The sequence below is a fragment of the Streptomyces sp. NBC_01288 genome, assembly GCF_035982055.1.
Classification (GTDB): Bacteria; Actinomycetota; Actinomycetes; order Streptomycetales; family Streptomycetaceae; genus Streptomyces.
Genome location: NZ_CP108427.1, coordinates 911546 through 1025199, shown reverse-complemented (window position 1 = coordinate 1025199; position 113654 = coordinate 911546). Strand labels below are relative to the sequence as shown.

The 113654-nt window shown below is 70.9% G+C and carries 107 protein-coding genes and 3 pseudogenes (2 of these 110 running past the window's edge); 55 read left to right on the top strand and 55 right to left on the bottom strand.

Annotated features, from left to right (window positions below; translation table 11 throughout):
* Positions 1-76 carry the 5' end (the start) of a MarR family winged helix-turn-helix transcriptional regulator gene (locus OG194_RS04695; RefSeq protein ID WP_327399552.1) on the bottom strand. 410 nt of this gene lie to the left of the window's left edge, so 76 of the gene's 486 nt are visible here — the first part of the coding sequence; it begins with the start codon at positions 74-76; the stop codon falls past the left edge of the window.
* A gap of 58 nt (positions 77-134) precedes the next feature.
* Between OG194_RS04695 and OG194_RS04690 the strand changes: the two genes are divergently transcribed.
* The gene (locus OG194_RS04690) at positions 135-950 is read left to right on the top strand and encodes an alpha/beta fold hydrolase (RefSeq protein ID WP_327399551.1); all 816 of its coding nucleotides are present in this window, start codon (positions 135-137) and stop codon (positions 948-950) included.
* 488 nt (positions 951-1438) lie between these two features.
* Here OG194_RS04690 and OG194_RS04685 read toward each other — a convergent pair whose 3' ends face one another.
* Entirely contained in the window at positions 1439-1900 is a 462-nt protein-coding gene (locus OG194_RS04685) for a universal stress protein (RefSeq protein ID WP_019057588.1), read from the bottom strand.
* A gap of 90 nt (positions 1901-1990) precedes the next feature.
* Here OG194_RS04685 and lysX point away from each other — a divergent pair, with 90 nt between their 5' ends.
* Positions 1991-5272 carry a bifunctional lysylphosphatidylglycerol synthetase/lysine--tRNA ligase LysX gene (lysX, locus tag OG194_RS04680; protein WP_327399550.1) on the top strand — a complete coding sequence of 1094 codons (3282 nt, stop codon included), beginning with the start codon at positions 1991-1993 and terminating at the stop codon, positions 5270-5272.
* Positions 5273-5363: 91 nt separating this feature from the next.
* The gene (locus OG194_RS04675; protein ID WP_327399549.1) at positions 5364-6206 is read left to right on the top strand and encodes a polysaccharide deacetylase family protein; all 843 of its coding nucleotides are present in this window, start codon (positions 5364-5366) and stop codon (positions 6204-6206) included.
* 94 nt (positions 6207-6300) lie between these two features.
* Here OG194_RS04675 and OG194_RS04670 read toward each other — a convergent pair whose 3' ends face one another.
* On the bottom strand, positions 6301-6972 hold the full coding sequence (locus tag OG194_RS04670; RefSeq protein WP_327399548.1) for a class F sortase: 672 nt from the start codon (positions 6970-6972) through the stop codon (positions 6301-6303).
* A gap of 332 nt (positions 6973-7304) precedes the next feature.
* Here OG194_RS04670 and OG194_RS04665 point away from each other — a divergent pair, with 332 nt between their 5' ends.
* Positions 7305-7811, top strand: coding sequence for a hypothetical protein (locus OG194_RS04665; RefSeq protein WP_327399547.1), 507 nt, complete (start codon positions 7305-7307; stop codon positions 7809-7811).
* 94 nt (positions 7812-7905) lie between these two features.
* On the opposite strand, the gene OG194_RS04660 is transcribed toward OG194_RS04665, so the two are convergent.
* The 3 genes from OG194_RS04660 to OG194_RS04650 form a co-directional block, all read right to left on the bottom strand.
* Positions 7906-8457, bottom strand: coding sequence for a hypothetical protein (locus tag OG194_RS04660; RefSeq protein WP_327399546.1), 552 nt, complete (start codon positions 8455-8457; stop codon positions 7906-7908).
* Positions 8458-8679: 222 nt separating this feature from the next.
* A complete protein-coding gene (locus OG194_RS04655) occupies positions 8680-9444 on the bottom strand; it encodes a bestrophin-like domain (RefSeq protein WP_327399545.1) in 765 nt (254 codons plus the stop codon).
* Positions 9445-9460: 16 nt separating this feature from the next.
* Positions 9461-10072 (bottom strand): hypothetical protein, encoded by a 612-nt coding sequence (locus tag OG194_RS04650; protein ID WP_327399544.1) that lies wholly within the window; start codon positions 10070-10072, stop codon positions 9461-9463.
* A gap of 271 nt (positions 10073-10343) precedes the next feature.
* On the opposite strand from OG194_RS04650, the gene OG194_RS04645 reads away from it, so the two are divergent.
* The 5 genes from OG194_RS04645 to OG194_RS04625 all read left to right on the top strand — a co-directional run bounded on the left by OG194_RS04645 (position 10344) and on the right by OG194_RS04625 (position 15911).
* On the top strand, positions 10344-11306 hold the full coding sequence (locus tag OG194_RS04645; RefSeq protein WP_327399543.1) for an SCO0930 family lipoprotein: 963 nt from the start codon (positions 10344-10346) through the stop codon (positions 11304-11306).
* 339 nt (positions 11307-11645) lie between these two features.
* Positions 11646-12458, top strand: coding sequence for an SAM-dependent methyltransferase (locus OG194_RS04640; protein ID WP_327399542.1), 813 nt, complete (start codon positions 11646-11648; stop codon positions 12456-12458).
* Positions 12455-14590, top strand: coding sequence for a putative bifunctional diguanylate cyclase/phosphodiesterase (locus OG194_RS04635; RefSeq protein WP_327399541.1), 2136 nt, complete (start codon positions 12455-12457; stop codon positions 14588-14590). Before OG194_RS04640 ends, OG194_RS04635 begins: the two co-directional genes overlap by 4 nt.
* Positions 14591-14703: 113 nt before the next feature.
* A complete protein-coding gene (locus OG194_RS04630; RefSeq protein WP_442811781.1) occupies positions 14704-15036 on the top strand; it encodes a nuclear transport factor 2 family protein in 333 nt (110 codons plus the stop codon).
* Positions 15037-15131: 95 nt separating this feature from the next.
* A complete protein-coding gene (locus OG194_RS04625; RefSeq protein ID WP_327399539.1) occupies positions 15132-15911 on the top strand; it encodes an SDR family NAD(P)-dependent oxidoreductase in 780 nt (259 codons plus the stop codon).
* A gap of 635 nt (positions 15912-16546) precedes the next feature.
* Here OG194_RS04625 and OG194_RS04620 read toward each other — a convergent pair.
* A complete protein-coding gene (locus OG194_RS04620) occupies positions 16547-17428 on the bottom strand; it encodes a LysR family transcriptional regulator (protein ID WP_043672571.1) in 882 nt (293 codons plus the stop codon).
* 120 nt (positions 17429-17548) lie between these two features.
* Here OG194_RS04620 and OG194_RS04615 point away from each other — a divergent pair, with 120 nt between their 5' ends.
* From OG194_RS04615 to OG194_RS04590, 6 genes are all read left to right on the top strand, one after another.
* A complete protein-coding gene (locus OG194_RS04615; protein WP_327406977.1) occupies positions 17549-18220 on the top strand; it encodes a succinate dehydrogenase in 672 nt (223 codons plus the stop codon).
* Position 18221: 1 nt separating this feature from the next.
* Complete coding sequence (locus OG194_RS04610) at positions 18222-20174, top strand: fumarate reductase/succinate dehydrogenase flavoprotein subunit (protein WP_327399538.1); 1953 nt, start codon at positions 18222-18224, stop codon at positions 20172-20174.
* A complete protein-coding gene (locus OG194_RS04605) occupies positions 20171-20920 on the top strand; it encodes a succinate dehydrogenase/fumarate reductase iron-sulfur subunit (RefSeq protein ID WP_327399537.1) in 750 nt (249 codons plus the stop codon). The genes OG194_RS04610 and OG194_RS04605 overlap by 4 nt, the downstream gene beginning before the upstream one ends.
* Before the next feature lie 214 nt (positions 20921-21134).
* Positions 21135-21908: a GNAT family N-acetyltransferase gene (locus OG194_RS04600; protein WP_327399536.1), complete on the top strand. Its 774-nt coding sequence runs from the start codon at positions 21135-21137 to the stop codon at positions 21906-21908.
* Positions 21908-22840 (top strand): lysophospholipid acyltransferase family protein, encoded by a 933-nt coding sequence (locus tag OG194_RS04595; protein WP_327399534.1) that lies wholly within the window; start codon positions 21908-21910, stop codon positions 22838-22840. The genes OG194_RS04600 and OG194_RS04595 overlap by 1 nt, the downstream gene beginning before the upstream one ends.
* A 122-nt stretch (positions 22841-22962) precedes the next feature.
* On the top strand, positions 22963-24096 hold the full coding sequence (locus tag OG194_RS04590) for an alanine--tRNA ligase-related protein (protein ID WP_327399533.1): 1134 nt from the start codon (positions 22963-22965) through the stop codon (positions 24094-24096).
* Between the two features lie 89 nt (positions 24097-24185).
* Here OG194_RS04590 and OG194_RS04585 read toward each other — a convergent pair whose 3' ends face one another.
* The gene (locus OG194_RS04585) at positions 24186-26564 is read right to left on the bottom strand and encodes an excinuclease ABC subunit UvrA (protein WP_327399532.1); all 2379 of its coding nucleotides are present in this window, start codon (positions 26562-26564) and stop codon (positions 24186-24188) included.
* Positions 26565-26711: 147 nt separating this feature from the next.
* Here OG194_RS04585 and OG194_RS04580 point away from each other — a divergent pair, with 147 nt between their 5' ends.
* Together OG194_RS04580 and OG194_RS04575 are read left to right on the top strand one after the other, a co-directional pair.
* Positions 26712-29183 carry an ATP-dependent Clp protease ATP-binding subunit gene (locus tag OG194_RS04580; protein ID WP_327399531.1) on the top strand — a complete coding sequence of 824 codons (2472 nt, stop codon included), beginning with the start codon at positions 26712-26714 and terminating at the stop codon, positions 29181-29183.
* Between the two features lie 34 nt (positions 29184-29217).
* Positions 29218-30240: an alcohol dehydrogenase gene (locus OG194_RS04575; RefSeq protein WP_327399530.1), complete on the top strand. Its 1023-nt coding sequence runs from the start codon at positions 29218-29220 to the stop codon at positions 30238-30240.
* Here OG194_RS04575 and OG194_RS04570 read toward each other — a convergent pair.
* The 3 genes from OG194_RS04570 to OG194_RS04560 all read right to left on the bottom strand — a co-directional run bounded on the left by OG194_RS04570 (position 30230) and on the right by OG194_RS04560 (position 31949).
* A complete protein-coding gene (locus tag OG194_RS04570) occupies positions 30230-31225 on the bottom strand; it encodes an LLM class flavin-dependent oxidoreductase (RefSeq protein WP_327399529.1) in 996 nt (331 codons plus the stop codon). The two genes, OG194_RS04575 and OG194_RS04570, sit on opposite strands and share 11 nt — an antisense overlap.
* Positions 31226-31267: 42 nt before the next feature.
* Complete coding sequence (rpmF, locus tag OG194_RS04565) at positions 31268-31438, bottom strand: 50S ribosomal protein L32 (RefSeq protein ID WP_327399528.1); 171 nt, start codon at positions 31436-31438, stop codon at positions 31268-31270.
* Between the two features lie 88 nt (positions 31439-31526).
* A complete protein-coding gene (locus tag OG194_RS04560; protein WP_327399527.1) occupies positions 31527-31949 on the bottom strand; it encodes a (2Fe-2S) ferredoxin domain-containing protein in 423 nt (140 codons plus the stop codon).
* 72 nt (positions 31950-32021) lie between these two features.
* On the opposite strand from OG194_RS04560, the gene OG194_RS04555 reads away from it, so the two are divergent.
* Entirely contained in the window at positions 32022-32513 is a 492-nt protein-coding gene (locus OG194_RS04555) for a phosphatase domain-containing protein (protein ID WP_327399526.1), read from the top strand.
* A gap of 21 nt (positions 32514-32534) precedes the next feature.
* Here the strand turns inward: OG194_RS04555 and OG194_RS04550 are convergent, their stop codons facing one another.
* The 5 genes from OG194_RS04550 to egtA form a co-directional block, all read right to left on the bottom strand.
* Positions 32535-32750 carry a dodecin gene (locus OG194_RS04550; protein ID WP_019057614.1) on the bottom strand — a complete coding sequence of 72 codons (216 nt, stop codon included), beginning with the start codon at positions 32748-32750 and terminating at the stop codon, positions 32535-32537.
* A gap of 93 nt (positions 32751-32843) precedes the next feature.
* Positions 32844-33806, bottom strand: coding sequence for an L-histidine N(alpha)-methyltransferase (gene egtD / locus OG194_RS04545; RefSeq protein ID WP_327399525.1), 963 nt, complete (start codon positions 33804-33806; stop codon positions 32844-32846).
* On the bottom strand, positions 33803-34582 hold the full coding sequence (gene egtC / locus OG194_RS04540) for an ergothioneine biosynthesis protein EgtC (protein ID WP_327399524.1): 780 nt from the start codon (positions 34580-34582) through the stop codon (positions 33803-33805). The genes egtD and egtC overlap by 4 nt, the downstream gene beginning before the upstream one ends.
* Positions 34582-35934 carry an ergothioneine biosynthesis protein EgtB gene (gene egtB, locus OG194_RS04535; protein ID WP_327399522.1) on the bottom strand — a complete coding sequence of 451 codons (1353 nt, stop codon included), beginning with the start codon at positions 35932-35934 and terminating at the stop codon, positions 34582-34584. The genes egtC and egtB overlap by 1 nt, the downstream gene beginning before the upstream one ends.
* Positions 35931-37241: an ergothioneine biosynthesis glutamate--cysteine ligase EgtA gene (gene egtA, locus OG194_RS04530; RefSeq protein ID WP_327399521.1), complete on the bottom strand. Its 1311-nt coding sequence runs from the start codon at positions 37239-37241 to the stop codon at positions 35931-35933. The genes egtB and egtA overlap by 4 nt, the downstream gene beginning before the upstream one ends.
* Positions 37242-37533: 292 nt before the next feature.
* On the opposite strand from egtA, the gene OG194_RS04525 reads away from it, so the two are divergent.
* Complete coding sequence (locus OG194_RS04525; RefSeq protein ID WP_327399520.1) at positions 37534-38358, top strand: TIGR02452 family protein; 825 nt, start codon at positions 37534-37536, stop codon at positions 38356-38358.
* Between the two features lie 4 nt (positions 38359-38362).
* Here the strand turns inward: OG194_RS04525 and OG194_RS04520 are convergent, their stop codons facing one another.
* The 4 genes from OG194_RS04520 to OG194_RS04505 form a co-directional block, all read right to left on the bottom strand.
* Positions 38363-38809 carry a type II toxin-antitoxin system PemK/MazF family toxin gene (locus tag OG194_RS04520; protein WP_327399519.1) on the bottom strand — a complete coding sequence of 149 codons (447 nt, stop codon included), beginning with the start codon at positions 38807-38809 and terminating at the stop codon, positions 38363-38365.
* A gap of 62 nt (positions 38810-38871) precedes the next feature.
* Positions 38872-40353 carry a flotillin family protein gene (locus OG194_RS04515; protein WP_327399518.1) on the bottom strand — a complete coding sequence of 494 codons (1482 nt, stop codon included), beginning with the start codon at positions 40351-40353 and terminating at the stop codon, positions 38872-38874.
* A gap of 143 nt (positions 40354-40496) precedes the next feature.
* On the bottom strand, positions 40497-40715 hold the full coding sequence (locus tag OG194_RS04510; protein WP_327399517.1) for a hypothetical protein: 219 nt from the start codon (positions 40713-40715) through the stop codon (positions 40497-40499).
* Positions 40716-40741: 26 nt separating this feature from the next.
* Positions 40742-42163: an amidase gene (locus OG194_RS04505; RefSeq protein WP_327399516.1), complete on the bottom strand. Its 1422-nt coding sequence runs from the start codon at positions 42161-42163 to the stop codon at positions 40742-40744.
* A 248-nt stretch (positions 42164-42411) separates the two neighbouring features.
* On the opposite strand from OG194_RS04505, the gene OG194_RS04500 reads away from it, so the two are divergent.
* Positions 42412-43812, top strand: coding sequence for an AbfB domain-containing protein (locus OG194_RS04500; protein ID WP_327399515.1), 1401 nt, complete (start codon positions 42412-42414; stop codon positions 43810-43812).
* 78 nt (positions 43813-43890) lie between these two features.
* Positions 43891-45150 carry a glucarate dehydratase family protein gene (locus OG194_RS04495; protein ID WP_327399514.1) on the top strand — a complete coding sequence of 420 codons (1260 nt, stop codon included), beginning with the start codon at positions 43891-43893 and terminating at the stop codon, positions 45148-45150.
* 11 nt (positions 45151-45161) lie between these two features.
* Here OG194_RS04495 and OG194_RS04490 read toward each other — a convergent pair whose 3' ends face one another.
* The 6 genes from OG194_RS04490 to OG194_RS04465 all read right to left on the bottom strand — a co-directional run bounded on the left by OG194_RS04490 (position 45162) and on the right by OG194_RS04465 (position 52714).
* Positions 45162-46538, bottom strand: coding sequence for a Fic family protein (locus tag OG194_RS04490; protein ID WP_327399513.1), 1377 nt, complete (start codon positions 46536-46538; stop codon positions 45162-45164).
* 61 nt (positions 46539-46599) lie between these two features.
* Entirely contained in the window at positions 46600-47913 is a 1314-nt protein-coding gene (locus OG194_RS04485; RefSeq protein WP_327399512.1) for an MFS transporter, read from the bottom strand.
* A gap of 308 nt (positions 47914-48221) precedes the next feature.
* Positions 48222-49094, bottom strand: a complete 873-nt coding sequence (locus OG194_RS04480) for a carbohydrate ABC transporter permease (RefSeq protein WP_327399511.1) — start codon at positions 49092-49094, stop codon at positions 48222-48224.
* Positions 49084-50100: a carbohydrate ABC transporter permease gene (locus OG194_RS04475; RefSeq protein ID WP_327399510.1), complete on the bottom strand. Its 1017-nt coding sequence runs from the start codon at positions 50098-50100 to the stop codon at positions 49084-49086. The genes OG194_RS04480 and OG194_RS04475 overlap by 11 nt, the downstream gene beginning before the upstream one ends.
* A 1-nt stretch (position 50101) precedes the next feature.
* Entirely contained in the window at positions 50102-51388 is a 1287-nt protein-coding gene (locus OG194_RS04470) for an ABC transporter substrate-binding protein (RefSeq protein ID WP_327399509.1), read from the bottom strand.
* 291 nt (positions 51389-51679) lie between these two features.
* Positions 51680-52714: a LacI family DNA-binding transcriptional regulator gene (locus tag OG194_RS04465; RefSeq protein ID WP_327399508.1), complete on the bottom strand. Its 1035-nt coding sequence runs from the start codon at positions 52712-52714 to the stop codon at positions 51680-51682.
* Positions 52715-52917: 203 nt separating this feature from the next.
* Between OG194_RS04465 and OG194_RS47595 the strand changes: the two are divergent.
* Positions 52918-53467 (top strand): annotated as a pseudogene (locus tag OG194_RS47595) (AfsR/SARP family transcriptional regulator); the annotation flags it as partial.
* A gap of 64 nt (positions 53468-53531) precedes the next feature.
* A complete protein-coding gene (locus OG194_RS47590) occupies positions 53532-53711 on the top strand; it encodes a BTAD domain-containing putative transcriptional regulator (RefSeq protein WP_442811780.1) in 180 nt (59 codons plus the stop codon).
* Here the strand turns inward: OG194_RS47590 and OG194_RS04455 are convergent.
* From OG194_RS04455 to OG194_RS04430, 6 genes and pseudogenes are all read right to left on the bottom strand, one after another.
* On the bottom strand, positions 53665-54726 hold the full coding sequence (locus OG194_RS04455; RefSeq protein ID WP_327399506.1) for an MsnO8 family LLM class oxidoreductase: 1062 nt from the start codon (positions 54724-54726) through the stop codon (positions 53665-53667). The genes OG194_RS47590 and OG194_RS04455 overlap by 47 nt on opposite strands.
* Positions 54727-54728: 2 nt before the next feature.
* Positions 54729-55106: a hypothetical protein gene (locus tag OG194_RS04450; RefSeq protein ID WP_327399505.1), complete on the bottom strand. Its 378-nt coding sequence runs from the start codon at positions 55104-55106 to the stop codon at positions 54729-54731.
* 82 nt (positions 55107-55188) lie between these two features.
* Positions 55189-55893 (bottom strand): annotated as a pseudogene (locus tag OG194_RS47585) (MFS transporter); the annotation flags it as partial.
* Positions 55894-55997: 104 nt separating this feature from the next.
* On the bottom strand, positions 55998-56525 hold the full coding sequence (locus tag OG194_RS04440; RefSeq protein ID WP_327399503.1) for a lanthionine synthetase LanC family protein: 528 nt from the start codon (positions 56523-56525) through the stop codon (positions 55998-56000).
* 97 nt (positions 56526-56622) lie between these two features.
* Positions 56623-58212 (bottom strand): purple acid phosphatase family protein, encoded by a 1590-nt coding sequence (locus tag OG194_RS04435; protein WP_327406976.1) that lies wholly within the window; start codon positions 58210-58212, stop codon positions 56623-56625.
* A 102-nt stretch (positions 58213-58314) separates the two neighbouring features.
* Positions 58315-59505, bottom strand: a complete 1191-nt coding sequence (locus OG194_RS04430; RefSeq protein ID WP_327399502.1) for an MFS transporter — start codon at positions 59503-59505, stop codon at positions 58315-58317.
* Positions 59506-59637: 132 nt separating this feature from the next.
* On the opposite strand from OG194_RS04430, the gene OG194_RS04425 reads away from it, so the two are divergent.
* On the top strand, positions 59638-60717 hold the full coding sequence (locus OG194_RS04425) for an AraC family transcriptional regulator (RefSeq protein ID WP_327399501.1): 1080 nt from the start codon (positions 59638-59640) through the stop codon (positions 60715-60717).
* A 16-nt stretch (positions 60718-60733) separates the two neighbouring features.
* Here OG194_RS04425 and OG194_RS04420 read toward each other — a convergent pair whose 3' ends face one another.
* Genes OG194_RS04420 through OG194_RS04410 form a run of 3 tightly spaced genes read right to left on the bottom strand, consistent with a single transcriptional unit; the run spans position 60734 to position 64373 of the window.
* Positions 60734-62146 carry an aldehyde dehydrogenase family protein gene (locus tag OG194_RS04420; protein WP_327399500.1) on the bottom strand — a complete coding sequence of 471 codons (1413 nt, stop codon included), beginning with the start codon at positions 62144-62146 and terminating at the stop codon, positions 60734-60736.
* Positions 62143-63024, bottom strand: a complete 882-nt coding sequence (locus OG194_RS04415) for an SDR family NAD(P)-dependent oxidoreductase (protein ID WP_327399499.1) — start codon at positions 63022-63024, stop codon at positions 62143-62145. The genes OG194_RS04420 and OG194_RS04415 overlap by 4 nt, the downstream gene beginning before the upstream one ends.
* Positions 63021-64373: a flavin-containing monooxygenase gene (locus tag OG194_RS04410; protein WP_442811490.1), complete on the bottom strand. Its 1353-nt coding sequence runs from the start codon at positions 64371-64373 to the stop codon at positions 63021-63023. The genes OG194_RS04415 and OG194_RS04410 overlap by 4 nt, the downstream gene beginning before the upstream one ends.
* Before the next feature lie 137 nt (positions 64374-64510).
* Here OG194_RS04410 and OG194_RS04405 point away from each other — a divergent pair.
* Positions 64511-64753 (top strand): annotated as a pseudogene (locus OG194_RS04405) (superoxide dismutase); the annotation flags it as partial.
* Between the two features lie 63 nt (positions 64754-64816).
* Here OG194_RS04405 and OG194_RS04400 read toward each other — a convergent pair.
* Positions 64817-66451: an MFS transporter gene (locus tag OG194_RS04400; RefSeq protein ID WP_442811489.1), complete on the bottom strand. Its 1635-nt coding sequence runs from the start codon at positions 66449-66451 to the stop codon at positions 64817-64819.
* A 147-nt stretch (positions 66452-66598) separates the two neighbouring features.
* Here OG194_RS04400 and OG194_RS04395 point away from each other — a divergent pair, with 147 nt between their 5' ends.
* A complete protein-coding gene (locus OG194_RS04395; protein ID WP_327399498.1) occupies positions 66599-67594 on the top strand; it encodes an Lrp/AsnC family transcriptional regulator in 996 nt (331 codons plus the stop codon).
* Between the two features lie 91 nt (positions 67595-67685).
* On the opposite strand, the gene OG194_RS04390 is transcribed toward OG194_RS04395, so the two are convergent.
* Complete coding sequence (locus tag OG194_RS04390) at positions 67686-69026, bottom strand: jacalin-like lectin (RefSeq protein ID WP_327399497.1); 1341 nt, start codon at positions 69024-69026, stop codon at positions 67686-67688.
* A 188-nt stretch (positions 69027-69214) separates the two neighbouring features.
* Between OG194_RS04390 and OG194_RS04385 the strand changes: the two genes are divergently transcribed.
* Complete coding sequence (locus OG194_RS04385) at positions 69215-69604, top strand: hypothetical protein (RefSeq protein ID WP_327399496.1); 390 nt, start codon at positions 69215-69217, stop codon at positions 69602-69604.
* A 3-nt stretch (positions 69605-69607) separates the two neighbouring features.
* On the opposite strand, the gene OG194_RS04380 is transcribed toward OG194_RS04385, so the two are convergent.
* Both OG194_RS04380 and OG194_RS04375 read right to left on the bottom strand, forming a co-directional pair.
* Positions 69608-70699, bottom strand: a complete 1092-nt coding sequence (locus tag OG194_RS04380) for a helix-turn-helix domain-containing protein (protein WP_327399495.1) — start codon at positions 70697-70699, stop codon at positions 69608-69610.
* 246 nt (positions 70700-70945) lie between these two features.
* Positions 70946-71920, bottom strand: a complete 975-nt coding sequence (locus OG194_RS04375) for an alpha/beta hydrolase (RefSeq protein ID WP_327399494.1) — start codon at positions 71918-71920, stop codon at positions 70946-70948.
* A gap of 208 nt (positions 71921-72128) precedes the next feature.
* Between OG194_RS04375 and OG194_RS04370 the strand changes: the two genes are divergently transcribed.
* Together OG194_RS04370 and OG194_RS04365 are read left to right on the top strand one after the other, a co-directional pair.
* A complete protein-coding gene (locus OG194_RS04370; protein ID WP_327399493.1) occupies positions 72129-73085 on the top strand; it encodes a TerC family protein in 957 nt (318 codons plus the stop codon).
* A 98-nt stretch (positions 73086-73183) separates the two neighbouring features.
* Positions 73184-74065 (top strand): LLM class F420-dependent oxidoreductase, encoded by an 882-nt coding sequence (locus OG194_RS04365; protein WP_327399492.1) that lies wholly within the window; start codon positions 73184-73186, stop codon positions 74063-74065.
* 80 nt (positions 74066-74145) lie between these two features.
* On the opposite strand, the gene OG194_RS04360 is transcribed toward OG194_RS04365, so the two are convergent.
* On the bottom strand, positions 74146-74709 hold the full coding sequence (locus OG194_RS04360) for an NAD(P)H-dependent oxidoreductase (protein WP_327399491.1): 564 nt from the start codon (positions 74707-74709) through the stop codon (positions 74146-74148).
* Between the two features lie 104 nt (positions 74710-74813).
* Between OG194_RS04360 and OG194_RS04355 the strand changes: the two genes are divergently transcribed.
* Positions 74814-75494 carry a TetR/AcrR family transcriptional regulator gene (locus OG194_RS04355; protein WP_327399490.1) on the top strand — a complete coding sequence of 227 codons (681 nt, stop codon included), beginning with the start codon at positions 74814-74816 and terminating at the stop codon, positions 75492-75494.
* A gap of 41 nt (positions 75495-75535) precedes the next feature.
* On the opposite strand, the gene OG194_RS04350 is transcribed toward OG194_RS04355, so the two are convergent.
* Together OG194_RS04350 and OG194_RS04345 are read right to left on the bottom strand one after the other, a co-directional pair.
* Positions 75536-76672, bottom strand: a complete 1137-nt coding sequence (locus tag OG194_RS04350; protein WP_327399489.1) for an FAD-dependent oxidoreductase — start codon at positions 76670-76672, stop codon at positions 75536-75538.
* 32 nt (positions 76673-76704) lie between these two features.
* Entirely contained in the window at positions 76705-77379 is a 675-nt protein-coding gene (locus OG194_RS04345; RefSeq protein WP_327399488.1) for a TetR/AcrR family transcriptional regulator, read from the bottom strand.
* A 140-nt stretch (positions 77380-77519) separates the two neighbouring features.
* Here OG194_RS04345 and OG194_RS04340 point away from each other — a divergent pair, with 140 nt between their 5' ends.
* Both OG194_RS04340 and OG194_RS04330 read left to right on the top strand, forming a co-directional pair.
* Positions 77520-78554 (top strand): LacI family DNA-binding transcriptional regulator, encoded by a 1035-nt coding sequence (locus tag OG194_RS04340; protein ID WP_327406973.1) that lies wholly within the window; start codon positions 77520-77522, stop codon positions 78552-78554.
* Between the two features lie 851 nt (positions 78555-79405).
* A complete protein-coding gene (locus OG194_RS04330; RefSeq protein ID WP_327399487.1) occupies positions 79406-80842 on the top strand; it encodes a benzaldehyde dehydrogenase in 1437 nt (478 codons plus the stop codon).
* A 25-nt stretch (positions 80843-80867) separates the two neighbouring features.
* Here OG194_RS04330 and trxA read toward each other — a convergent pair whose 3' ends face one another.
* Positions 80868-81254 (bottom strand): thioredoxin, encoded by a 387-nt coding sequence (gene trxA, locus OG194_RS04325; RefSeq protein WP_327399486.1) that lies wholly within the window; start codon positions 81252-81254, stop codon positions 80868-80870.
* A 122-nt stretch (positions 81255-81376) separates the two neighbouring features.
* Between trxA and OG194_RS04320 the strand changes: the two genes are divergently transcribed.
* Positions 81377-82807 (top strand): dihydrolipoyl dehydrogenase family protein, encoded by a 1431-nt coding sequence (locus OG194_RS04320; RefSeq protein ID WP_327399485.1) that lies wholly within the window; start codon positions 81377-81379, stop codon positions 82805-82807.
* 36 nt (positions 82808-82843) lie between these two features.
* On the opposite strand, the gene OG194_RS04315 is transcribed toward OG194_RS04320, so the two are convergent.
* On the bottom strand, positions 82844-83488 hold the full coding sequence (locus OG194_RS04315; RefSeq protein WP_327399484.1) for a peptide deformylase: 645 nt from the start codon (positions 83486-83488) through the stop codon (positions 82844-82846).
* 168 nt (positions 83489-83656) lie between these two features.
* On the opposite strand from OG194_RS04315, the gene OG194_RS04310 reads away from it, so the two are divergent.
* On the top strand, positions 83657-85048 hold the full coding sequence (locus OG194_RS04310) for a PepSY-associated TM helix domain-containing protein (protein WP_327399483.1): 1392 nt from the start codon (positions 83657-83659) through the stop codon (positions 85046-85048).
* Positions 85049-85115: 67 nt separating this feature from the next.
* Here the strand turns inward: OG194_RS04310 and OG194_RS04305 are convergent, their stop codons facing one another.
* From OG194_RS04305 to OG194_RS04295, 3 genes are read right to left on the bottom strand one after another with little or no spacing between them, the layout of a single operon-like run.
* Positions 85116-85463: a tetratricopeptide repeat protein gene (locus OG194_RS04305; RefSeq protein WP_327399482.1), complete on the bottom strand. Its 348-nt coding sequence runs from the start codon at positions 85461-85463 to the stop codon at positions 85116-85118.
* 49 nt (positions 85464-85512) lie between these two features.
* The gene (locus OG194_RS04300; RefSeq protein ID WP_327399481.1) at positions 85513-85956 is read right to left on the bottom strand and encodes a MarR family winged helix-turn-helix transcriptional regulator; all 444 of its coding nucleotides are present in this window, start codon (positions 85954-85956) and stop codon (positions 85513-85515) included.
* Positions 85953-86441: a MarR family winged helix-turn-helix transcriptional regulator gene (locus OG194_RS04295; RefSeq protein WP_327399480.1), complete on the bottom strand. Its 489-nt coding sequence runs from the start codon at positions 86439-86441 to the stop codon at positions 85953-85955. Before OG194_RS04295 ends, OG194_RS04300 begins: the two co-directional genes overlap by 4 nt.
* A gap of 161 nt (positions 86442-86602) precedes the next feature.
* On the opposite strand from OG194_RS04295, the gene OG194_RS04290 reads away from it, so the two are divergent.
* Positions 86603-87568, top strand: coding sequence for a pirin family protein (locus tag OG194_RS04290; RefSeq protein WP_327399479.1), 966 nt, complete (start codon positions 86603-86605; stop codon positions 87566-87568).
* Between the two features lie 138 nt (positions 87569-87706).
* Here OG194_RS04290 and OG194_RS04285 read toward each other — a convergent pair whose 3' ends face one another.
* Both OG194_RS04285 and OG194_RS04280 read right to left on the bottom strand, forming a co-directional pair.
* Positions 87707-88825, bottom strand: coding sequence for a fatty acid desaturase family protein (locus OG194_RS04285; protein ID WP_327399478.1), 1119 nt, complete (start codon positions 88823-88825; stop codon positions 87707-87709).
* A gap of 7 nt (positions 88826-88832) precedes the next feature.
* Positions 88833-89888, bottom strand: coding sequence for a ferredoxin reductase (locus tag OG194_RS04280; protein ID WP_327399477.1), 1056 nt, complete (start codon positions 89886-89888; stop codon positions 88833-88835).
* Positions 89889-89974: 86 nt separating this feature from the next.
* On the opposite strand from OG194_RS04280, the gene OG194_RS04275 reads away from it, so the two are divergent.
* The 12 genes from OG194_RS04275 to OG194_RS04220 all read left to right on the top strand — a co-directional run bounded on the left by OG194_RS04275 (position 89975) and on the right by OG194_RS04220 (position 102417).
* On the top strand, positions 89975-91114 hold the full coding sequence (locus tag OG194_RS04275; protein WP_327399476.1) for a PucR family transcriptional regulator: 1140 nt from the start codon (positions 89975-89977) through the stop codon (positions 91112-91114).
* Positions 91115-91419: 305 nt separating this feature from the next.
* Positions 91420-91758 carry a thioredoxin family protein gene (locus tag OG194_RS04270; RefSeq protein WP_327399475.1) on the top strand — a complete coding sequence of 113 codons (339 nt, stop codon included), beginning with the start codon at positions 91420-91422 and terminating at the stop codon, positions 91756-91758.
* A 265-nt stretch (positions 91759-92023) separates the two neighbouring features.
* Positions 92024-93301, top strand: a complete 1278-nt coding sequence (locus tag OG194_RS04265; RefSeq protein ID WP_327399474.1) for an ROK family transcriptional regulator — start codon at positions 92024-92026, stop codon at positions 93299-93301.
* Positions 93302-93417: 116 nt separating this feature from the next.
* Positions 93418-94854 (top strand): aldehyde dehydrogenase family protein, encoded by a 1437-nt coding sequence (locus tag OG194_RS04260; RefSeq protein WP_327399472.1) that lies wholly within the window; start codon positions 93418-93420, stop codon positions 94852-94854.
* Entirely contained in the window at positions 94827-95516 is a 690-nt protein-coding gene (locus OG194_RS04255; protein ID WP_327399471.1) for a ThuA domain-containing protein, read from the top strand. Before OG194_RS04260 ends, OG194_RS04255 begins: the two co-directional genes overlap by 28 nt.
* 208 nt (positions 95517-95724) lie before the next feature.
* Positions 95725-96057 (top strand): hypothetical protein, encoded by a 333-nt coding sequence (locus OG194_RS04250; RefSeq protein ID WP_327399470.1) that lies wholly within the window; start codon positions 95725-95727, stop codon positions 96055-96057.
* Between the two features lie 685 nt (positions 96058-96742).
* Positions 96743-98050: an ABC transporter substrate-binding protein gene (locus OG194_RS04245; RefSeq protein WP_327399469.1), complete on the top strand. Its 1308-nt coding sequence runs from the start codon at positions 96743-96745 to the stop codon at positions 98048-98050.
* A gap of 146 nt (positions 98051-98196) precedes the next feature.
* Positions 98197-99120: a carbohydrate ABC transporter permease gene (locus OG194_RS04240; RefSeq protein WP_327399468.1), complete on the top strand. Its 924-nt coding sequence runs from the start codon at positions 98197-98199 to the stop codon at positions 99118-99120.
* On the top strand, positions 99117-100019 hold the full coding sequence (locus OG194_RS04235) for a carbohydrate ABC transporter permease (RefSeq protein WP_327399467.1): 903 nt from the start codon (positions 99117-99119) through the stop codon (positions 100017-100019). Before OG194_RS04240 ends, OG194_RS04235 begins: the two co-directional genes overlap by 4 nt.
* 182 nt (positions 100020-100201) lie before the next feature.
* Positions 100202-100915, top strand: a complete 714-nt coding sequence (locus tag OG194_RS04230) for a helix-turn-helix transcriptional regulator (RefSeq protein ID WP_327399466.1) — start codon at positions 100202-100204, stop codon at positions 100913-100915.
* Complete coding sequence (locus tag OG194_RS04225; protein ID WP_327399465.1) at positions 100912-101889, top strand: pyridoxal-phosphate dependent enzyme; 978 nt, start codon at positions 100912-100914, stop codon at positions 101887-101889. Before OG194_RS04230 ends, OG194_RS04225 begins: the two co-directional genes overlap by 4 nt.
* Before the next feature lie 168 nt (positions 101890-102057).
* A complete protein-coding gene (locus tag OG194_RS04220) occupies positions 102058-102417 on the top strand; it encodes a cupin domain-containing protein (RefSeq protein ID WP_327399464.1) in 360 nt (119 codons plus the stop codon).
* 54 nt (positions 102418-102471) lie between these two features.
* Here the strand turns inward: OG194_RS04220 and OG194_RS04215 are convergent, their stop codons facing one another.
* Complete coding sequence (locus OG194_RS04215; RefSeq protein WP_327399463.1) at positions 102472-103458, bottom strand: D-cysteine desulfhydrase family protein; 987 nt, start codon at positions 103456-103458, stop codon at positions 102472-102474.
* Between the two features lie 120 nt (positions 103459-103578).
* Between OG194_RS04215 and OG194_RS04210 the strand changes: the two genes are divergently transcribed.
* A complete protein-coding gene (locus OG194_RS04210; protein ID WP_327399462.1) occupies positions 103579-104280 on the top strand; it encodes an SDR family oxidoreductase in 702 nt (233 codons plus the stop codon).
* Between the two features lie 15 nt (positions 104281-104295).
* On the opposite strand, the gene OG194_RS04205 is transcribed toward OG194_RS04210, so the two are convergent.
* Positions 104296-105654 (bottom strand): vWA domain-containing protein, encoded by a 1359-nt coding sequence (locus OG194_RS04205; protein WP_327399461.1) that lies wholly within the window; start codon positions 105652-105654, stop codon positions 104296-104298.
* On the bottom strand, positions 105651-106508 hold the full coding sequence (locus OG194_RS04200) for an AAA family ATPase (RefSeq protein WP_327399460.1): 858 nt from the start codon (positions 106506-106508) through the stop codon (positions 105651-105653). Before OG194_RS04200 ends, OG194_RS04205 begins: the two co-directional genes overlap by 4 nt.
* Before the next feature lie 150 nt (positions 106509-106658).
* On the opposite strand from OG194_RS04200, the gene OG194_RS04195 reads away from it, so the two are divergent.
* Positions 106659-107228, top strand: coding sequence for a TetR/AcrR family transcriptional regulator (locus tag OG194_RS04195; RefSeq protein WP_327399459.1), 570 nt, complete (start codon positions 106659-106661; stop codon positions 107226-107228).
* Positions 107229-107362: 134 nt separating this feature from the next.
* Here OG194_RS04195 and OG194_RS04190 read toward each other — a convergent pair whose 3' ends face one another.
* Positions 107363-108673, bottom strand: a complete 1311-nt coding sequence (locus tag OG194_RS04190; protein WP_327399458.1) for an FtsX-like permease family protein — start codon at positions 108671-108673, stop codon at positions 107363-107365.
* Positions 108674-108676: 3 nt separating this feature from the next.
* Complete coding sequence (locus tag OG194_RS04185; protein WP_327399457.1) at positions 108677-109459, bottom strand: ABC transporter ATP-binding protein; 783 nt, start codon at positions 109457-109459, stop codon at positions 108677-108679.
* Positions 109460-109693: 234 nt separating this feature from the next.
* Between OG194_RS04185 and OG194_RS04180 the strand changes: the two genes are divergently transcribed.
* From OG194_RS04180 to OG194_RS04155, 6 genes are all read left to right on the top strand, one after another.
* Complete coding sequence (locus OG194_RS04180) at positions 109694-110251, top strand: DUF4232 domain-containing protein (protein ID WP_327399456.1); 558 nt, start codon at positions 109694-109696, stop codon at positions 110249-110251.
* Complete coding sequence (locus tag OG194_RS04175; RefSeq protein WP_327399455.1) at positions 110248-110616, top strand: hypothetical protein; 369 nt, start codon at positions 110248-110250, stop codon at positions 110614-110616. The genes OG194_RS04180 and OG194_RS04175 overlap by 4 nt, the downstream gene beginning before the upstream one ends.
* Positions 110617-110678: 62 nt before the next feature.
* Positions 110679-111359, top strand: coding sequence for an ABC transporter permease (locus OG194_RS04170; protein WP_327399454.1), 681 nt, complete (start codon positions 110679-110681; stop codon positions 111357-111359).
* A complete protein-coding gene (locus OG194_RS04165) occupies positions 111356-112027 on the top strand; it encodes an ABC transporter permease (RefSeq protein ID WP_019057688.1) in 672 nt (223 codons plus the stop codon). The genes OG194_RS04170 and OG194_RS04165 overlap by 4 nt, the downstream gene beginning before the upstream one ends.
* A complete protein-coding gene (locus tag OG194_RS04160; protein ID WP_442811487.1) occupies positions 112024-112989 on the top strand; it encodes an ABC transporter substrate-binding protein in 966 nt (321 codons plus the stop codon). The genes OG194_RS04165 and OG194_RS04160 overlap by 4 nt, the downstream gene beginning before the upstream one ends.
* A 51-nt stretch (positions 112990-113040) precedes the next feature.
* Positions 113041-113619, top strand: coding sequence for a hypothetical protein (locus OG194_RS04155; protein ID WP_327399453.1), 579 nt, complete (start codon positions 113041-113043; stop codon positions 113617-113619).
* A gap of 15 nt (positions 113620-113634) precedes the next feature.
* Here the strand turns inward: OG194_RS04155 and OG194_RS04150 are convergent, their stop codons facing one another.
* A protein-coding gene (locus OG194_RS04150) for a betaine/proline/choline family ABC transporter ATP-binding protein (protein WP_327399452.1) crosses the window boundary here: on the bottom strand, positions 113635-113654 show its end. The gene runs 1135 nt beyond the window's last position; the window shows 20 of its 1155 coding nt (coding positions 1136-1155); its start codon lies beyond the right edge, outside the window; it ends in the stop codon at positions 113635-113637.

Genomic DNA, 113654 nt, shown 5'->3' with positions numbered 1-113654 from the left:
CGAACACCTCGGTGAGGCGATGGCCGAGTTCGTCGGGGGAGAGGGAAGCGGGCGCCGGGGGAGGGGAGTCGTTCACGGCCTCATCATGACACCCGGGTTGCCAAACCCATGCCCAAGATGACACCTTGGTTGTCATGACAGCTGCTTCGGAACTGAGCTTCTTCGCATCTGCCGACGGGGACCTGGCCTACCGCGACGTGGGCACCGGCGACCCCGTGGTCCTCCTCCACTCCGGCTTCGCCGACCACCGCGTCTTCGACGACCAACTGCCGTCCCTCGCGGCCGACTTCCGCGTCATCGCACCCGACATCCGGGGCCACGGTTTCTCGGCCAACGCGAGCGGACCGTTCCGCTGGGCCGACGACCTGGCGGGTCTCCTGCGCCACCTGGACCTCGGCCCCGCGGTCCTGGTCGGCCTCTCCATGGGCGCGGCCGTCGCGACCGACACCGCGCTGGAACACCCCGAACTGGTCCGCGCGATCGTCGTCAGCGGCGGCGGCACCAGCGCGTTCGAGTACCAGGACCCCGAGCTGCTGGAACACACGGCCCGCGCCGGGCAGTTGCTCGCCACCGGCGACATCCCGGGCTGGCTCGACCAGTTCACCCAAGGCGTGGCGGGCCCGCGCCGCAGGGTGGCCGAGGTCGCCCCGTCCGTCATCCGCCGCCTGCGCGAACTGACCGCCCACACGATCTCCAAGCACACCCCGGGCGAGAAGGACTGGTACGTCCCGCTGCCCGACCCGTGGTCCGGCGTCCCGAAGCTGGACGTCCCGGTCCTGGCGATCCACGGTGCCGCCGACTGGCCCGACAGCATCGCCATGGCCCAACGCCTCGCCGACACCGTCCCGAACGGCCGCTCCACGACCATCGAGCGCGTCGGCCACTACCCGAACATGGAGAAGCCGGAACGCTTCAACGAGATCCTGATGGACTTTCTCGGCGCGCTCTGACGGAGCGAGGCGGAGGGCTGACCACGGCACAACCGCCGACGGCCACGGCATCACCGCCCGGCTACGCACGGCCGCCGGTGGCTACGGCGTTACCGCCCGGCTCCGGCCCATCGCCACCGGCTATGGCACTACCGCCGGCGGTTACGGCGTCCCCGCCGGGCTGCGGCGCGGCCGTCGGCGGCTTGGACGTCACCGCCCGGCGAGCGTTCCACTTCACCATCTACGGCACGGCCGCTCGCGGGTAGGAGGTCACCGCCCGGCGAGTGCTCCACCTTCACCGTCTTCGGCGAGGCCGTCGGCGGCTTGGGCGTCACCGCCCAGTCACCGCTCCGCCCTCACCGGCTACCGCACTACCGCCGGCGGTTAAGGCGTCCCCGCCGGGCTACGGCACCACCGTCACGAGCTACACGGTCACCGCCCAACGATCACCGGCGACCACCCCACCCCCACCGGTGACGCCACCACCGTCACCGCCCGACCGCCGGAGGCTACGGCACCACCGTCACCGGCCACCGCCCCGCCTTCACCAGCCGTACCGCCACCGAGCCGATGATCCGGTGCCCCGCCTGCTCCGAGGCGCCCACGATGACCGCGTCGGCCTTGAGTTCGTCGGCCGCCTTCACCAGGCCGCCGTAGGGGTCGCCGCGGAACGTGTGGAATTCCCAGCGGATGTCGAATATCCCCTTCACGCGCTCGGTCTCGTGGCGGATCTGGGCGACGAGGTTCTCGGCGATCTCGTCGGTCGTGTCGGCGACCGGTGCCCCCATCGCCGCGCCCGCCGCCAGCACCGGCTGCACGTACACGAGGGCGAGCAGCGCGCCCTGCCGCCTGGCCAGGCCCGCGGCGTAGGACGCGGCCCGGAGGGAGGAGTCGGAGCCGTCCATTCCGGCCACGATCACCTTGGGCCCGTCCGTGCCCCGCTCGAACTGAGTTGAGTGCTGTTCCGTCACGGCCGTGAGGCTATCGGAACCCGCAGGTCCTGAACCCGCCCGGGAGCGCTCGACGGGCGCGCCGCCCGCCCTGTTCCTACAGTCGGAACCATGACTGCCACAGTGGAGGCTGCCAGACCCAAGGACACCAAGGACACCAAGGGTCCGATACGGCCGCCCGGCAACGGGTTCCTCAGCCGGGTGCCCGAGGGCTTCGCGACCTTCTTCGGCGCCCTCGGCCTGCTCTGCGTCCTGCTCGCCTTCATCGCCCCGCTGCGTCGCGTACTGCGCCCGGTGGTCCGCTTCCTCGACCTCCTGATCGTCCCCGTCAGCGCCAACCTCGCCTACGCCGTCTTCCTCTTCCTGCTCGCCGCCGCGACCGCCGCCCGCAAGAGGATCGCCTGGTGGCTGGTCGTCGTCTACCTCGGCCTGCTGGTCCTGACCGACGCCCTCGGCTTGGCCCTGGGCCTGTACGCCGAGTCCCTCCCGTCCCTCATCGTGTGCGCCCTCCTGCTGGTCCTGCTGATCGTGGCGCGCGGACAGTTCTACGCCGCCTCCCGCCGCGCGGCCGTCAGGCGGGCCCTCGCCGTCCTCCTCGTCGGACTCGCCGTCGCGATCCTCGCCGGTTGGGGACTGGTCGCCCTGTTCCCCGGCACCCTCCCCACGAGCCAGCACCTGGGCTGGGCCGCCGACCGGGTCTGCGGCGGTCTGGTCTCCGGCCGCTCCTTCGACGGGCGCCCGCCCCGCGCCCTGTTCTTCCTCCTCGGCCTCTTCGGCGCGCTCGCCCTTCTGAACGCGGCCACCGTCCTCTTCCGCTCCCAACGCCTCGAAGCCGCCCTGCACGGCGACGAGGAGGACCGCATCCGCGCCCTCCTGAAGGCCTACGGCGGCCAGGACTCCCTAGGCTACTTCGCCACCCGGCGCGACAAGGCCGTCGTCTTCTCGCCCAGCGGCAAGGCCGCCGTCACCTACCGCGTCGAGGCCGGCGTCTGCCTCGCCAGCGGCGACCCGGTCGGCGACCGCGAGGCCTGGCCGCACGCCATCGCCGCCTGGCTGGACCTCGCCCGCCGACACGGCTGGGCCCCCGCCGTGATGGGCGCCTCCGAGGACGGCGCAAGAGCCTTCGCCCGCGCGGGACTCGGCGCCCTGCAACTCGGCGACGAGGCCATCCTGCACGTCGCCGACTTCGACCTCGCCGGCCGCGACATGCGCGTCACCCGCCAGGCCGTGAGCCGCGTCCGCCGCGCCGGTGCCACCTGCCGCATCCGCCGTCACGCCACCCTCACCGACACGGAGATGGAGGAGGTCGTCGACCGCGCCGACGCCTGGCGTGACACCGAGACCGAACGCGGCTTCTCCATGGCCCTGGACCGCCTCGGCGACCAGGCCGACGGTGACTGCCTCCTCGTCGAAGCACTGGGCGAGGACGGCAAGTTGCTCGCCCTGCTCTCCCTCGTCCCCTGGGGCAGCGACGGCGTCTCGCTCGACCTGATGCGCCGGGACCGCACCGCCCCCAACGGGGTCATGGAGTTCATGGTCGCCGAACTCTGCGCCGCAGCACCGAAGTTGGGCGTCCACCGGATCTCCCTCAACTTCGCCGTCTTCCGCTCGGCCTTCGAGGAGGGCGCCCGCATCGGCGCGGGCCCGGTGCTCCGCCTGTGGCGCCGCCTCCTGCTGTTCTTCTCCAAGTGGTGGCAGCTGGAGGCCCTTTACCGCTCCAACGCCAAGTACCACCCCGAGTGGTACCCCCGCTTCATCTGCTACGGCGAGACCGCCTCCCTGGCCCGCATCAGCCTCGCCTCCGGCATCGCCGAGGGCTTCGTCTCCGTACCGTCGCTGCGCCAACTCTGGGGAAAGGGGCACCAGAAGAGCGGCCCGCGCCCCGCGACCACCGCGGACCTGCCGCCCCTGTCGGCGCTCGGCCTCGACGACGAGGACGCGGCCGACGGACCGGACAGCGGCCTGCCCGAACAGGTCCGCGTCCGGCACCACAAACTCGACCGCCTCCGCGCCGCCGGCACCGACCCCTACCCGGTCGGCGTCCCGCAGCGCACCCACACCCTCGCCGAGGTCCGCGCGGGAGACCAAGTCACCGTCGCCGGGCGGGTGATGCTCGTGCGCGACCTCGGCGGCATCGTCTTCCTGACCCTGCGCGACTGGTCCGGCGACCACCAACTCGCCCTCACCCGCGCCGAGTCGGGCCCCGACCTCGACCGCTTCGTCGCGGACACCGACATCGGCGACCACATCACCGCCACCGGCCGCGCGGGCACCAGTGACAAGGGCGAGCCCACGGTCTTCGTCACCTCCTGGCAGCTCACCGGCAAGTGCCTGCGCCCGCTCCCCGACAAACACCGCGGCCTGACCGACCCCGAGGCCAAGGTCCGCATGCGCTACCTCGACCTCGTCGCCAGCCCCGCCGCCCGTGACGTCGTCCGCGCCCGCTCCACCGCCGTACAGGCCCTGCGCCAGGGCCTGTTGGAGCGCGGGTACCTGGAGGTCGAGACCCCGATGCTCCAGCAGATCCACGGCGGCGCCAACGCCCGCCCCTTCACCACCCACATCAACGCCTACGACCTCGACCTCTATCTGCGCATCGCCCCCGAGCTCTACCTCAAGCGGCTCTGCGTCGGCGGCCTGGAGAAGGTCTTCGAGATGGGCCGCACCTTCCGCAACGAGGGCGTCTCCTACAAGCACAACCCCGAGTTCACGATGCTGGAGGCCTACCAGGCGTACGCCGACTACGACGTCATGCTCGACCTCGTCCGCGAACTCATCCAGGGTGCCGCGACCGCCGCCTTCGGCTCCGCCGTCGCGCGCAAGGACGGCGAGGAGTACGACATCTCCGGGATCTGGCCGGTCAAGACCGTCCACGGCGCGATCTCCGAGGCGCTCGGCGAGGAGATCGACGCCGACACCGAACTGGCCCGCCTGCACCGGCTCTGCGACCGCGCGGGCGTGCCGTACGGCGCCGACGACGGCCGCGGGGACGTCGTACTGGAGATGTACGAACGGCTCGTGGAGGAACCGACCCGGCTGCCGACCTTCTACAAGGACTTCCCGACCGACGTCTCCCCGCTCACCCGCCAGCACCGCACCGACCCGCGGCTCGCCGAACGCTGGGACCTGGTCGCCTTCGGCACCGAACTCGGCACCGCCTACTCCGAGCTGACCGACCCCGTCGAACAGCGCCGCCGCCTCACCGCCCAGTCGCTGCTCGCCGCCGGGGGAGACCCCGAGGCGATGGAACTCGACGAGGACTTCCTCGACGCCCTCGAATACGCGATGCCGCCCACCGGCGGACTCGGCATCGGCGTCGACCGACTCGTCATGTTCCTCACCGGTCTGACGATCCGTGAGACGCTGCCGTTCCCCCTCGTCCGGCGCCGCTGAGCGCGCGAAAACTGGGCCGGGCGGGTGCTTTCCTGCCGCCGCACCGGTGTTGCCGTGGGGCGCCGGGGCTCACGCGGGCGACTGATGAGTCATGAAGAAGGATCAGTTGCTCACGCGCCGACGGGCCCTGCTCGCCGGCGCCGCCGCCGTCGGGGCGGCCGGCACCGCCGGTCTGCTGTACTCCGGACTCGCGGACGACGCCCCCGCCCGGACCGCCGCCCCCGCCGCCGGGCCCCCGCCGCGCCTCGCGCGCAAACCCTCCTCCTACCGCCTCCAGCCCGTGGCCGGATACGGCGCCCCCCACGCCGCCCCCGCCCATGTCCCGGTGCGGCACGAACCCTTCCTGCGCATGTCCGGACGCGGCAACACCATGGTGCTCACCTTCGACGACGGACCCGACCCCCGCTACACCCCGCACATCCTCGACACCCTCGCCGAGTACGACGTCCGCGCCACGTTCTTCGTGTGCGGCGAGATGGCCGACTGGAACCGCGACCTGCTCGCCCGCATGTCCGACGAGGGTCACATCGTCGGCAACCACACCTGGTCCCACCCGCTGCTGACCAAGATGACCCGGGGTCAGATCCGCTCGGAGATGGAACGCACCAGCGACGTCATCGAGGACGCCTACGGCGAACGCCCGCAGTGGTTCCGCGCGCCCTACGGCGCCTGGAACCGGGCCACCTTCCAGCTCGGCTCCGAGCTGGGCATGGAACCCCTCGCGTGGACCGTCGACACCCTCGACTGGGACACCCCCGGCGTCCGCCACATCGTCGACGCGGTCGAGGACGGCGCCGCCCCCGGCATCGTGGTGCTCTCGCACGACGCCGGGGGCGACCGGACCCAGAGCGTGAAGGCGCTGCGCGAATACCTGCCGCACCTCCTCGACTCCGGCTACCACATGACGCTGCCGCGCCGCCGCACCACCACCTGACGGGTCGCAGGCCCTGTCGTCCCATTCCCGTCGCCCGCCCGGAGGGCAGACGGGAATGGGACGACAGGGCCTGGCCCGCCCGGCCGGGGAACGCTCAGCGGACCTCGACCAGGCGGGCGAAGACGACGACGTTCCCGTCGTAGCCGTTCTGCTTGGAGAAACCGCCGCCGCAGGTGATGACGCGGAGTTCCGGAGTTCCCTTGGAGGCGTAGACGCGATCGCCGGGGAAGTCCTTCTTCTCGAAGACCTCGATGCCGTAGATCTCGAACACGGCCGTCTTTCCGTCCTTGCGCTCGACCTCGACGCGATTTCCCTTCTTGAGGGCCCCGAGTCCGTAGAACACGGCAGGGCCCATTTTGTTGTCGACATGGCCGACCACGACCGCCGTGCCCTTTTCGCCGGGGGAGACGGCGCCGGTGAACCAGCCCGCCAGGTTCGGGTCCTCCGGCGGCGGAGCGCCCACCCAGCCGTCCGCGTCCAGGCCCACCGGCATGACCGGGGCGTCGACCCGGATCGCGGGGATCCGCACCCGGTCGGCGACGGAGTACGGCAGCGGGGCCGGGACCTTGCCGAACGTGGTGTGGCCGGTCCGGGCGTCCGCGGCAGCGGCGGAGGCCGGCTGCGGCGGCCCGATGTCGAACTCCCCGGAACCATTCCGAATGAGCGCGAGACCGGTCAGCAGAACAAGCGCTATCACTCCCCACGGGGCGCGCTTCTTCTGCCGCTCCTCCTCTTCGGCAAGCTCGGACAGCTCCGACGCAGACATTCGCCATCCCCTCTCGACGCGGCCGTCGCCCCGTCAATCGCGCATACGAGAACGCTAAGTCCGGAAGGCGGAACCGGCGACGGGGAAAGCGCGAACGGGTGGCCCGGACATCCTTATGTGCGCCATACGAGTTGACGCCCGCAGGAATTTTCTGACGGTCCGTGACCTGCGGCAATATCCGATTGTGCGCTTTTCCCCCGGCGTGTCCTCTCACCAGGACGGACCATTCTCGAAATGCGGGCGCGCGCAAGGCATCTGAGGGTGCGTCTGGGAGGCGTTTTCTCGCCGATCGACCGGGGACGGGTCCCGGGGCGCCTTCCGCGGAGGATGACATGCGTACTACTCGTGCCCTGGCTGCCGCCGGTGCCGCGGTGGCCGTCCTGGGGCTCGCCGCCCCGGTGGCCGTCGCGGACGGCATGGGCGCCAGCCCCAGCAACATTCTCGCCCTGCCCAGCGTGATCGCCCGCGGTGGACAGCTCACCGTCACGGTCGACGGCTGCTTCAGCGGCGGCAACGCCATCGCCACCTCACCGGGGTTCGAACGCCCCGCCAACCTGTCCCTCCTGAACGGCTCCGGTACGACGTCCAGCGGAACGGCCAGGATCAGCCGGTCGGCCACCCCGGGCGCGTACAGCATCACGGTCCGCTGCTCCAACGGCTCCTCGCTGACCCGTGACGACGCCTACACCGTCATCGGCGGGGTCCGCGGCGGGCTCGGCGGCAGCAGCAGCGCCGGGGCGACCCCGACCGACATGGCGATCGGCGGCGGCCTGGTCGCCGCGGCCGTCGTGGGCGGCGGGGTGTTCTGGATGCGCCGCCGCACCGAGCGCGGGTTCTGACCTCCTCCCCTTCGGAGTTCAGGCGCACGTGACAGGCCTTCGCCCCGGACCCTTGCGGGTTCCGGGGCGAAGGCCTGTGCGGGTGGTGCCGCGGTCAGACGCCGTCCTCTCCGGTGCGGCGGCGCGAGAAGTGGTATGCCGCGCCCACCGAGCCCGCGATGAGGGCCGCGCCGATGCCGAGCTCCTTGAGGTCGAACCCGGCGATGCTGCCGCCCTCGCCGGCGTGGACCCCTCGGGGAATCTGCTGGGCCGGCTGGAGCGGCTGGATGTTGTTGTTCGTGCGGCCGGACGCGATGGTCAGACCCGTGGAGCCGCTCACGCCGTCACACGTGAACGTCACCTGGTACACCGCGCCCGCCCTGGCGTCCCAGTCGACCATCGCCGTCGCCGAGGACTGCCCCGGCGAGATCCTGACGGTGTCGAAGACCCCGGAGGAGACCGTGGCGGAGCCCTTGCAGCCGCCCTGGTCCCGGTCGAGCTGCAGGGTCACCTGGCCGCCCGCCGCGATCGTCGAGGGCTGGACGCTGAAGCCGAACGGCGTGATGTTGTGGTTGCCGTCGCCCTTCGCGACGGCGACCGGCGCGGACAGGGCGAGGGCGCTGATGCCCAGCAGTGCGGCGGCCGAAGCGACGCGTATCGCGCGCATGGTGGTTCCTCCGGGTCCCCGAGGAGCAGCAGCGGACCTTTTCCGCTTGCGCCGTAAATGCACCTCGATGACCGAAACGCTAGGAACATGTGTGCGCTCCCGCGATCGCAGTCGCGCGAATGGGGCAATCGTGTGGGCCGCACAGGGGACCCCGTTCGTGCGACCGGGGGACGCCCGCGGCGTGGCGGACGTCCCCCGGTGACCGGCTCCGGTGAGGGGCCGTCAGTCCTTGATGTGCGGGAAGAGGTTCAGGAACGGCTGCGCCGAGGCCGTGATCCCGCGGCTGTACGGCGCGTCGAAGTCCCAGATCAGGAACAGCAGGAAGGCGATCAGCGCCGAGAACAGCCCGGCGAGGATCAGCTCCCGTGTCGTACGCCGGATCTGTAGCGCGAACACCATGCCGATGGTGATCACGGCCCCGGCGAGCAGCCCGAACCACACCACCGACGGCATGGTCGCCCCCGTGGAGTCCGAACGGGCGTTGCGTGCCGAGTCCACGGCGGTCACCTGGTCGACGAGCGGCTGGTAGGCCTGCGCCTGGAAGTCCGTCTTCGGCTGGTAGTCGGAGATGTCCGCGCGGATGCGCTCCAGGAGGTCGGTGCCGCGCTGGGTGAGTTTCTCGTGGTCGGCCATCGTCTTCCACTCGACGTTGACGACCTGTGAGACGTAGGCCTCGACGTCGGCCCGGACGCGGTCACGTTCGTCGGCCGGGTAGACCCGCACCCGCTCCGAGATCTCGTGCAGCGCCTGCGCCTCCGCCTGGACGTGGTCCTGGGCGGCGCTGCGGGCCTCCCAGACTCCGGCGATCGCCAGGCCCAGGACGATGGCGTACACCACGCCGATCCACATCGTCATGTACTCGATGACGTCCGGGGTGTCACTGGGGTCCTCGTCCTCGGACGCCGAGCGTTCGCGGAGGAACGTGATGATGATGACGACGACACAGGCCGCCGCCATCGCGAGGACGAGAACAAGCCATTCCGACAAGAGGTTCCTCCGGGGATCAGCGTGGACGCAGCGCGACGATGGCGACCACCGCGGGCAGGGTGATGAGCAGGACGTAGACGACCGGCGGCGTCCGGTTGGGGGCCGGCCGCGGACGCGGCTGGGCGTGGTACTTCGGATAACTCACCGGGGCCGCCGAGGGATGCGGGGTGGGCTTGGGCGATGGTGTCGGGGGCGGAGTAGGCGTTGGTGTGGGCGTCGGTGTCGGGATCACCCGGGGCAGCGGAGCCGCCGGGGCCGGGCGCGGCGCCGGGGCGGGCGGTGGCGGGGTGGGCTTCGGCGTGGGCCGCGGCTTCGGCGTCGGCCTGGGGGTCGGGGTCGGAGTGGGCTTCGGCGGGGGAGGCGGTGTGGGCTTCGGCGGTGGCGGGGTGGGCGTCGGGGACGGGCAGGGCGGCGGCGGGGTCGGCTTCGGGCAGGCCGGGGGAGTCGGCCAGTCGTCACCGCTGCCGGCCACCGCCACCGCCTCCGTGCCGTCCGGCCCCGTCGAGGCGTACGCACAGGCGTCGGCCGCTGCCAGGCCCGCCGGTGCGCCCGCCAGCAGCCATGTCAGCGTCACCAGGGTCAACACCCTTGCGGCGAGGGCGGTTCGGGTCGGTTCGGGTCCATGCACGACGGAGATCATGAGCCCTCGCGGGCGGGGGCGCGCCGGGGCGCGAGAGGAATGCCCCGAAGGAGTGGAAGACGGGGTACGGCCGTTTGACGAACCGGCCGCCGGACATGGCCGGATGCGCACGGGCGTACGAGAAGGAGCCGCCGTGCCACAGGGGTCGGAAAGAAATTTGTGCGGCGGTTGAACACTTCCGTGGTCCCCACCCGTACCTAGGACCGTGCGGCGGCACAGACGGGCGCTGCAACATCCAGGTGATTATGGGGAGTTGACGATGAAGACCTCCTGGCGGAGCGCCTCACTCGCGGCGACGGCCGTGTCCGTCATGGCGTTGACGGCGGCGTGCGGTTCGGACAATGTGACCACGCCTTCCTCTGCGGCACAGAACGTCGGTGCCACGGCGGCGGCCGGAGGTTACGGAAGCGTCGGTGCGGCCACGTCGAGCCCCAGCACCGGCGCCGGCAACGGCTACGGAGCCGACGGCCAGCAGGCCGCGGCCGCCGAGCCCGCGGGCCAGCTGACCGTTGCCAACAACCCCGACCTCGGCAAGGTGTTGAGCGACGGTGCGGGTCTCACCCTCTACCGTTTCGACGCCGACACGGCCAATCCCCCCAAGTCGAACTGCGACGGCGACTGCGCCACCGCCTGGCCGCCGGTTCCCGCGGACGACGCCACGGCCGGCGCAGGTATCGACAAGGCCCTCCTCGGCGAGGTGACCCGCACCGACGGCACCAAGCAGCTGACCGTCGGCGGCTGGCCGGCCTACCGCTACGCCAAGGACGTCAACGCCGGTGACGTCAACGGCCAGGGCGTGGGCGGCAAGTGGTACGCGCTCGCCCCCGACGGCAAGAAGGCGACCCTTGCCAGCCTGCCCGGTCTGTCCGTGAAGAAGGACGCCAAGCTCGGCGACATCGTCGTCGACAAGAACGGCCACACGGTCTACCGCTTCCTCAAGGACAAGGCATGGCCGAAGTCGGTCTCGAACTGCCTCGGCGCCTGCGCGGAGAAGTGGCCGGCCGTCGGCATCGTCTCGGCGAACGACACCAAGGGCGTCGAGAAGAAGGGCCTCATGGGCTTCACCCGGTCCGACGGCGTCAAGCAGATGACCGTCGACTGCTGGCCGATCTACACCTTCTCCGGTGACACGGCCGCCGGACAGACCAACGGTCAGGGCGTGGGCGGCACTTGGTACGCCGTCTCCCCTGAAGGGAAGCCGGTCGGCGCGCCCGCGGCGTAGCGAGAACCTCCCCAGGGTTGATCGCCCCCCGCCCACTCGGCACCCGAAACGCGGAAGGGAGGGTCGCGGGCAAGCGACAGAAATGCCGAACAACACAGCGCGCGCGACCCCAGGTCCGCCCCCTCCGCACCGCACGGAGGGGGCGGGCCGCTTTGGCGTATTCCCAACCCCAATTCCGGCATTCGCCGCGCCTCTCCGCATGTCCCCGCACGTCAATTCGGCATGTGACGCAGGCAGTGACCGGGAACGGATGGTCAATTTCCGTTTCCGCTCGCTCCTTTGGCGGGCGATCAGTAGCCTCAGCTCGAACACCGGATCGCCTACGCCTTGGAGAGATACATGGAGCGTCCCGCCTGGGCACCACGAAGCATCGACATCTCGGTGCCGAGCGTTTCGCGTATCTACGACTACTACCTGGGCGGTTCGCACAACTTCGAGGTCGACCGGGAAGCGGCCCGCAAGGCCATGGAGTTCCTCCCGGGACTTCCCAAGATCATGCAGGCGAACCGGGCGTTCATGCGTCGCGCCGTACGATTCGCGGCCGCCGAGGGCATCACCCAGTTCCTCGACATCGGCTCCGGAATTCCCACCTTCGGAAACGTCCACGAGGTGGCCCAGGCGGCCAGCCCCGGCGCCCATGTCATGTACGTCGACCACGATCCGGTGGCGGTCGCGCACAGCCAGGCCGTCCTGGCGGACAACGCGACCGCGGACGTCGTCGCGGCCGACCTCCGCAAGCCCCAGGAGATCCTGGCGAGCGCCGAGGTGCAGCGGCTGATCGACGTGAATCGGCCAGTGGCGCTGCTTCTCGTTGCCATACTGCACTTCGTGGAAGACACGGACGACCCGTACGGAGCGGTGGCACAGCTGCGCGAGGCACTCGCGCCCGGCAGCCTGCTGATCCTCACCCATGCCTCGTACGAGGGAATCCCGTTGCCACCGGAGCGGGCGGAGGGCGCGGTGGACGTGTACAAGGACATTCGCAATCCGCTGATCATGCGCTCGCGCGAGGAGATCGCGCGGTTCTTCGAGGGGTACGACATGGTGGAACCGGGACTGGTGCCGATGCCGGAGTGGCGGCCGGACACGGTGCTGGAGGACGAGGATCCGTACTCCTTCTCCGGATTCGCCGGCGTAGGACGCGCGGCGTGATCGCGGAGCCGGACGGGCCGGAGGGCAGACTGCGCAGGTTCGCGACCATCTGGAGCCGGGCGGTGTTCCCGGCGACCTCCACGTCGCTGACCCGGCCCGAGTTCGAGGAACTGCTCCTGCCGCTGGCACGGCGGTTGAGCGAGGCGCTGCGCGCCAGGACCTTCGAGGTCGAGGAGGGCAAGGCGGTCGGCGCCGCCCTCGTCTCCGCGCACTGCACCGACCCCGACGCCCTCACCCGCAGCCTGGAGTGCGTCGACGCCTACCTGGTGCTCTACTGCGGCGGCGACGGCTCCCAGGAGGACCTGCGGATCCGCTCGGCCCGGCTCCAGCACGCCATGGCCGCCGGCTTCGCCCAGGCACTGCGCGAGCGCACCCTGGCCGAGCAGGAGGCCATCTCGGTGGCCGCCCTCCAGGCCCAGGGCGTCGTCGCCCAGGCCCTGCACGCGACCGAGGCCCGCTTCCGCGCGGTCTTCGAGGGCGCGGCCATAGGTATCGGCATGGCCGACCTCGACGGCAACATCCTCCAGGTCAACGGCGCGCTGCTGCGCATGTTCGGGATCTCCGACCAGACCATGGGCGGCCGCAACGTCCGCGAGTGGACCCACCCGGACGACGCGCCCCAGACCTGGACCCTCTACGACGAACTCGTCCGCGGCGAGCGCGAGCACTACCACGTCGAGAAGGCGTTCTACCGGCCTGACGGAACGGTCCTGTGGACCAACCTCACGGTCTCCCTGCTCCGCGACGCCGACGGCGACCCGCAGTACCAGCTCGCCCTCATGGAGGACACCACCGAGCGGCGGCTGCTCAACCTGCGGCTCCGCTACGAGGCGACCCACGACGCCCTCACCGGCCTGCCGAACCGCACCCTGTTCTTCGAACGCCTGGAGAAGGCCCTCGGCGCGGGCAACAACCAGCGGTTCGGCCTGTGTTACCTCGACCTCGACGGCTTCAAGACCATCAACGACAGCCTCGGCCACGCGGCCGGTGACCGGCTGCTCGTCGAGGTCGCCGACCGGTTGCAGTCCTGCGCGACCGCGCCCGGCGAGATGGTCGCCCGGCTCGGCGGCGACGAGTTCGTCGCGCTGACCACCGGCCCCGACACCGAGCGCGAGGTCGACGAACTCGCGGGCCGCATCATGAACGCCCTGATCACCCCCGTCAGCATCGACGGCCGTGACCTCACCGTGCGCGGCTCCATCGGCATCGTCGAGGGCCCGGCCGGCGAGCGCGGCCCCGCGGAGGTGCTGCGCAGCGCCGACATCACGATGTACCGCGCCAAGTCCGCGGGCGGCAACCGCTTCGAGCTGGCCGACCCGGAGGCCGACGCCCGAGCGATCACACGCCACGGCCTGACAACAGCACTTCCGGCCGCCCTGGACCGCAAAGAGTTCTTCATCGAGTACCAGCCGCTGGTCCACCTCGGCGACGGCAGCGTGCGCGGCGCCGAGGCCCTCGTCCGCTGGCTGCACCCGCAGCACGGCGTCCTGGGCCCCGACCGCTTCATCCCGCTCGCCGAACACACCGGCCTGATCGTCCCGTTGGGCCGCTGGGTCCTGGAACAGTCCGTACGCCAGGCCCGCACGTGGCGTGAGACCTACGGCGACGGCGTCCCCCTGCGCATCAACGTCAACCTCTCGCCCTGCCAGCTCACCCACCCCGGCCTGGTCCAGGACACCGTCGACATCCTGGAGCGCACCGGCGTCGCCCCCGACGCGCTCTGCCTGGAGGTCACCGAGTCGGCGCTGATCGGAGCCGACGACGACCTCCTGAAGCCGCTGCGGCAACTCGCCGAGATGGGCGTCGACATCGCCCTGGACGACTTCGGCACCGGCTACTCGAACCTCGCCAACCTCCGCCGCCTGCCGGTCAGCATCCTCAAGCTGGACCGCTCCTTCACTCAGAGCATGCAGCAGTTCCCGGCCGACCCCGTCGACCTCAAGATCGTCGAGGGCATCGTCTCCCTCGCCCACAGCCTGAACCTCACGGTGACGGTCGAGGGCGTCGAGACCGGCGCCCAGGCCGAACAGCTCCGCATACTCGGCTGCGACACGGCCCAGGGCTGGTTCTACGCCCGCCCTGGCCCGCCGGAGCGGCTGCACGAGCTGGCGCTGGTGGACGCGACGGGGTGAGGGCGTAAGTCGGTTGCGGGAGGGCCGGGTTCGAGGGTGATCATGTGCGAGTGAGTGAAGAAGCACATGCGTCAGACGACGTGAACAAGGCGATCGAGGGCGAACTGGCCCTCATGGACCCGGCCGTCCGCGCCTCCCGCGACGAGGCCGTCCGCTTGCTGGACCCGGAGTACGTCGAGGTCGGCGACTCGGGCCGGCACTACACGTACGAGCACATGCTCGCGTGGCTGCCCGAGCACGCGGGCAGCGCGGCGGACGGCCCCCGCTACGTCCCGTCGGCCATCACTGGCATCGTCCTGGCCCCGGGCCTGGTGCAGCTCCGCTACGAGACCGACTTCGACGGCCGCCGCGCCCGCCGCACCTCCCTGTGGCGCAAGCGCGACGAGGCGACGGGCTGGCGGATGTTCTACCACCAGGGGACTCCGGTGCCGCCGGACATCGACTAGCACCTGTGCCAGGGGCGTCGGCGGGAGAGGATGCCTACGTGGCGGACGAACAGCCACCCGTCTCTCGTCGCATCTCGCCGAAGGAGTTGGGCTCGATGAGTACCGAACTACAGGGCCGAACCGCCGTAGTGACAGGCGCCAGCAAGGGCATCGGACTGGCGGTCGTGGAGGCGCTGGCCGGTGCGGGTGCGAGCGTCGTAGCCGGGTCCCGTACGACCACCGAGGGGCTGGACGCGCTGGTCAAGGAGGGCTCCGTCACCTGGGTGCCGGTCGACCTCGCGGAGCGCGGCGCGGCCGAGCGGCTGATCGAGGCGGCGGGCGGGCGCGTCGACGTCCTGGTGAACAACGTGGGTACGGCACCGCCCCGCACCGGCGGCTTCCTGTCCGTGACCGACGAGGACTGGCAGCGCACCCTCGACCTGAACCTCCTCACGGCGGTACGCGTCACCCGCGCCGCCCTGCCGCTGATGCTGGCCGCCGGCCGGGGCTCCGTGATCACGATCGGCTCGGTCAACGCGACGCTGCCCGACCCGCTGGTCATCGACTACAGCGCGGGCAAGGCCGCCCTGGTCGCCTTCTCCAAGGCCCTGTCCAAGGAGGTCGGCCCGGAGGGCATCCGCGTCAACACCGTCAGCCCCGGCCCGGTCGAGACGGAGCTGTGGCTCGGCGGCGGCGGAGTCGCGGCAACCGTGTCGGCCGCCACCGGCCTCACCTCGGCCGAGGTCGCGGCCAAGGCGGCCGGCGCCACCGTCACCGGCCGCTTCTCCAAGCCCGCCGAGATCGCCGACGTCGTCCTCTTCCTCGCCGGCGACCGCGCGGCCAATCTCACCGGCAGCGACCTGGTGATCGACGGCGGTCTGATCCCGACCTGGTGAGCCACCCGGGCGCCGACGGACGATGAACTCCCGTACGGAGATGCCCGGTTGCCCCTGCGCCTACGGCGACTGCGGCAATCGGCAGCGGCAGCGGCGACCGCGTGGAACCAGGTGGCCCACCGCTCCCGCAGCACCGGCCACACCTGGCGCCCGGGTGCGTTGGCGAGGCCGGCCGCTCCCGTGGCACTTGCTGTGCCGGGCGTCATCGACATCGTCCGGGTGGGCTCGCGAGGTTGGCTGTTCCCGCCGTGCTTGCTGCGGTGGGCGCCGGGGGTGGCGCCCGGGTGAGGTGCTGTGGCTCACGGCTCCCACGGCATCCGAATCAGAGTCCCGTCGGGTTCGCGGGGTTCACCGCTTCCACAGCAGCCGCCGCATCCGGCGTCCGCGGCGGCGCGCGGGCGGCCCGGCGGGGCTGGCTGCTTCCGCCGCACCTGCTGCGCTGGGCGTCAGCGACAGGGTCCGGGCGAGGCGCTGCGGCTCACAGCTCCCGCAGCGTGCGACCCAGGCCCCGCCCAGTTCGCGGAGTTCATCGCTTCCACGCCAGCCGCCGCAACCGACACTCGCGCCCGCCGCCTCCCGAGTCCGCCGCAACCGGCATCCGCACCAGCCCCCCCGCCGAGCCCGCGCAGCCAACCTCACCGCTCCAACAACATCCGCTGCAACTCCCTAGCCGCCCGCGGCGGAGCCACATCACTTCGGTGCGCGAGCGCGATCGTCCGGTGCAGCCCAGGCCGCGCCAGCGGGGTCACCCGCAGCCCCCGCCCGGACTTCGTCGCGACCATGCGCGGGACTACGGCCACGCCGAGCCCCGCTCGCACGAAGCCGAGGACCGCGTCCATCTCGCCGCCCTCCACCGCGAAGTCGGGCTCGAAGCCCTCGGCGCGGCACGCGGCGACGGTCAGTTCGCGGAGGTCGTAGCCGTGCCGGAACATCACCAGGCGCTCGCCCTCCAGGTCGGAGATCCGTACCGTCCGGCCGCGGCCCGGCGCCGGCGCCTCCGGTGAGGACACGACCACCAGGTCCTCGCGCAGCAGCTCCACCGTCGTCAACGCCGGTGAGGGGGTGGGCAACGGCAGGACCACCAACGCCAAGTCGAGGGCACCGCGGGCGAGTTCGCGTACGAGGTCGTGGGAACCCCCCTCCTCGATCAGCAGCCGGATGCCGGGATAGCGGTCGTGGAAGGCGCGGAGTACGTCCGGGAGCAGGCCCGTGCACAGGCTCGGGGTCGCGCCCAACCTGATCCGGCCGCTGCGGAGTTGGACCAGTTCGAGGACCTCGTGCCGGGCCGTGTCCGCGTCCGCCAGGATGCGCCGGGCCAGCGGCAGCAGCGCCTCGCCCGCGTCCGTGAGCGTGATGTTGCCCCGCGCCCGCAGGAACAGATCGGCGCCCAGCTCCCGCTCCAGCGCCTTGATCTGCTGGGACAGCGAGGGCTGTGCGACATGGACCAGATCGGCGGCCCGGGTGAAGTGCCGGGTCTCGGCGACCGCCACGAAGTACTGGAGCTGCTGGAACTGCATACACCAACGATAGCCCCAGCCTATGGAAACCAGGCAGACCATGTCTTGGACCGATCGGGTATCGGGCGCCTAACGTCCGTAGACATGGCTCTGGCAACGCGGACGGACCGACGGCCGTCGATGGCGCGCACGGTGTGGGACAGCTCCGTCGGCAAGAAGACGGTGATGGCCGTCAGCGGCCTGATCATGCTGCTGTATCTGGTCGTCCACATGATCGGGAACCTGAAGATCTTCTTCGGGGCGGGCGAGTTCAACCACTACGCCCACTGGCTGCGCACCGTCGGCGAACCCTTCATGCACTACGAGTGGACGCTCTGGCTGATCCGGATCGTCCTCGTCGTCGCCGTGATCGCCCACGCCGTCTCCGCGTACCAGCTCAGCCGCCGTGACATCAAGGCGCGCCCCAGCAAGTACGTGCACAAGAAACGCCGGTCGACCTACGCCACCCGCACCATGCGCTGGGGCGGCATCATCCTCGCCCTGTTCATCGTCTGGCACATCCTCGACCTGACGACCGGCACCGTGCACTCCGGCGGCTTCCAGGAGGGCCACCCGTACCAGAACGTCGTGGACACCTTCTCCACCTGGTACGGCGACACGATCTACATCGTCGCGATGCTCGCCCTAGGCCTGCACGTCCGGCACGGCTTCTGGAGCGCCGCGCAGACCCTCGGCGCGGGCAGCCGCAGCCGCGACCGTGCCCTGAAGACCGTCGCCAATGTCCTCGCGCTGCTGCTCACGGCCGGCTTCATCGCCGTGCCCGTGGGCGTCATGACCGGAGTGGTGAGCTGAAATGGCCCTTGAATACGCCGACTTCACGACCGGGGAACCCGTCACCGACACCAAGTCGCCCACCGGCCCCATCAACGAGCGCTGGGACACCCGCCGTTTCGAGGCCAAACTCGTCAACCCCGCCAACCGCCGCAAACACACGGTGATCGTCGTCGGCACCGGCCTCGCGGGCGGCTCGGCAGGCGCCACCCTCGCCGAACAGGGCTACCACGTAGTCCAGTTCTGCTTCCAGGACTCCCCGCGCCGCGCCCACTCGATCGCCGCCCAGGGCGGCATCAACGCGGCGAAGAACTACCGCAACGACGGCGACTCCGTCCACCGCCTCTTCTACGACACCGTCAAGGGCGGCGACTTCAGGGCCCGCGAGTCCAACGTCCACCGCCTGGCGCAGATCTCGGTGGAGATCATCGACCAGTGCGTGGCGCAGGGCGTGCCCTTCGCGCGCGAGTACGGCGGCCTCCTCGACACCCGCTCCTTCGGCGGCGTGCAGGTGTCGCGGACCTTCTACGCCCGAGGTCAGACAGGGCAGCAACTCCTCCTCGGCGCCTACCAAGCCCTCTCCCGGCAGATCGCCGCCGGCAACATCGAGATGCACCCGCGTACCGAGATGCTCGACCTGATCGTCGTGGACGGAAAGGCGCGCGGGATCGTGGCCCGCGACCTCATCACGGGCCGTATCGACACGTACTTCGCGGACGCCGTCGTCCTCGCCAGCGGCGGCTACGGCAACGTCTTCTACCTGTCGACGAACGCCATGAACTCCAACGCCACCGCCGTCTGGCGGGCGCACCGGCGCGGCGCGCTGTTCGCCAACCCGTGCTTCACCCAGATCCACCCCACCTGCATCCCGCGCACCGGCGACCACCAGTCCAAACTCACCCTGATGAGCGAGTCGTTGCGCAACGACGGCCGGATCTGGGTGCCGAAGGCGCAGGGTGACCAGCGCCCGCCGAACGAGATCCCCGAGGACGAGCGCGACTACTACCTGGAGCGCATCTACCCGGCCTTCGGCAACCTCGTACCACGCGACATCGCCTCCCGCGCCGCGAAGAACGTGTGCGACGAGGGCAGGGGAGTCGGCCCCGGCGGGCAGGGCGTCTACCTCGACTTCGCCGACGCCATCGGGCGGTTGGGGCGGAAGGCAGTCGAGGAGAAGTACGGCAACCTCTTCGACATGTACGCCCGGATCACCGCCGAGGACCCGTACACCGTCCCGATGCGGATCTATCCCGCCGTGCACTACACGATGGGCGGCCTCTGGGTCGACTACGACCTCCAGACTACGATCCCGGGCCTGTTCGCGATCGGCGAGGCAAACTTCTCCGACCACGGAGCCAACCGCCTCGGCGCCTCCGCGCTGATGCAGGGCCTCGCCGACGGCTACTTCGTCCTCCCGGCGACGATCAACGACTACCTCGCCCGACACCCCGGACACGAGGGGATCGACGTCCAACACCCCGCCGTGCAGGAGGTGTTGGCGGAGACCGAGGACCGCCTCAACCTCCTCCTCGCGGTGGACGGCGACCGCACCCCCGACTCCTTCCACCGCGAACTCGGCGAACTCATGTGGGAGTTCTGCGGCATGGCCCGCACCGACAGCGGACTGCGCAAGGCACTGGAACGCATCCCGCAGATCCGCGAGGAGTTCTGGCGGCGGATCAAAGTCCCGGGCACCGGCGAGGAGTTCAACCAGTCGCTGGAGAAGGCGAACCGGATCGTCGACTACCTCGAACTCGCCGAGCTGATGTGCCTCGACGCGCTGAACCGCGCCGAGTCCTGCGGCGGCCACTTCCGTGAGGAGTCGCAGACCCCGGACGGTGAAGCGGAGCGCAGGGACGAGGAGTTCGGCTACGCCGCCGCCTGGGAGTTCACCGGCACCGGTTCATCTCCCGTACTGCACAAGGAAGACCTGGTCTTCGAGTACGTCCACCCCACCCAGCGGAGCTACGCATGAAGCTCACCCTGCGCGTCTGGCGGCAGCGGAACGCCGACGCCGAAGGCGCCATGTCCACCTACCAAGTGGACGGAATCTCCACGGACATGTCGTTCCTGGAGATGCTCGACACCCTCAACGAGGAACTCATCCTCAAGGGCGAGGACCCGGTCGCCTTCGACCACGACTGCCGCGAGGGCATCTGCGGCGCGTGTTCCCTCGTCATCAACGGCGACGCGCACGGCCCCGAGCGCACCACCACCTGCCAACTCCACATGCGGTCCTTCGAGGACGGCGACACGATCGACATCGAGCCGTGGCGTGCCTCGGCCTTCCCGGTCGTCAAGGACCTCGTGGTCGACCGCTCTGCCTTCGACCGGATCATCCAGGCCGGCGGCTACATCACCGCCCCCACCGGCGCCGCCCCCGAGGCCCACGCCACCGCCGTCCCCAAACCGGACGCCGACTTCGCCTTCGAGCACGCCGAGTGCATCGGCTGCGGAGCGTGCGTCGCCGCGTGCCCCAACGGCGCGGCGATGCTGTTCACTTCGGCCAAGGTCAACCACCTCAACGTCCTCCCGCAGGGCGCCCCCGAGCGCGAGACCCGCGTCCTCGACATGGTCGCCCAGATGGACGACGAGGGCTTCGGCGGCTGCACCCTCGCCGGTGAGTGCGCCACCGCCTGCCCGAAGGGCATCCCGCTGTTCTCCATCACCGGGATGAACAAGGAGTGGCTGCGAGCGACCCGCAAGGTGGCCAAGCGCTAGACGTCCCAGCTCACCGAACGTTCGCCGGCAGGGTGCGGACGGGCGGAGCCGGAGTGGTGCTCAACCCCGGCTCCGCCAAGCACCCCTGGCATTCAACAACCCCACATCGTCTCTCTCTTCGCGGGTCACATCACGGACAGCCGGCGTCGGCACAACAGGTATGGCGGCACCGCTCGCCGCCGAGCCGCCCCCGGCCCGTGACCAGGAGAGAGCCATGACCGGCGTTTCCACCCTCGACCGTCCCTCGCAGCCCGCCGCGCCGACCCGCTACACCGTCACGCTCGCCCGCGACGAGGACGAGGTGCGGGCCGCGCAGCGGCTGCGGCACGACGTCTTCGCCGGGGAGATGGGCGCCCACCTGTCCAGCCCGCAGCCCGGCCTGGACGTCGACGCCTTCGACGCCTACTGCGACCACCTCCTCGTCCGCGACACGGTCACCGGGCAGGTGGTCGGCACCTACCGGCTGCTGCCGCCCGAGCGCGCCGCGGTCGCCGGACGGCTCTACTCGGAGAGCGAGTTCGACCTCGCCCCCCTCGACAGCATCCGCCCGGGCCTCGTCGAGGTCGGCCGCTCCTGCGTCCACCCCGACCACCGCGACGGCGCCGTCATCGGCCTCATCTGGGCCGGCATAGCCCGCTACATGGTCGACCGCGGCCACGAATGGCTCGCCGGCTGCTGCTCCATCCCGCTCGCCGACGGCGGCACCCTCGCCGCCGGCACCTGGGACCGGGTCGGCGCCAAGCACCTCGCCCCCGAGGAGTTCCGGGTACGACCCCTGCTGCCCTGGAGCGCCGACGGCGTGACCCGCCCCGCCGGACGCGTCGAACTCCCGCCGCTGCTGCGCGGATACGTCCGCCTCGGCGCCTGGGTGTGCGGCGAGCCCGCCCACGACCCGGACTTCGGGGTCGCCGACCTGTACGTGTTGCTGTCGATGCGCCGGGTCAACCCGCGCTATCTGCGGCACTTCCTCTCGCTCGTCCCGGCGTGATGAGCGGCTGGCTGCCCAGCGCGCCCTGCACCCCCAGGTCGTGCATCGAGTCGAAGGGGTCCGTCACGGCCGTACCGCGTGCCGTGCTGCGCTTCGTGACCGTCCTGGTCGTGGTGGCCGCCGGGGCCGCGCTCACCCCCGTCGGCGCGCGGATCCCCGCCCGCGCGGTGCGCTGGTGGTGCCGGACGATCGTCCGGGCCGCCGGCATCCGGCTCCGCATCACCGGCACCACCACGCCCACCGGCGGACTGCTGCTCGTCGCCAACCACATCTCGTGGCTGGACATCCCGCTGCTGGCCGCCGTACGCCCCGCCCGCATGCTGGCCAAGGCCGAGATCCGGCACTGGCCCGTCGCGGGCACGCTCACCGCGGGCAGCGGCGCCCTGTTCATCGACCGCGACCGGTTGCGCGCCCTCCCCGAGACGGTCGCCTCCATCGCGGGTGCCCTGCGCGCGGGCGGAGCGGTCGCCGTCTTCCCCGAGGGCAGCACCTGGTGCGGCCGGGCCCAGGGCCACTTCCGGCGGGCCGTCTTCCAGGCCGCACTGGACGCCGGAGTACCCGTCCAACCCGTCGGCCTGCACTACCTCACCGACGGCACCGCCAGCACCGCCCCCGCCTTCGTCGGCAGCGACTCCCTGCTCACCTCGGTGTGGCGGGTCGTGTCGACGCGCGGGCTCGTCGCCGAGGTCGAGGTGGGCGAGACCATCGCCCCCGGCAGCCACCCCGACCGCCGCTCCCTCGCGCACGCGGCGCAGACCGGGGTGACCGCCCAGCCCCAGCACCGGGACCACTGCACGTCGGTGGCGCAGGCCCCGGTGAAAATCCGCAGGACGGCGCGGAGGCGTCCTGTTAGCGTTGCGTCCATGAGGATCATCAGGCACACCGGCACCGCGACCGCGCGAGCGACCAGCTCGCCGGCCGCCGACGTGTGATCTGACCTCACTGACCTCTCCCGGCGGCCGGAAACGGACCGCCGGGTGTGTCGTTTCCAGCCCCCTCGCACGCTGCCCCGCGATCCCTTCCGGTCCCCGACCGACCCGAAGGACTCACCGCCATGAACACCGACGACATCGTCCGTACGTTCCTCGACTTCTACCGCGAACGCGGGCACGAGTTGATCACCGGCAGCTCGCTCCTGCCGCCGCCCTCGGACCCGGTCCTCTTCACCACGTCCGGCATGCACCCGCTCACGCCGTACCTCCAGGGGCGCCCGCATCCACAGGGGCGGCGCCTGGTCAACGTCCAGCGCTGTCTGCGCACCACAGACCTCGACGAGATCGGCGACCTCACCCACCTGACCGTGTTCGAGATGCTCGGCTCATGGTCGTTGGGCGACTACGACCATCCGCAGAGCCTGCGTTGGGGGTACGAACTGCTGCGGGACGGCTTCGGAATTCCGCGCGAGAAGTTGTACGTCACTGTCTTCGGCGGTGATGAGCAGGTGGGCCCCGATCTCGAATCGCTGGACACCTGGCGGGAGTTGGGGCTGCCGGTCGAGTCGACGCGAGACGAGAACTGGTGGTCCAACGGGCCCGTGGGTCCCTGTGGCCCCGACTCCGAGATCTTCTACTGGACCGGCGACGGCCCGCCGGAGGGGAGCCCGACCACGGACTCGCGTTGGGTGGAGATCTGGAATCACGTCCACATGCGGCTTGAGCGTGGTGAGGACGGTGGGCTCGTTCCGTTGCGGCAGGTCAACGTTGATACGGGGATGGGTTTGGAGCGGCTTGTGTCTGTTCTTCAGGGGCGGCGGTCGGTCTACGAGACGGACCTGTTCGAGCCGTGGATGAGGACGGTTCCGCTGTTGTGGGAGCTGGACGAGCGCTCGGTGCGGGTGGTCTGTGATCATCTCCGGTCGAGTGTTGTCGTCCTGGAGGAGGGGGTACGGCCTTCCAACACCGGGCGTGGATATGTGCTGCGGCGGTTGATTCGGCGGCTGCTCACGGTTCTGTGGCGGGGCGACGACTCGCGTACGTTGTGCGATCTGCCGGGGGAGCTTCTCGGTACCGGCACTGTGCGGGAGGTGTTGCTGGATGAGGAGCGGCGGTTCTCTCAACTGCTTGAGCGGGGGCGGCGGGTGTTGTCTCGGCCGGAGTTTCGGGGGCGGCCGTTGAGTGAGGAGGACTACCACTTCCTCCATGACACTCATGGGTTGCCCCGGGAATGGGTTGGCGGTCTTCAGAGGTAGTTGGTTGGGTGCGGGTGTGTGGGGGCTGGTCGCGCCCACGCGGCGGAGCCGCAAATTGATACAGCCCCGCGCCCCTAGAAGACGGGCGTCTACGCTAGCGCGTTTGCCAGATAGGGAGCCGTTGCGCTGTCACTCGCCCCTGCTACCTTCCTCGGCGGGCCCGCCGCCACGATCCTCCCGCCCTTCTCTCCTCCACCCGGGCCCAAGTCGATGACCCAGTCCGCGCCCGCCACCACGGCCATGTCGTGCTCGACCACCACCACGGTGTGGCCCGCGTCGACCAGGCCGTGGAGTTGGCGGAGGAGGACCTCTACGTCGGCCGGGTGGAGGCCGGTGGTCGGTTCGTCGAGGAGGTAGAGGGTGTGGTTGCGGCGGCCGCGTTGCAACTCCGTGGCCAGTTTGATGCGTTGGGCCTCGCCGCCGGACAACTCGGTGGCGGGCTGGCCCAGATGGAGGTAACCGAGGCCCACGTCCAGGAGTGCGGTCAGGCTGCGGGCCACAGCCGGAGTGTCCGTGTCCGCGAAGAAGGCCGCCGCGCTCTCCACCGTCAGGTCGAGGACCTCCGCGATGTTCCGTCCCCGGTACGTCACTTGGAGTGTCTCGGGGTTGTAGCGCGCCCCGCCGCAGTCGGGGCACGGGGTGTAGGTGCTGGGGAGGAAGAGCAGCTCTACGCTCACGAAGCCCTCGCCCTGGCAGGTCTCGCAGCGGCCTCCCCCAGAGGGGGGACCCCCAGCCACGTTGAAGGAGAACCGGCCCACGCCGTAACCCCGTCGGCGCGCCTCGTCCGTGGCCGCGAAGACCTTGCGGACGACGTCGAAGAGACCCGTGTACGTCGCCAGGTTCGAGCGGGGGGTGCGGCCGATCGGTTTCTGGTCGACCGACACCAGGCGTTCTACGCCGGGGAGTTCCTCGGTGATCTCGCCGATCAGCGTGGACTTGCCCGAGCCCGAGACGCCGGTTACCGCGGTGAACACGCCCAGCGGGAATTCGGCTGTCACGTCGCGCAGGTTGTGCCGCGTCACCGGGCCCACCTTCAACTCGCCTCGCGGTGAACGGACTTCGCGGGCCGGCGTGGGGGAGTCGTCGAAGAGGAAGCGCGCCGTCGCCGAGTCCTGCACCGCCGCGAGCTCCGCCACCGGTCCGCTGTGCAGTACCCGGCCGCCGTGCTCACCGGCCAGCGGGCCCACGTCCACCAGCCAGTCGGCGGCGCGCATGACGTCCAGGTGGTGCTCCACCACGAACACCGAGTTGCCCGCTGCCTTCAGCCGGTCCAGGACCGTGAGCAGGGCCTTCGTGTCCGCGGGGTGCAGGCCGGCGGAGGGTTCGTCCAGGACGTAGACGACGCCGAAGAGGCCGGACCTCAACTGGGTTGCCAGGCGCAGGCGTTGGAGTTCGCCGGCCGAGAGGGTGGGGGTCGCGCGGTCCAGACTGAGGTAGCCGAGGCCGAGTTCGAGGATGGGGGCGATGCGGGAGGTGAGGTCCTCGGTGAGGACGCGTGCCGCCTCCGACGTGCCGTTGAGGCTGTCGGCCAACTCCACGAGCGGTAGCGCGGCCAGGTCGGCGATCGTGCGGCCCGCGATGGTCACCGCCAGGGACTCGGCACGCAGTCTGCTGCCTCCGCAGACCGGGCAGGGGGTGCTCGTCAGGAAGCGTTCCGCCTTGGTGCGGAGGGTGGGGCTCTTCGTGTCCGCGAACGTCTTCATGACGTAGCGGTGGGCGCTCATGTACGTGCCCTGGTAAGGGCGTTGGATGCGGTTCGCGTCCCGGACCGGGTGGACCGTGACCACCGGTTGTTCGTCCGTGAACAGGATCCACTCCCGCTGTTCGGCGGGGAGTTCTCGCCACGGTACGTTCACGTCGTGGCCGAGGGTGTCGAGGATGTCGCGCAGGTTCTTGCCCTGCCAGGCGCCCGGCCACGCGGCGATCGCGCCCTCGCGGATCGACAGCGAGGGGTCGGGGACGAGGGACTCCTCGGTCGTGCGGTGGACCCGGCCGAGACCGTGGCACTCGGGGCACGCGCCCGCCGCCGTGTTGGGGGAGAAGGCGTCCGAGTCGAGGTGCTCCGCGCCGGGCGGGTAGTCGCCTGCCCGGGAGAACAGCATCCGGAGCGAGTTCGAGAGGTTGGTGACCGTGCCCACCGAGGAACGGGAGGTGGGGGTCGAGCGGCGTTGCTGGAGGGAGACCGCCGGGGGCAGGCCGGTGATCGCGCCGACCTTCGGGGCTCCTACCTGGTGGATCAGTCTGCGGGCGTACGGCGCCACCGATTCGAAGTAGCGGCGCTGAGCCTCCGCGTAGATCGTGCCGAACGCCAGGGACGACTTTCCGGAGCCGGAGACGCCTGTGAACACGGTCAACACGTCCCGCGGGATGTCGACGTCGACGCCCTGGAGGTTGTGCTCGCGGGCGTCGCGGACACGGACGTAGGAGTCGGGGACGTGTGGGGTGCGGGGCGTGCCGGGGCTGTGCATGACCCGGCGAGTCTATGCGAGCACGCCGGGTGTCGCCCGGTGACCTGCGGGGGTGCGGGGGCGTCCGCGCTGTGCCACGTTGGAAGACACGGATGCCAATAGCCGCACAGTCGCCGCGCACAGTCGCCGCACGGAAGGTCCGTGGTCATGAGCACTCCCGGATTCGGTTTCGGACGCACCCCCTTCGAGGAATTCGACGAGCTGATGTCCCGGTATTTCGGCGGTTCGGGACCGGCGTCACCGTCACGCCGGACCCAGCGCGTCGACATCGGCAGCCTGCTCTCCGAACGGGCCCGTGAGTTGGTCGCCCAGGCGCGGGACATCGCCGCCGTCGAGGGCAGCGAGGAACTCGACGCCCGGCATCTGCTGGCCGCCGCCACCGAGCAGGAGTCGACCCGACGGCTGCTCGCCGAGGCCGGCGCGGACCCCGACCGCATCAGGGAACGGCTGACCGCCGGAGCGGACGGCGGCCCGAAGACCGAACCCACCACCCTCACCCCGGCCGCCAAGCGCGCCCTCCTCGACGCGTACCGGATCTCCCGCGCCGAGGACTCCTCGTACATCGGCCCCGAGCACCTGCTACGGGCCCTGGCCGCCAACCCCGAGTCGGCCGCCGGACAGGCCCTCGCGGGCAGCGGCTGGGAGAGCGACCGGGTGCCGAACGGTGCCGAGCCCGAGCGGAAGCGGCCCAGCAGCACACCCACCGTCGACGAGTACGGGCGTGACCTCACCGAGGACGCCCGCGCCGGGCGGCTCGACCCGGTGATCGGGCGGGACGACGAGGTCGAGCAGACCATCGAGGTACTGTCCCGGCGCAGCAAGAACAACCCCGTCCTCATCGGCGACCCCGGCGTCGGCAAGACCGCCGTCGTCGAGGGCATCGCCCAGCGGATCGTCGCCGGTGACGTGCCGAAGACCCTCGAAGGCAAGCGGCTCGTGTCGCTGGACCTGGCAGGGATGGTCGCCGGCACCAAGTACCGGGGCGAGTTCGAGGAGCGGCTGAAGAAACTCCTCGACGAGGTGAGCGAGCACGGCGACGAACTGGTGCTGTTCCTCGACGAGTTGCACACCGTCGTCGGCGCGGGTGGCGGGGGAGACGGTGCTCTGGACGCGGGGAACATGCTCAAACCCGCCCTGGCCCGCGGGCAGTTGCACCTCATCGGTGCCACCACCGTCGACGAGTACCGCAAGTACATCGAGAAGGACTCGGCGTTGGAGCGCCGCTTCGCGCCCATCCTGATCGGCGAACCGACCGTCGACGACACCATCGAGATCCTGCGCGGCCTGCGCGACCGCTACGAGGCCCACCACCAGGTCCGTATCACCGATGAAGCTGTCGTCGCGGCGGCCGAGCTGTCCGACCGGTACATCACCGCCCGTTTCCTGCCCGACAAGGCCATCGACCTGATGGACCAGGCCGCGGCCCGGGTACGGCTGCGCGCCAAGACGCCGCTCTCCGACAACCGCGAGGTCGAGGACCGGCTCGCCGCCCTCAACCGCGAGAAGGACCAGGCCGTCGCCGACGAGGAGTACGAGCGGGCCAAGGAGATCCGCGACCGGATCAAGGTCACCGAGGCCGAGTTGAAGGCGGGCGGCTCCGCCGAGGAGCAGGCGCCCAAGGTCACCGCCGAGGACATCGCCGAGGTCGTCTCGCGCACCACCGGCATTCCGGTCGCCCAGCTCACCGAGGAGGAGCGCGCCCGGCTGATGAAGCTGGAGGAGCACCTCCACGAGCGGGTCGTCGGCCAGGACGAGGCCATCACCGCCGTCGCCCGTGCCGTACGCCGAGCCCGGGCCGGCATGAGCGACCCGAACCGGCCCATCGGCAGCTTCCTCTTCCTCGGCCCCACCGGCGTCGGCAAGACCGAACTGGCCCGCGCGCTCGCCGCCGCCCTCTTCGGCGACGAGAGCCGCATGATCCGCCTCGACATGAGCGAGTTCCAGGAACGGCACACCGTCTCCCGCCTGGTCGGCGCGCCTCCCGGATACGTCGGTCACGACGAGGCCGGCCAGCTCACCGAGGCCGTCCGCAGACAGCCGTACGCCGTGCTGCTGCTCGACGAGGTCGAGAAGGCGCACCCCGACGTCTTCAACACGCTGCTGCAACTCCTCGACGACGGGCGGCTCACCGACTCGCAGGGGCGCACGGTCGACTTCAAGAACACCGTCGTCATCATGACGTCGAACATCGGCGCCGACCGCATCCTCGCGGCGGGCGTCGACGACTACGCCAAGGTCCGCGAGACGGTGATGCCGGTCCTGAACCAGCACTTCCGCCCCGAGTTCCTCAACCGCATCGACGAGATCATCGTCTTCCGGGGCCTGGAACGCTCCCAGCTCCGCGACATCGTCGACCTGTTGCTGGAACACACCCGGCGCAGGCTGCACGCCCAGGACGTCACCCTGGAGGTCAGCGACTCGGCGGCGGACCTGCTGGCCAACCTGGGCTATCAACCCGACTTCGGCGCCCGCCCGTTGCGCCGCACCATCCAGCGCGAGGTCGACGACCGGCTCGCCGACATGCTCCTCGCCGGCGAACTGAACGCGGGCGACCAGGCCCGGGTCGACGCGAGCGACGGAACGATCGAGATCAGCGCACGCCAGGCGGCCGCGCACTAGCCGGACCGCATTCGCATCCCTCAGGGAGACAGGCATGAGCAGTTATCGAGTCGCGCAAGTGGGCGCGGCCGGCGCCGAGTTCACGATCGCCGAGCGGGACGTGCCGGAGCCGGGGCCGGGCCATGTGCGGATCGCCGTGGAGGCCTGCGGGATCTGCCACAGCGACACCTTCTTCGTGAACGCCGGAGTACCGGGCGTACGGTTCCCGCTCGTCACCGGGCACGAGATCGCCGGACACATCGACGCGCTCGGCGAGGGCGCCTCTGACAGCGGCTGGCGGGTCGGCGACCGGGTGTCCGTCGGCTGGTTCGGCGGCAGCTGCGGCCACTGCACCCCGTGCAGGCAGGGCGACTTCATCGTCTGCGAGAACATGAAGGTGCCCGGCTGGGCCTACGACGGAGGCTTCGCGGAGATGACCGTGGCGCCGGTCGACGCACTCGCTCGGATCCCCGACAGCCTCTCGGCGAGCGCCGCCGCGCCCATGGGATGTGCGGGCGTGACCACGTTCAACGGACTGCGGCACAGTGCGGCGGGGCCGGGCGACCTGGTGGCCGTCCTCGGACTCGGTGGCCTCGGTCACCTGGGCGTGCAGTACGCGGCCGCCATGGGATTCGAGACCGTGGCGATCGCGCGAGGTCCCGAAAAGGCCGACTTCGCCAAGCAGTTGGGCGCACACCACTATGTGGACAGCACGGCGGACACCGATGTCGCGGACGCGCTGAAGGCGCTCGGCGGCGCCAAGGTCGTGCTGGCCACGGCGGGCAACGCCGACGCCGCGACGGCGACCGTGGAGGGGCTGCGGCCCCGCGGCGAACTGGTCGTCATCGGAGCGGACACCGCGCCGTTGGGGATCAGCCCGCTCCAACTGCTCATGAGCGCCAAGGTGGTTCGGGGCCACCCGTCCGGCACCGCGCAGGACGTGCAGGACACGCTGGCCTTCAGCGCCCTGCACAACATCCGCCCGATGGTCGAGACCGTACCCCTGGACCAGGCCGGCGAGGCCTACGAGCGGATGCTGTCCGGCGCCGCGCGCTTCCGGATGGTGCTCACGCCCTGAGCGAGGCGAGCCGCCGATAGGAGTCCAGCAGGGCCTCGCGGTCGTAGGTGCTGGTGGTGACGAGGACCTCGTCGGCCGCCGTCTCCTTCAGCACCGTCTCCAGCTCATGGGCCACCTGCTCCTCGGTGCCCGCGAGCTGTCCGCTGAGCCCGGCCTCGTAGAAGCCGAACTCCTTGTCGGTCATGGGAAGTTGCTCCACGCGCTCGGCGGGCGGCAGCGGCGGGAAGGTGCCGTGGGTGCGCGAGTACGCCATCGACCAGGCCTCCGGGACGAGCAGCCGCCGGGCCGCCTCGGGGGTGGCGGCCACGGCGATCGTGCCCGATATGACGACGTACGGCTGCGCGGCCCACGAGGAGGGGCGGAAGCGGGCGCGGTAGTGGTCGATTCCGCGCTGCATCTTCTCCCTGTTGCGGAGGTCGCCGATGACCATCGGCAGACCGGCCCGGGCCGCGATGTCGGCGCCCTCGCCCATCGCGAGCACGAACGGCGGGACGCTCAGGCCCTCCGAGGGCCGCGCGTGCGCGCCGGTGGGCGAGGTGCCGTGGAACCAGTCGAGGAGTTCGTCGAGTTGTCCGGCGAAGTCGTCGGCGTCGTCCTTGTCGCGGCCCAGCGCCCTGCGCACGCCGCCGGTGAAGCCGACCGAGCGGCCGAGCCCCATGTCGATCCGGCCCGGGAACAGCGACTCCAGAACCCCGAACTGCTCGGCCACAACCAGGGGTTGGTGATTGGGCAGCATCACCCCGCCCGTCCCGACCCGGATGCTCCGGGTGGCCGAGGCGACGGCGGCGGCCAGCACGGTCGGTGCGGAACCTGCGACCCCGGGCACGCCGTGGTGCTCCGACACCCAGAACCGGTGATACCCCAGCTCCTCGACCTCCCGCGCCAGCCGCACGGTGTCGCGCAGCGCCTCGGCGGGCGGGTGCCCCTCGCGGGTGCGGGACCGGTCGAGGACGGAGAACGGGGTCGAGGCGATCACGGAACTCACGTCAGTTCCAACGCCGGGGAGGCTCCGGCATTCCCGCGGCGGTCAGGCCCCGGGGCGCAGCAGCCCGCGCTCGTACGCCTTCGCCAGGCGCTGCGGGACGAGGTGGCGTACGCCGTCGACGGTGACCGGCACCAGCGTGGGCGTCGTGGCCTTCCACCGGGCGCGGCGGTGGCGGGTGTTGCTGCGGGACATCTTCCGTTTGGGGACGGCCATGGGGATTCCTCCTCGGTGGGCTGGTGGGCATCGAGGACGCTATATGAAAATGGATCCCATTAGCAATCGGGGGTCGCGTGTACGGCTCTCACCGCCGGGACCGGACCCGGGCGTCCCGGGGCGGGTCGATGAACTGCAACTCCAGCGTGACGGGCGGTTCCGCGAGCCCCGGCCCGCCCGCGGCCGCCCACTCCAGGACTTCCTCCGTGCAGTCGTCGTCCATCGCGAACCCGACCCAGGTCGGCCGCCCACCGGCCCCCCGTCCCGCGGCCGACGGCTGGACGACGATCACGTTGGCCTGGTCGCAGGGGCCGAGGCAGTCCGTCGTACGGACGGCGAAACCGTGCTCGGCCGCACCCGCGCGCAGCCGTTCCACCTGCCAGGCGTGGTCGGTGCCGGGGTGTTTGCGCGGGTCGCCGCAGCAGCAGCCCCGGCACACGACCAGGGTGCAGGGCCGCTCGCGGGCGGCGCCGATCAGGAACGTACCGGGGGCGGGAGTGGCGGCAGACATGTGAGAAGCATGAGGCCAGGCCTCTTGCGGGCCGTTGCCGGGGTGCGGGGACCGGCTGTCTAGGGTGGGCGGGTGACTGCCGACAACAAGCGCCCGCTCGCCGTGTTCGACCTCGACAACACCCTCGCCGACACGGCGCACCGGCAACGGTTCCTGGAGCGGAAGCCGCGAGACTGGGACGGTTTCTTCGGCGCCGCGCCGCAGGACCCACCCCTGGCGGAGGGCGTCGCGCTCGCGCTGGAGAGCGCCGAGGAGTGCGAGGTCGTGTATCTGACCGGGCGGCCCGAACGCTGCCGGCGCGACACGCTCGCCTGGCTCGCCGCGCACGGGCTGCCCGAGGGGCGGGTCTTCATGCGGCGCAACGACGACCGCAGGCCCGCCCGGCGCACCAAGCTGGAGAAACTCAAGCAGCTAGCCCGCGACCGCGACATCCGGGTCCTCGTGGACGACGACGAGTTGGTCTGCGACGACGCCGAACGGGCCGGGTTCAGAGTCGTACGGGCCCGCTGGACCTCCCCCTCCGCCGCGCTGGAGGCGGCACAGGAGGGGGAGGGCCGGACCTGAGAGGCTGCTGCCCTGCGGCTGTCAGTCCTCGTCCTCGATGCGGAAGCCGACCTTCAGGCCGACCTGGAAGTGCTCGATCTGCCCGTTCTCGATCTGGCCCCTGACCTGGGTCACCTCGAACCAGTCCAGGCTGCGCAGGGTCTGCGCGGCGCGGGCGACGCCGTTGCGGATGGCCTGGTCGATGCCCTCGTGAGAGGTGCCGACGATCTCGGTGACCCGGTACGTGTGCTCGGACATGCGGGTACTCCTCTCGGCCGTGACGGGCGCGTCACGCGTTACTCCACCGTGCCCCACAGCGCGGCAGTGCGCGAGACGGCCCGTCACCCGACGTCAGCGCACCACGCTGAGCGACAGCGCGAAGCGTCCTTCCCGGTCGGTCCACCAGTGGGCCAACTCCAGCCCGGTCGTGGCCAGTTCGGACCGCACGCCCTCCTTGCGGAACTTCGCCGAGATCTCGGTGCGGAGTTCCTCGCCCGCCGTGAAGTCGACGGCGAGATCGAGTGCCGGGATCTTCACGGTCTGGTCCGTGCGGGAGCGCAGCCGCATCTCGATCCACTCGTTGTCCGTGTCCCAGAGGGCGACGTGGTCGAAGGCGTCGGCGTCGAAATCGGCGCCGAGTTCGCGGTCGACCACGGTCAGGACGTTCTTGTTGAACGCGGCCGTCACCCCGGCCGCGTCGTCGTACGCCCTGACCAGGACCTGCTCGTCCTTGACCAGGTCCGTGCCGAGGAGCAGCGCGTCGCCGGGGGAGAGGAGCGAGCGGAGGCCGGCGAAGAACGTGGCGCGTTCCGCCGGGAGCAGGTTGCCGATCGTGCCGCCGAGGAACGCCAGCAGCCGGGGTCCCGGTGTCTCCGGCAGGGTGAGGTCGCCGGTGAAGTCGGCGATCAGGGCGTGCACGTCGAGACCCGGGCGCTCCTCGATGAGGGCGTGCCCGGCCTGCGTGAGCGCGCTCTCACTGACGTCGACGGGGACGTACACGGCCAGGCCGGTGAGCGCGTCCAGCAGGTGACGTGTCTTGTCCGAGGAGCCGGAGCCCAGCTCGACGAGCGTGCGGGCGCCGGTCGCGGCGGCGATCTCGCCGGCCCGGTCGACGAGGATCTCCCGCTCGGCGCGCGTCGGGTAGTACTCGGGCAACTCGGTGATCTGCTCGAAGAGTTCGCTGCCGTGGGCGTCGTAGAACCACTTCGGCGGGAGTGTCTTCGGGGTGCGGGTGAGGCCCTCCAGGACGTCGGCGCGCAGGGCCGCGTCGGTGGCGTCCTCGGGGAGGGTGCGGGTGAGAAGGAACGGACTCACGTGCGGGGCTCCTTCGAAGGTGCGGGTGCCAGATCTTTCAGGGGGGTCAGGAGGACCTCGGTGCGGGTCGCGGTGAGCAAGGTGCGGTCGGGGGCCTCCTGCCAGTGCGGGTCGTCGTCGTACGGCTCGGAGGCCACGACCGTGCGGCGGCCGGGCTCCGCGAGGTACCAGAGGGTGTCGCCCCAGGCCGTGGCGGCGATCGTCTCGCCGTCGGTGAGAAGGAGGTTGAGGCGGGAGCCGGGGGCGGCTGCCGCGACCTCCACCACCGTGTCGGCCAGTGCCTGGCCCTCCTCGTCGCCCGCCCGGAGCCGGTTGAGGACCAGGGCCCAGACGAACGCCGAGTCGCAGCGGGCATCGAGCGACAACAGGTCCACCGGGGGCAGGCGTTGGGCGAGCGCGGCGAGTGTCTGCGGCCAGCCGGTGACGGCGCCGTTGTGGCTGAACAGCCAGGGGCCCGCGGCGAACGGTGCCGCCGCGGCCTCCCCGTCCGCACCCGCGAACGTCGCGTCCCGTACGGCGGCCAGCAGTGCCCCCGAGCGGACCACACGGGCCAGGTCGGCGAAGGACTGGTCGCCCCAGATGGGGACGGCCCGCCGGTAGCGGCCCGGCACCGGGTCGCCCTCGGCGTACCAACCCACCCCGAAACCATCGGCGTTGACCGTTCCGTGCTTCTGCCGACGCGGTTCCCAGGACTGGCGGTACAGGCTGTGCTCCGGGTCCACGAGGAGCCGGCCCAGCGGTTCCTCGGGTCCCAGGTACGCCAGGTGACGGCACATCAGACGGCCCCCGAGCGGGCCGTACGGAAGCCGGAGAAGATCTGCCGCCGGATCGGATAGTCCCAGTTGCGGAACGTACCCCGGCAGGCCACCTCGTCCACGGCGAACGAACCGCCCCGCAGCACCTTGTACTCCGGGCCGAAGAACACCTCCGAGTACTCCTTGTACGGGAACGCCTTGAACCCCGGGTACGGCAGGAAGTCGCTCGACGTCCACTCCCACACGTCACCGATCAACTGGCGTACGCCCAGGGGTGATTCGCCCGCCGGGTAGCTGCCGGCGGGGGCCGGGCGCAGGTGGCGTTGGCCCAGGTTGGCGTGCTCGGGTGCCGGGTCGGCGTCGCCCCACGGGTAGCGCATAGAGCGGTCGGCCGTCGGGTCGTGGCGGGCCGCCTTCTCCCACTCGGCCTCGGTGGGCAGCCGGCGTCCGGCCCAGCGGGCGTAGGCGTCGGCCTCGTACCAACAGACGTGCACCACCGGCTCGTTCGGGGGTACGGCCTCCGTCACGCCGAACCGGCGCCGCAGCCACTGGCCCGCCTCCCGACGCCAGAACTCCGGCGCCGTGAGGGAGCTGCGGCGGACGTGCGCCCAGCCCTCCTTCGTCCACCAGCGCGGGTCGTCGTAGCCGCCGTCCTCGATGAACGCCAGATACGCGCCGTTCGTCACCGGAGTCGTGTCGATGTGGAACGGGGCCACCTCCCGCCGGTGCGCGGGCCGTTCGTTGTCCAGCGCCCATGGCTCGGTGGAGGTGCCCATCGTGAACGGGCCCCCGGGGACGAGGACTTCGGACGGGCCGGTGAACAGCGGGACCGGCTCCGGGTCCGGGGCGGTCAACGCCTGCGGGCCCGTGCGGAGCTGATGGGTGATCAACATCGTTTCGTCGTGCTGCTGTTCGTGCTGGGCGACCATCCCGAAGGCGAAGCCCATGTCGGTGAGCCGGGTCCCGCGGAAGGCGTGGCTCTCCAGCACGTCCGTCACCCGGCCGCGCACCTCGGCCGCGTACTGCCGGGCCTCCGCGGGCGGCAGCAGCGGCAGCGAGGGGCGTTCGGAACGCGGGTGCTCGAACGCGTCGTAGAGGCCGTCGATGTCGGGCCGCATCGCGTCCCGGCCGCCGACGGCCCGCAGCAGCCACAGTTCTTCCTGGTTGCCGATGTGCGCGAGGTCCCAGACCAGCGGGGACATCAACGGCGAGACCTGGGCGGTGAGTTCGGGCTCGTCCACACAGCTCGTGAGGAGCGTCGTGCGGTCCCGGGCCGTGGTGAGGGTGGTCAACGCCCGTTGCCTGAGCGCCTCGATATCGATGTCAGCGGAGGTGTCGGCGCCGGTGTCGGCGGCGATGTCGGCGTCGGTCATGTGCGGATGTCCTTCCCGTGCGGGCGGCTGTCCGTGCCACGCACGCGGTCGAGCAGATCGTCGGCGGGGCAGCGGCCCCGGACGACATAGCGGTCGAAGTACGCGCGGACGGCGTCCGTGACCCCGGCGGTGGCGCCGAGCCGGGGCAGGGCCTCCAGGGCCGCCGCGAAGCAGACGAGGGCGACCTCGTGCAGCTCCGGGTCGGACAGCCCGTAGCGGGCCGCGTCGATCCACAGCGGATTGTGCGGCGCGGGCAGTCCCTGGGACCGTTCGGCCAGCGGCTTCACGGCCCGGTACGCGGTCTCGGCGGCCTCGGGGTCGTCGAACAGCGCGGTCGTCACGGCCAGCGGCACGATCCAGCCGTCGTCCCCGGGCTGCGCGTCGATCATGCGCAGTTCGAGATGACCGCGCGGTCTGACCGGCGGGAACAGCGTCGAAACGTGGTAGTCGAGATCCTCACGGGTCGGCGGCCTGGGCGCCCCCGACCTGATCCACTCCCGGAACGTCAGCTCCTCCGGGACCTCCCACGGGCCGCTGTCCTGCCGTATGCACATCACCGGCGAGTCCAGGACGTGATCGGTCCAGGCGTCGCGCGGCTGCGCGTCCAGGGTCGGACCGCCCGCCCGGCCGGGGCCGATCTCCATCCAGATCAGCTGCCGGGTGGAGCGCCAGCCGGTGGGGCTGCGGCCGACCAGCGGGGAGTTGGCGAACGCGGCCACCAGAACCGCGCCCAGCTGGTGCGCCAGCCACCAGCGCCGCCCGAGGCCGAGCGGACCCGGCTCCTCGTAACCGGCGTCCAGACACACCTGCACGGACGCCGAGGTGCACATCATGCGGCGCCCGGCGGGGCCGGTGCGGTCGAGGCAGCGCTCCATGGCGTCGTAGCGCGGCTCGTGCAGGAACCGGCGCGGCGGGTGCCAGGGATCGTGGCCGACACCGACCAGCCCCAGGCCGTCGCGGCGCAGCACCGCGCGGACGGCGTCCAGGTCTTCGGAGACGGAACCGATGCACTCCATCAGGGAGGCGGCGGGCGACGAGCTGAGTTCCAGCTGGCCGCCGGGCTCGACGGTGAGCGCCGACCTCAGAGGCACGGTCCTCAAGGCGGCGTAGGCCGCTTCGAGTCGTTCGGGTGTCACGGGGAGCTGCGGCAGGCGCAGCTCGTGGACGAGCCATTCCACTTCGACCCCGAGCGTTCGGGGCGGACCGGTCTTGAAGCAGATGCCCCTGACCAGGGCTTCCACCTCGGGTTCGGTGACCGCGGTACGGGGCTCCGTACAGTCGCTACAGTCACTTGCCGTATCGGACATGTCGGGATCCTCCTGAGATTCCACCATGCCACCGGCCCGGTTTCTGTTGGGCCCGGGTCGGCACACTCGTACCACCCAAGACCCTCGCGGCTGGTCGCACAAGGGTGCGTATTGCCACGTTCGGGATCGGTAATCTCCGGTTCGCCGGCTGTTCGCGGGGCCCGGAAACTCCGTTGCACCGCACGACCAGCATCGCTCAGGATGCAGGTATGAGCACGACGGGGGAGAACACGGGGGAGAACACGGGGGAGATCGCGGGGCGCGCGCTCATGGCGTACACGGGGGTTATGCCATGAGCGCGCGCCTGCGCGGCATCGCGCAGCAGACCGAGCAGATCGTCGCTGCCGGGGGCTACCGCACGGCGGACGGACGCGAGGTGTCCATCGCCGCCGAGACCGACGCGGCCCGCGCGGGCACACGCCTGTACGGACCGGAACCGGTGCGGATACCGCCGCTCTCACCTGCGAAGACGCTCGTCGAGGTCACCGGCGAGAGCAGCCTGGAGGCCGCCCGGCGCCTGACCGGCCCGGTCGCCGTCCTGAACTTCGCCTCCGCCCGCAACCCCGGCGGCGGCTTCCTCAACGGCGCGCAGGCCCAGGAAGAGGCCCTGTGCCGCGCCTCCGCGCTGTACACGTGCCTGCTTGAGGCCCGCGGTTTCTACGACCATCACCGCGCCCACCGCGACCCGTTCTACACGGACCGCGTCATCCACTCACCGGCCGTCCCCGTCTTCCGCGACGACAAGGGCCGGCTCCTGGACGAGCCGTACACGGCCGGATTCCTGACCGCCGCCGCACCGAACGCCGGGGTCGTCCTGCACACGGCACCCGAGCGCGCGGCCGAGCTGCCGCACGCCATCGCCGTACGGGCGGAGCGGGTGCTGGAGACAGCAGCCCTGCACGGCTACCGGCGGCTGGTCCTGGGTGCCTGGGGTTGCGGGGTGTTCCGGAACGACCCGGCGCAGGTCGCGGGCGCGTTCCACACGCTGCTCGGGCCGGGCGGACGGTTCGCCGCGGCCTTCGAGCACGTGGTGTTCGGCGTCCTGGACCGCACACCGGGTGCCACGGTCCTGGACGCCTTCGCACGGACGTTTCCGGAGCGTCAGCTCCAGCGGTAGCGGATCAGGTCCAGCCGTAGCGCTCGTGCAGCCGGTGCCGGACGAGGTTGAAGCGCATCTGGTCGATCGCGCAGGCCTCCCGGCGCATGCCGTCCTCGTGCAGGCGCAGGACGCGGTCCACGTCGACCCACGAGTCGCGGCCGGACTTGTCCCACGGGCCGCTGCCGATCGCCACCCACTCGCGGTCGCCGTCGTGGCGCTTGCTGGAGAGCTGGACGGCGAGCACGGTTCCGCCGGGCTCGCGGGCCACGACGAGGACCGGGCGGTCCTTGCCCCGGCCGTCGTTCTCTTCAAAGGGCACCCAGGTCCAGACGATTTCACCGGGGTCGGGGTCGCCGTCGTGCGCGGGGGAGTACTCGGTACGGACCTTGCCGACCTCGCGCGGGTCGGCCTCGGTGGTGGCGGAGGGGCCGAAGCGGCCCGGAACGTTCTCATCGGTAAAGGCGGTCACGGAGGCACCTTAGAACGTGCCTCCGTGACCCCGGACGCCGGGCGCCCGTCAGACGATCACCACTACTCCTTCTCCACCGGCACCTTCTGCGACGGCGGTGCCGTGACTCCGTTCAGGGCCGAAGTCCCGTTCGGGGTCTGTCCGTTCTGGTTCATCGAGGAGAGCAGCTGGCGGGCCAGACCGAGGCCCGTGCCGCCCATGGTGAGCGCCTTGGCGAGCATCTCCGCCATGCCGTCGGCCCCGTTGAGGACCACCATGTTGTCGATGCTGCCGAACGCGGACGCGCCGGCCTTCACGATCTCCGGCCAGTTCTCGGCCAGTTGCTGCGCGACCACCGCTTCCTGGTTCTCGGCGAGAGCGGCTGCCCGCGCCTTGATGGCCTCCGCCTCGGCGAGACCCTGGGCCCGGGTCGCCTCGGCGGCGGCGAGACCCTTCGCCTGCGCGGCGGCGGCCTCGGCCTCACCGGTCGCCCTGGTCGCCGTCGCTGCGGCGGCACCGCGTGCCTGGGTCGCCTCGGCCTCGGCGAGCGCGGCCGTCTTGATCCGGCTCGCCTCGGCCGTGGCCGCCAACTCGGTCTCCTTGGCCTTGGCTTGAGCCGCGGAGATCCGTGCGTCGCGCTCGGCCTCGGCGCGGGCCCGGGTCTCGTACGCCTGGGCGTCCGCGGGCTTGCGGACGTCCGCCTGGAGCTGCTGTTCCCGGCGCAGGGCGTCGAGTTCGGCGATCCGGGTCTCCTGCACGACGACGTCCTGCCGGGCTGCGGCGTCCGCGAGGGGTCCGGCCTGTCGGGCCTTCGCCCCCGCCTTGTCGCGCTCGGCCTGGTAGCCGGCCTGGAGGATCTCGCTGTCCCGGGTGGCCTCCGACATCCGTGCCGCGGCCTTCTGTTCGGCCTCGGTGGCCAGCCGGTTGGCCTCGGCCTGCGCGATGCGCGCGTCCCGCTGCACGGCCGCCGCGTGCGGCATCGCGAGGTTCTTGATGTACCCGGTCGGGTCCTCGATCTCGTGGATCTGCAGCGAGTCCACGATCAGACCCAGTTTCTCCATCTCCGTACCGCACGCGGCACGGGTCTGCCCCGTCAGCTTCTCCCGGTCGCGGATCATGTCCTCGACCGTCAACCCGCCCACGATGGACCGGAGATGACCGGCGAACACGTTGTGCACCCGCTCCGACATCATCTTCTGCTGGTCGAGGAAACGCCGACCCGCGTTGGCGATCGACACGAAGTCGTCGCCCACCTTGAAGATGACCACGCCCCGCACCTTGAGCGGAATGCCCTGCGTGGTCACACAATCCACGTGCAGCTCGGTCTCGTTGAGGTCCAGCGAGATCTTGCGCACCGCCTGCACACCGGGCAGCACCAGCGTGCCGCGCCCCGTGACGATGCGGAACCCCATGCCCTCTTCAAGGCCTTCGGTGCGGTGCTTGGAACCCGAGATGATGAGTGCCTCGTTGGGCTCCGCGACCCGCCACATCGACTTGAACAGACCGATCAGTACGAGAACGGCGAGAACCGCCACCCCCGCTACGACGCCGATGACCATCGGCATACGCCCCCTTTTGATGGTGCCCTTTCGGCACCGAACGAAGGGAGTGTGCGCCTGCGCGACACCGGGGTACAGACGCTGACGGATCCTTGTTGCAATCTTGACGCATACGCACCTGAAACGCTCTCACCTGCGAAGGAGGTAGCTCAACTGTCGTATGCCTGCGTGACGTAGACCGTCCTCGGTGGCAGGTACTCCACCACCATCACCACGGTCCCCGGCGCGATCCGGTCCGTGCCCGTGGCGGCGTACGCGAGGAAGTGCTCGGCGCCGCCGCGCACCCGGACGATCACCTCGCCGACGAGCCCGGGCCCGACCGTCCCGGTGACCCGCCCCATCAGCCCGACCATCGACGCATCCTGCATGGTCACAGGGTACGGGCCCAACCCGCCTATGCCGCCGGGGTTTCGGCGGCGATCGGCTCCGGCCACCGCTCGTGCCAGCGCAGGTCCGCCTCCAACTGCGCCGCGAGGGACAGCAGAAGGGGCTCACTGTTCGACGGGCCCAACAGCTGGGCGCCGACCGGGAGTCCGCCCGCCACGAAGCCCGCGGGGACGTTGACGCCGGGCCAGCCGAGGATGTTCCACGGCCAGGCGTAGGGGCAGGCGGCGACCATCGCGCGGTCGGTGGCCAGACCGCCCAAGTCGAGCATCGCGCCGACGAGGGGCGGAGGAGCGGCAGTTGTCGGCGCGAGCACCAGGTCGTACCTCCCGAAGAACGCCCCGAACCGGTCGTGCAGGGTGGCCTCCGCGCGCCGCGCCGCCCGCAGCGCGGCCCCGCCGAGCCGTCGGCCCAGGCGCGCGGCCTCCAGAGTGCGGGGGTCGAGGAGTTCGGGGTGCGGTGCCTCGCGGACCCGCTCGGCGATCCCGGCGGTGGCGCGGGGGAGGAAGGTCAACCCGATCTGTCCGTACGGCGGATCGTCCTCTACGACCGTGTGGCCCAACTGGGCCAGTGTCTCGGCGAGTTCGAGGACCCGGGCCCGTACCTCCGGTTGCAGCCGGGCGGGCAGCGCGGTGAACGGCGGCTTCAGGGAGAGCGCGATGCGCAGTCGGCCGGGTTCGCGGCCCACCGCGTCCGACAGGGTGAGCGGGGGCGGCTGGTGCGGGTCCCGTGCGTGATTGCCGCTCGCCGCGTCCAGGAGCAGGGCCGCGTCGGCGACCGTACGGGCGAGGGTGCCGTTGACCGTGATGCCCTGGAAGGACTCGCCGCGCGGCCAGGTCGAGATACGGCCGCGCTGCGGCTTGACGCCGATGAGGTGGGTCCAGGCGGCCGGGATGCGCACCGAACCGGCGCCGTCCGAACCGAGCGCGGCCGGGACCAGCCCCGCGGCGACCGCCGCCGCCGAGCCACCGGACGAACCCCCGGGCGAATGACGGGAGTTCCACGGATTGCGGGTCGCGCCGAACGCCGGCCCCTCGGTGAACGGCCACTGCCCGAGCTCGCAGGTGTTGGTCTTCCCGACGATCACGGCACCGGCCGCCCGCAGCCGTCGTACCGCCTCGCCGTCCTCCGCCACCGGCGGGAACTCGCCCCGGCAGCCGAACGCGGTCGGCTCGCCCGCCACGTCCATGTCGTCCTTCACGGCGACCGGCACTCCGAGGAGCGGTTTGCGGACTCCGGCGGCCAGTTCCTTGTCCGCGGCTTCGGCCTCGGCGAGTGCCGCCTCCCTCCGTACGATGCGAAAGGCGTTCAGGGAGGCCTGAGTCGACTCGATCCGGGCCAGGGCCTCCTCGGTCAGGGCCCGCGCGGTCACCTCCCCGGCGGCCAGTGCGCGGGCGGACTCGGCCAGGCCTGCGGAACGGTCGGGCGTCATACGGCACCTCCGGAAGCGCGTGGTCTACCGAACGGTAACGTCCAGGCGGCCGGTGTGCCGCGGATGCGGCAACTTCCCGCGTGGCGTGGGCGATTGGCCGCGCACCGGGCCGTACACCACAGGCGTCCCACAGAGATCATCCAGCATTGCGCAAACCATTGACGTGCTCCTGACCCACCCCTACCTTCTGACCGAATTCACGAACTGGGTTCGATATCACGAACATCGAGTCTCCGGGAGAGCCGCCCGTGACCACACGTCCCCCCACACCGCCCCCCACGCCGTCCCGCCGCACCCTGCTGCGCGCGCTGGCCGTGCTGCCCGCCTCCGCGCTCGCCCTGGGCGAGGCCCCCGGACTGCTCGGCACGGCCCTGGCCGCCGCCCCGTCGAGCGGCTACGCCACCCGCTACACGATCGTCCCGTTCCTCAACAGCGACGACGGCACCGTCAACGTCTACCAGTCCGACGACGCCACCGACTTCCGCCTCGTCCAGGCCTCCGCGTACACCCCGCCGAGCAACCGCATCCGCGACGCGAGCGTGTTCAAGCACACCGACGGCTACTACTACCTGACGTACACCACCCACACCTGGGAGGACGTCAGCACCACCATCGGCTTCGCGCGCAGCTCGGACCGGGTCGACTGGACGTTCCTGTACGACTACACGGTCCCGATCACGAATCTGTCGCGAGCGTGGGCGCCCGAGTGGTTCGTCGACGGCGACGGCAGTGTCAACGTCATCGTGTCCTGCTCGACCACCGACGACGAGTGGATCTTCACGCCGTACCGGCTGAAGGCGTCCAACTCCGCGCTGACGGCGTGGAGTTCACCGGTCGCCCTGTCCGGCATCGGCTCCAACCACATCGACACGTACATCGTGCGGATCGGCTCGACCTACCACGCCTTCACCAAGAACGAGACGGCGAAGTACATCGAGTACGGCACCGCCACCAGCCTCACCGGCCCCTACACGATCTCGAAGACCGGCGACTGGGCCGGCTGGGGCAGCTACCGCGAGGGCCCCTCGGTGGTGCAGCTCGACAACGGCGGCTGGCGGATCTTCTTCGACGGCTACGGCGACGGCACTTACTACTACAGCGACAGCTACGACACCTTCGCCACCTGGTCCGCGCCGACCGCGCTGACCACCCTCTCCGGTACGGCCCGCCACTTCACGGTCATCAAGGAGACGGTGTCCGGCGGCCCGAGCCTCGCGACCGGCGTCACCCGCTCCTTCCAGTCCGCCAACTACACGACCCGCTACTGGCAGGAGGTGTCCTCGCTGCTCAACCTGCCGGTGGTGACCAGCTCCAGCACCACCGCCCTGAAGCAGGCGTCCACGTTCACCGTCGTCGCGGGCCTCGCCGACGCGACCGGCTTCTCCTTCCGGGACGCGGCGGGCAACTACCTGCGCCACTACGACTTCCGGGGCCGCTTCGACGCGAACGACGGCACGTCGACCTTCGCCGGGGACGCCACGTTCTACGCCCGGACCGGCGCCACCACCGGTGCGCTGCGCTTCGAGTCGTACAACTACCCCGGCTACTACCTCCGCCACTACAACTACCAGCTGCGGGTGGACCCGACGGACGGCACGGATCTCTTCCGGACGGACAGTTCGTTCGTGCCCGTGACGGCCTGGGCCTGACACACATGACTGTGATCCACCGGAACGGGGCAGGATGCGAACGACAGTGATCGGCCATGGCCTGGAGGCGCTGGGCGCATGAGCAGTACGGCAGCGACACGGATCCGCGAGCTGATCGTCACCCCGATCGCCTTCCGTGATCCACCCCTCCTCAACTCGAACGGCGTCCACGAGCCGCTGGCCCTGCGGTCCGTCCTCCAACTGGTGCTGGAGGACGGCACCGTGGGCCTCGGCGAGTCCACGGGCGGCACGGTCCGGCTGGAGCGACTTGAGGCGGCGGCGAAGGTCGTCGTGGGGATGGACGTCTTCGACACGACGGCCCTCGTCGCCGCGATCGACGCCGCCCTGCTGCCGACCGTGCCCAGTTCCCACGAACGCGGCTGGACCAGCTCGGCGGTGGAGGTGGCCTGCCTCGACGCACAGGGCAAGCTGCTCGGACGCCCGGTCAGTGACCTGCTCGGCGGCAAGGTCCGCGACGCCGTGCCCTTCGCCGCGTACCTCTTCTACAAGTGGGCCGAGCATCCCGCCCTGGACGGCAGGCCCGCGGTGGGCGACGACTGGGGCGCGGCGCTGGACCCGGCCGGGATCGTCGAGCAGGCCCGGCTGATGCAACAGCGGTACGGCTTCCGGTCGTTCAAGCTCAAGGGCGGTGTCTTCCCGCCCGACGAGGAGATCGCCGCGATCAGGGCACTGGCCGAGGCCTTCCCGGGGCAGCCGCTGCGGCTGGACCCCAACACGGCCTGGACGCCGGAGACCTCGGCGTACGTGGCCCGCCAACTGGACGGCGTCCTGGAGTACTTGGAGGACCCGACTGCCAGCATCCCCGGCATGGCCCAGGTCGCGAAGGAGTCACCGCTCCCGCTCGCCACCAACATGTGCGTGATCGCCTGGGAACATCTGCGGCCCGCGATCGAGCAGCGCGCGATCCAGGTCCTCCTCACCGATCACCACTACTGGGGAGGGCTGCGCCGGACCCGCGAACTGGCCGTCGTCTGCGAGGTGTTCGGGCTCGGCCTGTCCATGCACTCCAACTCGCATCTCGGCATCAGCCTCGCCGCCATGACCCATGTCGCGGCGGCCATCCCCAACCTCGACCACTCCTGCGACACGCACTACCCATGGAACTCGGCCGACGACATCGTCGTCCCCGGGGTGCTGGAGCTGCGGGACGGCGCGGTCAGGGTCCCCACCGGTCCCGGCCTCGGTGTGGAACTCGACCACGACGCCCTCGACCGACTGCACCGGCTCTACCTCGACTCGGGTGTGCGCGGCCGGGACGACACCGCGTACATGCGACGGGTCCGGCCCGAGTACGAGCCGAGACTCCCCAGGTGGTGAACTCGCCGTACCTAGGCGGTGGTTGAGGCGACGTGACGCCGGGTCTCGCTGAGGTGGAGGTCGACGGACCGGCACATGATCACTCCGCTCTGCGGGTCGTCGGCCGCGTGGCTGATACGGCGGAGCAGAGTGACCGAGTCCAGGGTGACGCCCTCGCGGGCCAGGACGAAGACGAGGGCCAGGAAGGCGGACCGGGCGTTGCCGTCGTCGAAGGGATGGAAGAAGCACACGTCGAGACAGACGCGGGCGGCCCGGGCGGTCAGCGGGAGGGGCTGGTCGGCGTCCCGTGTGCTCTCCGCCAGGCAGGCGTCGAGGCGTTCACGGGTGTCGGGGCCGACGCCGTAGCGCTCCCCGCCCTTCTTGGCGAAGGCCGGCAGGGTGCGGAACGACGGTGGTCCGGGGGTGCCGAGGACGTGCCGCTGCCAGCCGCGCAGCAGCTCGAAGTCGAGCCGGGCACCGCGCGCCGCGTCGGCCCGCACCAGGTCCAGGGCGGTGAGCAGGCCCTCGCCGCGAGCGGCCGACACGGTGTGGTCGAAGGCGCGTATGTACTCCGCCGCGCCGTCGCGCGACGGAACGACCGGCTCGTCCCCGCCGCCGTCCGGCGCGTCCTCCCACGGCACGGTCTCGCGCACCGCGAGCCAACTCCGCAGATGGTCCGGCAACGGGCCGGGGGCGGGCGGTCGTACGGTGTCGTCGGGCCGTAGCGAGAGTGCGAGGCGCTCCGCGATGTCGTCGACCAGAACCCGGTCCGGGCCGGTCCAGCTCTTGAACCGGCCGTCGATCGCCTCGTCGACCAACTTCTGTGCCGTGTCGGGGTCTATGCGCCAGTAGCTGAGGAACCAGGTGAGCACCTGACGGCAGTGCCCGTACCAGCCGCTGCCGGAGCCGGTGCGGTCGTACGCCTGGAAGATGAGGTTGCGGGCGGCGCACTCCCAGAGGATCCGCTGGTCCGCCACGTCGGCCAGGTCCAGCGGGTACGCCTCGAACAGGGTCGCGAGCCGCTCCAGCCAGTCGCGCCATTCGCACAGCCCGGCGACCACCCGGTCGAGGGTCTCCTCCGATGTGGTGTACGAGTGCGTCACACAGCACCAACTGCCGACCGGGCCGCCGTCGAAGTCGCCCTCGTCGTGCGCCCAGCGCCAGCCCACGACCCAGTCGCCGTAGCGCTCGGCGAGGGCGTACGACATGGCGTCGGCCCAGGGCCTCGCCAGGTCCCGACTCCAGTCACGCAGAACGGGATCGCCGTAGGGGACGTCGGGGCGGGTCGGCATCCGGCGGGCCGGTCCGAGGGAGCGCACCACCTCCGCCGCCGCCTCGGCGTCGAAGGGATGACGCGCGGGGTCGACCTCGTCCCAGTTCAGACAACCCGGGTTCCATTCCCTCTGCACCGCGCAAGCCTGCACGCCGAGCGGGCCTGTGTTCAACCGAATTACCGCAGGCCACCGACCGTCAACGCGGCGTCGTCGACGTCTCGTTGGGGAGCATGGTGTGGGGTGGCCGGTGGGCGGACGCGCGTAGCGTCGGCTCGTTGCGCAGCCGGACGAAGGTGATGGCCAGGGCGACCGCCTGGACGAGGGCGCAGCACAGGACGACCGTGTCGAGGTGGGTCGGCGGGGTGACGGCGACGAGGACGCCGGCCACCGGGAAGGGCAGCAGCAGGAGCAGCATGGTCAGGGAGAGGGTGGTGCCGAAGGCCGTCGCCGGGATGACCAGCGAGCGCAGCGTGCGCAGGACGACGGTGAGGCCGCCGTCGCCCGCCATGAACAGCGCGATGAGCACCATGTAGGCGGCGTAGGACGGGGCTTGGGGGAGAGCGAGGCAGGCGGCGGAGGCGAACGTCGCGCAGACGACTCCCACGCCCCACAGGTCGACGCGGCTCAGGGCGAGCCGGCAGCAGGTGACCGCGAGGAGGGTCGCGGCCGCGGCGGCGGACCACAGAGTGCCGACGTCGGCGGAGGAGCGGCCGAAGTTCTCGACGACGATGATCGGGCTCGCGGACTGGAGCAGGCCGAGGGCGAGATTGGAGCAGGCCAGGCCCGCCACCAGCCAGCGCAGGGCGGGCAGTCTGCGCAGCATGCGCAGCCCGGTCCGCAGACTGCCGGGTGCGTGTTCGCCGACCGGCCGTCCGGCACGCAGCGGGGTGGGCGGGGTCTGGAGTCCGAGTACGGCCGCGAGCAGGGACAGCCCGGTCAGGCAGCCGAGCATCCAGCCCGGACCGACCAGCAGCAGGAAGCCCGCGAGCAGGGGGCCGACGAGCATCGCGGTCTGGTCGATGCCGATGAGGACCGACTGCACGCCGTGGGGCCGGTTCTCCGCGCGCCGGGTGACGATCGCGCCCACGGCCTCGTTGGCGACGAAGCTGAACTGGGTGAGGGTGCCGGTCACCGCCGCCAGCACCAGCACGGTCACGGTCTCCGCGGTGCCGCGCGGCAGCATCACCAGCGCCACCGCCGCCCCCGCGAGGACCAGGGCCCGCAGCAGCGAGGCGAGGAAACACACGATCGCCGCGCCGCGCCGGTCCACCACATTGCCCGCCAGGACGAACGCGGCGATCCGCGGTGTCCACTCCAGGGCGAACGCCAGGCCCGTCAGCGACGAGGACCGGGTGATCGCCAGGACCAGCAGCGGCATGGCGTACGTCGACATGGAGAACGCCAGGGCGTCGCTGGTGCGCGGTGCGTAGATCCGTCGGAACAGGCTGCCGGACGGAACGGCTGCATGGCGACCGGCGGGCGGCCGGTCCTCGTGCAGGGTGATGGCCACGGAATGGAAAGCTTTCAGTGAGGCGTATCACGGAGGGGGAAACGATTGGTACCGACCAGGGCGAAATGAATTCGCGGGGGCGGGGAGAGGGGAAAACGCCTATGGGCAAGCGGAGTTGAGGCGTGAAATATAGCGCAGTCAAATGAGATTTGGCATATCCGGAACGGACATCTCCGCAGGGCGTACGCCGTACCTCCCCGTGCCCGGAAGACAGCGGGCGGAAAGAAAGCCACTTTGTCGCCCATAGGGCACGGGGAGGCGAGGCGATCACGGCATTTCCCGTCATGTCTTCGGGTGCCGCCTTCGGGTCACATCTTCGTGGCGCCTGCCGCGAGGTCGCGCAGGAAGTGCCGGGCGCCGACGAGGAACACCACGATCAGCGGGATCACGCTCATCAGGGCGCCTGCCATCACCACCGCGTAGTCGGTGTTGTAGGCCACGTTGAGGTTGGCCAGGGCGACCTGGAGGGTGAGCCGGTCGGGGTTGACCAGCACGACCAGGGGCCAGATGTAGTCGTTCCAGAGCTGGATGAACGTGAAGATGCCGAGGAAGGCGAGCGCCGGCCGGAACAGCGGCAGGGCCACCTGCCAGTAGAGGCGGAAGAAACCGGCCCCGTCGATCCGCCCCGCGTCCAGGAGTTCGTCGGGCAGTGAGTTCTGGGCATACTGCCGCATCCAGAATATTCCGAACGCGTTGGCCGCCCCGGGTATCACGAGGGCCTTGAGCGAACCGGCCCAGCCGAAGTCGGCCATGGTGACGAACTGGGGCACGAGCGAGAGCTGGCCGGGAATCATGTACGTCGCCAACAGGATGCCGAACAGCAGCTTCCGCGCCGGGAACTCGTACTTGGCGAAGGCGAACGCGGCGAGGGAGTCGAAGAACAGCACCAGTACCGTGCCCGCCACCGAGACGACGACGGTGTTGAACAGCGAACCGAAGAAATCGATCCGGTGGATCACCTGGCGCATGTTCTCCAGGAGATGGGTGCCCGGCACCAGCCGGGGCGGGAACCGGAGGATCTCCTGGGTGGTGATCGAGGCCATCACCACGAGCCAGTAGAAGGGGAACAGCGACACCAGCACGCCGAGCAGCAGCAACACCCGCACAGCTACGCGGGAGCGCCTGCTGCCGGAACCGATGGCGAGTCCCGCGCCGACGGCGGTCGTCCGGTCAGCGGCCATTGCGGGCTCCCTTGCGCCAGGCGATACGGGGACGGTCCTCGCGCCCGGAGCCGGACACCAGCCGCCAGTTGATGATCGCGAACAGCGCGATGATCGCGAACAGGGACCAGCCGATCGCCGCGCCGTAGCCGAACTGGTGGTCGTTGAAGGCCTTCTGCCAGAGGTAGAGCACGATGGTCAGACCTTCCTGGCCGGGGCCGCCGGTGGTGCCGGGGTCGTCCGAGTAGAAGAGCACCTGCGACTCGGTGAAGATCTGGAGGCCGTTGATGGTGGACGTGATGACCGCGAAGAGGATCACCGGCCTCAACTGCGGTACCAGGACCCGGAAAAGGGTCTGCCGACTGCTCGCCCCGTCGACCCGCGCCGCCTCGAACAGCTCGGTGGGGATGGCCTGGAGGCCCGCCAGGAAGATCAGCGCGTTGTAGCCGACCCAGCGCCAGATGATCATGATGGAGATCGCCGACTTGATGCCGAGCGAGGACGTCAGCCAGTTGACGCCGTCCGCCCCGACCGCCTTCAACAGCGAGTTGGCCAGGCCGGCCTGTGCGAACACCGAGCCGAAGACGATGGTCATGGCGACCATCGAGGTCACGTTCGGGATGAAGTACGCGACCCGGTAGGCGGTGGCGTGCCGCACCTGCGCGTTCAGCAGGAACGCGATGACCAGCGCCAGGAACAGCATCGGCACCGTCGACATGAACCAGATCTCGAAGGTGTTCAGGATCGAGTGCCAGAACACCGAGTCGTGCAGCAGCCAGCGGTACTGCTGGAGCCCCACGAACCGCATGTCGCCGATGCCGTCCCAGTCCTGGAAGGACAGATACAGCGAGAACCCCACGGGGAACGCGCCGAAGACCGCGAACAGCACGTAGTACGGCGAGATGGCGAGATACGGCGGCACGTGCCGTCGCCAACGCCCGCGCGGGGCACCGGCGTTGGCTCCACGCGCCGTCTCGGCCGCGCTTCCGGCCGTAGGTGCCCGCTCCGCTCCCGCGACGGTCGCCATCTCAGCTCACCCCCTGCTGCGACAGCGTCCGCTCGCAGGCGTTCATGGCGTCCCGCCAGGCCTTGTCGGGGTTCTTGCCGAGGGTTTCCACGTTGGTCAGCTCCTGGAAGACGGGGGTGTTGCAGATGTCCTCGTAGGGGCTGAAGAAGATGACCGGGGCCTTCTCCGCGGCCGGGCCGAAGACGTCGACGGGTATCTGGCCGCCGAAGAAGGGGTCGGGCCTGCGCATCGCCGGCTTGCTGTACGCGGCCGGGGTGGTGGGGAACAGGGCCATCTCCTGATAGCTCTTCAGCTGGTTCTCCGGCCCGAGCAGCCACTTCAGATACGCGAAGGCGCCCTCGGGGTCACGGCAGTAGCGGGTGATGGTCACGTACGAGCCGCCGTAGTTCGTCGGACCGCCGGGCAGCGCCGTCAGCCGCCAGGCACCGGAGGTCTTCGGCGCCACGTCCTTGAGTCCGCCGATCGCCCACACCGCCGTGATCATCGAGGCGACCTTGCCGCGTCCCATGGCCGCGTTGTAGTCGGGTGTGCTGTCCAACACCCGGGCGCTGAGGCCCTGTCGGTAGGTCTCCACCGCCAAGTCCCAGGCCCGCTTGACGTGTTGCTGGTCGCCGATGAAGTGGTTGTCGGCGTCCACGAACTGCTTCGGGCTCTGGTACAGGGCCATCCGGAAGACGTAGCTGATCTGGGAGACCAGGAACGGCTTGCCGGGCGCCCTGGACCTGAGCGTCCGGCCGAGCGCGAGGTACTTGTCCCAGGTCGCGGTCGCCTCCGCGACGTCCGCCGGTTCGGTGGGCAGGCCCGCCTTCTCGAACAGGTCCCGGCGGTAGTAGAGCGCGGTCGGACCCGCGTCGAGCGGGAAGCCGATCATCCGCCCGGACGGGCTGATCCCGCTCTTCCACTTCCAGTTGAGGTACTGGTCCTCCAGGGCCCCGGCGCCGAGCTTCCTCAGATCCAGGAACTCCTCCTCGTCCGGGAAGAACACCGAGACGTCGGAGTTCGCGCAGGCCAGGTCCGGCACGTAGGCCCGGGCCGCCATGCTGGTGCGCAGCTTCGACCTGTAGTCGCCGGCGATCGGCGAGCCCTTCACCTTCAGCCCCGGTACGCCAGGCACACCGCGGGCGGAGACGGCCAGGAGCTTGTCGCTCAGCGCGCCGTTCCAGTACCAGATGCTCAGGTGGTCGGTGCCCGCCGAGACGGAGCCGTCGGAGCTCCCGCACCCCGACAGACCCAACAGGGCGGCACCCGCACCGCCGAGGGAGGCCCCCAGCAGTCGTCTGCGGGACATCGTTCGGAATTCCATGGGCGCGCACTCACTTTCCGGACATGCCACGGCCGGGGGAGGAGGGGGGAGAGGCGAGGACGTCGACGACGGTCGATGAGGTGGGGGTGGTCCGACATCGGGCGGCGTGAAACCGGGCGGTCACGTGGGGACGTGAACGTTCACGTGAACGTTGCCGTCGAGTATCGAGGCGGCCGAAAACCAGTGTCAAGGGACGTGCACGGTAGTTGTGTTGGCGCTTTCTACGGCCAGTGGGACAGGGCGGCCGAAGCAGGCGTCAACGGACCCGCACCGGGGCTACGCCGAGGCGCGCAGCACCAGTTGGGGAATCACCCAGGCGTCGGCGCCGGTCAACGGCTCCTGCCCCGCGCTGAGTCGGGCCACCTGCTCGACGGCCAGCCGGCCAAGACGCCGCTTGTCGATGTGCAGGGTGCTGAGCGCCGGTTCCACCAACTCGCCCAGAGACAGCCCGTCGAAGCCCAGTACGGCCAGGTCGTCGGGCACCCGCAGTCCACGACTCCGGGCCGCACGCATCGCACCGATGGCGATCAGGTCGTTGAACCCGAAGACGGCGGTCAACTCGGGCCGCGCGTCGAGCAGGTGACCCATGGCCGCCGCACCACCCGCCACGCTGTGCTCGGGGCTGGGCACGACCCACGAACCGTCGACGGGGAGTCGGTGCTGTCGTACGGCGGTCAGAAAGGCCTCTCTTCGGGGCCCCGGGGCGTCGATCCGATCGCCGTCGAGCATGCCGATCCGACGGTGCCCCGCACGCACCAGATGAGCCATTCCCCGCGCGACACCGGCGGCGGCATCGATGCCGACGGCCCCGAACCGGGTCTGGTGCGGCCCGCGTTCGAGCACCACGGTCGGAACACCGCCGAGGTGCCGGGCGAGTACGTCGTCCGGGTTCTTGAAGTAGCCGACGACCGCGTCCGCCTGATGGGAGAACTTGTCCAGCGCCTGGAGCTCCCTGTCCTCGTCGGTGCGCGAGTCCCACACCACGACCTGCCAGCCGCGCTCCTCGGCCGCCTCCAGCACACCGGCGGCCACCTCGGGAAAGAACGGGTTCATCAGATCCGGGATCACCAGCCCCGCCGTCACCGCGCCCTTGCGGACGAGCCCCCGCGCGAACCGGCTCGGCCGGTAGTCCAGCAGGCGCGCGACCTCCAGGACGCGTTCCTTGGTGGCGGGGTCGATCTCACCCTTGTCGTTGACCGCGCGGGACACCGTCTGCCGGGACACCCCGGCCAGCTGCGCGACGTCATGGATCGTGGCCCGCCGCCGGGGTCCGTCGGCGCGCGGCTCGCGCTCCTGGTTGTCCGCCCACACGGTGTGCACTGTAGCCGGGCCGGGTGGACGGGCGGCAAGGGAGGGAGCGGGGCGGCCGACCGGTCGTCCGGTTCCGTTCAACGGAACCGGACGCGACAGGTGAGGTTCCGGGGATCACTCTTTCGTCCTGTGGTCCGACAGTTGGGGGTACAGATGCGTGCAGGGGCGGCCGATCAGCGGCCCGGCCAGGTTCGGTTCTCCGTATGGGGTCCGCTGTCCGTCATCGGCGGAGGGGGGACGACGGGCCGCTGCCGCTCGGGCCGCTCAAGCAGCGCATGCTTCTCGCCATGCTGTTGTGCCGTCCCAACACCCTTGTCTCCGTGGACGTGTTGACGGATGCCCTGTGGGACGGCGGACCGCCCAGGACGGCACGGAAGAACGTCCAGGTATGCGTCTGGGCGCTGCGGAGACTCCTAGCCGACAGCGGCGCGGGCGGTCGGCTGGTCCGTGGGACGGGCGGCTATCTGCTGTCGGTGGGCGAGGAGGAACTGGGCTCGCTACGGTTCCGGAGCCTCGCCACCGCCGGACGCGAGACGGCGGACAGCGGCGAACTCGCCCTCACCGCCCGGTTGTCGAACCGGGCGCTGCACCTGTGGAGCGGACCCGCGCTGCCGGAACTCCGATGTTCTACCCCTGTCCGACGAGGCCGACCACCTCGACAAGCAGTACCGCCAGGTCTACGAGGACTGGGCGGAGGCCGAGTTGTGGCAGGGCAACGCGCGGGCGGTCGCCGGTACGATCGCCGATCTGACGGTGCTGCATCCGCACCGCGAACGCCTGCTGGCCGCCCATATGAACACGCTGTTCCAAGTTCCAACTGGGGCGCCAGACCGAGGCGTTCGCCGTCTACGACGAGTACCGGCAGCTCCTGGCCGGGGAGTTCGGCCTGGGCCCCAGCCTGGTGCTCGAAGCCCTGTACCGCTCCCTGCTGACCGGCGGCAAGGACCTGGTCAGCCGACCCGGGCGGGCGTCGAGGTCGGCGCCCGTCGGCCCGTGAGCATGCGCAGGGTCCGGGCGCGTTCCGTTCCGGTGAGGTCGATGGGGACGAGCATGATCTCGTCGGCGTCCAGTGTGCTCGCCACATGGTCGATGGCCTTGACCACCGTGTCCCGGGCGCCGTGCACCACCTGCTGATCCTCCAGGAACCGGTGGGCGAGGAACTCGTCCCGGGCCGGCGGCAGGGCCTCGTCCGGGGCGGTTCCCCCGCGTTGCCGTACGGTCCGGCGGGCGGCGTGCGGGGCCGGCCGCTCGGCCTCGTCGTCGCTCTCCGCGCACAGCACGTTGAGTGAGGCGATGACGTAGGGGCGGGCATCGCGCGGGCCGGGGACGAACGCCTCCCGGTAGCGTTCCACCGCCGCCGGGCGGCACTTGGAGCGGCCCAGGTGATGGCCGTAGACGAACGGCAGTGAGCGTTCGGCGGCGACACGTGCCGAACCCTCGCCGGCTCCCAGGACGTGGATCTCGGTCGTCGCGGCGACCCGGGGGGACAGGAACAGGGCCGAGTCGTCCCGGGGGTCCGTCACCAACGGGTCGAGAAAGCCGGTCAGTTCGTCGATCAGGGCGGGGAACTCGGTGGTCGCCCTGTCGTCGCGTCGGAGTGCCGCCTTCAGCGGCGCGCCGTAGGTCCCGGTGCCCGCCGTGCTGGAGGAGCGGCCCAGGCCGAGGTCGATCCGGCCGGGGTGCAGGGCGCCCAGTGTGGCGAACTGTTCGGCCACGACGTAGGGGGCGTGGTTGGGAAGCATCACCCCGCCCGAGCCGACCCGGATGTGTCGGGTGACGGCCGCGATGTGGGCGATGAGGACCGGCGGTGCGCTGCTGACGAGGTCGGGCGAGCCATGGTGCTCGGCGACCCAGAAGCGGTGGAACCCGCACTCCTCGCTGACCCGGGCGACGCCGGCGATCTCCTGGACGACCTGCGCGGCCGGCGACCGGCCGTCCGTCGCGCCGATCTCCAGCACGGAGAGGAGGACGGAGGGACTGGCGCCGTCGGCACCGAGAGGGGGTTGGGGCATGCTCACGAGGAACTCCTGTCCTGGACTGGGGTGGTGGGCTGTGTGGGTGCGGGCAGGGCGAGGGGGACACCGGCCAGCAGGGCCAGTGCCACCGCGAGGACCCCGGCGGTCGAGGGCAGCGACAGCCGGGCCAGCAGCAGTCCGGCGGCCAACGGCCCCAGGGGCTGGAGGAGTTGGGCGAGCAGGCCGCCGGTGGTGGTGACCCGGCCGTAGATCTCCTCCGGTACGGCGACCGCCATGATCGTGGCGAACGTCGCCGCGGTCACCGGGGTGAGCAGGCACAGCGCGCAGAAGCCGGCGACGAACGCGACGGTGCCGCCGCCCGCCCAGGCGAGGGCCAGCAGCGCGGCCCCGAGCGCGGGCGCCGCCGCGAGGGTCACCTTCAGGGAGACGCGCCGCTGGAAGAGGGGGGGTGAGCAGGGAGCCGGTCAGGCCGACAACCGCCGCCGCGCTCATGGCCGTTCCCACCACGACCGCTCCGTGGGGCTCCCTGCCCACGCCGAGGATCAGCGCGAACGCCAGGGCGGAGAACGCCACGTTGATGCCGGCGAAGTACGCGGCGGAACAGCGCATGAACGGGTCCCTGATCAAGTACCGCCAGCCCGCGGTGAATTCGGTCCGGAAGCGGGCACGGTCAGGGCGTGTGGTGCTCGCGTGTGTTGCGGCGGTGTGTCTCGACCGGACCGCCGCGGCCACGCACAGCGCGGAGGCGCCGAAGGTCAGCGCGTCCACCGTGAACGGGAGGGAGGGGGAGAGCGACAGCAGCAGCCAGGCCGCCGCCGGTGCCGCGATGTCGGCGCCGTAGGCCCGGGCCTGGTTCAACGACAGGGCGGCGCCCAGCTGTTCGGTCGGGACGACCCGTCGGATCACCTTGTTCTGGGCCGGGCGGAACACCTCAAGCGCCGCGTCCGACACGATCACGGTCGCCAGGGCCAGCGCGATCGGCACGGGTCGTAGCAGCGCGTACAGCGCCACCGCTCCTACGGCGACCATCCGGAACAGGTCGCAGAGGAGCATCAGCGTGCGCTGGTCGTAGCGGTCGCTGAGGTAGCCGGCCGGGAGCCGGGTCACCAGGGCGACGACCAGGGAGGCCGTGCCGATGGTCGCGGCGACCGTGGCGGAGTAGCCGGCCGCCAGCAGCACCAGGGGCATGACGATGAACGTCATCGACGAACCGAAGTCCGACAGCGCCTGGCCGATCCACAGGAGCCGGAACTCCCGATTGCGGCTCAGTCGGGGCGTGTTGACCGTGTTCAGGGGCACGGTGGCGGTCATGCGTCGGTCCGGGACGGCGAAAGCAGGTCGTCCAGAAGGAAGTGGGTGTTGGTGCGCGCGCCGGGGCCGGTCCTGCGGAACCGGTCCAGGAAGAGCGCGACACCGGCCGAACCGGTGGCCAGGTCACAGCTCTCCCGCACGGTCTGCTCACCCGGGAACACCACGCCCTCCGGCCGTTGCACCGCGCTGCACAGCACCGCCTCGGCCGCGCGCTCCGCGTCGCCCAGCAACTCGGGGTCGCCCAGGAACTCGTACGCGTCCAGGAGCGCGTTGCCGAGGCCGCTGATCCCGTGGAACAGCTGCGGGAACGTCGTGTACTTGCGCCGTACGGCCGGCAGCAGCTCCTCGATGTGCTTGCCGAGGGTCTCGTCCCCGGTCACGTGGTGGTAGCGGAGAAGGGTGGTCAGGATGCCGGCGGTGCCCTCGTCCCAGTAGTGGCGCGTTGCGCGGCGGCTGCATCGGTACTCGCCCTCGCGGGCGGCGGCAGCTACCTCGTCGCGGCCGCCCTGGAACCCCGCCGCCACGCCAAGGCCCTGCTCGCCAGGGCCAGTTGACGGGCAGCCCCGAGCGCTGGAGTGGCGGTCACCGGCACGACGCGGGTGGCCGCCACTCCATGTCGTCCTAGTGGCCGTGCCCGGCCTTCTTCACCTTGCGGGACACCGTGAACCGGTCGACCTCGGCGCCGGTCGCGGCCAGCGCCCGCACTGTGAGGGTCGTCGTACGACCGGGGGTGGCCGGTTCGACGTCGACGCGGATGAACGAGTAGCCGGTGTAACGGACCCGGGACCAGTCGACGTTCTCGGTGACCTGGCCGTCCTTGCCCGTCCAGTACGTCGGCACCGAGTCGATCGCGTCCTCGTGACCCTCGTAACTGTCGGCGACCGGGAAGCTGTACACGCTCTCGCCGCCCGCGCCCGCCGTCACGTACACGACACCGCCACGGGTCGGCTCGTGGGTGCCGCCGATGGGCAGGGTGCGGACGGCCTTGTCCTGGACGACCGGGTCGGTGCGCTCGTAGACGTGGTTGTGACCGTTGACCACCAGGTCCACCTGGTGCTTCTCGTACAGCGGCACCCACTGCTCGCGCACCCCGCCCTCGGAGGCGTGCGAGCTGGTGGTCGAGAAGGCGCAGTGGTGGTGGAAGACGACGATGAAGTCGACGTCCGTCCGGGCCCGGAGTTCGGTGAGCCGCTTGTCGAGCCACGTGGTCTGCTTGCCGCCGGTGTAGCCCTTGTTGGCGGGAATCTCGTACGACACGTCGTTCGCGTCGACCGAGACCACGCCCACGTTGCCGTGGACGAAGGAGTAGACACCGGGAGCTGATGTGGCGTCAAAACCGTTGGTGGGGAGGGTGAAACGGGCCTCGTTGCCGCCGTAGCCGTTGGGGGAGTACCAGGACTCCATGTCGTGGTTGCCGAACGCCACCATCCACGGCACCCGGCTCGACAGCGGCTCGATCTGCGCGAGGAACGAATCCCATTGACGGGCGTCGTAGTTGCTCGCGTCGGCGGGCAGACCGTGCCCGGTCTCCTCCGCGTAGCAGATGTCGCCCGCGTGCAGATGGAACGCCGGATTCTGCGCCTGGACAAGGGCGTTGAGGCCGATCGAGGTGTAACTCGGGTTCTGGTCACCGAAGGCGGTGAACGTGAACGGCCGGGTGCCGTGCGTCCGGGGCGCGGTGGTGAAGGAGTAGACGGTGTGTGCGGCACCCGCGTCGGCCGGGTCGAAGCCGTCGTGGCCGACGCCGTAGTAGTACGTGGTGTCGGGGCTCAGGTTGTCCAACGCGGCGTGCACGTAGTACTGGTCGATGTCCGCGCTCTTGCCGATCCCGGCCGGTGTGAACAGGTCGCGCACCTCCGCCCGTATGCGGTGGCTCAGGTCGAGGGGGCTGCGGCCGATCCGGAGGAAGGGTTTCCTGACCGGGAGCGGCACCTGCCACGACACCCGCATCTGCGTCCGCGGATCGGCACCGTAGGCGATGTGCCGCCCGAACGGCGCGACCAGCGAACCGTGCACGGCGGCCGTGGCCGAGCCCGTCACCAGCGTGGGCGTCGCCGCCGCCGCGGCACCGGCGGTGCCGCCCGCGAGGGCGACCCCGGTCGCGGCGACCGCGCCACCGCGCAGCAGACCGCGCCGGGAGAAGGCGCGGCGGAGGTATTCGTGTTGCTCGGGCATGCTCAAGGTGTCGGCGAGCCGGTCGGGAAGGCCCATGCGAGGAGTGTTCATGGGCGCGACGCTGGCAGCGCCGGTTGAACGACCGATTGCGGCCTGCCCATGGGATGGCCATATCCCGCCCATTGCCTGGCTCGTTTCCTATGTCCCGGATGTCCCCGGCGGCTGGGTGAAATGGCGGGCACCGGTCAGGACGAGCATCGCGAGCGCCGCCGGTGCCGCGTACGCGAGCCGGAACTCGCCGGTGGAACCGAGGAGTCCGCTGACCGCGCCGCCGGTGACGACGCCCGCGTAGTTGAAGAGGTTCAGCCGGGCCAGCACCGTCTCCGAGGCGGCGGGCCGCAACCGCGCGGCGGAGGCCAGACACAGCGGCGCCAACACCGACGCGCCCAGGCCCACAACTCCCGCCGCGAGTACGGCGACCGGCCAGCTCGGAGCCGTGGCTACACCCGCCAGACCACCCGCCACCACCAGGGCGGCCGTGCGCACGACGGCGACGGTACCGACCCGCCGCACCAGCCGGTCCACGGTCGCCCGCCCCACGACCGTGCCCGCCTGGTACGCCGCGTAGGCCATCGGCGCCACCGCGAGGGACGCGCCGAGGGTCTGCCGCAGATACACCGCCGACCAGGCGGACACGGTCGAGTCCACGACGTAGACGACGAGAAGGACCAGTCCGAAGGGGAGGAGTCGCAGCCACAGCCGGCGCCCCAACGGCGGCTGCGCGGACGGTACTTGGGCGGAGGGAAGGGTGTGTGTGCGGAGACAGAGAGTGACGACCAGCAGCAGGCCCGCCTGCACGGTGAGGCCCTCACCCACCGGCCGGTCCAACCGGGCCGCCCCGGCGGTGAGCAGCGCCGCCAGCACGCCACCGACGCTCCACGCCGTGTAGAAGGACCCGAAGACGCTACGGCCGTAGGCGCGTTCGATCGCGGCGGCCCGGGTGTTGATGCCGACGTCGAGGCCGCCGACCGCGAGGCCGAACAGGACGTACGCGCAGATGACGGTCTGCGGGCCGGGAGCCCAGCCGATCAGCGTGAGCGCGACAGCGGCCGTGACCAGCGCCCCGCGCATCGTGGCGACGGGCCCGGCGACACGGACCGCGGCCAGCCCCAGGAAGCTGCCGACCCCCGCCGTCAGGGCCACCCCGACCAGCGTGGCGGTGGTCAGGAGCGGGGACAGCCTCAGGTGCTCGGTGACGGCGGGGACGGTCGTGTACACGGCGGCGACGGACATGCCCTGCGCGGCGAACGCGAGGGTCGTCGCCCTTCGGGCACCGGCCCGGTCGGCGGGGCGCCCGACCGGGGCCCGGCGTGGAGTACGGACTGACATGCACGGACCGTAGTCAGCCATGGCGGCACGGACGCAGGACGCCGGGGGCCGTTGAGGGGACTCCGGCGGCCGGCGCACGCGACCGGTGCCGTCCGGATGCTTACGGTGGTCGCCCACGAGGAGGTGAGTGCGATGTTCCCAGCCCCGGCCCCGACGGACCCGTCCGGGACCAGCCGCAGCACGTCGGCGACCATCCAGCCGAACATCCTGCGCTATCTCGTCGTCGTCGCCGACGCACGCGGCATCGACCTACGGCCCCTGCTGAACGAGGTCGGCCTCGACGAGACCCTGATGCGCTCCGCCGCGCTACGGGTGTCGTACCGGCAGGGCAGCGCGGTGATCCGGCGCGCGGTGGAACTCACCGGCGACGAGCGGCTGGGCCTGCGGGTCGGAGCGGCACAGCACCTCACCGCCTGGGGCCTGCTCGGCTTCGCGCTGCTGGCCGACGACACACTCCGGCACGCCATCGAGACCGGCGTGAAGTACCAGAACCTGTCCGGCGCGATGACCGTGTGGTCGACCGGGGTCGGCGAGGACGGCGCCTTCGTCCTGCGCGCCGACCTCCCCGACCCCGCCGTCGACCCGAGCGTGGCGACCTTCCTGATCGAGGAGGGCTTCGCCTCCGTCGTCACCCTCTCCCGGCTCGCCGTCGGCCCGGACTTCGCCCCGCGCGTAGTCGAGTTCTCCTCGCCACCACCCCGCCGACGCGAGATCTACGGCGCCCTGTTCGGCTGCCCGGTCCGCTTCCGCGCCCCGGCCGACCGCATCGTCATCGACCCCGCCTGGGCCCACGCCCGGATGCCCGGCAGCGACCCGGTGACCTACGCCTCGACCCTGGAGACCCTCGACGCCCAACTCGCCTCCCGCACCGACCAGCAGGACCTCCTCGAAGTCCTGGAGGTGTCCGTCGCGCAGAGCCTCCCGGTGATCCCGTCCTTCGGCGAACAGGCCCGACGGCACGCGACGAGCGAACGGACCCTGCGCCGCAGACTCGCCGACTGCGGCACGACGTACGAGGCCCTGGCCGAGGGCGTACGCCGGGAACGCGTCGAACAGCTGCTGCTCCGCCCGGAGTTGACACTCCGTGAGATCGCCCGCCGCGCGGGTTTCTCCGACGAACGCGCCCTGCGCCGCGCGGTGCGCCGCTGGCACGGCATGTCCCCGGTCCAGCTGCGGGAACAGATGCTGCGGGCGGTGGCGCACCGAGAGTGACCCCGTCAGCGGGTGGTCAACGGGTACGGATCCAGACCGTCTTCTCCCGCGTCCACTGGTCGAAGGCGTTCGTCGACTTCTCCACGCCGCCGAACCCGGACTGCTTCCAGCCGCCGAACGGGGTGGTGATGTCGCCCTCGCTGTACGCGTTCACGGAGACCACGCCCGCCTCGATGCCCCGGGCCAGCCGCAGCGCGGTGTCGAGGTCGCGGGTCCAGACGGAGGCGGCGAGCCCGTACTCGGTGGCGTTGGCCATCCGCACCGCCTCGTCCTCCGAGCCGAAGGTCTCGACCGTGACCACGGGACCGAACAACTCCCTTGTGAGTACGGCGCTTTCGGCGGGCGCGCGGGTGATCACGGTGGGCGGGTAGTAGGCGCCGCGCGCGGGCAGCCCGTGGGGGAGTCCCGCGGTGTGGATCTGGGCGCCGGCCGCCCGAGCGGCGTCCACGGCAGCGGCGACCCGGTCGAAGGCGGCGCGGTTGACGAGTGGTCCCTGCTGGGTGCGCGGGTCGGCCGGATCGCCGATCACGAGGTTCCGTGCCGCAGCGGTGAACCTCTCCACGACCTCCTCGGCGATGCCGTGGTGCACCAACACCCTTGAACCGGCGGTGCAGTTCTGCCCCATCGTCAGGAACGCGGCCTCGATCATGTCGCCGATGAGCTCGTCGCCGTAGGAGAGCGCGTCGGGCATCAGCACCTGCGGGCTCTTGCCGCCCATCTCCAGGGAGACGCGCTTGAAGTTGCTGTCGGCGGCGGCCTTGAGGATGTGGCGGCCGGTGGCGGTGGAGCCGGTGAAGGAGACGGCTTGGACGAGGGGGTCGCGGGCGAGGGCCGCGCCGGCTTCGTCGCCGTAGCCGGGGAGGACCGTGAGTACCCCGTCCGGTAGGCCTGCCTCGGTGGCCAGGGCGGCCAGGCGGAGGGCCGAACGCGGGGTCGCCTCGGCGGGTTTGAGCAGGAGGCAGTTGCCGGCCGCGAGGGCGGGGCCGATCTTCCAACTGGCCATCGCCAGGGGGTAGTTCCAGGGGAGGATCGCCGCGCCCACGCCGACCGGTTCGCGGGTGACGAGGCCCAGGCCGTCGGGTCCGCTCGGTGCGATCCGGCCGAAGACCTTGTCCGCCGCCTCGGCGAACCAGCGGATCGACTCGATCGCGCCCGGCACGTCTCCCGTACGGCACTCCGTGATCGGCTTGCCCGCGTCCTCGCTGTCCAGCCGGGCGAGGATCTCGGCGTCGCGTTCCATGAGGTCGGCCAGGCGGAGCAGTACGGCGGCACGTTCACGGACGGGTCGACGTGACCAAGTCCCGGTGTCGTAGGCGAGTTGTGCCTGTTCGGCGGCCTTGGTGACGTCGTCGGCGCTCGCGGCGGGGAGGGTGGTGATCGGTTCGCCTGTGGCTGGGTTGACGATGGTCAGGGTCTCGTTCGTGGTCATGCTTCCTCCACCAACTCCCAGCGTCCGTCGGTCTGTCGGGCCAGTCCGCGGCGGCGGAGTTCCTCCAGATAGCGGGCCATGCCGCGATCGCCGCGCCTGCGGAACAGGGGGAAGATCCGGGGCAGCAGGTTCGGCACGAGCATCGCGAACCGCACCAGACGGGACTCGCCGGAGCGGGGGTAGGCCTCCAGGCGGGGCCTGTCCAGGAGGCCCACGACGGCCGCGACGACGTTCGCGGGCTGCTGCGGTTGGTCCTGGAACTGCATGGAGTTGCCGCCGTCCACGGCCTCCTGGCGCAGCATCCGGGTGTCGGTCGCCGAGGGCAGCACCGACCCGGCCAGGATGCCCTTGCTCCGCAGGTCCAGCCCGATGGCGAGCATCGCGCCGCGCAGCCCGAACTTGGACGCCGTGTAGATCGGGGTCTCGCCCAGCGGGAAAATCCCGCCGAGGGAGACCGTGGTGACCACGCGGGCGTCCCGGGACGCCTTCAGCAGGGGGATCGCGATGCGGGTCGCGATGAGTGGGGAGGTCAGATTGAGGGTGATCTCCCGCTCGATGCTCTCGACGCTGCGGACGTCGAAGCGCTCCGAGCTGGTCATCCCCACGTTGTTCACCAGCACGTCGAGACGGCCGTAGGCATCGGCGATCCGCTCGAACAGCCGCTCCAGATCGGCGCGTTGCAGCAGATCGCAGCCGATGCCGGTGTGGCCGGCGCCGGGCAGCCCGGCGGCCACCTTCTCCGCACGGACCTCGTCGATGTCGACGACGACACAGCGCGCGCCGCCCGCGGCGAAGCGGTGGCACAGCGCACTGCCGATGCCGCCCGCGCCGCCGGTGACCAGCATGACCTTGTCGGTGAAGTCGAACCTCCGGCTCATGCCGCCGCCTCCACGCGCTGGGCGGCGGACCGCACCGGCGGAGCCTGGCCCTCGGTACGCCAGCCCATCTGGCGCGCGACCTTGCCGAGGTACTTCACGAACGCCCCGCTGTCGACGTAACCGGTGTGCCGCGGCGAGGCGACGAACTTCAGCCCGCCGGACAGGTCCGGTCGGTCGGCACGGATCATCTGGGTGAACCGCTCGGCGTTGGGCAGACCGTGACGCGTGTCGTTCAGATATCCGGCGATCAACTGGGCCTGGCTGTCGAAGAGTTGGTAGGCGCCGGAGTTGGTCTCGACGAACCCGATCCCGAACAGGCCCTGGTGCTCGCGCGAGAACGACGACAGGTACAGGTCGGGATGCTGCTCGTCGCCGAAGTACCGCTGCGCGACCGGGACTTTGTGGACGTAGCCCGTCGCCAACAGGATCAGGTCGAAGTCGTCGCTCGTACCGTCCGTGAAGTGCACGGTGCCGCCCTTGGCGCGGGCCATGCCGGGCCTGGCGGTGATGTCGCCGTGCTGGAGGTGGTGGATCAGCATCGAGTTGATGGCCGGGTGCGTCTCGAAGAGCTTGTGGTCCGGCTTCTGCAGCCCCAGGCGGGTCGGGTCGCCGTTGACGATCCGCAGGAGTCCGCCGAAGACGCGCTGTGCCAGCCACATCGGCAGATGCGGACCGCTGTTGGCGATGGTGTCCACCGGGTGCCCGAACAGGTGCTTCGGGATGAACCAGTACCCGCGCCGCATGCTGATCACCGCATGGTCCGCCGTCCGGGCCGCGTCGCACGCGATGTCGCAGCCGGAGTTCCCCGCACCCACGACCAGCACCCGCCTGCCCCGCAGCTCCTCCGCGCTGCGATACCCGGCGGTGTGCCGGACCTCGCCGCCGAACTCCCCGGGAATCTCAGGGATGTTGGGGTGCCACTGCGAGCCCGTGCACACCACGACCTGCCCGTGCAGGCTCTCCTGTCCGTCGGCGCGGACGACTGTCCAGGTGCCGTCCGCGTTCTTCTCGACGCTCTCCACCCCGACGCCGAACTCGATCCGCTCCGTCAGCCCGTAGGCGTCGGCGAAGGACCGCAGGTACGACAGGATCTGCCGGTGCGGCGGATAGTCCGCGAAGTGGTCCGGCATCGGGAAACCGCCGAAGCCCGACAGGGTCCTGCTGGAGATGAAGTGGGCCGACTCGTACATCGGGCCGCCCGGGTTCTCGATGTCCCAGATACCACCGAGCCCGGTGTGCCGCTCCAGATGCGTGTACGGCAGGTTCCGCTCGGCCAGGGCCCGGGCGACGGCCAGCCCGGCAGGCCCCGCCCCGATCACACACGTGTCCAACTGGCTGTCTTCCTTCACGAGCCTGCCTCCTCGTTCGTCCCGTTCGACGGATGGTGGAGGAAACGTATGCACTCGCTGAGCTGCGCGAACTGACCCGCGCGGCCAGGGACCGGACCCCAGCGGCCGTGCCGCGGTCACGGGCGTCAGGCTGCGCGGACGGGCTGTTCCGGATCGGCCGGACGCTGTACGTCGTCCAGAACCGGCTGAACCGGATCAGCGTGTTCGACCTCGACGCCAAGGCCGGCACCGCGACCCTGCGCCGTACGGTCACCGACCCGCGCTTCGACGTCCCGACGACCGCCGCCCGCTTCGGCAACCGGCTCTATCTCGTCAACGCCCGCTTCACCAGCCCGCAGACACCGGACACGACGTTCACCGCCGTCGCCGTATCGGTCTGAGGCGACAGCGGGCGGGGCCCCGAAGACGCGAAACAGGGGCCCCGCTCACGGGTAGTTCGTGCTTCAGTGGCTCGGTGCCTGGTCAACTGCCGTCACGACAGCTGCCGTTGGCGTCCCGGCGGAGGCAGCGGTGTTCCCTCCGGCCATCGGAGCCGCCGTAGACGAAGAGGGCTGTCCCGGGCGGCGCAGCAACAGGACGCACACCAGGGCTGCGAGGAGCGTCAGCGAGCCGGCCACCACCAGGCACAGCCGCATGCCGTCCAGGAAGGAGTCGCTCAGTGCGGCCAGGGCCCGGCCGGTGTCCGCGCCGAGGTTCAGGTGGGCGACGGCGCCGAGGCCGCCCGCGTCGGCGGTCGCGACGATGTTCTGCCGCGTCGCGCCCGTCACCCCGGCGTCGGTGAGGTGGCCGGGCAGGGTGTCGAGGGCCTTGGTGGTGAGCAGGGCGCCCAGGACGGCCGGGCCGAGCGCGCCGCCGACCTGCCGGAACGCGTTGTTGCCGGCCGCGGCCATCCCCGCCTGGTGATACGGCACGGAGGCCACGGCGGTCGCGGTCATCGGCGTCATGACGGTTCCGATGCCCAGGCCGAGCAGCACCAGCCGCCAGGCGATGGACGCGAACGAGGTGTCGGCGTCGACGCCGGTCAGCGCGAACAGCGTGCCGGAGATGAGCAGCAGGCCACCGGTGATCAGGACGCGCGGGGTGACCCGGTGCATCAGTCGCCCGACCGGCATGCCGACCACGATGGCCGCCGCGGTGACCATGAGCAGCCGCAACGCCGCCTGGAGCGTGTCGAGTTGCTGGACCAGGCCGAAGTAGAGACTGAGCAGGAAGAAGAAGCCGATCAGCGCCAGGAAGGTGATCATCGCGACCAGCGTGGTGGCGGTGAACGCCGGACTGCGGAACAGCGTCAGATCCAGCATCGGGCTGTCACCGCGCCGCTCGGCGAGCACGAACGCGACCCCGCCGACCACCGCGGTGAACAGCGCCACCATGACCTTGACGTCCGTGAAGGAACCGGCGCCGCCCTCGATCACGCCGTAGACGAGCGCGGTGATGGAGAGGGCGGCGGTGAGCTGGCCGGGCCAGTCCAGCTTGCGGCCGTGCGGGGCCCGGGAGTCGGGCAGCAGACGGGCGGCGATGCCCAGCGCGATCAGCGGGACGGGGACGGAGATGAGGTAGATCCAGCGCCAGGCGGTGTGGTCGAGGATGACACCGGCGATCAGCGGGCCGACGGCCAGCGCGGCCATCAACGCGGTCGCCCACAGGCCGATGAACTTGCCGCGCTCCCGGTGGTCGGGCACCGCGTGGCTGATCAGCGCCAGGGTGGTAGGCAGCAGGGTCGCCGCGCCGAGACCGGCCAACGCCTGGCCGAGCCACAGTACTTGGACCGACTGCGCGGACAGGGCCACGGCCGCACCGGCGGCGGAGAACAACAGGCCCGCCTGGAACACCTTCTTGCGTCCGTGCACATCGCCGAAGACGCCGGCGGTGAGGATGAACGCGGCCATGGGCAGCACGAACGCGTCCTGGACCCACGACAGTTGGGAGGTCGACGCGTTCAACGCCGTCTGGATGGCGGGCAGGCTCACGGCGACCGTGGTCACCGGCAAGTAGGCGACGAAGACGCCGAGACAGGCCATGACGAGGGTGGCCGCCCGCCGATCGGGCCGCCCGCTCGCCGGGGTCGTGACGTTCACGGGGAACTCTCCTTCTCGGATGCGGTGCCCTCGAACTCGAACAGGCACGCGTCCCAGGATCAGCTCCGCCATAAACAATCTCCAACGCACGACCGGGAAGCGACGAGAAACCTCTATCCAAGACCTTGGCGGTGGCACACTTCCCTCATGATTGACGAAGTCGACGGGAAAATCCTCCGCGCGCTCCAGTGCGCGCCACGCGCCTCGTTCCGGGTGATCGGCGAGGTGGCCGGGGTCTCGGAGCAGACCGCCGCCCGTCGCTTCCACGCCCTGCGCCGTTCCGGGGTGATGCGGGTGGTCGGCCTGGTCGACCCCGCCGTCCACGGGGACGCGCGCTGGGTCGCCCGTATCCGCTGCCGCCCCGACCGGGTCGGCCCGCTCGCCGACGCGCTCGCCCGCCGGCCCGACATCGCCTACGCGGGCCTCGCGTCCGGCGGTTCGGAGATCATCTGCGTCATCAGCGCGCCGGTGCACGTGACGCGCGACGACGTCCTGCTGCGTCAACTACCCCAGTCCGCATCGGTCCTTGATGTGACCATCGACCTGCTCATCCACCCCTTCGGCACGTCAGGGCCGAGCGACTGGACGGGCTACGGCGGTCACCTCACGCCCGAGCAGATCCGTCAACTCGTGGGTGACCGGCCCGACGTCCCCACCGGACCGCCCGTGCGCCTCACCGACGAGGACACCCCGCTGCTCGACACCCTCGCGGAGGACGGCCGCGCCACGCACACCCAACTCGCCGACGTCACCGGCTGGTCCACGGCCCGCGTGGCCCGGCGGCTGGACGCCCTGGAACACTCGGGGGCCCTCGCCTACGACGTCGAACTGCTCTCCGCACGCCTCGGGTTCGCGCTCAACGCCACTCTGTGGCTGCGCGTCGCACCGTCCCGCCTGGAACGCGTCGGCGAGGAACTCGCGGACCACGACGAGGTCGCCTTCGCCGCCGCTGTCAGCGGTGACTCCAATGTCATGGTCGTCGTCATCTGCCGCGACACCGAGCACCTGTACCGGTACCTGACCACCAAGGTCGCCTCCGTCGCGGGCATCGACGGCTACGGCGTGAGCATCCACGTCCACCGCCTCAAGCAGGCCACGTCGCTCATCTCGCGCGGGCGACTGGTGCCGCCGGCGTTCGCGTAGAGCGGCCGGAACGCACCGAGCCGGACCACCCGCGTTGGCGGATGGTCCGGCTCTCAACTGTCGTACGGTGCTTGCCGTTTGGGCGGCCGGGTCAGCGCTTCGTGTAGATGAAGCCGACCTTGTCCAACTCGTCGCCGGAGCGCCCGTGGAAGCCGGCGATCTGCCAGCCGGACGGGGCGGTGCGGGTCACGCAGTCCGAGGTGGTGGTGCCACCGGCCAGGGTGTTGCCCAGGTTGGTGGTGAACTTGGCGTAGAAGATCCGCGTGGTGTCGCTGTACTTGCTCTCGCACAGGTACGCCGTCGTCACGTACTCGCCGCTGCCCAGCGTCAGCGAGGACGCGGTGCCGCCCGTGCCGCCGTGGGTGAGGGTGGTGCCGTTGGCGAGGGTGATGCCGACCTGGTCGACCCGGGAGCCGGAGCGCAGCGAGATCGTGGTGGCGCGGGCGGCGGCCGGGACGCTGTCGATGTCCTGGTAGTAGTCGCCGTGCGGGCCGCCGAACTGTTCGCTGAGCTGGTAGTCCGCGTTCTGCGACCAGGTGAAGCCGACCGTGATCGGGTCGTGGTCGGAGAGCATCAGCCCGTCCGAGGTGAGGAACTTGGCGTGCTCGTTGTTGTACGACGTCGCGTTCAGCGAGACCAGCTTGCTGCTGCGGTAGAGAACCTTGTCCACGACCTCGCAGGTGTTGGGCACGGTGGCCCCGGTCTGGTCGCACACCAGCGCGTCGCTGCCCTTGACCGGCGCGACGCCGCCGCGGATCAACTTGACCCAGGCGTCGGTGAGTCCGTTGGCCGCGCCGAACTCCGCGATGGTGTCGGCGGAGCGGGTGTAACGGGTGTTCGTGTCACCCATGACGACGACCGCGTTGCCGGCGGAGTGGGACTGGATGAACGTCGTGAGCTGGCTGAGGTTGTCCGCGCGGGAGGCCTCGTCGCCGTCGTTCGTACCGGCGTTGGTGTGCAGGTTGTAGAAGTCGACGTACACCCCCTCGGACAGCCGCTCCCGCATGAAGCTGAAGCCCTTCGGCGTCAGACAGTCGCCCGAGTCGATCTGGCAGGAGTTCCAGTGGACGCGCTCGAAGTCGTCGCCGTCCCAGGCGTAGTTCGAGACGGTGTTGAGCCCGCTGCCGATACCGGCGCCGCCGCTGGTCGCGGTGCGGTACGGGTGGGTGTCGGTGGAGTACAGGTAGGCGTGGTAGTTGAAGTCCTCCTGCACGTTCACGATGTCGTACGGGGCGATGCGCGTGCCAATCGCGGTGGTGCTCGTGTCGCGCGGCGTGGAAGCGCTGGACAACGACTCCGGGAGCCCGGCGACGTTGTAGCTGAGCACGCTGAAGCTGCCCGACGTTGCGGCGGCGGCCGGCGTCGCGGCGGCCACCGTGATCCCGCCCAGGGCCGCGGCTGCGGCCGCCAGACAGGCGAGAAGTCTGCGCATGGGGAAGTGCCTCCTGCGGAGTGACAGAGGGGGAGGGTGATGCGGCGAGCATGTCAAAATGTAGCGACAAGCGCTTGCTATGACTCCCCTTCGGCCACACCGAATCAGGAATTCCGCGTGGCGCCGAGATGGCCAACTCCCGTTGCGTGCCCGTTTGTTGTCGGTGCGGGGGGATACGGTCCACAGCTATGGCACACGAGATCCACATCACCCGGCGCGAGGACTGTGACGGCTGTGGGGGCGAGCACGGACCGCAGATAACGGCCGGAGAGTGGGCGGCGGTTGTTGCGGCCGACGCCGAACTGTCCATGACCCCCGCTCCTTTGGGCTGCACTGGCCCCGCGCAGTGGTCCGCGCTGCTGAACACGCACCCCGACGAGAGCCGGCTCGGCACGGCGTTGCACTGGAGCGCGCGCGGGATAGGCGGCAAGAACCCGAGTGACTTCCTCATCGCCAAGATGCGCGAGGTGGCGCGAGCGCTCGGCGCGCGCGTCCGGGGAGACGACGGCGAGTTCTACGACGGGGACGCCGAGGTGGGGGAGAGCGGGAACCCGGTCTCTTCCGGCCGCCGCCCCTGACCGCTACGGCCGCGCCAAGTGCCGCATCGTCAGCGCCAGTTGCAGCCGCAGTCGCCCCTGCGGAGTGCGTACCGGCCAGCCCAGCAGGGACTCCGCGTGGGTCAACCGGTCCTGGAGTGTGGAGTGGTGGACGTTGATCTCGATGGCCGCCGCGCGCAGGCTGGTCGTGGTGGCGACGGCGTTCAAAGTGGCCAGCAGCCAGGGCGCGTTGGCCGCCGCGGCTTCCACGTCGTGGACGTCGGGCGGCGGTTCGGCACCCGGTGCGACGAGTCCGGCGAGGAGGGCGATGCCGCCGAGCTCGTCGGCGTGCACGACGCGGTGGCCGGGGTCCTGCGCGGTGCCGTCGGCGGTGAAGCGGAGGGCGGTGCGGGCGGCGGCCCAGGAGCGGGGCAGGTCCAGTACGGGGACGGCGGGGCCGATGCCCAGTCGGCCGGCGGGCAACTCGGCGTCGGTGTGCGGTGGTTGAGCGCCGGAGCTGTCGGTGACTGCCTGCGGATGACTGTCCGACACGGCTCGCGGGCCGGACGTAGCCGTTGTCTCGCTTGGCGCGGCGACGACCCGGGGCCGTCCGTCGAGCGGGGCGACGACCCTGGCCCGGGTCGCGGGGTCGGCCGGGTCGAGACCGAGGCGGCGAGCCGCGTGCAGCCGGGCCGCCTCGGGGGCGGTGGCGTCGAGAAGGGTCTCGATCGACTCCGGGTCCTCGGCGGCAACCCGCCCCCGGGTGCGATCGAGCACGAGCCGCACGACACCGGCGGCCCGCTCCAGGATCACCGCGTCGACGACACTGGGCGGCGCCTGCGCCGTACGCTCCAGCCAGAGCGCGGAAGCCCCGCCCGGCGTCAGCGCGGCGGAGGGCCACGCGGGATCCGGTGATTCCTCGCTGTCCCGGCGCGTACCGTCCGCCTCGACCCGCACCCGAACCCGCCGCTCGGCGTCGACCAGCCGCGCGGCACACCCGGCCAGCACCGCCGCCCCACGCACCAGCGCCTCAAGCCCGGCCCGCGACTCGGCGAGCCGATCGAAGTACCCGATGACCCGCACGGCGGCACCGGCGTCCGGATCCAGCGCGGTCAGGCGCCCGGCCAGCTCTTTCATAACCCCATGGTGCGTCATGGAACGGGTGTGCAGGAGTCTCCGGACGATGTTCTCCGGGCGGTGTGCGGTCCGGCGCGGTCCGACTGCGGAGGGAACGCCACCTGCGCCCCGGCCACGCGTCCCCCGGGCTACGGGAGACGGGCCCGACCGGTCCACCGGCGAGACCCGGTAGTGCGAGTCGGCAGGGGACACCGGTCGCCGCCGCTCCTTGGGTCACCCGGCACCGTAGGGACGCCTCCCGCGTCCTCACGTCTCCAGCAACCGCCGCAGCCACACCAGACGCGCCGCCACAGCCGCCTGCGACACCGCGGCCTGCGGTGCGAAGCCGTCGAAGCCGTGGAAGCCGCCGGGCCAGACGTGGAGTTCGGCGATGCCGCCCGCCTGCCAGAGGCGGGACGCGTAGGTGACGGTCTCGTCGCGGAAGGTCTCCGCCGAGCCGACGTCGAGGAAGGCCGGGGGCAGGCCGGTCAAGTCCTCCGCGCGGGCCGCCGCGGCGTACGGCGACACGTCGGGGCCGCCGCGGCGGTCGCCGAGGAGGGCGGTCCAGCCGGTCTCGTTGGCCGTGCGGTCCCAGATGCCGACGCCGGTCATCTGGTGGGCGGACGGGGTGTCGTTGCGGTCGTCGAGCATCGGGCAGAGCAGCATCTGCCCGAGGGGCCGCGGCCCGCCCCGATCCCGGGTGAGCAGGGCCAACGCGGCGCACAGCCCGCCGCCCGCGCTCCCGCCCGAGATGACGATGCGCTCCGGGTCGCCACCGATCTCCTTCGCGTGCTCCGCCGTCCACAGCAGACCGGCGTACACGTCCTCGATCGGCGCGGGATGCGGATGCTCGGGCGCCAGCCGGTACTCCACCGACACCACCACCGCGTCGACCTCCTTCGCCCAGTCCAATGCCGCGGTCACGCCGACCCGGTTGGTGCCGAGCACCATGCCCCCGCCGTGGATGGTGTAGACGATGGGGCGCAGTTCCGCCGTCGCCGTCGCGGTCGGACGGCAGATCAGCAGCGAGATCGCGGGCTCGCCGACCGGACCCGGCACCTCCCGGTCCTCGATGTCGAAGGCCCCGCCCATCGTCAGATCGAGCTCGGCGGACTGCGTGATCATCGGGCCCCGGCGGATCTCGTCGATGTCCTCCATCGTCATCCCGGGCGCGATGAACTCCCTGATCAACTCCAGCCCCGCGGCGAGTTCGGGGTCGAAAGGCGGCGGGACGGACGTCATGTGCTTCTCCTGACGCTGGGTGCGGCGGCTCGTACGCCCATACTCCGCGCACCTGCCCCCGATCCGCCCACCGCCGTCCGGCGGAACCTCTCCGCCGTCCGGCGGGTGCCTTGTCAGGACGTGACCTGTTGTTCACCTTCGGGACGTGGAAGGGATCCTCCGTGCCGATAACGATGTCAAGATCCCAAATGCACCAGGAGCACCACCCGTGAACATCTCCCTGACCGTCTGGCTGCTGACGATCGCCGCCCTGTGCGTTCTCGTCGGAGTCGACTTCCTCATCGGCCGCAAACCGCACGACGTGTCCATCAAGGAAGCCGGCGTCTGGACCGTCGTCTGGGTCGTCCTGGCCTGCCTGTTCGGGCTCGGGCTGCTCGTCCACGGCGGGAGCGGGCCGACCGGGGAGTTCTTCGCCGGGTACATCACCGAGAAGTCGCTGAGCGTCGACAACCTCTTCGTGTTCGTGCTGATCATGGGCAAGTTCGCGGTGCCGTCCCAGTACCAGCAACGGGTCCTCATGGTCGGCGTCCTCGTCGCCCTGGTGCTGCGCGCCGGCTTCATCGCGGCCGGTGCCGCGATCATCTCCACGTTCTCCTGGGTCTTCTACCTCTTCGGCGCGTTCCTGATCTGGACCGCCTGGAAGCTGGTCCAGGACGCCCGCAAGGGCCACGGGACCGACGAGAACGACGAGTACGAGGAGAACAAGCTCCTCAAGATCGCCGAACGCCGCTTCGGTGTGGCCGACCGCTACCACGGCACCAAGCTGTTCATCACCGAGAACGGCAAGCGCGTCATGACCCCGATGCTGGTCGTGATGCTCGCGATCGGCTCCACCGACGTGCTCTTCGCCCTCGACTCCATCCCCGCGATCTACGGCCTCACCCAGGACCCGTACATCGTGTTCACCGCCAACGCCTTCGCCCTGATGGGCCTGCGCCAGCTGTACTTCCTCATCGGCGGCCTGCTCAAGAAGCTCGTCCACCTCAGCTACGGCCTGTCGATCATCCTGGGCTTCATCGGCGTCAAGCTGGTGCTGCACGCCCTGCACGAGTCCGGCGTGCACGTCCCGCAGATCTCCATCCCCTTCTCCCTCGGCTTCATCGTGCTCGTCCTGGCGGTGACGACGTTCACCAGCCTGCGCGCCACGAGGACGCGGAGCGCTTGACTTCGAGAGCGCTCGAAGACCTACCGTCACGAGGGACGGTGAAGGTCCGGGTGGACCGCGAAGCGCACTGAGAAGTGGACCGTGAAAGGGAGTCGGGCATGCGGGTCGGCGTACACATCAACCGGTTCAACCATCCCGGAGGGCCGACGGCGGTCGGGCCCGAGCTGGCCGCCGCGGGCGCCGCGGCCGAGGCGGCGGGCGTCAGCTGGCTCTCGGTGATGGACCACTACTTCCAGATGGAGTTCAACGGCGGCGCCGAGGACGACATGCTGGAGGCCTACACGACCCTGGGCTATCTCGCGGGCCGCACGTCCACGGTCCAACTGGGCGCGCTGGTCACGGGGGTGACGTACCGTCAGCCCGGGCTCCTCGCGAAGATCGCCACCACGCTCGACGTGCTGTCCGGCGGGCGGGCCACGCTCGGCATCGGGGCGGCCTGGTACGACCGTGAGCACCACGGTCTCGGCGTGCCCTACCCGCCGGTCGCGGAGCGGTTCGAGCGGCTGGAGGAGACCCTGCGAATCTGTTTGCAGATGTGGGACCCGGAGACGAACGGCCCCTTCGAGGGCAAGCACTACCAGCTCGCCGAGACCCTGTGCGTGCCCGCGCCGATCAGCACCCCGCACCCCGAGATCATGATCGGCGGGGGAGGGGAGAAGAAGACCCTCCGGCTGGTCGCCCAGTACGCCGACGCCTGCAACCTGATCGTGTCGACGCCGGACGAGCTGCGGCACAAGCTCGACGTGTTGCGCGGTCACTGCGACAACCTGGGGCGGGACTACGACCGTATCCGCAAGACGATCGTCTACTCCGGCGAGTCGGTCACCGCGGGTGATCTCGACGCGTTCCTGCGGGAGATCGACGGCTTCACGAAGTTCGGGGTCGACACGGTGATCCTGGGCCCGCGCACAGGTGAACCGGTCGAGTGGATCGAGCGGTTCGTGGCACCGGCGGTGCCACGCCTGGCCGAACTGGGCTGACCGGAGCGGCCGTTGGAGCGCGAAGGGGCCGGAGTCCGTGTGGACTCCGGCCCCTTCGACGGTGAAGCGGGGTGCGTGGATCAGGCGGCGACGGCCTCGCTCGCGTGGCCGTGCAGCTTGGTGAGGACCTCGGTCAGCTGGGCGACGACCTCGGCGTCGTCGGACGGGTGGGTCTCGGCGAAGCGGACCACGGAACCGGGGATCGAGAGCTTGATCTCCTCGATGACCTTGCCGCCGGCGATGCCCACGGCCTTGCGGGTCTCGTCCTGCGCCCACACGCCGCCGAACTGGCCGTACGCGGTGCCGACCACGACGACCGGCTTTCCGCCGAAGCCGCTGGCGCCGTAGGGGCGGGACAGCCAGTCGATGGCGTTCTTCAGGACGGCCGGGATGGTGCCGTTGTACTCGGGGGAGAAGAAGAGGAACGCGTCGGCGGAACCGGCGGCCGCGCGGAGCTTGGCGGCGGCGGCCGGAACGTTGCCCTCGACGTCGATGTCCTCGTTGTAGAACGGGATGTCGGCGAGACCCTCGAAGATCTCGATGTCGGCGCCCTCGGGCGCGAACTTCACGGCGGCCTCGGCGAGCTGGCGGTTGTGCGAGCCGGCACGCAGGCTGCCGACGAGCGCGAGGATACGAACAGACATGGGGGACTCCAAGAGGGGGCTGAAACACTGCCGTTACGATCCGGACCGAGGTCCGTTTAAAAGTTGTACCAGGCTAAGCGGACCGCGGTCCAGTTTTGTTCCCAGTGCTTTACGCTGTCTTCATGTCCAGCGCCCTGCCGCCCTTTCCGAAGCCCGAGGAGTCGATAGGCGAACCCCAGTTGCTGGAGGTCCGCTCCTACGCCGACGAGCCCTGCCTGCGTGCCGACGCGGCCCGCAACCGCGCCAAGCTGCTGGAGGCCGCCGCCCGGCTCATCGCCGAGCACGGGGCGGCCGGCGTCACCATGGAGGCGGTCGCCGCCGCCGCCCAGGTCGGCAAAGGGACCGTCTTCCGCCGCTTCGGCGACCGCACCGGCCTGCTGATGGCACTGCTCGACCACTCCGCGCAGACGCTCCAGGCCGACTTCCTCGGCGGCCCGCCCCCGCTGGGCCCCGGAGCCCCGCCGGTCGAGCGGCTGCGGGCGTTCGGCGTGGCCGTGCTGTACCGCCATGCCGAGCAGCTGGACCTGCAGATGGCCGCGCAGCCGGAGCCCACCCGCCGGTTCGCCCACTCCGCGCTCCGGGCGCTGCGCACCCACGTCACGATGCTGCTGCGGCAGATCCTCCCGGACGCCGACTGCGATCTGCTGTCCCAGACGCTCATGGCGTATCTGGACCCGGCCCTGATCCACCATCTGACCCGGCAGTGCGGGATGCCCATGGAGCGGCTGGAGGCGGGCTGGATCGACCTCGTCGCCCGCATCACCCGTACGCAGCCGCCCAGTTGAGCCCGTCCCGTTGAAAAACCTGCCCCGCTGAACGGCCCGGCTCAGCCCATGCTTGCGAAGAAGTCGAGCATGCCCTGCGGGGCGTCCTCGCCGAACATCAGGATCCCGTTCGCCGCGGACTCCGCCGCCGACTCCTCGCTGCGCGGGAACAGCCTCTCCTCGTAGGCGGCCAGCGCGGCCTCGGTGTCGCCCGGGTGCGCGGCCAGCGCCTCGCCCAGTTCGGCCCCGTCGAACATGGCCAGGTTGGCGCCCACGCCCGCGAACGGCGACATCAGATGGGCCGCGTCGCCGAGCAGCGTGACGCCGGGGATCCGCTCCCAGCGGTGCCCGATCGGCAGGGCGTGGATGTGGCGCGGGGTCAGCGGCCCGTCCGCGTCGGCGAGCAGCGCCCGCAGACTCTTGTCCCAGTCCGCGAAGTGCCCCAGGGTGTACGCCTTCCCCGCCTCGGTGTCCGTGAAGTCGACGCCGTCGAACGCGTCCTCGGGGACGGCCAGCGCCACGTAGATGTGCAGGCTGCCGTCGGTCTCGCGGTGGGCCAGGAAGCCCTTGCCCGCGCCGAGCGCCATCATCATGCCGCCGCCGACGACCTCGGCGCTCACGGGATGCCGTACGTCGGCGTCCGGCAGGTCCACCTCGACGAACGAGATGCCGACGTACGCGGGCTTCGCGTCCGAGAGCAGAGGCCGCACCTTGGACCAGGCGCCGTCCGCGCCGATCAGCAGATCGGTGGTGAAGGCGGTGCCGTCCGCGAGTGTCACCTCGTGCCGGCCGCCGTCGAGCGGGCGGGCGCCGGTGACCTTCGCGCCCCAGCGGACCGTGCCCTCGGGCAGTGAGCCGAGCAGCAGGTCGCGCAGTTGGCCGCGGTCCACCTCGGGGCGCCCGCCGGTGCCGTCGTCGGGGTCGTCCAGGAGGACCGTGCCGGTCCTGTCGAGGACGCGGGTGCTCTCGCCGCCCGCGTGGACCAGTGCGCGGAACTCCTCGTACAGACCGGCCGCGCGCAGCGCCGGCTGGCCCGAGTCGTCGTGGATGTCGAGCATGCCGCCCTGGGTGCGGGCGGCGGGGGAGGCGTCCAGGTCGAGGACCGCGGCCTCGATGCCGTTGACGTGCAGGACCCGGGCGAGCGTGAGCCCGCCGAGTCCGCCGCCGACGATCGCGATGGGGTGATGGGGGGTGGTCATGGTGGCCTCCTTGAAGTGGGCGGTAAACAGGGTCAGTCGGGAACGGCGGTCCGCTCGATCCCGTTGATCAGTGCCTGGAACCGCCAGGACAGGCGGGCCAGCGGCGCCCCGGCGAGCAGGTCGCCGGAGCGGGCCGCGATGTGCGGATGGGTCCGGTCGGACGCATTGCGCACGGCGTCGGTCAGGGTGTCCCAGTCCTCGCGGGTGGTGTCGTCGCCCGAGTGCTCGGCCGCCGTCGCGGTGGCCTGCTGGAGCAGCAGGTCCACGCCCCACGCGGCCTGCGCCGGTGGGACGCCGCCCTCGTCGAGCAGGGCCAGCAGGGTCTCGATCAGGTTCAGGTAGTGCGGGCCACTGGGCCAGGCCGTGAGCGCCGAACGGGCGAGACTCGGGTGCTCGAAGAGCATCGCGGTGTACGCGGTGAGCACCTGCTCGATCCGCTCGCGCCAGGAACCCTCGGTGGGCGCCGGCCCGATCGTGCCGAGCAGCTCGTCCAGGACCGCCGCGTGCAGCTCCGCGGTGTTGCGGACGTACACGTACAACGAGGCCGGACCGGTGTCGAGGTCCTGGGCCAGGCGCCGCATCGTGACCTTCTTCAGACCTTCCGCACGCAGCACCGCGACGGCGGCGGCGACGATGCCCTCCCTGCTCAGGGAGGGTTTGGCCGGCCGGTCGCGGCGGCTGCGCGGGGTGTCGGGGCGAGCTGTCATGCTTCCACAGTAACGAACATGTTCGCTCCGAACAAGTTCGTGACGAACATGTTCGTAAAATACCGGACCATGCTGCTCTCGTGACGGCCGTTCCCCCGCCGCACTTCTCGGCCCCGGCTTCTGCCAAGATGCCGTACGTCATGGTGCAGATACCGAAAACGCCCGCAGCTCCGTCGCCCGCACCGCGCTCCGTGCCCACGAGCGCCGATGTGGCCCGCCTGGCCGGCGTCTCACGCGCGACCGTCTCCTACGTCCTCAACAACACCAGTGCCGTACGGATCAGCGAACCCACCCGGCGCCGCGTGCACGAGGCGGCCAAGGAACTCGGGTACGTCCCGCACGCGGCGGCCCGCAGTCTGCGCGCCGGCCACAGCCGCATGGTGCTGATGCCCGCGCCGACCATGCCGGTGGGGCTCCTCTACAGCCAGTTCATCAACGAACTCCAGTGGGCGCTCAGCCGCCTCGACTACACGGTCGTGCAGCACGGGTCCGTCGGTCTGCGCGGCGACGAGGCCGCCCGCGCCTGGGCCGAACTGCGCCCGGTCGCCGTCCTGGTGCCCGGCGCGGGGCTCGGCCCGGAGGGCGTCGAGGTCCTCAAGCGCTCCGGTGCGCGGGCCGTCCTCACGCTCGGCCCCGAGAAGGTCGAGGGCGCGCACGCCCTGCTCCTGGACCACGAAGGTGTCGGCCACTGCGCCGGTGCGCATCTGTACGGCCGCGGCCGGCGCCGGATCGGCGTGGTCGTGCCCGAGGAACCCGGCATGGGGGTCTTCTCCCGGCCCCGCGTCGAAGGGGTGCGCCGCGCCCTGCTCGGCACGGACGCCACGGCGACCGAACTCCCGCTCGCCTACAGCGAGGAGAGCGCCGCCCGGACCGCCGCCCGCTGGCGCGCCCTCGGCCTCGACGCCGTGTTCACGTACAACGACGAGTACGCGATGCTGCTGATGCGCGCCCTCCAGGACGAGGGCATCCGCATCCCCGAGGACACGGCCGTGATCGGCGCCGACGACCTCATGATCGGCCGCCTGCTGCGCCCACGCCTGAGCACCGTCCACATCCAACTGCCGTCCGGCCACGAACTGGCCGAACTGGTCGACACCGCAGTACGCGAACCGGGCGGGGTACCGGGCACACACGAACTCCTCGGCGCGTCGGTGGTACACCGCGACTCCAGCTGACCGGGGTGTGGTGTGCGCGGCCGCACGGCGGAGGAGGGTGTCGTCGTGATGGGGTCCCCCGCTCAGGCGAAACCTAGAGTGCTCGGGCTGGGCGGAGAGCGGGGGAGTCGGGGACCGCGCCCACCCCGGGCCGGGCGACCCCGCCCGGGGCGAATCGGCCGTACGCGACCAGGGACTGTCCGGCGAAGCAGGTCGGAGGGAAACGGCGGTGCCTGATCAGCATCGGTGAGCGGGGTGCGGTGCGCGTCCTGCCAGGCGGTGACGCCGAGCGTGTGCGGATGCCGCTGGACGCGCGGCGAGGCGGTCGGCCCGCGTGGGCGTTAGCGTGGGTCGACCGACGGCATCGCGCCCTCCTGGAGCGTCCCGGCAGGTTCGCCCGAGGCGTTCGGCCCGATCCGCCCGGCGACCGGGTCGGGCGAAGCCGAGAGCGAGGGAACCGACGACCGCTCCCGGGGCGATCCGGCCGTAGGAGACCAGGGCCTGTCCGGCGGAGCAGGTCGGAGGGGCGTAGCGGTGCCTGATCGGCGCCGGTGAGTGGCGTGTCGTGCGTGCCGCCGCAAGGCAGGGGCGGCGTCCGGGCGATTGGGGCCCCTTGCTCGGGCGAAGCCGACAGCGGGGGAGTCGGTGACCGCGTCCACCCCGGGCCCGGCCACCGCGCCCGGGGCGATCCGGCCGTACGTGACTAGGATGTTGCATGCTCAACCAGACGGGGATGCGCTCGGACACCGGACGCGGCTCGCGCGTCTGTGCCGGATCGCCGCATCCCGTCGTGCGGCCGCTCAACGGGCCGTGAAGACACGGGACTTGCGCTGCCCGGGCGGGTCCCGCCGGTGACGGATCGGAGAACCGCCATGACTCTGCTCGACCCCAAGACCTGGCAGCCCCGCCCCCTCTCGGGCCCCGAGTACCCGGTCACCGAGCCCGCCACCGGCGACACGCTCGGCACCGTCACGCTCGCCGGCGCCGAGGACATACGGCCGGCCGTCCAGGCGGCCCGGACCGCGCAGGCCGAGTGGGCGCGTGTCCCGCACTTCGTCCGCGCCGGTGTGCTGCGCAGGGCCGGTGACCTGTTCGCCGCGCACGCCGAGGAGCTGCGCGAGTGGCTCGTGCGGGAGTCCGGCTCCATCCCCGGCAAGGCGGACTTCGAACTGCACGTCGCCGCCCAGGAGTGCTACGAGGCCGCCGCGCTCGCCTCCCGCCCCGCCGGGCAGGTCCTCCCCTCGGAGGCGCCCCGGCTGTCGTACACCCGGCGTATCCCGGTCGGGGTCGTCGGCGTGATCGCGCCGTTCAACGCCCCGCTGATCCTCTCCATCCGCTCGGTCGCCCCGGCGCTCGCGCTCGGCAACGGGGTCGTCCTGAAGCCGGATCCGCGCACGGCGGTCTGCGGGGGACTGTCGCTCGCGGCGGTCTTCGCGGCGGCGGGCCTGCCCGAGGAACTGTTTCAGGTACTGCCCGGCGGCGCCGACGTGGGGGCCGCGCTGGTCGCCGATCCGCAGGTGCCCGTGATCTCCTTCACCGGTTCAACTGCCGCCGGTCGCGCGGTCGGTGAGGCGGCGGGGCGTCATCTCAAGCGCGCGCACCTGGAGTTGGGCGGGAACTCGGCGCTGATCGTGCTGGCGGACGCGGACCTGGACGCGGTGATCTCGACGGCGGCCTGGGGTTCGTTCTTCCACCAGGGCCAGATCTGCATGACGACCGGCCGTCATCTCGTGCACGAGTCGCTCTACGAGGAGTACGTCGAACGCCTCGCCGCCAAGGCTGACTTGCTGGCCGTGGGCGACCCGCATCGCGCGCAGGTGCACCTCGGGCCGATCATCGACGGCACCCAACTGGCCAAGATCCACGGCCTGGTTGAGGCAAGCACGGCAACTGGCGCCAGGCTGGCGGCCGGTGGCACCCACGAGGACCTCTTCTACCGGCCGACCGTCCTCGCCGACGTGGACGACACCACCCCTGCCTACGCGGAGGAGGTCTTCGGTCCGGTCGCGCCGGTACGGTCCTTCGCCACCCCCGACGAGGCGGCGGCGCTGGCCGCGACGGGACCGTACGGCCTGTCGCTCGGGATCGTCACGCGTGACAGCGCCCGCGGCCTGGACCTGGCGGAACGCATCCCCACCGGGATCGTCCACATCAACGACCAGACCGTGAACGACGAGGCCGTGGCCCCCTTCGGCGGGGTCGCCGCGTCCGGCACCGGCGCCCGCTTCGGCGGCGAGGCCAATCTGGAGGCCTTCACCGACGTGCGCTGGACGACGGTGCGCGGGGACGTGGCGTCGTACCCCTTCTAGTACTGACCAGTACTGACGAAGAGGCTTACTGACCGTTCTGCTCGGCCTGCGCCTGCTGCTCCTCGACGGACTTGCGGACCTCGTCCATGTCGAGCTTGCGGGCCTGGCCGATGACGTCCGTCAGGGCGGCCTCCGGCAGGGCGCCGGGCTGGGCGAACACGGCGACGCGGTCGCGGACGATCATCAGCGTGGGGATCGACTGGATGCCGAAGGCCTGGGCCAGCTCGGGCTGGGCCTCGGTGTCGATCTTGCCGAAGACGAGGTCCGGGTTCTCGTCGGCCGCCTTCTCGTAGACCGGGGCGAACTGACGGCACGGCCCGCACCAGGACGCCCAGAAGTCGATCAGGACGAAGTCGTTGTCCGTGACCGTCTGGTCGAAGTTCTCCTTGGTGAGCTCCACGGTGGTGGTCATGACGTGATTCCCTCTTCCTCGATGTGGGGGCGAAGCCGTCCCGGACAACACGGTCGTCCGGTCCCGTATTCCGCGCCCCTACCCGTGTGGCCTCAGCGCACACCACCCAGCAGACTGGCCCCATGACGGAAACGGAATCCATCGCGTACGACGTCGTGGTGCTCGGGGCCGGGCCCGTGGGGGAGAACGTCGCCGACCGCACCCGTGCGGCCGGTCTCTCCACCGCGATCGTGGAGAGCGAACTGGTCGGCGGCGAGTGCTCGTACTGGGCGTGCATGCCCAGCAAGGCCCTGCTGCGCCCGGTCATCGCCCGCGCCGACGCCCGCCGGGTGCCCGGCCTCGGCCACCTCGTCCAAGGCCCCCTCGACACCGCCGCGGTGCTCGCCCACCGCGACTACGAGGCCTCGGGCTGGAAGGACGACGGCCAGGTCCAGTGGCTCGACGGCATCGCCGCCGACCTCTACCGCGGCCAGGGCCGCCTCGACGGCCCCCGCAGGGTGACGGTGACGGGCCCCGACGGCGTCCGGCACGTCCTCACGGCCCGGCACGCCGTGGCGGTCTGCACCGGCACCCGCGCCCTTCTGCCGGACATGCCCGGACTCGACGAGATCAAGCCGTGGACAAGCCGCGAGGCCACCAGCGCCAAGGCCGCGCCCGGCCGGCTCATCGTGGTCGGCGGCGGGGTCGTCGCCGTCGAGATGGCGACCGCCTGGCAGGCCCTCGGCTCCCGCGTCACCCTTCTCGTCCGCGGCAAGGGCCTGCTGCCCCGCATGGAGCCCTTCGCCGGCGAACTGGTCGCCGACGCGCTCACCGAGGCCGGCGTCGACGTGCGCACGGGTACGTCCGTCGCGTTCGTGACCCGCGAGAACGGTACCGTCATGGCCTCCATCGAAGGCGGCGACCGCTTCGAGGCCGACGAGATCCTCTTCGCCACCGGACGCGCCCCGCAGACCGACGACATCGGCCTCGACACGATCGGCCTGGCACCGGGCTCCTGGCTGACGGTGGACGACACCCTGCGCGTCCCGGACAGCGACTGGCTGTACGCGGTCGGCGACGTCAACCACCGCGCCCTCCTCACCCATCAGGGCAAGTACCAGGCCCGTATCGCGGGCGCGGCGATCGCCGCCCGCGCCGAGGGCGTCCCGTTGCTGGAGACCGACCCGTGGGGCGCCCACTCGGCCACCGCCGACCACGACGCCGTACCCCAGGTCGTCTTCACCGACCCGGAGGCCGCGTCCGTCGGCCTCTCCCTCGCCGAGGCCGAACAGGCCGGCCACCGCGTCCGCGCGGTCGACGTCGAGTTCTCCTCGGTCGCCGGCGCGGGCCTCTACGCCGACGGCTACCGAGGCCGCGCCCGCATGATCGTCGACCTGGACGAGGAGATCCTGCGCGGCGTGACGTTCGTAGGCCCCGGCGTGGGCGAACTGATCCACTCGGCCACGATCGCCGTCGCCGGCCAGGTCCCGATCAACCGCCTGTGGCACGCGGTCCCGTCGTACCCGACGATCAGCGAGGTGTGGTTGCGGTTGCTGGAGGCGTACCGCGGCTGAACACGCCTGGTGCCCATGGGTAGTTGAGTCAGTTCCCTACGGCAGCTCGAACCCGAGCGCAGCCGACGCCGCATCCGGTGTCGGCTGCGCCCAGCGCTCCGCCATCGCCTCGTTCGAGGACAGTGAGCGCAGCTCGGCCCGGTCCAGGTAGAGCAGGCCGTCGAGGTGGTCCGTCTCGTGCTGGACGATCCGCGCGGGCCACCCGGTGAACACCTCGTCCACCGCCCGCCCGTGCTCGTCCTGCCCGGTCAGCCGCACCGAGGCGTGCCGCGCGACCACGGCCTGCCAGCCCGGCACGCTCAGGCACCCCTCGAAGAACGCGGCCCGACCGTCACCGACGGGCTCGTACGACGGATTGACCAGCGCCCGGAACGGCTGCGGCACCCGCCCGCGCGCCACCCGCACCTCGTCCGGCACCGGCGCCGGATCCTCGATCACCGCGATCCGCAGCCCCACCCCGACCTGCGGCGCCGCGACACCCACCCCCGGTGCCTCGTGCATGGTCACGCGCAACGCCTCGACGAACCGGGCCAGCAGCGCGGGCTCCAACTGCCCGTCGAACGGCTCGATTCCGCGCCTGAGCACCGGGTCGCCGGCCGAGACGATGGGCAACGGGCCGCCGACGGCGAGGAGTTCCTCGACCCGCTCGGCCAGGGGTACGCGATCACTGGGAAGTGCCATCGCGCCAGGATGCCACGACCCCCGGCGCCATCTGATGTGACCCACGCCATACACATCCACGGGAACTCGCGGCCTTCACGCCCCGACTACTGGACCACTACGGCCACGACACATCACCCGCTCGATTCCGCGCCCCGTCCTCCTCCTCGCCCCCGGAGAAACCTGCCCATGTCCACCGCTCCCTCGACCACCACGGCCGAGGCCCCGCAGGAGCCCACCCCGGCACCGTCCCCCAGCCGCTGGGCCCCGCTGCGCCCCCTGGTCCTGCGTCTGCACTTCTACGCCGGAGTGCTCGTCGCCCCGTTCCTGCTCGTCGCCGCCACCACCGGCTTCCTGTACGCCGGTGCCTTCCAAGCCGAACGGATCGTGTACGCCCATGAGTTGACCGTCTCCGTCGGCGACCGCGAACTTCCGATATCGCAGCAGGTGACCGCCGCCCGCACGGCGCACCCCGAGGGAACGGTCTCGGCGGTCCGCCCCTCCCCGGAGGCCGGTGCCACCACCCGCGTGATGCTCTCCGGCGTCAAGGGCACAGCCGCCGACCACACCCTCGCGGTGTTCGTCGACCCGTACACCGGAAAGGTCCGCGGCGCGCTCGAACAGTACGGCTCGACCGGCGGGCTCCCGCTGCGCACCTGGATCGACGAACTCCACCGCGATCTCCAACTCGGCGAAACCGGCCGCCTGTACAGCGAGTTCGCCGCGAGCTGGCTGTGGGTCATCGCGGGCGGTGGCCTGGTGCTGTGGTTCTCCCGCCGCCGCGCCCTGCGCAAGGTGCGCGGCACGAGCGGCCGCCGCCGCACCCTCGGCCTGCACGGCACGGTGGGTGTCTGGAGCGCCGTGGGCTTCATCTTCCTCTCGGCGACCGGACTGACCTGGTCGACCTACGCGGGCGCCAACATCGACCAACTCCGCACCTCCCTGGGCCAGTCCACCCCATCGGTGTCGGCCGCGGCGAGCGGCGAGCACGCGGGCCACGGCGGCTCCACCTCGACCGGCGACGCCCAACACGGCGTAGGACTCGACAAGATCCTCGCCGCCGCGCGCGCCGAAGGGCTCGGCAACCCCGTCGAGATCGTCCCGCCCGCCGACGCCAACTCCGCGTACGTCGTCCGGCAGGTGCAGCGCAGCTGGCCCGAGAAACAGGATGCCGTCGCCGTCGACCCCGCCACCGGCAAGGTCACCGACGAACTCCGGTTCGCGGACTACCCGTTGCTCGCCAAACTGACCCGCTGGGGCATCGACCTGCACACCGGCGTCCTCTTCGGCCTCGTCAACCAGATCGCCCTGATGCTGCTCGCGGGCTCACTGATCCTGCTGATCGTGTGGGGCTACCGCATGTGGTGGCAGCGCGGCCGGGGTTCGTCCTTCGGCCGCCCGATCCCGCGCGGCGCCTGGGCCCAGTTGTCGCCGCTGCTCCTGGTCCCGAGTCTGGCGGCGATCGCCGTACTCGGTTACTTCGTACCGCTGTTGGGCATCCCGCTGGCCGCGTTCATCGCCGTGGACGTGGTGCTGGGCGAGATCGCGCACCGGCGAGGGCAGCGGACGTACGCGAGGTAGCGACGCACGCGAAGGGGCCCGGTTCCGCGCTGGAACCGGGCCCCATCCGTGGTTGAACTGCCGCGTCTCAGACCTGCTCGAAGTCACCCGCGAGCGCCGAGGCGATCCGCAGATGCGAGCCGGCCTCCTCGTGCCGCCCCTGGCGCTCCAGCGTGCGGCCCAGCATCAGCCGCGCGTAGTGCTCCACCGGGTCACGCTCCACAAGGACACGCAACTCGGCCTCGGCGCGCCGCAGTTGGGCCGAGTGGTAGTAGGAGCGCGCCAGCAGCAGGCGCGGCCCGGTCTGCTCGGGCACCTCCTCGACCAGCCCGCCCAACACCCGCGCCGCCGCGGCGTAGTCCTTGGCGTCGAAGAACATCCCCGCGCGCTCCCAGCGTTCCGCCGGTGTTCCGTGGTCGTAGTACGTCATGTCCACTTGACCTCCTTCGACATGCCACAACGGCCGGGGTTGGTTGAATATTCCACTACCTTCCGGTGGTGGCCAGCTCCGCGTTCGCCCGCTCGGCGACCAGGGTCAGCACGCGACCGGCCGCCACCAGTTCCTCCTCGGGGATGTCGCCCCAGATACGGGCGCTCGCCGCGCTCGTCTCCTCCACGATCCGTTCGTACAGGGCCCGGCCCGCGTCCGTGATCCGCACCGCGGACGCGTCCGTCGCGAGGAGCCCGGCCGTGATCAGTTCGTCGATGGTGCCCCGCACGGAGCCCTCGTCGACCTTCAGGGCCGCGACGGTGTCCGCGGCGAGCTGTCCGCGGTCGACGGGCCCGGCGGCGAGAGCGACCGGCCGCAGGACGATCTGCTGCTGGAAGCCGAGGCCGTGGCGGGTGAGGACGCGCTCCAGGACGGCGCGGGCGGCGTAGTGGGCCAGGCCGAGCGTGCGGGCGTCCGCGGGAGTTGCGGTGGTGGTCATGACTGCTCCTTCTCGTGCTCACTCGCGGGGACAGGTGCAAGGGGTGTGTCGAGCAGGGTCACCAGGTCCCGGCTGAACTCCCGGGCCCGTGCGCTGTCGAGACCGCCGAGCGGTTCCAGCAACTGCTCCAGAAGTCCGTGGACGACCTTGATCGCCCGCCGGGTCACCTCGCGGCCCTGTTCGGTGAGGGCCAGTTGGACCGCACGTGGGTCCCGGGGGTCCCGGGTGCGCTCGACGAGGCCGGCGGACTCCAGGGCGCGGGCCAGCTTCGAGACGTAGAGGGCTTCGAGTCCGGTGTGGTCGGCGAGGTGACGCTGACTGGGGCGCAGCCCGGAGCGCTGCATGCCGTACAGCGACGCCACCAGGGAGTACTGCGCATGGGTCAGTCCCAGGGGTGCCACCGCGCGGTCGACCGCCACGCGCCACTTCATCGACAGTCGCCAGACCAGGAAACCGGGCGTCGCGCCCTTGGATGCCGTACTCATGGCCGATACCATACATGGCTACTATGTCCATGGCTACTATTTTTCGGACGGAAGGGCGGCAGGAGGGGGCGGGGGAGGGCGCCGGTGAAGGGGCTTGCGGACTGGGCCACTGAGGAGCCTGTGGACTGACGGAACGGCCCCGGCGGGACTAGGTTGTCGCCATGAGCAATCTTGATCGCGAAGCGGTTCCGGCCCTGTGCGGCGGCCGCGGTTTCGTGGTGGCGGAGCCCGTCCGTGAACTCCTCAGCCCGCGCCGGGTGCAACTCGGCGAGTCCACCGAGGTCCGCCGACTGCTGCCCAATCTGGGCCGCCGTATGGTCGGCGCGTGGTGCTTCGTAGATCACTACGGTCCTGACGACATCGCCGACGAGCCCGGGATGCAGGTGCCCCCGCACCCCCACATGGGTCTACAGACGGTGAGCTGGCTGCACGAGGGCGAGGTGCTGCACCGCGACTCGACCGGCAGCGTCGCGACGATCCGCCCGCGCGAACTGGGCCTCATGACCTCCGGCCGCGCGATCAGCCACGCCGAACAGAGCCCCAAGACGCACGCCCGCTTCCTGCACGGCGCGCAGCTCTGGGTCGCCCTTCCCGACAGCGACCGTCATGTCGAGCCGCACTTCGAGCACCACGCCGAACTGCCGGTCGTCACGGCGCCGGGCCTGCGCGCCACGATCGTCCTCGGCGACGTCGACGGCGCGGCCTCGCCCGGCACGACGTACACCCCGATCGTCGGCGCGGACCTGGCCCTCGCCGCCGGAGCGGACGTACGCCTGCCGCTGGAACCGGACTTCGAGTACGCCGTCCTCGCCATGTCCGGCGAGGCCCACGTCGACGGCGTCCCGGTCCTCCCGGGCTCCATGCTCTACCTCGGCTGTGGCCGCACCGAACTCCCGCTGCGCGCCGCGTCGGACGCGGGCCTGATGCTGCTGGGGGGCGAGCCGTTCGACGAGGAGCTGATCATGTTCTGGAACTGGATCGGACGCACGCAGGAGGAGATCCAGCAGGCCCGTGAGGACTGGATGACAGGGTCTCGGTTCGGTGAGGTGAAGGGGTACGACGGGGCGCCGCTGCCGGCTCCTGAACTGCCTCCCGTGGGGTTGAAGCCGCGAGGCAGAGTGCGCTGACCTGCGAGGACGTGCCACAGGGTTGCCTGGCGCGGGTGTGCGTGGACTTCCGTCCACGGCACCTGAGTGGCGCACGCCCAGGCACCGAACCCGGCGGTGCCGGCGGTACGGCCCAAGGAGCTGAACCGATACCGGGAATCAGGCCGCGACGAGCTCCTGTTCGCGGTCCGGCGTCTTGACCTTGGGCTTCTTGTTCGGCAGTGAGAGCCGGAAGACCTTGTGCCACGCGGAGAGCACCTGCTTGGGCAGCGGCCCGGTGACGTACTCCAGCTCGTACTTCTCGAACAGCGCGCGCACCTTCACCGCGACCTCGGCGTACCGGTTGCTCGGCAGGTCCGGGAACAGGTGGTGCTCGATCTGGTGCGACAGGTTGCCGGTCATGAAGTGCATGGCCCTGCTGCCGCTGATGTTCGCCGAGCCCATCATCTGGCGCAGGTACCACTGACCGCGGGTCTCGCCCTTGATCGACCGGCGTTCGAAGACCTGCACGCCCTCGGGGAAGTGCCCGCACATGATCACCGAGTGGGTCCAGACGTTGCGGACCAGGTTCGCGGTGAACGTGGCGGCGAGCGTGGGGAGGAACGACGGGCCCGACAGCAGCGGGTGGATCACGTAGTCCTTGAGCACCTGCTTGCGGATCTTGCGGCCCACGGCCTTGGCCCGCTCGCGGAACTCCGGGTTCTTGCGGCGACGCTTCTGCAGGTTCTTGCCGAGTTCCAGGTCGTACGCCGCGATGCCGTACTCGAAGAAGCAGGCGTTGATGAAGTTCCACAGCGGCTGGCCGAGGTGGAACGGGTGCCACCTCTGGTCCTCGTCGACGCGCATGATGCCGTAGCCGAGGTCGTTGTCCTTGCCGATCACGTTCGTGTACGTGTGGTGCAGCTCGTTGTGCGAGTGCTTCCACTGCTCGGACGGCGAGACGTGATCCCACTCCCAGGTGGTGGAGTGGATCTTCGGGTCCCGCATCCAGTCCCACTGGCCGTGCAGGATGTTGTGGCCGATCTCCATGTTGTCCATGATCTTCGCCACGGAAAGACCGGCGGTGCCGATCAGCCACGCGGGCGGGAAGAGCGAGAACAACAGCACGCCCCTGCTGACCAGTTCGAGCTTGCGCTGCGCCGAGATGACCTTGCGGATGTAGGCGGCGTCCTTCTCGCCGCGGCCGGCGATCACCTCGTCGCGGATCGCGTCCAGCTCGCGGCCGAGCTCCTCGATCTGCTCCGCGGTCAGGTGGGCGGTGGGGTCGGTGGCGGTCAAGGTGCTCCTACCGTTCGATGTCGCAGGGGCCCGCCGCGGCGGACACGCAGGTCTGGATGAGGACGCCCGGCTCGGCCTCGGTGATCTCGCCGGTGCGCAGGTCGCGGACGGCGCCCGCCTTGAGCGGCGTGACGCAGCCGAAGCAGATGCCCATGCGGCACCCGGAGGGCATGAGTACGCCGGCCTCCTCGCCGACGTCCAGCAACGGCGTGGCGCCGTCCGCATCGACGGTCTTGCCGCTGGCGCTGAACGTGACCTCGCCGCCGTCGCCGGTGACGACGATGCCGGGACGGAAGCGTTCGATGTGCAGGCGCTCTTGTACGCCGTGCTCGCTCCAGTGCTCCTCGGCGGCGTCGAGCAGGCCCGTGGGCCCGCAGGCCCAGGTCTCGCGCTCGGCCCAGTCGGGTACGAGTTCGTCGAGACGGGCGATGTCGAGCTGGCCGTCCGTGTCGGTGTGCACCTCGGTGAGCCGCAGCTTCTTGTCCGCGACCAGGGCGTGCAGTTCGTCGCGGAAGATCACGTCCTGCGGCTGGGGCGCGCAGTGGACCATGGCGACGTCGTCGAACTCGGTGGCGCGCAGCATGCCCATCACGGGCGTGATGCCGCTGCCGGCCGTCAGGTAGAGCACCTTGGCGGGCTCGGCCCGCGGCAGCACGAAGTCACCGGTCGCCTGGTCGAGTTGGATCAGCGTGCCGGGTTTCGCTCTGCGGACCAGGTGGTTGCTGACCTTGCCGTCCGGGATCGCCTTCACGGTGATCGTGACGCGGCCGTCCCGGCGGTCTGTCGGCGAGGTGACCGAGTAGGCACGCCACAGGCGCACCCCGTCGACGTCGACCCCGATCCGCACGTACTGACCGGCCGTGTGGCCGCGCCAGCCCCGGCCCGGCCTGATCACGATGGTCGCGGCGTCACCCGTCTCGGGGTGCACGGCCTCGATGCGCCCTCGCAGGTCGGCGCCCGCACGCAGCGGGCTGACCAGGTCGAGGTAGTCCGACGGCAGCAGCGGCGTCGTGACCATCTCCAGCAGTTTCCACGCCCTGGTGCGGAGGGCTGTACTCGTCATGACTCCAGCCTGCTGCGCCTCAAGGCGTAAAGTCCTAACCGCAGGACGTAAATCTGGTCGGCTGAATTGTTCGCAGGGAACAAAACATGGGGCATGCGGTTCGGAGGGCCAGCGAACTGGCCCTGGATGAGACGACGGTCACCGCACTTCGGGCCGCGCTGAGGACCACCGCGGACGAGGTCGTCGAGGCGATCATCGACGAGGTCCCTCCCTACGCCAACGCCCTTTCGGGCCGCATGGGCGCCACCATGCGCCGAGCCGTCCGCACCGCCCTGGGGCACTACCTGGACCTCGCGAGCGGGAACGCCACGAGCGGCGACGCCGGTGACGCGGCCTACGAGTTGGGCCGCGGCGAGGTGCGCGACGGCCGTTCGATGGACGCCCTGCTCAGCGCCTACCGCGTCGGCGCCCGCGTGGCCTGGCGATGCCTGGCGGCGGGTGCCGTACCCGCGGGTCTGCCCGCCGCCGAGGTCGCCAAGTTCGCCGAACTGACCTTCGCCTACATCGACGAGCTCTCCGCCGCGAGCGCCGCGGGCCACGCCGACGAACTGACCGCCCGGGGCAGGGACCACGAGCGCCACCTGGAACACTTGGCCCGCGACCTCCTCGCCGGCGCGAGCCCGGACGTGCTGCTGGCCTCTGCTCAACGGGCCGGGTGGCAGCCTCCGGTTTCGCTGACCGCGGTCCTGCTGCCCGCCGCCCAGACTCGGCCCGCCTACCGCGCGCTCGACCCGAGCACCCTCGTCCTCGACGATCTGCCGGACGCCACCGGTGTGCTGCTCGTCCCCGATGCCGACCGGTCGCATCTCTTGCGGCAGCTGACCGAGCGCACCGCCGTGGTCGGCCCGGCCCGGCCATGGACCCGTGCGTCCGCCTCGTACGAACGAGCCGTACGCGCGCGCTCCCTGTCCTCCGATATCCGCGACACCGAGGACCACCTGCCCGAGCTGGTGCTGAGCGCCGACGTGGACGCGTTCGCGGACCTGCGTGCCCGAGCCCTCGCACCGTTGCGGACCTTGCCTGTCGCGACCGCGCGGCGTCTGGAGGAGACGTTGCGGGAGTGGCTGCTGCACCAGGGCAGGCGGGACGAGGTGGCGGCGGCGTTGTTCGTCCATCCCCAGACGGTCCGGTACCGGATGTCGCAGCTGCGGGAGCTGTTTCCGGATCTCGCATCGCCACACCGGGTCCTTGAACTGACGCTGGCGGTCGGTCTTCGGGGCAGTTGACGCGTACTTCGACCGTCCGCGACCGCGTTCGCGATCGCGCCCGCGAGCGGTCCAGGAAGCGTGCCTTGTTCTCGGTGCCGTCAGCCGGCTCGTGCGGTCCGGGGACGGGCGGTATCAGCCGGATTGCGACCGGGGGTTGACGTGAAGACCGGACAATGCCCCGGGAAGCCCGTCGGGGGCGCTGTCCTGACACGAGGTGACCCACGGGCGCGCGGCGGGCTACAGCTGGGTGACCGGCGGGGCAGGCAGGCCGGGTCACAGGGATGATGGGGATGAAATGACGGAACGTGAGATCAGGAGCTTGCATGGCGGAGCGGGTTCACCGACCCCGTGAGGACGCGGAGTTCGATTTCATCCTCGGGATGAGCCGAGTCCCGGTCCTCGCGTACTTCACCGGGACATGGCCCAAGGCGATCGAGCCCTGCCGGGTGATGGACCTCGTCGTGGGCGGCATCGCCGACGACTACACGGGCCGCCTGACGGCCGTCCGCGCCGACATCACCCGTTGTCCGGCCGCGACCGGGCGATACGGGATCACCGGAGCCCCGTCCTACGTCCTGCTGAAGGAGGGAGAGGCGGTGGCGCACGGCACGGGGCCCATGACCACCGCCGAGGTGCGGAAGTTCCTGGACGGCCACCTCTGAGCGGCCGCTGCGACACGAGGCCGCGACGCCCGTCACGTCTCGTCTGTGGGAGCTGCGCCGCTGAGGCACCTGGCTCGCCGCATGCCACCAGGCGCGGTGACCTCGGTCCGATAAGCCGGGACGGGTCCGCGGGCACAGCGGCAGGTCCGCGAACCGTGCGTACGTAGGGCCGGCCGCGAGGGGTTGGGGCACGGGTGGAGGTAGCCAGGTGGACGTGGCGGGATCGGAGGAGCCGGGGGCTGGCAGACTTCGTTCTGTGAAATCCGTGGTGAAGCGAACGACGAGCGACTTGCGGCGGCACAACCGCTCCATCCTCCTCTCCGCTCTGTACGTGCAGGGACCCACCAGCCGGAACAAGCTGACCCGTGTCTCCGGCCTCAGCTCCGCGACGGTGAGCAATGTCGTCTCCCAACTCCTCGCCGAGGGACTGATCGCGGAGGGCGGTTCGGAGGACTCCGACGGGGGCAGGCCGCGCTCGGTGCTGGAGATCCGCCCGGACTACGGCTCCGTGATCGGCGTGGACATCGGTGAGACGCACGTCCGGATCGGGCTGTTCGACTGGACCCTGTCGGTGATCACCTCCGAGGTCTACCCGATCGCCGACACCCGGCTCGACGCCGAATCGGTGGCCGCACTGGTGCTCCAGGGCATCTCCGACGTGACCCGCGCCGCGGGCGTCGACCCCGCGGACCTGCTCGGCATCGGCGTCGGTGTGCCCGGCGCGGTCCAGCCCGACCCGCGGATCCCCGGGCGCACGCTGGTGCACGCGCCGACGCTCGGCTGGTCCGGTGTCGCACTCGGCGAGATGCTCGCCCCCGGAGTCGCCGCGCCGCTCATGCTGGACAACTGCGCCCGGACCCTGGGCCAGGCGGAGATGTGGCGCGGCGTGGGCCAGGGCGCCGACCGGGTGGTCACCGCGCTCATCGGGGTCGGGGTGGGCGCGGCCCTCGGGTCGGGCACGGAGGGGGGCACCGCGGGCCTGGCCCCTGCCACGATCGAGTGGGGCCACACGGTGATCTACGCCGGAGGGCTGCCCTGCCGCTGCGGTTCGCGGGGCTGCCTGGAGGCGTACGTCGGAGCCGATGCCATCCTCCACCGTTACCAATCCACCCTGGGCAGTCAGCCGTTCCACGCCTCCGGGACCGAGGGCCGGCTCGCGGAGCTGACGGCGCGGGCGGCCACCGACCCGGTGGCCATGGAGACCCTGGAGAAGATCGGGGAGTACATCGGCATCGGGATCGGCAACCTGATCAACCTGCTCCACCCGGACCTCGTGGTGCTCTCCGGATGGGCGGGCTCGGTGATGGGCGGGGTGGTTCTGCCCACCGTGCGGGAGACGGCCGAGCGGCACGCCCTGTCGTATCTGCGCGGACGCACCCGGATCGAGGTCGGACGGCTGGGTCAGGAGGCGGTGGCGATGGGAGCGGCCACCCTGCCGGTGGAGCACCTGCTGTCCACGGGCGGCCGGCGTCCGGAGATCGCGTCCGGGGCCGGGTCCGCGGTGGGTTCCGGGTTGGGGTCCGGCACCGGGGCCTGGGCGTAGACCCGACCCGCCCGTAAATCTGCTGTGCGGTGGTGCGGTGGGACTGTTGACGGCCATGACGTTCGCCTCTTAGTTTAAGTCAAAGCCAAAGTCTCCCTGACCTCCGTGGAGTCTTCATGACGTCTCAGTTCCCCGTGGCACAGCTCTACATCGACGGAACGTTTCGCCCGGCATCGTCAGGGCGTACCGCCGACGTCGTGGAGAAGGCCACGGGTGCCGTGATCGGTACGTACGCCCTCGGCGGGGCCGTGGATGTCGGGCGGGCGGTGGCCGCGGCCCGGGCCGCCCAACCGGGCTGGGCGGCACTCAGCGCTCCCGAGCGCGCGGCGGGCCTGCGGCGGATGGCCGAGTTCTTCCAGGCGCACCACGCGGAGCTGGTCGAACAGAGCATGCGCGAGACCGGCGGGGTGCGGGCCAAGGCCGAGGACGAGGTGTCCACCGGCATCCGCCAGTTGCAGATCTCCATGATCCAGGCGAGCGAGAACGCCGGCGACCTGCTGCCGCCGTACAAGGCGGGCAAGCTCTCGATGTCCCGGGCGGTACCGCTCGGGGTGATCGGTGTGATCACACCCTGGAACTACCCGGTCAACCTGGCCATGCGCGCGGTGGCACCGGCGCTGGCCTTCGGCAACACCGTCGTGCTCAAACCCGCCGAGCTCACCCCGATCATCGGCGGCCAGGTACTCGCCGAGGCGGCCCGGGCCGCCGGACTGCCGCCGGGTGTGTTCAACGTGGTGACCGGCGACGGCCTCGACGCGGGGCACGCGCTCGCCGAGCACACCGGTCTGAACCTGCTGGACTTCACCGGATCCCGTGAGGTCGGCCTCGCCATCGCGGCCTCCGCCGCGGCCACGCTGCGGCCGGTCCGCTTCGAACTCGGGGGCAGCAACGCCTTCGTGGTCCTCGACGACGCCGACATCGACCTCGCGGCCTCGTGCGCGATGATCGCCTCGCTCGAATACCAGGGGCAGACCTGCATCAGCGCCAGTCGCCACATCGTCACCCGCGCGGTGGCGGACCAGTACCTCGACGCCCTCACCCGCCGCGCCGCCGCCCTGCGCGTCGGCGATCCGATGAGCGGTACGGCGGATCTGGGCCCCCTGATCAGCACCCGCCAGCGCGACCGGGTGCACGCCCTCGTGACGGCATCGGTGGAGATGGGCGCGGAGGTGCTCACCGGCGGCACCTTCGACGGCTCCGAGGGGCTGTTCTACCGGCCCACCGTGCTGGCCAAGGTGACGCCCGACATGCCCGCCTTCACGGAGGAGATCTTCGGCCCGGTCCTCCCGGTCACCGTGGTGGACGACGAGGAGGAGGCGGTGGCCGTGACCAACGGGCTCCCCATGCTGATGAACTCGGTGTTCTCCGCCGACCTCATACGGGGCCTGTCGGTGGCCGAGCGGCTCGACGCCGGCGAGGTGCACGTCAACGACGCCCACGCGCGGCACGGCGCGGACGACCAGATGGCGGGCTTCACGAAACGGCAGTGGATCGGTCTCCAACGCACACCGCTCACCCTGCCGTCGTGGACCGCCGACCCCGCGACCCGTTGATGGCCGCAGAACGTACGGCGCTGGTGGTCCGCGGCGGCTGGGAGGGCCACTCCCCACGGGAGTGCACCGAGCTGTTCCTGCCCGCGCTGGCCGACGCCGGGTTCGCGGTCACGGTCCGGGAGGACCTGGAGGCCTACGCCGACGCGGACCTCATGGCGCGGACCGATCTCGTCGTGCAGTGCTGGACCGAGGGCCGACTGACCGAGGGGCAGTGCGCGGGGCTTGTCTCGGCCGTCGAGGCGGGCACCGGTTTCGCGGGCTGGCACGGCGGTGTCGTAGCGACGTTCCAGGACTCTCCCGCGTACCTGCGCATGGTCGGCGGCCTGTTCCTGCACCACCCGGAGGAGTTCCTGGAGTACCGGGTCCGTATCGAGCCGGAGCACCGGGGGCACCCGGTCGTCGCCGGGCTGCCCGACGTGACGGTGGTCACCGAGCAGTACTGGATGCTGACCGACGCGTTCAGCACGGTACTCGCGTCCACCACCGTCGCTCCGGGCGCCGCGGGGCAGGGCGAGCTGCCGGTCGACATGCCCGTCGTATGGACCAGACAGTGGGGGCGGGGGCGCGTCTTCTTCTCCGCCCTGGGACACCGGCCGGACGACTTGCGCGAGCCCACCGTACGAACGCTCACCACGCGCGGACTGCTCTGGGCGGCGCGGTGAACCGGCCGGCGGGGGACGAGCGGCCGGTCGTGGTGGAAGCCATGGTCGGCCCCTGCCCGACCGGCTCTTCCCGCGCGACGTCCGAGCCCGCCTGGGGCCGCGCCGCGAGATCGAGCCGGGCCACCGCTGAGGGAGTTCCGCTTCGGCACGCGCGCGTGCCGCGCTCGCCAGGGTCGACGCCCTGCTGACCTGCTGGGGCTGCCCACAGGTGGAGGCCGACGACGTACCGGCCCGGGCGTCGCGGCTGCGTGCTTTGGCGCACGTGGCGGGCACGGTCAAGGAGCACCCGGACCGTGCCGCCCGCGAGCGGGGCATCCTGGCCGGCTCGGCGGCCTGGGCCGACGCGATCCCGGTCGCCGCGTCCACGCCGGCGATGCAGGCCGACAAGGGCGTGCCGGCAGCGGCCCGTGAGTCCCGGCGGCGCCACGCCGATCCGGACCTGGTCCACCGGTACCCGGCCACGGCCATCGGCGACTACCGCCGTACGGCCGACCTGGTCGGTGCGTCGAGGATCGGGCGCCGGGTGCTGGAACTGCCGTAGCCGATCGGCCTGAAGATGCTGCTCGGCGATCCGTTCGTCATCGCCGACGAGGCGACGGCGACGGGCGCCCGGCTGGTCTCGCGGAGTTGTTCATCGTCGCCGACCCGGTCTCGCCGCACGCCCGCCGGCCGAGGTGACGCGCGGGACGGTGGATGCCCGCCTGTCGGCCTGGATGCCGGACGGCACCACGCCGCTCGACACGGCACGCGGCGCCCTTGCGGGCCGGGGCACACCGGCCCTGGAACCGCTACCGACCCCAACACGGTGCTGCCCCCGCAAATCGCGCGCTCGCTCGGCTGAGAGCTCGCGCGGCTGCCTGTCGCCCACCGGATGGAGTGCGACGCGCTGTCCGTATCGGCCTGTTCGGAGACCTGCGGGGGCTCCCGTCCACTCACCCCGGCGCGTACGGTGCAGGGAGTCAGCGGCCCTGCTGCGCGAGCCGGCCTCTGCGTCCGCCGCCCCACGCGGACTTCTCCCATAAAGAATTCGACACGTCGTAAATCGGTACGTCGGCCATATTGACCCCACCTCAGCCGCGACTTAGCTTAAGTCGAAGTCAAAGTCGGAGCAGGTCGACTGCCGGTCGGCCATGGGTTCAGGTCCCAGGAGGGACCACCGGGCGACGGCCTCACCGGCGGGACGACCGCGGCAGGCCCTCTTCTGACACGAAAGTGAGCACTGGCCAATGAAGACCAGATTCGCCGCAGTCGCAGGCGCCACACTGGCCGCAACACTCGTTCTCGCCGCCTGCGGGGGAGGCGGCGGGGGCTCCGACAGTGGATCGGCGCCGTCCGGCGGCAAGGTCCGCCTGACCATGTGGGCCTGGGACCCGGGCATGGACAAGGTCGTCGCCCTGTGGAACTCGACGCACCCGAACATCCAGGTCGCCCTCAGCAACCCGGCCGGTGGTGACCAGCTCGTCAGCAAGATGATCACCGCGCACCAGGCGAAGACCGCCCCCGACATCGCGAAGGTCGAGTACCAGTCGCTGCCCGGCCTGGTGGCGAACGGCGTGGTCCGCGACATCACCGCCGAGACGAAGAAGGCGGTCACGGACTTCGACGCGGCGACGCTGGCCCAGACCCGCTTCCAGGGCAAGGTCTACGGCATCCCGCAGGACTTCGCCCCGCTGATGATGTTCTACCGGGCCGACCTGTTCAAGAAGTACGGCCTGAAGGTGCCCACCACCTGGCAGGAGTACGCGCAGGTGGCCGCGGAGCTGCACAGCAAGGCCCCCAAGGCGTCGATGACCAACTTCGACGCCGCCGACCCGGGCTGGTTCACCGGCCTCGCCCAGCAGGCGGGAGCGGACTGGTGGACCACGCAGGGCGACTCCTGGCACGTGAACATCAACGGCACGGCCAGTGACAAGGTCGCCGACTACTGGCAGGGCCTGGTCGACAAGGGGCTGGTGAAGAAGAACCCCTCCTTCTCCCCGCAGTGGAACAAGGAGATGAACAACGGCACCCTCCTCACCTGGATCTCCGGAGCCTGGGCCCCGGCACAGATCGGCGGCATCGCCCCGTCGACCAAGGGGAAGTGGACCGCCGCGCCGCTCCCGGCCTGGACGGCGGGCGACACCACCACCGGCATCTGGGGCGGCTCGGCCATCACGGTCACCACCGACTCCAAGCACCCCGCCGAGGCGGCGGAGTTCGCGAGCTGGCTCAACACCGACGACAAGGCGGTCACGGCCCAGGTCAAGAACATCAACATCTACCCGGCCTCGACCTCGGGGCGCGCCCTGCAGATCCTCGACCAGCCGCCGGCCTTCTTCCCGAACCAGCCGGACTTCTACGCCGAGGTGAAGAAGGTCGCCCCCGGCGCCCGCAGCTTCTCGATGTGGGGCCCGAATGTCACAGTGACCTTCTCCGCGTACCGGGACGGTTTCGCTGCGGCGCTCCAGTCCGGGAGCTCGTTCACCGGCGCGCTGGACACCATGCAGAACAACACCACGGCCGGCATGAAGAAGCTCGGGTTCACCCTGAACTAGCCCGGGCGACCCGGCCGCCCGGCGTGGGCTCCTGACCCCCGCGCCGGGTAGCCGGGCCGGCTCCACCGGCATCAACCACCGAAACAACCAACCACCGAAACAACCAGTCACTGGCACCAGCCATACACCCGATGGGGACGACATCGATGGCGACAAGCATCTCGCGGCGGGGCCGCAGGGCGGGCCACAGCCGGCTGCCCTATCTGCTGGTCCTGCCCGCGATCCTGCTCCTCCTGCTGTTCGTGGTCGCCCCCGGGGGCTACGCGCTGTTCCTCAGCTTCCAGCAGCGCAAGGTCAGCGGGGGCCTGCTGGGAACCGGCAGCAGAACGGTCTTCGCGGGTCTGGACAACTACTCCACGGTCATCCACGACACCGAGCTGTGGCACAGCCTGCTCCGGATGCTCCTGGTCGGCGCGATCACCGTACCGGCGACCGTGCTCCTCGCCCTGCTGTTCGCGCTCCTCCTGGACACGGCGCGAGCACGGCTCACCCGGTTCACCCGGCTGGCCATCTTCCTGCCGTACGCGGTGCCCGGCGTCATCGCCACCCTCCTGTGGGGCTTCCTCTACCTGCCCGCGACCAGCCCCATCGGCGGACAGCACCTCGACTTCTTCGGCAGCTCGATGGTCTACGTCTCGGTCGCCAACATCGCGGTGTGGGGCGCGGTGGGCTTCAACATGGTGGTGATGTACACGTCCCTGCGCGCGCTGCCGCCGGAGATCTACGAGGCGGCCAGGATCGACGGGGCCTCGGAACTCCAGATAGCGCTGCGGGTGAAGGTCGCCCTGATCCGTCCCGCCATCGCCATGTGCACGCTGTTCACCGTCCTCGCCGCCCTGCAACTGTTCAACGAGCCCAACACACTTCAGCCGCTGTCGAACGCCATCTCCCTGACCTGGGTTCCCCTGATGAAGATCTACACCGACGCTTTCGTCGACTCCGACATCAATCTCGCGGCTGCCACCTCGGTCGTCTTCGCGGCCGGGATCCTCGCCGTCTCGGTGGTCGTCGGACGCCTCGCGCAGACCTGGTGGGGCGCCGCCGGTGCCGCCGACAAGGAGGGACGATGACCATCGACACGCCCGCCCGTCCCGTGGCGTCCCCGGTGACCGTCGCGCGGACCGGACGCCCCCGCCGTAGACGGATCGCGCTGCTGCCCACCGTCGTGCTGCTGCTCGGAGCCGTCTACTGCCTGGTGCCGACGCTGTGGATCCTGATCGCGTCCACGAAGTCGCGCAGCGAGCTGTTCTCCACCGCGACCTATCTGCCGTCGTTCGGCTCGGGGCTGGTGGACAACATCGCCGACCTCTCCTCGTACGACTCGGGCGTGTTCTGGCACTGGATGCTCAACAGCTTCCTGTACGCGGGAGTCGGCGGGTTCGTGGCCACCGCCGTCTCCGCGGCGACCGGCTACGCCATCGCCAAGTACCGCTTCCGGGGCCGGACCCTGCTCTTCAACACCATCCTGGCGGGCGTCCTGCTGCCGCAGGTCGTGCTGGCCGTGCCGCAGTACCTGCTGCTGGCCCGCGTCGGCATCACCGACAGCTACTCGGCGGTGATCCTGCCCCAGCTCTTCAACCCCTACGGCATCTACCTGTGCCGGATCTACGCGGCCGCCTCCGTACCCGACTCGCTCCTCGACGCCGGGCGGATGGACGGGGCGAGCGAGTGGCGGATGTTCTCCGCGATCGGGCTGCGGCTGATGGCACCCGGACTGATCACCGTCTTCCTGCTCCAGTTCATCGTCATCTGGAACAACTTCCTGCTGCCCTTCGTCATGGTGACGAGCGACCACAAGTTCCCGCTGACGGTCGGTCTGTACAGCCTGCTGCGCCACGGCGCCAACCAGGCGTCCCTGTACTCCCTCGTGATCACCGGCACCCTCCTGTCCGTCATCCCCGTCATCGCGCTCTTCCTGTCCTTGCAGCGGTACTGGCGTATCGACCTGGTGACCGGTGGCCTCAAGTAGGCCGACGTGCTCGGCCATGCCACCGCGGGGGATCCGCTGACCAAGACCGAACGGGCGGAGTACGTCGGCGGCTCCGGCCCGGCGCGAGCGTGCGGGGCGTTGCCCGACCACGGACGGTCGGCGAGACGGTGTTGGACTGTGGGTATAGTGCTTGGACACACAGTCTGACGCGAGGAGTGGGAATGGCGGACGGCAACGGCAACCCGGCCCCGGACTCCGAACGCGACGCGATCATCGCCGCGTTGGTGCCCGTGGTCGACGGGATCGCGGCGACGTTCGGTCCGGTGTGTGAGGTGGTGTTGCACGACTACCGGCAACCGGAGAAGTCCGTGGTCGCCGTCGCCGGAGCTCTGACCGGGAGGTCGGTGGGCGGGGCGATGAGCGAGATCGGGCTGCGGATGCTCGCGCGCGGGGACGAGGCGGCCGACGAGCTGAACTACCTCACCCGGACCAAGGGCGGGCAACAGCTGAAGTCGTCCACCATGGTGCTGCGGGACTCCACGGGCGCGGCGTTCGGCGCGCTCTGCGTCAACGTCGACGTGACCGCCGTACAGCAGGCGCAGGTTCTGTTGGCCGGGATCGGTGGGGGTGTCGCGGCCCGGGCGCCGGCCACCACCACCTTCGGCGACGACATCGACTCCGTCGTCGAGGCCATCGTCGACGCCCACCAGCTGCGGCGGAGCCGGACCTGGGTCCAACTCGACCGCGCGGAGCGGCTGGAACTGTTCCGCGGTCTCGACGAGCACGGGGTGTTCGCCGTGCGCCGGGCCATCGAGCAGGTCGCCGTCCGGCTCGGTATTTCCCGGGCCTCCGCCTACAGCTACCTCGCCCAGGCGCGAGCCGCGACCGGCACCCCCGCCACGTCCGATCCCGCTTCCGATGGAGGAGCCGCGTGACCACCACCCCGCCCATCACCCTCGACGACGTCCTCAGCGCCGCCGCCCAGATCAAGGGCGTCGCGCACCGCACACCGGTACTGCGTTCGCGCACCCTCGATCAACTCGTGGGCGCCGAGGTGTACTTGAAGTGCGAGAACTTCCAGCGGATCGGCGCCTTCAAGTTCCGCGGCGCCTACAACGCGGCCTCCCGGCTGACACCGGACCAACTCGCGTGCGGCATCGCCGCCTACTCCTCCGGCAACCACGCCCAGGCCGTCGCCCTCGCCGCCCGCGAACTCGGCACCACCGCGGTGATCCTCATGCCCGAGGACGTCCCGGCCTCGAAGCGCGCCGCCACCGAGGGATACGGCGCCGAGGTCGTCACCTACGACCGTTACAGCGGCGACCGGGTCGCCATCGGCGAGGCCCTGGCCGCCGAGCGGGGGCTCTCCCTCATCCCGCCCTACGAGCATCCGCACGTCATGGCCGGGCAGGGCACGGCGGCACTCGAACTCGTCGAGGAAGTGGGAGAGTTGGACGCCGTGGTGGTGCCCGTGGGTGGCGGCGGGCTGATCGCCGGGACGGCCACCGCCGTCAAGGGGCTGCACCCGCGCACCCGCGTGATCGGCGTCGAACCGGAGGCCGGGGACGACACCAAGCGGTCCCTGGAGGCGGGCCGGCGCGTGTCCATCCCGGTGCCTCGCACCATCGCCGACGGGCAAGCGGCCGACACGCCGGGGGAGTTGACCTTCTCCGTGAACCAACGGCTGGTCGACGAGATCGCGTTGGTCGGCGACGAGGAGATCAAGGACGCGATGCGCTTCGCCTTCGAGCGGCTGAAGATCGTCGTCGAGCCCAGTGGCGCCACCCCGCTGGCCGCGCTTCTCGCGGGGCGCGCGGGCCCGCTTTCGGGCCGGGTGGGGATGATCGTCTCCGGCGGAAACATCGACAGCGAGCGGTTCGCGCGGTTGTGTGCGGGCGGCTCGTCATGACTCCGTCCCGCATCTGAGGGTTCCCCCGAATGGCGCTCCCGGGTGGACAGGAAGACGATGGAGTGGTGGGGCGCGGCCTCCGCCGGAGCGCCGGTGCCGTTCAAGGATGCCGGGAGACGGAGACCGGCCCCGGCCGTGCCGTGCGCGGCCGGAACGGAGGCAGCCGTCATGCTGGAAGTGAAGACGGTCGACAAGCCGGACGAGCGGCGTGACTTCCCCCGCGGCCACCTCGAAGCCGTCCACCTCAGCGGACTCGACTTCGCCGTGGGCACCTTCGAGCCGGGTTGGCGCTGGTCCGAGTCCGTGGCACCGATCGCGGGAACCGAGAGTTGCCAGATCCACCACAACGGCTACGTGGTCCAGGGGCGCATGCACCTCCTCATGGACGACGGCGGCGAGAGCGAAGTGGGTCCCGGCGACGTCTTCGTCTGCTCGCCCGGCCACGACGCATGGGTCGTCGGCGACGAACAGGCGATCGTGTACGACTTCGCGGGCGCCATGGCCACGGACTACGCGAAGGCTCCGTAGCCGACCCGTGCGTACGCGCCCGCGGCACCGCACCCGCCGGGCGCGTACGTCCTGTCATGCCCGGTACTCGACGACCTGCCCCTCGGCGTGCGCGACGGCCTCCGTGTGCCCGAACAGACCCGGCAGCCCACCAGTGTGCACGAACACGGTCCGCTCGCCCGGCCTGATGTCGCCGTCCCGGACGGCCGCGATCAGGCCGGCCAACGCGCGTCCCGTGTACGTCGGGTCGAGGACGAGCCCGGCGGTGCGGGCGGCGAGGGTGAGGGCCTCGGCGGTGGGTGCGGTGAGCGTGGCGTAGCCGCCGCCGATCTGGTCCCGTCGTACCCGTAGTCCCTCCGGTGAGGGCAGTCCCGCGAACTCGCTTACGGCGGGGGCCGGTTCGGGCAGTGCGCCCACGTCGACCCCGAGGACCGACTCCGCCCCGAGCGAGACCACCAGCCCCGCCATCGTGCCGCCCGAGCCGAGCGCGACGACGGCGGTACGGAGATCGGGGAGCTGTCGGCGCAACTCCTCGCCGCACCGCACATAGCCGCGTGCGCCGAGCGCGCTGGAACCGCCGAACGGGATCAGCGCGGGCCTGGCGCCTGCTGCGCGCAGTCGCTCGCAGACCTCGGCCGCCGCCCCGTCCAGTCCTGCCTGGTCCACGTCGCCCGCCCAGGCGATCCGCGCGCCGAAGAGCCCGTCGAGGGCGAGGTTCCCCGATTGCGACACACCCGGCGATCCGCGCAGCACCAGCACCACGTCCAGGCCCAGCCGCGCTCCGGCGGCCGCGGTCAGACGGGCGTGGTTGCTCTGCGGGGCGCCGGTCGTGACCAGGGTGTCCGCGCCCTCGGCGAGCGCCGCGCCCAGGGTCCACTCCAGCTTGCGGATCTTGTTGCCGCCGCCTCCGAGGCCGGTCAGGTCGTCGCGCTTGATCCAGAGGTCGTCCGGGCCGAGCCCGATCGCGGTGGCCAGCCTCGGGGCCGGTTCGACGGGGGTGGGGAAGGTGGCCAGTTCCACGTGCGGGGCGCTGTGCGGGTCGTCGCTCATGGCGTACATCATCGCGCGTTTCGGAGGTCGATCCGCTGGTGGGCTTGCCCATGGAAACCGATCGGTTTACTGTGGTCCACATGAGGAAACCGATCGGTTTCCCTCCCGCTCTGCCTCAGCTCAGGAGATCCCATGACGAACATCGAAGGCTCCGTCGTCCTCGTCACCGGCGGCAGCCGCGGCATCGGTCGGGCGCTGGTCGAGGCGCTGTACGAGCGCGGCGCGAAGAAGGTGTACGCCACCGCCCGCGATCCGAAGGCGGTCACGCACCCGGACGCCGTGCCGCTGGCGCTGGAGGTCAGCGACCCCGTGTCCGTCGCGGCGGCGGCCGAACAGGCGCAGGACGTCACGATCGTGATCAACAACGCCGGCGCGTCCGTGAACGCGAACTTCCTGGACTCGCCGATCGAGGACATCCGCCGCGAGTTCGAGACCAACTTCTATGGCCCGCTGCTCGTCACGCGTGCCTTCGTGCCGATCATCGAGCGCAACGGCGGCGGCCACATCCTGAACTTCCACTCGGTGCTGTCCTGGATCGGTCTCGCCGGCTCCTACAGCGCGTCCAAGGCCGCCTTCTGGTCGCAGACCAACTCCCTGCGCCTGGACCTGAAGCCGCGCGGAATCGACGTCACCGGACTGCATGTCGGCTACGTCGACACGGACATGGCCGCACATGTCGACGCGCCCAAGTCCACTCCCGAGAGCGTGGCGGCGCAGGCCCTCGACGGCATCGAGTCCGGCGCCTTCGAGGTACTGGCCGACGATCTGACCCGCCAGGTCAAGGCCGGGCTGTCGGCCGAAGGTGGCGCCCTGTACCCGCAGTTGGCCGCCTGACCGGACCGGCAGTGATCAGATCGGCAGCAACCGGCCCACCAGCGCGCTGAGTTGCTGCGCGTTCCGGCACTCGTGCATCTCGACCAGCTCCGCGTAGTCGGGCGCGGCCGAGTCGCCGGCGCCCCACTGCGTGCGCTGCTCGGGGTTCAACCAATAGACGCGGCGGGCCCGTTGAGTGATCTGCCGGACGGCCGGGAGATTCGGGTCGCTCATGTTGGTGCGGGCGTCACCGAGCACGAACACGGTCGTACGCGGGCCGACGGCATCGCCGTACCGTTCCGCGAACTCGCCGAGGGCGACGCCGTAGTCGCTGCTCCCGTGCCAGCCGGTGAGGGTGGCCTCGTCGCGGATGCGGGTGCCGAGGCCCTCGGGGTCGGCCGTGCCGTGCACGAGCAGCGGGGTCACCTCGTCGAGTCGGTTGACGAAGGCGAACACGCGCACCTTGCTGAACTGGTCGTGCAGCGCCTGCACCAGCAGCATCGTGAAGTCGGAGAAACCCGACACCGAGCCCGACACATCGCACAGCAGCACCAGTTCGGGCCGGACCGGCCGACGCCGGCGCAGCACCGGCCGCATCGGGACCCCGCCCGTGGACAGCGAGCCGCGCAGGGTGCGGCGCAGGTCGATCGTGCCCCGGGAGGCACGGCGGCGGCGCGCGGCGAGCCGGGTGGCCAGTTTCCGGGCCAGGGGCTGAACAGCCCTGCGCAACTCGGCCAGTTGGGCCCGTCCGGCGAACAGGAAGTCGACGCGGTCCGCCGTCGGCGCGATGGCCCGCCGGGCGATCTCGTCCCGGCCGCGCCGCTCGGCGACCCGGCGCCGCGCCTCCAGGGCGACCTGCCGCCGGAACCCCTCGATACGCTGCCGGATCTCGTCGTCGAGCAGCCGGTCGGTGAATCCTGACTGTCCGCCCTGCTCCCGGATGCTGTTGCGTACCCGGGCCAGCAGCGTCTGCGGACGCAGCCGGTCCAGCGTCTGGTACGACGACCAGCCGTCCGACGAGGGCGAGTTGCCGTATCCGCCGAAACCGTCGACGGCCTCCGCCGCCAACTGGCCCACCAGGGCTTGGTCGTTGGCGGCGAGGGCTGCCGCGAGCCGGTCGCGGAGATCCTCGCGGTCGGCGGCGGGCTCGCCCTGGGGCGCTCCGACGCCGCGTGGGAAGTACAGGTCGAAGACCGGGTCGAACACCGGGCGTTGGCCCGTTCCGTGCAGCAGCGTCGCGGCCAGTCCCTCGCGCAGCAGCTCACGGTCCGCGAACCCGAGGGCCTCCATGGCCTGCGCCGCGTCCACGGTCTCGCCGGTGCCGATGCGCAGACCGTGCGCGCGCAGCGCCCCGACGAGGCCCGTCAGCCGCTCGGTGACACCGGCGGCGGTCACACGGCGTCCAGGTCGAGCTTGGCCGCCGCCCTGAGGATGTCGTCCTGATGCTTGAGGAGGACGCCGAGGGTGTCCCGTACGACCGTCTCGTCGAGGGTGTCGGCGCCGAGCGCCAGGAGGGTGCGGGCCCAGTCGATGGTCTCGGCCACCGACGGCACCTTCCGCAGCTCCATCTCGCGCAGCGCCCCGACCACCCGGACCACCGACTCGGCCAGCGCCGCACCGAGCCCGGGCACCTTCAGCCGTACGATCCGGCGCTCCAACTCCTCGTCGGGGAAGCCGATATGGAGGAAGAGGCAGCGGCGGCGCAGGGCCTCGGAGAGTTCGCGGCTGGCGTTCGAGGTGAGGACCACGAAGGGGCGGCGGGTCGCGGTGATCGTGCCCAGCTCCGGGACGGTGACCTGGAAGTCGCTGAGGATCTCCAGCAGCAGACCCTCCACCTCGACGTCCGCCTTGTCGGTCTCGTCGATCAGCAGGACCTTCGGGTCGTCGCCGCGGATCGCCGTGAGCAGCGGGCGGGGGAGCAGGAACTCCTCGCTGAAGATGTCGGTGCGGGTCTCGTCCCAGCTCTCGTCGCGGCCCGCGCTGATGCGCAGCAGCTGCTTGGCGTGGTTCCACTCGTACAGCGCCCGGGACTCGTCGACGCCCTCGTAGCACTGGAGCCGGATCAGCCGCGCGCCGGCGACCTCGGCGACGGCCTTGGCCAGCTCCGTCTTGCCGACGCCGGCCGGGCCCTCGACGAGGAGCGGCCTGCCCAGGCGGTCGGCGAGGAAGACGGTCGTGGCGACCGCGGGTGACGCCAGATAGCCGGTCTCGGCGAGGCGTGCGGCGACTTCGTCGACGGAACGGAACACGGGGCCTCCGGCGGATCGCGGGTGGTGCGTCGGCGCGCAGCGACATGTCTAAGCGCTTGTTCACCTTTACTGTCACCCGGGAGCGGGTGCCTGCGCAAGCTCGTACACCGATCGGTTTCCTCTTGGCTCCCGGCGCGGTAACCTCGGTGTATGGCCACGACAGACAAGGCGTCACCCCGGGACCGACTGCTCGATGCGGCGGCCGAGCTCTTCTATCGCGACGGTGTCTCCATCGGCGTGGAGGCGCTGTGCAAGTCGGCCGGGGTCTCGAAGCGGTCGATGTACCAGCTCTTCGACAGCAAGGACGAGGTGCTCGCCGCGAGCCTGGAGCGGCGTGCGCCTGGGTATGCGGCGCAGCTCATGCCCGGTCCGGATGACGCGGGTACGCCGCGCGAGCGCGTCCTGTACGTGTTCGAGCAGGCGGAGAAGGCCTCGGGTGAACCCGGCTATCTGGGCTGTCCCTTCCTTGCCACGATGGTCGAGCTGAAGGATCCGGAGCATCCGGCGAGCAGAGTTGCCCGGGCGGCCAAGGAGAAGTTGCAGGACGCGTTCCGGGAGCAGGCCGAGTTGGGGGGCGCGCGTGATCCGGGGTTGTTGGCACGGCAGTTGATGCTGGTCTTTGACGGTGCCAGTGCTCGTGCCGGGGCGAAGCTGGAGTCGTTGGACGGGTTGACTGTCGAGACCGTGCGGACGTTGTTGGATACGGCCGGGGTCGCCTGAGCGTGGGAAGTGTTGTTGGTCGGCTGCGGGTCCGTTGTGGCTGGTCGCGCAGTTCCCCGCGCCCCTTAGGGGGGCCGGACCGTGAGTCGAGGGGCAGCCGGTGTAGCGGCTGCCCCTTTCCCGTTCGGCCGTGCTCACGCTGCCAACGCCACCGCCTCCACCGCCGGTGTGCGTAGCACGCGCCGGGCCGTCAGCATGCTCGTGCCCAGGGTCACCGTCGCCGCCACCGCGACGACCGTGAGCCAGATTCCCAGCCCCTGGTGCGGGAGAACCGAGTCCGTGCGGACCATGGTGAACGGGATGATGCCCGCCAGTGCTGCGGCCGTGCCGGAGAGGATCCCGGTGATCGTCAGGATCGCCGTCTCCGTGGCGACCGTGCGTAGTACCTGACCCGGAGTCGCACCCGCCAGGCGCTGTCCGCCGAACTCGCGGGCGCGGTAAGTCGTCGCCGCGTACAGGGAGTTGACCAGCATCACGCAGACGAAGACCACGATGATGCCGACGACCGTGAAGTTGAGGGTCTCCAGGTTCTTCGCGTCCACCGACTTCGTCAGGCCCGAGGCCTTGACCGCGTCGCTCTCCACCGCCTGCATGTACAGCGTCGCCGTGGACACCGCCGTGAAGAGGACCAGCGACATCAGGATCCCGGCGAGCTGGTCGGTCCGCTCGCGGAGATTGCGGATCGCCAACCAGCCGCTCGCGCCGGTCAGTTGGAGCCGGTCGAGCAGGCCCTTCAGTAGGCGGGGTACCAGCAGGGCGAGGCCGACCGAGAGCAGGATCGCCCCGTACGCCGGGGCCGCCATCAACGCCGCGTCCGTCGAGGAGAAGGCGAAGGTCGACGTCACCGCCACCACGCCCGCGACCAGCGAGCCGTAGGCAAGGAACGTCCGGGCTCGGCCCCGCTGCCGCTGCCTGCGCGTTGCCCGTCGTACGGCCAGGAAGGCGGCGCCCGCCGACGCCAACAGCGTGATGCCCAGGCCCGATTGGAGGGCGAAGGGGCCGAAGGAGTAGTCGACGGACCGGGCGACCTGACCGCTGTCCTTGAACGCTCCGAGCAGGGCCCGGCCGCCGAGCATCGCGGGACCGACGGCGAGGAGCGCGCCCAGCAGGGCCACGGCCACCGCCTCACCCACGACCATCCGCTTGAGCTGCGCCGGGGTCGCCCCCGAGCAGCGCAGGGTCTCCAACTCCCGTGAGCGTTGGCGGACGTTGACGGTCAGGGTCGACGCTACGGCGAAGAACACCAGCAGGGTGCCGTAGCCTCCCACGACACTCGCCGACGTGGACAGCGTGTCGGCGCTGACCGAGTCGATGCCCTGCCGACTCGCCGTGTCCTGAAGGGAGTTGAACGTCATGATGATCGCCGCGCCCAGGAACGCGGCCAGCAGGGTCGCCAGGAAGCGGCCCGGCCGTTGCCGGATCGAACGCATCGCCAGTACGAACATCGCTCACACCCCCGCCGTCATGTCGTCGCCCAGGTGTGCGAGCCGCTCGGCGACCGCGTCGACGGTCGGCGCGTGCATCCGACCGGCGAGTCGGCCGTCCGCCAGGAACACCACCGAGTCGGCGTACGAGGCGGCGACCGGGTCGTGCGTCACCATCACCACGGTCCGGCCGTGCACCCGCACCGCCTCCCGCAACAGCAGCAGCACATCCCGCGCGCTCCGCGTGTCCAGGGCGCCGGTCGGTTCGTCCGCGAAGATCACCCGGGGTTCGGTGACCAGCGCGCGGGCGATGGCGACCCGCTGCCGCTGACCGCCGGAGAGCTGGTCGGGACGGTGGCCGAGCCGGTCGTCGAGCCCGACCGCGGTCAGGACCTCCTCGGCCCGCCGCCGGTCGACGCGGCGGCCCGCCAGCTTCAGCGGCAGCACGGTGTTCTGCGCGACGGTGAGCGTGTCCAGGAGGTTGTACTGCTGGAACACGAACCCGATCCGACCGCGCCGGAACCGCGTCAGCTCCGCCTCGCTCCCGCCCGTCATCTCCGCGCCGTCGACCATCACGATCCCGCTGTCCGGCCGGTCCAGCCCCGCCGCGCACTGCAACAGCGTCGACTTCCCGGACCCCGAAGGCCCCATCACCGCCGTGAACGTGCCCCGCTCCAGGCTCAGCGTCACCCCGTCCAGGGCGGTCACGGCACTGTCGTCACGGCCGTAGGTCCTGCTCACCTTGACCAGCCGCAGCGCCTCGGCGGCGGGGCCCTTGTCGTGCGTGCGTCGTGCGCTGCGAAACATCGCCATCACCCTCCGTGCGGCACGCCTTGTGCCTCGTCAACGACGCTACGGAGAACGCCGGTTGCGCACATTGGGCGCAGAACCCGTATCCCGGGGTGTACTCAGCGACACCCCCGCGCTCGGGTCCGCCGGACATGCTGTGACAGGGCTGTGACCGGAGGTGTGGCTTCCGCCGCAGCGGTCCCGGCCCCGTCTTGATCGACTCTGCGGATGCCGAGAAGGATGCCGAGAAGCGTGTACGACACCGTGCTGGTCACGGTGGTGGGGCTCCTCGTCGGGGCCGTCATCTGGACGGTCGCGGACGTGGCGTACGACGATCCCGCCGCCGGTTGGTCGACGTCGGGCCCGATCTGCCCGGAGGAGGGCATCCGGGTCACCGCCGGACCGGTGAACCCCGCGCTGGGCCTGCACGCCATGGACCTCACCCTGGAGAACTGCGGCACCCGCGCCTACCGCGTCGAGGGCTACCCCGAGGTCCGACTGCTCGACCGCGACCAGCAGCACGTGACCGGTGTGTCGGTGATCCACGGCAGCGCCGGTATCGCCACAGTCACCGGCTTCGACGAGCCACCGAGCGCGGTGACGCTCGCACCCGGCGAGACCGCCTCCGCCGGCCTGCTGTGGCGCAACACCACCACCGGCTTCGGCGGCGCGGCCTACGTGCATTGTCTGACGGTCGCGGCACGGTCCGGTTCCCTGCCGCTCCTCCTGACACCGGACGGCGGCCTCGACCTCGGCACCACGGGCAGACTCGGCGTCGGACCGTGGCGCACCACCGGAGGCACCCGATGACGGACCAGGACACCCCCGCGGCCGGCTTCCCGCAGCGCGTTCTGCGCCGCTCACGCGCACACCGACGGGTCGACGGCGTCGCGCGCGGGGTGCTCGTCGGTCTGGACGTCCTCCTCGTCGCGGTGATCCTCCTGCTCGGCAGCGACGGCATCTTCACCGCGGACTGGATGGGCTACGCCGGGGTCATGAACTCCACGGCCGCCTCCTACCAGTACGACTGCGTCGTCTTTCTCTGCCGGGTCGAGGCCGTGACCGTCGCCCTGGCGATCGCCTGCCGCCTCTGGACCACGGCCGCCACCCAACTCGTGGTCCTCACGTCCTCCGCGGTCTTCATCGCCTCCCTCCCCACCTACTGGAACCCCTGACCGACCGCCCGTACGGGTCACCAGAACGCGCCACTCCCGGGCCCGCCCGATGCAATGGACCTGTGACCGCGCCCCCGGACGACTGCCTCGCCCGTAACGAGTGGATCTGCGGCGAGTACCTGAGCACCCGTCGGCACATCCTCGTCGACGCGGTCGTCCAGCACCTCCAGCTCACCTCGATCTCGGTGCTGATCGGCCTGGCGATCGCGCTGCCGCTCGCGGTGGTGGCGCGCCGCTGGGGCTGGGCCGCGGGACCGGTGCTCGGGGTGACGACGATCCTCTACACGATCCCGTCCCTCGCGATGTTCTCCCTGCTCCTGCCCGTCTACGGCCTCTCGGCCACCCTCGTCGTCGCCGGGCTCGTCCTCTACTCGCTCACCCTGCTCGTCCGCAACATCCTGGCCGGCCTGCGCGCCGTCCCCGAAGAGACCCGACAGGCCGCACGCGGCATGGGCTACGGCCCGATCCGCCTCCTTCTCACCGTGGAACTGCCCCTCGCGCTCCCCGCCGCGATGGCAGGCCTGCGCATCGCCACCGTCTCGGCGGTCTCGCTGGTCACGGTCGGGGCGATCGTCGGCTTCGGGGGACTCGGCAACCTCATCTACGCGGGCATGAACACCTACTTCAAGGCACAGGTGCTCACCGCGTCCGTGCTGTGCGTGGTGATCGCGATCGTCGCCGACCTGCTTCTCCTGCTCGTGCAACGGCTGATCACCCCCTGGACGAGGGCGGTGCGCGGATGAACACCCTGACCGACGCCTGGCACTGGCTCACCGACTCCGCCCACTGGAGCGGCGACGACGGCATCTGGCACCGGCTCGCGCAGCACCTCGTGCTGACGGTCGTCTGCCTGGTCATCAGCTGTTTGATCGCGCTGCCGATCGCGCTCGTCCTCGGGCACCTCGGCAAGGGCGGCGCGCTCGCCGTGAACATCTCCAACATCGGGCGCGCGGTGCCCACCTTCGCCGTCCTGGTGCTGCTGCTCCTCACCCCGATCGGCAAGTGGGGCGAGGGACCCACGGTCGTCGCCCTGGTCCTGTTCGCCGTACCGCCCCTGCTCACCAACGCCTACGTCGGCATGCGCGAGGTCGACCGCGACGTGGTGCGGGCCGCGCGCGGCATGGGGATGACAGGTCGTCAGATGCTGTTCCGTGTCGAACTGCCGCTCTCCCTGCCGCTGTTGATGAACGGCGTACGGATCGCGGCCGTCCAACTCGTCGCCACCGCCACGATCGCCGCACTCGCGGGCGGCGGCGGACTCGGCCGGATCATCACGGCCGGCTTCAACCTCGCCAACACCGCACAGGTGGTGGCCGGAGCCGTCCTCGTCGCCGTGTTCGCGCTGCTCGTCGAGGGTGTCTTCGAGGTCGCCGAACGGTTGGCGCCCCGGTGGGCGGGGAGGGCGCGATGATGCGACTGCGACTGCGACTGCGACTGCGACTGCGACGCACGGTCGTGGCCGGCCTCCTCCTGGTCACCGGCTGCTCTACCGGGCCGTCCCTGGAGAACCAGAGCGCCGTCACCGCGCCACCCGGCGACAGCCATCACCTGACCATCGGCTCGGCCGGTTTCACCGAGAGCGACCTGCTCGCCCAGATGTACTCGCTCCTGCTGAAGCAGGCCGGCTACAAGACGTCCCTGCTCACCGTCGCCAACCGCGAACTCTACGAACCCGCCCTGGAATCAGGGCAGATCGACGTCGTCCCCGAGTACGCGGCCACCTTCGCCGACTGGCTCAACGCCAAGACCAACGGCCCCGACGCACCGGCCGTCGGCTCACCCGACCTCGCCACCACGATGAAGGCGCTCCGCCGACTGGCCACACCCCGAGGCCTCACCGTCCTCGATCCCGGCAGGGCCGTCGACCAGAACGCCTTCGCCGTGGCCCGCTCGTACGCCAGGCAACACCACCTCAAGACCCTCAGCGACCTCGGTGCCTCGGGACTGAAGGTACGGCTCGCGGCGGGCGACGAGTGCGTCCAACGGCCGTACTGCGAACCGGGGTTGAAGAAGACCTACGGCATCGACATCACCGCCGTCGACCCGAAGGGCGTCGGCACGACACAGGCGAAGAGCGCGGTGCGGAACGGCCAGGACCAGATGGTGCTGACCACGACGACCGACGCCACCCTCGACCAGTTCGGCCTGGTCCTCCTCGCCGACGACAAGCACCTCCAGAACGCCGACTACGTCGTCCCGGTCGTCAACCGCTCACGGGCGGGGAGCGAGGGCGTGACCAAGGCGCTGGGGAAGCTCAATGACGTGCTCACTACGGCCGACCTGGCGTCCATGAACCAACAGGTCGACAGCTGGCGGCGGTTGGCGCAGGACGTCGCGCGGACGTACTTGAAGGACAAGGGCCTGCTGAAGTGAGGCGGAAGCGGAGCCAGGGGCATTGTCAGTGGCGGCTTGTACCTTTCGGGCATGGGTGTCTATCTGGTCGATGTCGGTGCGGGGGAGTGGCTGAGTGAGGACACGGGGGAAGGGGGCATGGGCGCGATCGCCAAGGGGCTCGACGCGGAGCTGGCCCGGCGCGGGCTGCCGCCGTACGCGTCCGTGCCGGAGCGGGACTTCGGGTCGGCGTTCGAGGAGAAGGTGAGCCCGTCCATGCAGGGGTTCGACGCGCTGTGCCGTGCCCGACTGACGCCTGCCGAGCGGGAATTGATCGGCGATTGGTCGGTGCTGGTGCCGGTCTCACTCGACGAGGAGATACGGCTGCCGATCGGCTCCGCGTACACGGACGAGACGGTGATCGCGGGCGCACCCCAGGTGCTGGCCCTGGCCGAGCGGCTGGCCGCAGCACTTGAACTGCCCGTCGGGATACCGGAGGTGACGGGAAACCTGGCCCTCACCTTCTGGTTCCTGGAGGGAGAGGCAGAGGAGTTGGCCGCCGTCCGTCCCGGGCCCTGGAGCGAGGACCTGGACACGGCCTTCTATGTGGCCCTGTATCTGCGCGCGGCCCAGCACGCGCTCCGACAGGGCTGCCCCCTCACCTACTCCTGAGCCGCCTAGCGATCCTCACGCGTCCGCCACCGAGT

Bases quoted from the DNA above. Each gene is read 5' to 3' on its own strand.
- OG194_RS04690 (WP_327399551.1), top strand. From the start codon at position 135: ATGACAGCTGCTTCGGAACTGAGCTTCTTCGCATCTGCCGACGGGGAC.
- lysX (WP_327399550.1), top strand. From the start codon at position 1,991: ATGACTGCCACAGTGGAGGCTGCCAGACCCAAGGACACCAAGGACACC.
- OG194_RS04675 (WP_327399549.1), top strand. From the start codon at position 5,364: ATGAAGAAGGATCAGTTGCTCACGCGCCGACGGGCCCTGCTCGCCGGC.
- OG194_RS04670 (WP_327399548.1), bottom strand. From the start codon at position 6,972: ATGTCTGCGTCGGAGCTGTCCGAGCTTGCCGAAGAGGAGGAGCGGCAG.
- OG194_RS04665 (WP_327399547.1), top strand. From the start codon at position 7,305: ATGCGTACTACTCGTGCCCTGGCTGCCGCCGGTGCCGCGGTGGCCGTC.
- OG194_RS04660 (WP_327399546.1), bottom strand. From the start codon at position 8,457: ATGCGCGCGATACGCGTCGCTTCGGCCGCCGCACTGCTGGGCATCAGC.
- OG194_RS04645 (WP_327399543.1), top strand. From the start codon at position 10,344: ATGAAGACCTCCTGGCGGAGCGCCTCACTCGCGGCGACGGCCGTGTCC.
- OG194_RS04640 (WP_327399542.1), top strand. From the start codon at position 11,646: ATGGAGCGTCCCGCCTGGGCACCACGAAGCATCGACATCTCGGTGCCG.
- OG194_RS04630 (WP_442811781.1), top strand. From the start codon at position 14,704: ATGGACCCGGCCGTCCGCGCCTCCCGCGACGAGGCCGTCCGCTTGCTG.
- OG194_RS04625 (WP_327399539.1), top strand. From the start codon at position 15,132: ATGAGTACCGAACTACAGGGCCGAACCGCCGTAGTGACAGGCGCCAGC.
- OG194_RS04620 (WP_043672571.1), bottom strand. From the start codon at position 17,428: ATGCAGTTCCAGCAGCTCCAGTACTTCGTGGCGGTCGCCGAGACCCGG.
- OG194_RS04615 (WP_327406977.1), top strand. From the start codon at position 17,549: ATGGCGCGCACGGTGTGGGACAGCTCCGTCGGCAAGAAGACGGTGATG.
- OG194_RS04610 (WP_327399538.1), top strand. From the start codon at position 18,222: ATGGCCCTTGAATACGCCGACTTCACGACCGGGGAACCCGTCACCGAC.
- OG194_RS04605 (WP_327399537.1), top strand. From the start codon at position 20,171: ATGAAGCTCACCCTGCGCGTCTGGCGGCAGCGGAACGCCGACGCCGAA.
- OG194_RS04600 (WP_327399536.1), top strand. From the start codon at position 21,135: ATGACCGGCGTTTCCACCCTCGACCGTCCCTCGCAGCCCGCCGCGCCG.
- OG194_RS04595 (WP_327399534.1), top strand. From the start codon at position 21,908: ATGAGCGGCTGGCTGCCCAGCGCGCCCTGCACCCCCAGGTCGTGCATC.
- OG194_RS04590 (WP_327399533.1), top strand. From the start codon at position 22,963: ATGAACACCGACGACATCGTCCGTACGTTCCTCGACTTCTACCGCGAA.
- OG194_RS04585 (WP_327399532.1), bottom strand. From the start codon at position 26,564: ATGCACAGCCCCGGCACGCCCCGCACCCCACACGTCCCCGACTCCTAC.
- OG194_RS04580 (WP_327399531.1), top strand. From the start codon at position 26,712: ATGAGCACTCCCGGATTCGGTTTCGGACGCACCCCCTTCGAGGAATTC.
- OG194_RS04575 (WP_327399530.1), top strand. From the start codon at position 29,218: ATGAGCAGTTATCGAGTCGCGCAAGTGGGCGCGGCCGGCGCCGAGTTC.
- rpmF (WP_327399528.1), bottom strand. From the start codon at position 31,438: ATGGCCGTCCCCAAACGGAAGATGTCCCGCAGCAACACCCGCCACCGC.
- OG194_RS04560 (WP_327399527.1), bottom strand. From the start codon at position 31,949: ATGTCTGCCGCCACTCCCGCCCCCGGTACGTTCCTGATCGGCGCCGCC.
- OG194_RS04550 (WP_019057614.1), bottom strand. From the start codon at position 32,750: ATGTCCGAGCACACGTACCGGGTCACCGAGATCGTCGGCACCTCTCAC.
- egtC (WP_327399524.1), bottom strand. From the start codon at position 34,582: ATGTGCCGTCACCTGGCGTACCTGGGACCCGAGGAACCGCTGGGCCGG.
- egtB (WP_327399522.1), bottom strand. From the start codon at position 35,934: ATGACCGACGCCGACATCGCCGCCGACACCGGCGCCGACACCTCCGCT.
- egtA (WP_327399521.1), bottom strand. From the start codon at position 37,241: ATGTCCGATACGGCAAGTGACTGTAGCGACTGTACGGAGCCCCGTACC.
- OG194_RS04525 (WP_327399520.1), top strand. From the start codon at position 37,534: ATGAGCGCGCGCCTGCGCGGCATCGCGCAGCAGACCGAGCAGATCGTC.
- OG194_RS04515 (WP_327399518.1), bottom strand. From the start codon at position 40,353: ATGCCGATGGTCATCGGCGTCGTAGCGGGGGTGGCGGTTCTCGCCGTT.
- OG194_RS04510 (WP_327399517.1), bottom strand. From the start codon at position 40,715: ATGCAGGATGCGTCGATGGTCGGGCTGATGGGGCGGGTCACCGGGACG.
- OG194_RS04505 (WP_327399516.1), bottom strand. From the start codon at position 42,163: ATGACGCCCGACCGTTCCGCAGGCCTGGCCGAGTCCGCCCGCGCACTG.
- OG194_RS04495 (WP_327399514.1), top strand. From the start codon at position 43,891: ATGAGCAGTACGGCAGCGACACGGATCCGCGAGCTGATCGTCACCCCG.
- OG194_RS04480 (WP_327399511.1), bottom strand. From the start codon at position 49,094: ATGGCCGCTGACCGGACGACCGCCGTCGGCGCGGGACTCGCCATCGGT.
- OG194_RS04475 (WP_327399510.1), bottom strand. From the start codon at position 50,100: ATGGCGACCGTCGCGGGAGCGGAGCGGGCACCTACGGCCGGAAGCGCG.
- OG194_RS04470 (WP_327399509.1), bottom strand. From the start codon at position 51,388: ATGTCCCGCAGACGACTGCTGGGGGCCTCCCTCGGCGGTGCGGGTGCC.
- OG194_RS04455 (WP_327399506.1), bottom strand. From the start codon at position 54,726: ATGCCCCAACCCCCTCTCGGTGCCGACGGCGCCAGTCCCTCCGTCCTC.
- OG194_RS04435 (WP_327406976.1), bottom strand. From the start codon at position 58,212: ATGGGCCTTCCCGACCGGCTCGCCGACACCTTGAGCATGCCCGAGCAA.
- OG194_RS04430 (WP_327399502.1), bottom strand. From the start codon at position 59,505: ATGTCAGTCCGTACTCCACGCCGGGCCCCGGTCGGGCGCCCCGCCGAC.
- OG194_RS04425 (WP_327399501.1), top strand. From the start codon at position 59,638: ATGTTCCCAGCCCCGGCCCCGACGGACCCGTCCGGGACCAGCCGCAGC.
- OG194_RS04420 (WP_327399500.1), bottom strand. From the start codon at position 62,146: ATGACCACGAACGAGACCCTGACCATCGTCAACCCAGCCACAGGCGAA.
- OG194_RS04415 (WP_327399499.1), bottom strand. From the start codon at position 63,024: ATGAGCCGGAGGTTCGACTTCACCGACAAGGTCATGCTGGTCACCGGC.
- OG194_RS04395 (WP_327399498.1), top strand. From the start codon at position 66,599: ATGATTGACGAAGTCGACGGGAAAATCCTCCGCGCGCTCCAGTGCGCG.
- OG194_RS04390 (WP_327399497.1), bottom strand. From the start codon at position 69,026: ATGCGCAGACTTCTCGCCTGTCTGGCGGCCGCAGCCGCGGCCCTGGGC.
- OG194_RS04385 (WP_327399496.1), top strand. From the start codon at position 69,215: ATGGCACACGAGATCCACATCACCCGGCGCGAGGACTGTGACGGCTGT.
- OG194_RS04380 (WP_327399495.1), bottom strand. From the start codon at position 70,699: ATGAAAGAGCTGGCCGGGCGCCTGACCGCGCTGGATCCGGACGCCGGT.
- OG194_RS04375 (WP_327399494.1), bottom strand. From the start codon at position 71,920: ATGACGTCCGTCCCGCCGCCTTTCGACCCCGAACTCGCCGCGGGGCTG.
- OG194_RS04365 (WP_327399492.1), top strand. From the start codon at position 73,184: ATGCGGGTCGGCGTACACATCAACCGGTTCAACCATCCCGGAGGGCCG.
- OG194_RS04360 (WP_327399491.1), bottom strand. From the start codon at position 74,709: ATGTCTGTTCGTATCCTCGCGCTCGTCGGCAGCCTGCGTGCCGGCTCG.
- OG194_RS04350 (WP_327399489.1), bottom strand. From the start codon at position 76,672: ATGACCACCCCCCATCACCCCATCGCGATCGTCGGCGGCGGACTCGGC.
- OG194_RS04345 (WP_327399488.1), bottom strand. From the start codon at position 77,379: ATGACAGCTCGCCCCGACACCCCGCGCAGCCGCCGCGACCGGCCGGCC.
- OG194_RS04340 (WP_327406973.1), top strand. From the start codon at position 77,520: ATGGTGCAGATACCGAAAACGCCCGCAGCTCCGTCGCCCGCACCGCGC.
- OG194_RS04330 (WP_327399487.1), top strand. From the start codon at position 79,406: ATGACTCTGCTCGACCCCAAGACCTGGCAGCCCCGCCCCCTCTCGGGC.
- trxA (WP_327399486.1), bottom strand. From the start codon at position 81,254: ATGACCACCACCGTGGAGCTCACCAAGGAGAACTTCGACCAGACGGTC.
- OG194_RS04320 (WP_327399485.1), top strand. From the start codon at position 81,377: ATGACGGAAACGGAATCCATCGCGTACGACGTCGTGGTGCTCGGGGCC.
- OG194_RS04315 (WP_327399484.1), bottom strand. From the start codon at position 83,488: ATGGCACTTCCCAGTGATCGCGTACCCCTGGCCGAGCGGGTCGAGGAA.
- OG194_RS04310 (WP_327399483.1), top strand. From the start codon at position 83,657: ATGTCCACCGCTCCCTCGACCACCACGGCCGAGGCCCCGCAGGAGCCC.
- OG194_RS04300 (WP_327399481.1), bottom strand. From the start codon at position 85,956: ATGACCACCACCGCAACTCCCGCGGACGCCCGCACGCTCGGCCTGGCC.
- OG194_RS04295 (WP_327399480.1), bottom strand. From the start codon at position 86,441: ATGAGTACGGCATCCAAGGGCGCGACGCCCGGTTTCCTGGTCTGGCGA.
- OG194_RS04290 (WP_327399479.1), top strand. From the start codon at position 86,603: ATGAGCAATCTTGATCGCGAAGCGGTTCCGGCCCTGTGCGGCGGCCGC.
- OG194_RS04280 (WP_327399477.1), bottom strand. From the start codon at position 89,888: ATGACGAGTACAGCCCTCCGCACCAGGGCGTGGAAACTGCTGGAGATG.
- OG194_RS04275 (WP_327399476.1), top strand. From the start codon at position 89,975: ATGGGGCATGCGGTTCGGAGGGCCAGCGAACTGGCCCTGGATGAGACG.
- OG194_RS04270 (WP_327399475.1), top strand. From the start codon at position 91,420: ATGGCGGAGCGGGTTCACCGACCCCGTGAGGACGCGGAGTTCGATTTC.
- OG194_RS04260 (WP_327399472.1), top strand. From the start codon at position 93,418: ATGACGTCTCAGTTCCCCGTGGCACAGCTCTACATCGACGGAACGTTT.
- OG194_RS04245 (WP_327399469.1), top strand. From the start codon at position 96,743: ATGAAGACCAGATTCGCCGCAGTCGCAGGCGCCACACTGGCCGCAACA.
- OG194_RS04240 (WP_327399468.1), top strand. From the start codon at position 98,197: ATGGCGACAAGCATCTCGCGGCGGGGCCGCAGGGCGGGCCACAGCCGG.
- OG194_RS04235 (WP_327399467.1), top strand. From the start codon at position 99,117: ATGACCATCGACACGCCCGCCCGTCCCGTGGCGTCCCCGGTGACCGTC.
- OG194_RS04230 (WP_327399466.1), top strand. From the start codon at position 100,202: ATGGCGGACGGCAACGGCAACCCGGCCCCGGACTCCGAACGCGACGCG.
- OG194_RS04220 (WP_327399464.1), top strand. From the start codon at position 102,058: ATGCTGGAAGTGAAGACGGTCGACAAGCCGGACGAGCGGCGTGACTTC.
- OG194_RS04215 (WP_327399463.1), bottom strand. From the start codon at position 103,458: ATGATGTACGCCATGAGCGACGACCCGCACAGCGCCCCGCACGTGGAA.
- OG194_RS04210 (WP_327399462.1), top strand. From the start codon at position 103,579: ATGACGAACATCGAAGGCTCCGTCGTCCTCGTCACCGGCGGCAGCCGC.
- OG194_RS04195 (WP_327399459.1), top strand. From the start codon at position 106,659: ATGGCCACGACAGACAAGGCGTCACCCCGGGACCGACTGCTCGATGCG.
- OG194_RS04190 (WP_327399458.1), bottom strand. From the start codon at position 108,673: ATGTTCGTACTGGCGATGCGTTCGATCCGGCAACGGCCGGGCCGCTTC.
- OG194_RS04185 (WP_327399457.1), bottom strand. From the start codon at position 109,459: ATGTTTCGCAGCGCACGACGCACGCACGACAAGGGCCCCGCCGCCGAG.
- OG194_RS04175 (WP_327399455.1), top strand. From the start codon at position 110,248: ATGACGGACCAGGACACCCCCGCGGCCGGCTTCCCGCAGCGCGTTCTG.
- OG194_RS04165 (WP_019057688.1), top strand. From the start codon at position 111,356: ATGAACACCCTGACCGACGCCTGGCACTGGCTCACCGACTCCGCCCAC.
- OG194_RS04160 (WP_442811487.1), top strand. From the start codon at position 112,024: ATGATGCGACTGCGACTGCGACTGCGACTGCGACTGCGACGCACGGTC.
- OG194_RS04155 (WP_327399453.1), top strand. From the start codon at position 113,041: ATGGGTGTCTATCTGGTCGATGTCGGTGCGGGGGAGTGGCTGAGTGAG.